Here is a 108,031-nt window from a genome sequence, read left to right as displayed (position 1 = left end):
CTCCTAACAGCCTTAAAACATTGGCAACGGCTCCGCTCATCGCTACGAGTTCATTCAAAAAGGAAGATCGCCTTTTTTTTGAATGGCTTTACTGTTCTTCAGCTCTATAAGGATATTCGCCATTGTACGTAACTGTGCGAACATGCTGCGATGGCTCCTCTCGTTGCACGCCTGTTAGGAGAAACCCACTCCTAACAGCCTTAAAACATTGGCAACGGCTCCGCTCATCGCTACGAGTTCATTCAAAAAGGAAGATCGCCTTTTTGAATGAACTCTATATAACCCTAGCTCTTATTCGACCGCCGATGAAATCCACTATGATAACCATAATCATAATGAGTACGATATCTAGAGCTACTGCTGTATAGTAGAAGCTTTGGAAATGATTAAAGAGCTGCTGACCGATTCCTCCCCCTCCGATGAAACCAAGGATGAGAGACGTCCGAATTGCTACTTCAAACCGATAAAAATATTGAGACAATACATTCGGCCATATTTGCGGCAAAATTGAAAATAAATGTCCAACCCACTTTGTAGCACCTACAGAACGCATCGCTTCTTGAGGTCCGGAATCTGCCGCTTCAATCAATTCAGAAATTAATTTCCCTAAAACACCGATATTATGCAAAATAATTGCTAATACAGCCGCAAATGGTCCAAGCCCAAAGGCTGAAACAAAGATTAGACCAAATACAATCTCCGGAATAGATCTTAGTGCACTTAAAGCACCACGGATAGTACTATACATCCCTACAGACCCACTCGTGTTTTTGGCAGCCAAAAAGCTAAGTGGCAAAGCTACAATCAGTGCTAAAAATGTTCCTAAAAAAGCAATAGCTAAAGTGACAAGACTGTGATACGCCATTCTCGGAAAAAGGGACCACTCAATCGGAAAAAAACGAGTGGTCACCATGTGATAAATATTTCCGATTTGCGTAAGCTTTCTCCATTCAAACCCTGTCATATCCATGCTCCACCAAAGAGCAACGATAATCAAGATAAGATATATGAGGTAGCGCCTACGAAACCAAACCATCGTAGTAGGCTCCTAATCTAATGAAAGCATTTCGAATTCACGAGCTGCTTCTAACACATCTGCATACTGACTGTCATCTGCTTCAACAAAGCGTGTCGCACCACCGAAAATTCGTAGGATTTCTTCATCAGCAATTTCATAAAAAGCTTCTTGTACTTTTGCAATTAATTCATCACTCATATCAGCTGGGACAACCCAAGGGTACTGATAAAGTTCTTCCGATTGCCAGATAACCTTAATGTCTTCACGCATTGTACCACCGTTTTGGTCATCCTCTTTCATTAATGCTTCTAAGATCGCACTGTCGACTGCCCCAGCATCAACCGTTTGATCTTGGACAAGAGTTGTTACGATATCATGGGATCCAGCAAATTGAATTTGCTTAAATTCATGATCGTCTTCACTTTCATAAAAACCAAGCTGACGTAGGTGAAGGCCCGGAATTAAGTGACCTGATGTGGAAGAGATACTTGCAAACGCAAAATCAACATCCGCACGTTTCTCCAACATATCATCTAGATCATCCCACTCACGATCGTTATGCGTAATAATGTATGAAAAGTAATAGGGACTTCCATCTACTTCCTGTGTAATGATCGCTTGCGCTCCGCTTTGCTCATGAGCAATTAAATATGTTAACGGACCTAAGAAAGCCAAGTCAATATGGTTATAATTAATCGCTTCAACAACAGCGTTATAATTCGGGTATTGTTCCACAACAACTTCTCTCCCTAGACGCTCTGTTAAATGAGCTTCTAAATTATCAAGTCCTGTTTGCATTTCTCCCATTGACTGTGAAGGGATTACAGCAATTTCAAACACACTATCGTCATTTTCAGTTGCTGGCGCCTCTTCTCCATGTTCATCAACCGTCGGAGATTGTACTACTTCATCAGGATCGTCTGCGGCTCCACATGCAGTTAAGGCAAGTGCCATCCCTAATGTCATCATCCATTTCTTCATCTTTTCTCCACCTTTTTAATTAATCTACTGAAGGAATTTACCATTTTAAAGTCGATCTTGTAAAGAAATAACCCTTACACATAAGCGTTTGCTAAACAATGCTCGTACACTTCTAAAAATCGACCCATCTCTTTTTCCAATGAATGCTGCTCTTTAATATACAAGATTGCATTTTTAATCATTCTTTTTTGCTTTCCTTCAGAAGTAAGCAATTCTTGTACTTTGAGGTTGAATTGTTCAGGCGACTCAAACAACACCCCTGTTTCTCCATCAGAAATGACACTTGCATTTCCTGAATTCAACCTTGCTATAACAGGCTTGCCTAAAGCCATCGCTTCAAGTACTGCAGAGGACTGCCCTTCTGAGATAGATGTATTTAGAACAAAATCACAAGATTGATAAATAGCTTTCATTTGTTCAAGCGGAACTTCTTTTATATAACGAAACCACACATGCCCTTTTTCAAATTCCAGTACTTTTTGATATACATCTTCATCTAGAACAGGACCAATAATTGTAAAGGTCAGTTCTGGCCAAGTATAACGCAACCTCTTTAACTCACCTGCTACATAGAGGACGTCCTTCACTGGCCGTAACCCTGCTGGCAGCAAAAACTTAGGATATCCAGAAAGAATATCAGGGGTTGATTCCTTCGTCCCATCCTTTGGAAAATCTACACTTTGTGGAATAACATAAATGCGATCAGCTAAGTCCGGATACGTCTGAATAATCTTATTCTTTCCATCTTCACTGAAAACAGTAATTCCACAAGACTCATCTGCTACTGATACCATTAATTTAACAGCATCTGGGTCCTTTAAATCCTCATTAATATCCGTTCCACCAGAGGTTAATATATAGGGTTTACTGAAATGCAGATGTGGATACTTTTTTAACCATTGGGAAAACCGTTTCAAATGAATTACATGATATATATCTGCCTCCAAGAAGAAAGAATCCCAATCTGAATTCCACTCCTCTTCTTCATAAGCAAAGACTCGAACACTTACACCCCACAGCTTCAATCCTTTTACGAAACGTCTTGCCGTTGTGGAATTTCCACGATTTTGTTTGAAATACGGAGTAAATAGAATGATTTTAGGATTTGTCACCGAGCCAATTTTCAACTTCAGTCACCCTCCATTTCCGTTCTTGATCATGTCTAATCGTTAAACCGAGCTTATCAAGCTTTTCTAAAAAGGGGACTAAGTACTTACGTGATAACCCAGTTGATTCTTTGGCTTCTTTTAAAGCAAAAACGTCATCTGTCTCTTCTCGTAGTTTAGCAACCGCCTCTCTAAAAGGCACTCTATGAATTGATAATTTCTCATCAAGTTGATAAAGAATTTCTTGTTGGTAAAAATAATGAGTCACTTCTTCATGTAGTTCTTTCGGAATTTGTTGAGCTGTTAAATGATCAGAAGTTGGTGTTACTTGAAGCCCTTCATTTTTAATTGCCGTTAATACATGCTCCACCCGTTTCTCCCACTGTCGCGGCGCGTGAGGAGTATGGGTAAATAGTGCTGCAAATGGCCCTTGAATGACAAACCAACCTTGCTTATGTCCTTCATCAAGCAACCAATCCAATAATCGCTTAGGATACGTATGAGTATAACTTTGAACTATTTCGGCTTTCTTAACCCCAGCACGGAACGGAAATTCATTATGATAACGCTCCAGCTCAATTTGAAAAGCTTCCCGTAATGACTGAATGACTTTCTCACTCGTAATCTCCCCAGTCGGTAGTTGAGATGTCTTTTCCTCTTGCTCAACCAGTTCTTTCATTTCATCTTCTGTCATATTCATTTCTTTACTAGCATCTTTTATCGGTAGCAATTTTTTATCTAACAGAAGTTGTTGCAATCGCTCAATAGGTGTTGCGCCCATTTTTTGTTCAAGCATTTGAACCGTCTCTTCACCGAAGCGATATTTCGCTCCATGAGGGTCAATTACAGTTCCTCCACCAATCGTTTCCATCGGTGTCGGCCGTCGCAAAATAAACCGATCGCCTCTTCTTGTAACAATTGGCTCATCCAAACGAATTTGACACATTATTGTTTCATTACCTTCTGCTAATTCATTCCGATCAAAAAAGACAATCTTACCGTATACTTCAGCCGTACCAATATGTAGTTTGATTGCTCCTCTTTGTTTTAGAGGATACATTAGCTTTGCAACTGTTGTGAATCCAACATCAATCGTATGAGTTGTCTCATAATGTCCACTTGCAACTAGGACATCGCCTCGTTTAATCTCATCCTTTGAAATACCGCCGACATTAACAGCCACACGTTGCCCAGCTCGTCCACTTTTTCGAGCTTGATGATGTACTTGTAATTGTCTAGCTCGAACTGGAATCCGCTTTGGTAATAAATCTAGCACATCCCCTTCGTTCACGATCCCTTCATAGACAGTGCCTCTTACAACGGTTCCTTGTCCATGAATTGTAAAGACTTGATCAATAGGTAAGCGAAACGCGCCACTTGCATCACGACTTGTCCTTCCTTCCAGTTCAATTACTATTCCTTTCTTTAACTCTTCAATCCCAACAGAACGAAGACTATCCACGAAAAAGAACTGACTTTTTTCTAAAAAAGTACCTTCTATCGCTTCCCGTATATCCAGTTCCACGATCTCTCTCATCTCTTCATCAACATTCTCAATTTTTGTTACAACAATAATCCCCTTTTCTATTCCGAGCAAGCGCAAAATATCAATATGTTCACGCGTTTGAGGCATAATCCCTTCATCCGCAGCTACTACTAGCATCACCAAATCTATTCCAGCTACTCCCGCAATCATTTGTCTAATAAAGCGTTCGTGCCCCGGTACATCAATAAGAGACACTTCCATTTCGTCGTTTAATTTTAAAGGAGCATAACCTAACTCAATTGAGATACTTCGCTCTTTTTCTTCCTTTAAACGATCTGTATCTATATTCGTTAAAGCTTTTGTTAACGTTGTCTTCCCATGGTCAATATGACCAGCCATTCCAACCGTATAATGATTCATAACAACCTAATCCCTCTCTACTATGACCAATTTCTATCGTGTTTTATCATACTATATACGTTTACAGGAAACAAAGAAAAGACTGCTTATGAATGCTACTTTTAGAAAAGGTACAAGCTACAACCAATCACACAATAAAGGAGATAATCGATGGACAAAATAGAGATTCTGCAAAAAATTGAAAACTTAACAGCTAATCCAAACGAGTATGAAATCTTTGTACTGACAAGACCTCCCGAGGAATTTGGAGATGGAGTAAAGCTTTACTATAACGAAGAAGAACGGAACTTTACAGCTGAAGTGTTTGATCCAGATACAAAGGAAGTATTCACGGAAAAAACCTTGACTGATATCGATAGTACCTATTCTTTCATCTCAAATGTTCTCGAACCGCGAATTGAGCAACAAAATGATCAAAAAGACTACATTGACCTCGATATCACAGAACCGGGAAACCACGGAAATTTATGAGTATTATTTTTCATTTACATGCTCTTTAGGTTTTACTCACCGGAACTTCAAATTTACTCGCCACAACTGTCACTTTATTATACGTAACTACTACTGTACTCACCGCTCCGTAACTTTACTCGCCAAAACCACTAAAATAAGACCTGAACTCTTTAGTTCAGGCTTACTTATTTACTCCTTTATCCCTTCAAGCCACTCTTTGTAACAATCTTGACAAAGGGTTTTGTCGACATGCTCGTTTTGATGGATAAACAATCCATGGCTAAAACGATCATTTACTTCCTCACCACAATAAAAACAATTTTCTTCCATTTTCTACAATCCTCCTGCAAAAGAGATTGCTTATATGGTACACAATAAGCAAGGAAGTAAAACGCAATATATATGTCATCTCATCCAAGAAAATGCAAATTACAAGGCATAGTCCAGGCAATATTCGACATACGTATCTTTCGTAGTCGCTCGCTACTACAAAGAAAGGAGTGTGTTTGGTGATGAATCATGAAGACTCTCGGAAAAAAGAGCTGAAAATTATGCTCAGAAGGAAGAAAAAGCGTGAACAGCGTGACTGGCGATTAACAATGAAACGCTTGAGAAAATTTCAAAAAGATGTACTTAACGAAAGATCTAGTCGAGATTAAGTTCTCACTTTTAGCACGTATAAAGCCAACAAGAGTACATCCTCTTGTTGGCTTTATATGTAAAAAAAGCAGACCCTAAAAGGCCTGCTGAAAAATTACTCTCCTAAATCTACATTATGATACACTTGCTGAACATCTTCTAAATCCTCTAATGCGTCAATTAATTTTTCAAATTGTTCCTTCGCATCAGTTGGAAGCGATACATCATTTTGGGCAAGCATTGTTAGTTCCGCAACTGTAAAATCCTCTATTCCTGCATTTTTACAAGCTTCTTGAACCTCATGGAATTGATCTGGTTCCGCGTACACAATAATCGAATCGTCCTCTGCAATAATATCACGAACGTCGACATCTGCCTCGAGCAATAATTCAAGTACTTCCTCTTCTGATTTACCTTCAAGACCAATGACGGCCGTCGCATCAAACATAAATGACACAGAACCACTAACTCCCATGTTTCCACCATTCTTTTTAAAAGCAGAACGTACTTCTGCCGCTGTGCGGTTAACATTGTTTGTCAAAGCATCCACAATGACCATTGATCCGTTTGGTCCAAACCCCTCATAACGCAGCTCGTCGTAATTTTCTTCTGAACCGCCTTTAGCTTTTTCAATAGCACGATCAATAATTGCTTTTGGAACACTGTACGTTTTTGCACGCTCAAGTACAACTTTTAACGCTCGGTTTGATTCTGGATCAGGTTCACCTTGCTTAGCAACTACATAAATTTCACGTCCAAACTTTGCATATATACGGCTCGTATTTGCATCCTTTGACGCTTTTTTTTCTTTGATATTGTTCCACTTACGCCCCATTATGAACACTCACTTTCACTATATCTATATTGTTGCATTATTAGTCCAATTGATTTTGAACTAATCCATTATTCACCAACATTCATTATACTATAAATATGTAAATTCTATCGAGCTTTATCTTATAGAGTTTGTTCAAAAAGGGTTTTTTCCCTTTTTGAACAAACTCTAAGCAATAAGCGGAACCGCTACAAGGTTTTGAGCCTCTAGAAGTGGGGTTCTCCTAGAGGCGTGTAGCGTGTGGAGCCATTGCCGTCTTTTTGAACACGCTCTTATAGTCTATAGCAATCTTGATCAGGTATAACACTGCAATTAGACAAATTACACATTTAATTTTATTTATGGTAATGTTTTCATTAAAGACACAATCTTTAGGAGGAAATAGTATGCCAAAGATTCAAGTAGAAGGAAAAGAAGGTTTCCAAGTTGAGGAAGGGACAAAGTTAGTACTTGCTTTAGAAGATAACGATGTTGATATTCTGCATCGTTGTGGTGGAAACGCAAGATGTACAACCTGTCGTGTTGAAATTCTCGAAGGAGATGCTGGTCCAGTTGAGGAGGCAGAAGCAAAAATTCTCGATGCTAAAGGATTTAGAGAAGAGAACATTCGCCTTTCCTGTCAAATTCGAGTTCAATCAGATCTAACCGTTAAACCAATTATGACGGCATCTGATTCGGGTATGGAACCTGGGACTCGTCCTCAAGACTAATAAAAAGGGGGTGCTCAAAAGGTCAGAAACAGACCTTTGAGCACCCCTTATCCTTTTCATGAAAAAAATTCTAACCCAAATACAAAATGGGCAAACAAAAATACGATAAGCATCATAACAATCCCTACAAATAAGCCGCCAATCGGTTCTTTTAAATCAGGATGAATGACCTTTTTCTTCAGCACGTGTTTCACCTCTTTTTTCGTTGATTTAACTTCCAATCAACGAAGAGAAAAACGTGCTTTGAAATTTCACCGTCATTAAATTAAAAATCCGTTTCTCTGAAGGTATTGGCGATTGAAATAATTGCGTAATGTAGTTCGAAAGGTTTATACTACCTTCTATCAAGCGGCTCTTTCCAAGTCTAGTAATTACCGATTGAAAAGAAGGCGGATTAATCCCGCCTTCACTAATTGTAATTTCAATTGTTTCAAAAAATTGGTAATCACCGTCAAACATCAATTGATTGTATGAAAAGTTGTACGAACTTAAGATTATAGAAAGCAATATGCCGAGCAAAACGGTTCTTTTATAAGCCATCGTCATCACCTATCAAGGTTTTTATACCTACTCATCAATTAATCTGCAGTTAATTCAGTACCTATTAAATACTCAAGCCCTTCCTCTAGAGTTAATCTTTGCACATGTGTTATTTGTATATGTTCATTTTTTAAATCATTTTCAAGTTTTCGTAAATCATTTGTAACAATTTGTAATGGGCTAGAGCTAACTTCGATTACATTTGGATGTTCACGAATTTCATCCGTTACCTCCGATACCCATATTCTTCCCCATTTTTCAAAAATCTCATCTTTATCGAAAGCCTGTATGATTTTCCCTTCATGAAAAACGGTTATCCAATCACAAATTGATTTTACCTCATCTATGGAGTGAGTTGCTAGTATTAAACTCCTGTTAACGCCCTCCATAAATTGAATCAGATCCTCTTTCATCTTCTTTTGGGAAATAATATCTACGCCAGCTGATGGTTCATCTAAAATAAGCAAAGTTGGATGATGAGTGAGCGAGAGGATAAACTCTACTTTCTTTTTCATTCCTTTTGAACACTTAGCATACTTATTACTATCATCAATCTGATACCGTTTTATAAGATAACGAAAGTATCTTTGGTCCCAGTTTGGATACCAAAAAGAAACGAAGTTAGCAAGCTCACGGATCGTCAAATGACCGAATGGCTCTAGTAATTCTCCAGCATAACCGATTTTTTTCTTTATTTCCGCCTCATTTTCTCCAAATGTCTGATTAAACACATGCACAGAACCACTATTGGGTTGAATCAAATTCATAAGCAATCGAAAGAATGTACTTTTCCCGGATCCATTTGCCCCTACAATGGCAACTGCTGTTCCTGTCTCGACTTTTAAATCAATTGGCCCTAGTGTGAATTTCTTGTATTTTTTGGTTAATTCGTTTGTCGTTAATAAAGAGCTGGTCATAATCCTCCCCCGTTCCTCTTGTTTTCCATTACTTCCTTAAAAATTCGCCGGATATCCTCACTTGAACACCCAACTTGCTCAGCCTGTTCAACCGCTCTCACAAAAGCATCAATGACGACTTTTTGCTTTGTTTCTTCCATTTTGATTGTTTCAATCTCTTTTACGAAGGTTCCTTTACCCTGGACAGTCTTAATAAATCCATTGCTTTCTAAATTTTGATAAGCCCGTCTCGTTGTAATCACACTACATTGTAAATCATTGGACAGGACCCGAATGGAAGGAAGCGGTGTACCTGGTGGAAGCTGTCCGCCAACAATGAGTGATTTCACTTGTGTTTCAATTTGATGATAAATAGGTTCTCTGCTTTCTTCAGAAACTCGTATCGGTAGCTTCATCGGCCTTCCTCCCTTCCATTACAAATAATCTCTTTTTCCCAAACGATACGTAAGCAATTTATGCCATAAATAACATCCAACGACACCTATAGCAATTGAAATAATAGCAATAATCCAGCCGTAATCCTTCACTAATAGAAGACTAAATTCAACAATGCTATGACCAACGACTAAACGAAAGCCAACGAATAAACCAATCATTATAGCAATCCACAAAAATGGCAAGAGATGCAATATTTTTCCGTTTGTTCCGTATTCGATAAATGGGTTCATTCCACCAAGTGCCAAAGAATATCCAAACCAGACAAGGATAAATATGAATAGTTCATTCAATGTTACATAGGAATAAAAACGATCAGGTAGCTGAGTCACAATCGTTCCATAAAAAGCAAGAGACATCATAAATAAAGTGATAAGCATTAACAAAGTTCGGCTTAAAGCTAATAACTCAACCGGAATCGGCAATGTTCTTAAAAAAGCCATTCTTTTTGTAAATGGATCGTCTTTAATCGTTTGAAATGATAAATACGGACCTGACATGAAAATGGCTGCTAATGAAGGCAGGATCGCAACAAAGAAGATATCAAGGACGACATGGTTATAATACATTACACCATCACCAAACAAAGCTCTAGCTGCTTGTTCTAGAAAAATGGTTGTAAAAAAACCAAAGAAGACAACTGCAATGATTGTAAATACAACCCCTCTCCAATTGTATCTTAAATCTTTTTTCACAAGCCAAAATGCTTGATTTAACATACTCCATTCCTCCCTTAATTAAAGAACCGATTCGATACTCCGCCATCCTGATGACCTAACAAATCAATTCCTAAATGAGCCAAGATGACAAATACAACCGTCCAAATCGTAATACTAGCCGTCATCCAAACAAAGGCTTTCTTTTTTGTCGCTCCTAAAGATACACTCATAAATGCCGTTACATGACTTCCTACAAATAAAGGGCCAATGATTGATAATCCAGGCAAACCATATTTGTTCCAAATTTTTTGTGCCCGAATGGAGCGCTTGCTATCCAGCTGACCTTCCTCTTCACCCTTTTTCTTCTTGCGCCAAGCTTTAATTTTATCGACAAAAACGACGACTAGAAAGACCGTTACAATGTTTCCAATTAACCCTAAAATGACAGCTGGTACTGTCGCTAGGCCAGCAATAATAGCAAGAGGAACCACTGCATACCCTTCAAGAAAAGGAACAGCAGACAAAATAAAGACTAAAATATATGCCCATAATAATTCAATAAAACTCATACCTTTCCAACTCCTCACTGTTATACTGTGTATATCTATATATACACTATAACATCGTAATTTGTGCATGAAAAGGAGGCAATTTAGAAACTAGTGCTTTGTTCAAATAAAAAAAGAGACGCTTGCTCATCAAAATGATATGCTCCCCTAAAGGTAGACAGATTAAAAAATAAAAATCTGACTACTAAAGGGGGAGTATTTTTTATGTCAAAAAGAGCCTATACTCCGAAGTTTAAACTTGAAGTTTTACAAGCATGGGAAGATGGTTCATTTACTTTAGCAGAGATCGTTAAACAGTATAAAGTTAGTAAATCTACAATTAGGAAATGGAAATATAGTTTTGATACATTTGGTTCTGAAGGTCTTAAAGAATCGTCAACTTGGAAGAAGTACACGAAGGATATAAAACTTTTAGCTGTTAGTGATTCTTTGTCTGGTAAATACTCTTTACTTGAGGTTGTCAGAAAGTATGAAATATCAAGTCATTCGGTCCTCCTAAAGTGGATTAAAAAGTATAATAGTCATAGTGAATTAAAAGATACGTCACAAGGAAGGGCGAACTCTATGACTAAGGGAAGAAAAACGACTTGGGAAGAACGAAGACAAATTGTACTTGATTGCTTAAGGAACGGAAACGATTATCAAGAAGCAGCTAATACTTATAATGTTTCTTACCAACAAGTCTATCAATGGGTTAAGAAGTACGAAGATGGCGGAGATGAAGCGCTAAAAGATAAACGTGGTCATAAGAAAGAAGAAGCTAAGCTAACTCCAGAAGAGAAAATCAACCTTCAAATGAAAAGGTTAGAAAGAGAAAATGAACGGTTACGTGCGGAAAATTTGTTCTTAAAAAAGTTAGAGGAGATCGAAAGGAGGCGAAATTAAGCCAAATCCGATTTGAGGATAAATATATCGCTATTCAGGAGCTTCATGTAAAAGAGAATTTAAGCATTAGTTTACTTTGTGAAATTGCCGGTATTGCACGAGCTGCATACTATAAGTGGATAAATCGTACTCCTACATCCAGGGAAATACTGAATAAAGAAATCATCAAAGAGATGAAAATTCTCCATGAGAAAGTTGATGGCATATTGGGTTATCGTCAAATGACCCTTCACATGAATAGAAAGTTCAAGGAGAATCTTAATCATAAAAGAATCTATCGGTTAATGAAAGTGGCTAGATTACGCTCTGTCATTCGTGTTAAGAAGAAGCAATATAAACGCTCGACACCTCAACATGTAGCAGACAATATATTAAATCGTGAATTTACAGCCGAGAAACCAAATGAAAAATGGGTAACCGACGTCACAGAATGTAAGTACTGCCTATCAAAAAAGGCCTATTTAAGTGCGATTCGTGATCTTTATGATGGATCCATTGTAAGTTATGTTCTAGGGCATTCCAATAATAATCAACTTGTATTCAAGACGCTTGACCAAGCGACAGTACTATTGAATGGAGAACACCCTCTTATCCATAGTGATCGTGGATTTCAATACACGTCAAAAGGGTTCAAACGTAAGATAGATACGGCAGAGATGACACAAAGCATGTCACGAGTGGGTCGGTGTATTGATAATGGACCAATGGAGTCTTTTTTTGGGACACTGAAATGTGAGAAGTATTATTTACATAAATATAAGACATTCGAGGAACTTTGTACGGCGATAGATGAGTACATACATTTTTATAATCATGAAAGATACCAAAAAAGATTAAACGGCCTTAGCCCTATGGAATTTAGAGCCAAAGCCGCTTAAATCATTTTTATTATTTCCACTGTCTACTTGACAGGGGGCAGTTCAAAAGCACCCGTCTCTCCTCATTTTTAACTTAATCATTAAAGCGTATCTTTACTCTTTGAAAAGTACGATCGCTCCACAGAAAATAGTTAGCAAGTAACAAAACAGCGATATAAAAATAAACCCCAAAAGAAACCATTGAACTTACATAATGGAGTCCAATGAGAGGTCCAATTAACAGCAGTAAAACAAAAATAGTAAAGCCCTCACCTTGTTGGCCGGCTTTAAAAGATTCAGAAAACGGCAAAGCCTTCTTTAAAGATAAAAAACACAACACCGTATACACAAAAGAGCTTAATAAAACAGCCACTAAATTCGGAATGATCGCTGCTGAAAAAATAAATCCAAATACCAAGCTTTGCAAAATAAATACAGGAAGAAATAATTTAACTAGAAAAGCTTTTAAGGTTCCTTTTAAAATAGGTGCTGGGTGTTGGATTGGTGCAGTTCGAAAGATCCAAGCCCCTTTATACGTTCCCGAATATTTCAGCATCATAATAATAGTAGGAACGATCAACAGACAAATATAGATCGCCAAATAATATTGACTTGATGCAATTTCTTCCAGAGAACGGAAGCGAACCTCATTGTAAAATAACAAAAAAGGCAGGACTAGTGCGAGACCTAACGAAGGATATACCTTCAATTTAAACTCTCTTTCCTGTTTCATCATCTGGTTAGCAAATCGGAAAAACGTTCTTTCTTCATTGTTACGACAAATCCACTTTCCTATGAAACTCTCTTTACGTCCACTTGATTTACCCGTACTTTGCGCCGTTAGCTTTTGAAGATTTCTTTCAAATGCCGGCATTAACTTAATGTAGAGAGCAATGGAAATCATCGGTACTAAAAATGCTAAAACCGTAAAAATCATGATATACACATCTGTCTTTCCATTTAATACCCATTCAAATGGAGCTGCGTACCACAGCGGTGGAAGAAAAAAATGCCACCAATTCAGAGTAATGTGAATATCAACATTTATAAACTCAAAGGAACGAATCACTAATTGATACCCCACGATTGTAGCAAGTGATAACATGATTTGAACGTAATTAATGAGGTCCATTAATTTCTCGCCATCAAAGAAGCGTAAGATAAACAAATAAAGTAAGGCTGTTATCACAATGATCAATAAATTAACAAAGATGATTTCAATTAGAAAAACAAGAAAAAATAGAATTCCTTTTGTAAATAACGAAACGAGCAAAGGAATAGTCATAATTGAGCCAGTTAAAAAGAACAAGTAAATGATAACATGTACTAATTTTGACGCACTAATGGTTTTCTGATCAACAGGCTTTGTTTGCAAAATCGTTTTGTCCCGAACATCAAGCAGGACTGACGAAAAATCTGAAATCATCGAAGTCATAATAATAAACATCGCAATTCCAAAGACAATGCTCATTTGAAACAAATAATTATCACCAAGAAGAATAAAAGGGATGTTGGCAAGACCAAATAAGGCATACAGCCATAATGACTTAAGAAATTGATTTCCTTCTTTCTTTGTATTTGATTGAGTAAAAATGGTCGGAACTCTTCTTTTATCCATCGTTAATTTTACTTGTAAAATTTTCCTCATGCTGGTGTAATCTACGCCCAATTTTTCAATTGGCTTTCTAAAATAATCTAGTAGCTTAAGAGTTTGAAAGTTTTCCATCCTACACCTCTTGAACGACAGAGACAAAGTCTGCTGCAATTTCTTGATGTTGATGGAAACCAGTTAATTGATTAAAGATTTGTTCCAATGACCCTTCTGTATTTTGTTTCTTTAATTCGTCAAAGCTCCCATCTGCAATAATTTGTCCTTCTGATAAGAGAATGATTCGATTACTGATTTTCTCTACCACTTCCATAATATGTGAAGAATAGAATATTGTTTTTCCTTCTGCTGCTAGCTTTGCTAAAATTTCTTTGACAACCATGACACTATTGGCATCTAATCCACTTAACGGCTCATCAAGAAATAATAAATCAGGATTATGTAATAGACTTGAAATGAGCAATACCTTTTGCCTCATTCCTTTTGAAAAAGACGACAGCCTTGAATGATAGACTTCCTCTAAGCCGAACTTCTCCATTAACCGTCTAGCTTTACTCTCTACTTTCTCAGGAGGAACACCGTATAATTCTCCTACGAACGATAAATATTCACTTGCTGTTAAGTTATCATACAATTCGGCCGTTTCCGGAACATAGCCAATTTTTTTCTTATAATCTACTTTTCCATCTGATATATCGTTATCAAATACCGTAATTTTCCCATGATAACCTTCAATGAGGCCAAGCATAATTTTCACCGTCGTACTTTTCCCAGCTCCATTCGGCCCTATGTACCCAATGATTTGTCCTTTATAAACTTTTAAATTTATTGCACGTAATACCATTTTGTTATTAAATGACATCGTTACATCTTCGAGTGATAAAATTGGTTGTTGTTTTTCGTCCACACGACCACCCACTTTTTAAAATTGAATTATTTATCAATTTTAACACAATTACCCATTTTGTAATCCTCTTTCTTTACTCAATGAAATGATAGATTACAAATATATTAAAAAAACTATAATTTCCTCAAATAATTGTGAGAAAACAACGACTGCCTTCCATTTTGTAAAATAATATCGTAAACTATTACATGTATGAACCCGCAAAAAGCCTTTGACCAAAACACATATTCGCAAATTGGATACATATAGGATATTCACACGTTATTTGTTACCATTTACGACAATCTGCTGATATATGTAGAGAAGTTCTTGCAGGAAAATACCTACTTAATCAAAAAATAGTAAGTTAGAAACCAACAAATGAAAAGAAAGGTGGTCGTTGTTCGTGAACAGAGACTTAAGCCTACAACAAATCGCCGAAGGCATGACAAAATCGCTGTTAAATGCTTCAGATAAAGATTTGGAAGGGTTTCAAAAAATTATCGATGCAACGTTAGAACTAAGAGAAGCACACAAAGAATTACAAAAAATGGTTCAAAGTTATTCGAGTTCCGGCATTCAGCGTAGCGTAAATCATACTCACTCTCATAGCTCTAACAGCTAAATTTTATGATCGGGGTGTCTCAAAAATAGACCTTTGAGACACCCCGAGTCAATTCATCCTTATGATCCGTTCTTTAAGTTCCGTAAAACAGTAGGCATTTTTTTCTCTTCTTCCTTAAGCTTCTTTTCACGTTTCTTTCCATCAGGATGATTGGCAGATTGAAACCTAGCCGCATCCATACCATCAATAATATTTGTCATGCCATTCCCTCCTTTCGTATTTAGTTTCCCTATCAGTTCTTTTTTCACTCCGCTTATATAACAAAAAGAGTGCAATCACAAGATCACACCCTTTCTCCATCATATTAAAGAATCATAGCAGCTAACAAACCGAAAATAAGCAATGGAATATTAAAGTGCAAGAAGGTCGGCACACATGTATCCCAAATATGATTGTGCTTCCCATCTGAATTTAATCCAGCTGTCGGTCCAAGAGTACTATCAGAAGCTGGAGAGCCTGCATCTCCAATCGCACCGGCTGTTCCGATTAACGCTGCAGTTGCTAAAGGAGAAAACCCAATTGCCGCACATATGGGGACAAACAATGCTGCTAATATCGGCAGTGTGCCAAATGATGAACCAATTCCCATTGTTATTAGCATTCCAACGAACAACATAATTACTGCAGCCAAGAACATACTCCCACCAAGATAACCGGTCGTTGATTCAACTAAGCTTTCGACTGCTCCGGTATCTTTTAGAACCGTCGCATATCCAGAAGCAATTAACATGACAAAAGCAATCATTCCCATCATTTTTATGCCATCATTAACGACCCAATCTCCTTCTTTAAATGGCACAACTCGTAATGCAAACATAATGACTACACCTGTAAGCGCTCCTAAAACTAAGGAGCTAAAAAGAACTTGAACAGTAAGGGCCACTATGATGGCGACAATTGTAAATAGATGCTTCCTAGAAAACGTTAAGCCTTCATCTACAGTTGCAGCAATTTCCGAATGGTGATCTAAATCAGCATTTACAACTCGATCTTTCCGATACGTAATGAAAATAGCGATTAACAACCCTATGAACATACCAAGTCCCGGTAAGAACATCGCCATCGGGATTTGCATGATATTAATCGGCATCCCATTTGATGTCATTTCATCTGTGATAATGCCGTGAAAGATCAACCCATATCCAGCTGGAATCATAATGTACGGTGCCTTTAAACCAAATGTTAATGAAGTAGCAACAGCCCTGCGATCGAGCTTCATCTTATCAAATAAGTGAAGAAGTGGTGGAATTAATATCGGAATAAAAGCAATATGGACTGGTACGACATTTTGAGATAAACAAGCGACCCCTGCAATTGCCAGTAATAAAAATGCTTTTTTCCCTTTTAACGCATTAATTAAATGCCGTACTAAGAAGCCAGTAATACCGGAATATCCGATCATTACTGCAAATGCTCCTAGTATAATGTAACTGAGAGCCGTATTTGCTTGGCCTCCCATACCTGATACAAGCATATCAACTGTACCTGTTACCGGGAGTCCTGATGCTACCCCAGCTGTTAGTGCAGCAAAAAGAATGGCCAATACGACATTTACTCGAAGAAGACTGAGAACAACCATTACGATAACGGAAATGAGTACAGCATTAATCAAACGTTAATCCTCCTCTTTGTTTTCCCTTTAAAAAGTTTAAGATGACATGAGCCGCTACCCTACTCGTCATATCACGGAAGTCTACTGTCGGATCTACTTCTACAATTTCTAGCCCTTTAACTATTGGATGTTCTCCTAAATACGAGATCGCTTCAAAAAGATCAACTGCATCCATGCCACCAGGTCCAATAGCTGGACAACCTGGCGCTTGTGCTTGGTCAATTACATCCATATCAACAGATACATAAATTGAATCAACTGACTGTTCAAGCTTTTTTAACGATGCTTCCATCAACTTTTTCATACTCGACTGACGTACGTCCTTCATCGTATATACAGTTACACCATGCTTGTTTACATAATCATGATATGGTTTACTATTTGAGAAATCACGAATGCCTACTTGAACCAAGTTGGTTCCCTTAATCGTTTTTGTTTCAAGTAAACTTCGAAAAGGTGTTCCATTACTCGGTCCCCCATCCTCCAAATTTCTGACGTCATGATGGGCATCAAACTGAAGAACACCGACTTCCCCTTTTGCTTCCTTAAATCCTTTTATGCTTGGATAAGTAATAGAATTATCTCCTCCTAACACAACGGGAAGCCATGATGAGTGCTCCTTTAATAATTGTTGAACCGTTTCATAGATGCGGTTTTGAGACTGAAGAACATCAGTCACATGCATCGAAATATCACCTAAGTCTTGAATGATCCACTTTGCTAAATCAATATTTTCCTCTATTGAATAGGTTGAATATCCTGACAATGCTTTTCGGATTGTACCTGGAGCAAAGCAGGCTCCAGAGTGACTAATCGACGATTTAGAGAGGGGGGCTCCAATTAGCCCAACCCCTCTGATCGTTTCACCATCCCACTCTTTCATTAGATCGCCTATCTTTGTTACTTCACGATCCGTAAATGATGTGTTAGCTTTTTGGAGATAAGGAAATGGCTTCACTGATCTCCCTCCTTCTTGAGACGATTTGCCCATTTTTAATCACGGTATTAACATGGTTCACTCCGTAATGATAAGGAAGATATTCATAATTTGGAGCATCCCAGATGACGAGATCTGCCTTGCGTCCTACAACAATTTGGCCAGCTTGCTCACCGCGCCCGATCGCATAAGCAGCATTGACAGTCATTGCATTCCAAATTTCTTCAGGAGACATTTTCAGCTTTAATGCAGCAAAAGTCATAATTAGTTGAATATTTTCTGTTGGGCAGCTACCGGGATTAAAATCTGTTGCTAGAGCTACTCTCACTCCTTCATCTATCATTTTTCTTGCGCGCGCAAATGTTTCTTTTCCTAGATAAAAAGTTGTTCCTGGCAACAGTACTGCTATTGTTTTGGATTCAGCTAATTTTTTAATCCCCTCATCCGATGCACCAACGAGATGATCTGCAGAACTTGCCCCTAAATCAGCCGCTAGTTCAGTTCCACCTAAAGGATCAATTTCGTCAGCGTGAATTTTAAGACCAAACCCTTTTTCCTGCGCCCTCGTCAAATAATCTCGAGACTGTTCTACTGTAAATACACCTGTCTCTGTAAAAATATCAACAAACTCAGCAAGCTCCTCAATTTTAATCAAATCAAGCATGCCGACCATCTCATCTAAAAAGGCTTGAGGTTCGTCCTTGTATTCATGAGGAATTGCATGTGCTCCTAAAAACGTTGAAACAAGGTCGACCGGGTGATTTTGCTGTAAGCGTTTGGCCACCTTCAGCTGCTTTAACTCTGTCTCTACATCTAATCCATATCCGCTTTTCACCTCAGCTGTCGTTACTCCATGTGCCAGCATCCGATCAAGGTGAAAGTATGCCTTTTCGTATAAATGCTCTTCTGACGCTTGGCGAGTATGCTCAACCGTTGAAAGAATGCCTCCTCCTTGTTTTAGGATCTCAAGATAAGGAACTCCTTGCTGTTTTAATGCCATTTCATGTTCACGCGAACCTCCAAACACAACATGAGTATGCGGGTCAACCAAACCAGGTGATACGAGCTTCCCTTGACAATCAATAACTTCAGCAGCTTGAATCGTTTTTGCTGACTCTCTCCCGCCAATAAAAGCCACCTTGCCATTTGTGATCCCGACAACAGCATCTTCAAGCATAACTAGCTCTTTCATGTCCTTCCCCGCTTTTGGACCAATTGATTCCATCGTGAGTAACTGACCAATATTCATAAGTAGTAACTCTACATGTTGTTTCATACGTTCCCCTCCTTTTGATTACTCTTTTTCACTCATTGGAATAACGACATCTTTCTCCTTCGCCACATCTTTTGCAAGTTCATACCCTGCATCTGCATGACGAATGACACCCATACCAGGATCTGTTGTCAAAACACGTTCCAATCGCTCTTTTGCTAGTTCCGTACCATCAGCAACGACAACCATTCCTGCATGAAGCGAATACCCCATTCCAACTCCGCCACCATGATGAACCGATACCCAGCTAGCACCCGCAGATGTATTGATTAATGCATTTAAAATTGCCCAGTCTCCTACTGCGTCACTACCATCTAACATCGCTTCTGTTTCCCGATTTGGTGAGGCAACAGAGCCACAATCTAAGTGATCACGCCCAATAACAATTGGAGCTTTTAACTCTCCTTTTCTCACAAGCTCATTAATCGCGAGTCCCATCTTTTTCCGCTCCCCGTAGCCTAACCAACAAATACGAGATGGTAGACCTTGAAATGCGACTTTTTCTTGAGCCATATCAATCCAGCGGCAAAGAGCTTCATTTTCCGGGAATAGCTCTTTAATCAACGCATCTGTACGATAAATGTCTTCAGGATCACCTGATAAAGCTACCCAACGGAAAGGACCTTTTCCTTCACAGAAAAGAGGACGGATATAGGCTGGAACAAAACCAGGGAAGCTAAATGCGTCTTCAAATCCTTCATCTTTTGCAACTTGGCGTATATTGTTGCCATAATCAAATACAATCGAGCCTCTTCTTTGCAACGCGACCATCGCTTCCACATGCTTTCTCATGCTTTCATTTGCTAGTTTCACATATCTAGTCGGATCTTTTTCACGAAGTTCAGCAGCTTCGGCAAGAGAAAACCCTTCTGGAACATAGCCATTTAAAGGGTCGTGGGCAGATGTTTGGTCTGTGACAATATCAATATGAATATCGCGCTCAATGATTTCATGATGAATCGCTGCTGCATTGCCTACTAAACCGATTGATAGAGGTACCCCTTTTTCCTTTGCCTCTTGTGCCCATTCCAGAGCTTCATCCAACGAATATGTCATTCGGTCACAATATTTCGTATCGATTCGTTTTTGAATACGCTCTGCATCTACATCTACAGCTATGACAACTCCATCATTCATTGTCACCGCTAAAGGTTGTGCTCCGCCCATTCCTCCAAGACCTGCTGTTAATGTTACGGTACCTTTCAAACTATTAGAAAAATGCCTTCTGCCAATCTCAGCAAATGTTTCATACGTTCCTTGTAAAATGCCTTGTGTTCCAATATAAATCCAGCTGCCTGCTGTCATCTGTCCGTACATCATTAATCCATCTTTTTCAAGTTTGTTGAAATGATCCCAATTTGCCCATTTCGGTACTAAAACTGAATTTGACAATAACACTCTCGGTGCTGCCGGATGGGTTTTAAACATTCCAACAGGTTTTCCAGATTGAATTAACAATGTTTCATCTGCTTCCAATTTCTTTAACGAGCGAACGATCGCATCAAATGACTCCCAGTTTCGAGCTGCTTTCCCTATTCCTCCATAAACGATTAAATCTTCTGGTTTTTCTGCGACTTCAGGATCCAAGTTATTGTAAAGCATACGTAATACCGCTTCCTGCTCCCATCCCTTACATTCTCTTTCTACACCTGTTTTTGCTAAAATGATTCGTTTTTTTGTTGTCATAGTAATCTCTCTCCTTTTATGAATGAATTTTCGATCCCGTTTGATCAAAATGGTGCGAACTGGCTTTTAACCAATCAGTTATAGCTTCAATATCTTTTGAGAACACTCGATCTTTCGTAATAGATGGGACTAACTCTCTACCTTTTTGGAAAAATAGATTCGTAGGTTGTGACATTTTGTCTGTTCCTCGATACTCTGTCGCTTGCATCGCACAAATCGTTTCAATAGATAGGACACGCCGAGCATTTTGAATGACTTGATATGCATGTCTTGAACCAATCGTTCCCATGCTGACATGATCTTCTTGATTCGCTGATGATGGAATCGAATCAACACTTGCTGGATGTGCCAACGTTTTGTTTTCAGATACAAGTGATGCGGCTGCATATTGCATAATCATCGCTCCAGACTGCAATCCTGGTTCAGGACTTAAAAATGGAGGTAAATCACTCAACTGCGGGTTGACTAACCGTTCGATTCGGCGTTCTGAGATATTCGCTAGTTCTGCCATCGCAATCGCTAAGAAATCCATCGCAAAGGCGATTGGCTGGCCGTGAAAATTGCCGCCAGATAATACTTTCTTTCCTTCATCAAAAATAAGTGGATTATCTGTTGCTGCATTCATTTCAATTTCTAATTTTTCCTTTACATAATTCAAGGCCTGCCAAGTTGCTCCGTGTACTTGCGGAATGCAACGAATCGAGTACGCATCTTGTACTCTCACTTCCCCTTGCTTCGTTGTTAACTGACTATCCGAAAGATACGTGCGTATTCTCCGTGCAACGTCAATTTGTTCTTTATAGCCCCGAGCTAAGTGAATACCTTCATCAAAGGCATCAATAATGCCACGCAACCCTTCGATCGTCATCGAGGCAATGACCTCGGATTGAAAAGCAAGTCTTTCCGCTTCTAAGTAAGCAACGACGCCCATTGCTGTCATCGCTTGCGTTCCATTAATAAGTGCTAAGCCTTCTTTTGCGGTTAACGTGATTGGGAAAATCCCTTCTCTCGTTAAAGCATCGATTGCTTCTACCCTTTCACCTTTATAAAAAACTTCCCCTTCCCCAATTAACACGAGTGCTAAATGAGATAGAGGAGCCAAATCTCCACTTGCTCCTAGTGACCCTTGCTGCGGGATTACCGGATGAATATTAGCATTTATTAGATCTATTAACCTTTCAATTACAACTGGTCGTACCCCCGAAAAACCTTTAAGCAATGCATTAGCACGAAGTAGAACCATAGCCCTTGAGACTACTTCCGGAAAAGGCTCTCCAACACCACAAGCATGCGAACGAATTAAATTTAATTGCAATGCCTCCACATCATCTTTGCCAATGTATACATCGCTAAATTTTCCGAAGCCAGTAGTTATGCCATATACCACTTTTCCCTCTTTAACGATTCGTTCAACCGCTTTGCGGCTCTCTTTTACTTTCCTCATGCTTTCATCTGAATACGTTACTTCCTCTTTTTCAAACAGCACGTTACGCACATCAGAAAAAGTAAGTGTCTGACCGTTTAAAATAACCATCTTTCTCTCTCCCTTCTTTCCCTTTAGTTAAGTAAAGGAGCAATAGAAAAGGGGACTATATCAATGAAATCAAAATTTTGATTTCAAGATATAGCCCCCTATTAACTAAAATACTATGGGCAATTATATGTGATTAATTCCTAAACCAATCGTTTCATGCTCTGACCCTTTAACAGGTGCACCTATTGTGCCATACAAGGAAACAGCGATCCACTCCCCTTCTAACTCACTGTCATACGGGTTCCCACGCAAAATAGCAAACGACAAGCCCACTGTCCTTAAAACGGACCCTAACTGAACTTGGCCTCTCGTTACACCATGCAAAGCTTCCATAATTGCATGATATAGTGAGTGAGATTCACGATATACATTCGACTGGATAATCCCATTTTTCTTCGCCGCAGTCTCTATTGCTGCCACTACTTTATGCGCTTCCATTGAACCGACTCTTCCGGTACAACCTTTCCAGTTGGACTTTTCCAACTTTTTCAACTGTCCCTCTGAATCCTCGGAAAGCAATAGAAGAATCGCATGTCGTCCAATCCGATTATCATTACTTAACGCCATCAACAACAACTCTTTCACTTTTCTATGAAACTAATATCTAATAACTACATTAAGTGTAAGCGCTTTAATTTTATGTGTCAATAATAAATTCCAAATTCATACGGTAAATGAAATATTTAATCTAATAACCTAAATATATAGGTAGTCCATTAACTGTTACCCACTTCACTTCATCACTCGTATATACATTGCTAAAATAACCCACAATATATATAACGTCATGGGTATATCGGAGGATCTAGATGTTTACTTTTATACAGGAAGCCCTAATCGCTTCCTCAATAATTAACATGAAAGGTGGCTCTCTTTGGAGTCAAATAATTGAATTACGTCGAGAATCAAGAAACCTTCTATGGGAGTATTGGCGAACAGAAACATTATTTACTTTCAATTGGTGGTTCCTTGTTATAACAACCATTGCCTTTGTGTTAGTTTGGCTTAGATTATTAGATAAGAAAAGACTCGTTGAAGTTGTTTCATTTGGTCTTATGATCGGATCTATAGGATACTTTTTGGATATAACAGGAGTTTCATTTGTCATGTGGTCCTATCCTGATAAGATTTTTCCAATTATACCTCCAATCATTGAAATCCATAAATTTCATCTTCCTATTGTGTATATGATTGTTTATCAATATTTTCCTAAGTGGAAACCATTTTTACTCGTTATGACTGTATGTGCTTTGTTTTTTTCATTTGTTTTAGAACCGATTACAGTCTGGCTAGGGATATACGAAATTTATCATTGGGAGTACATTTATTCCTTCCCTATTTACATTATTATTGGTGTATTTTGTAAATGGATCATTGAAAAGTTAAAGCAAATGGACAGACACTATTAAAGAGTGAGTTTACGTTTTAATGATTTATTAAGATTAACCAGCCCTTTCTATAGGTATAACGTTAAAGTGCTGGTTCTCTAAGTATTGACGCCGTTTATTTCACCCTTTAGATTCAATACTTATAACGGTGTCATAACTTAGCATCATAATGAAAATAGGATATGCAAGGGTTTCATCTTTAGGACAAGATTTAGAGGCACAATTACAAGCACTACATAATGAGGGATGCGATAAAATTTATCAGGAGAAGTTTACTGGAACTAAAGCTGATAGACCACAGTTTCAGGAATTACTATCAGTACTTAATGAAGGTGACACACTCGTAGTAACAAAATTAGACCGCTTTGCACGTTCTACAGTAGATGCTATACAGACTATTAAATCGTTATTTGATAAAGGTGTAAAGGTACATATTCTAAATATGGGGTTAGTTGAGGACACACCCACAGGTAGACTTATCTTTAATTTCACGAGTTCTTTTGCTGAGTTTGAACGTGATATGATTGTGGAACGTACTCAGGAAGGTAAAGCGATAGCTAAACAGCGTGAAGACTTTAAGGAAGGTAGACCAAACAAATACACTAAGAAACAAGTTGAACATGCTTTACAGCTATTAGAAACACATTCCTATAAACAAGTTGAGGCTATGACTGGAATATCTAAGAGTACCTTAATTCGTGCTAAAAAGAAGGCATTAAGTTAATAGCTTATTAGCCTTTTTGTTTTGTCTAATTGTAGTTACCTACTTTAACTTTATGTTAAAGCTAACTGTACCAGTACCATTACCCTCACTTGTGATATGGCTATTTTCAGCCTAGACAACAACACCCTATACTAACCCCTCAGAACGTCACAGAAGCCCTATTTAACGCTGTTTCAACCTCCTTAGACCTATCTTATTAGCACTAAAAAAGATTCCTCAGGAGGTCTATAGTAGGGGTGAAAAAGCGTACAGAATCATAATATTTCACAACCGTCTTTACCTGTAACCTTCAAATTTTTACCGTTTTTCTTCAAGTAATAATGCAGGAAAATTCAAGGTGACCATTACATATTTTGTAAATGTAAAGGGTAATATAGAAATTGTATTTAAGAATAGAGGGAGAACTTATGATACAAAAACAAACCATCGTAATACTTTGTATTTTATTATTAAATATTTACCTAAAAACTTGGAAGGACATCCCTAAATACTATAATAATTTAGCTTATACTGCCTTTATTAACGCCCTTTATAATTATATTTTTAAAAGACACTATTTATGGGAATTCTTACCTGATAAATGGAGTTGGAAGAATCTAACACAAATACATACCCTTATTATCTCACCTTTATTGGTTCTATTATATTTACACACTTTACCTAGGGAAATTTTCAATAAAATTATCCATTTAATACTATGGGTTTTTTGTTTAGTAATCGGTGAACACTTCATAGTAAAAAAGCGGTTGCTTGTCTACAAGTATGGATGGAATGTTTTATGGTCTGGACTTATATATATCCAAATGTTTGTATTTAATTACTTATATAATAAAAGACCTTTAATAGTTTGGATTTTTTCAGCATTAGTTACCATTTTTTATATGGTGAAATTTAAATTACCACTCACCAGGAGGTTTTTGAAGGGTCCTTATTTTCTTTTTTTCAGGAAAACAAATCCTTCATTGTTAGAGAGGATTAAAACATCGATTTATCCATACTGTTTTTATCTTATAAATCAAACCAAATTTAAAGTAACGGCTGCGTTAATTGAAGATAGAACAAAGTAGAGAACCCATGAATATAATAGGTTCTCTTTTTGTTAATGGTCATTACGTTATTTCGAACTGTTCTTGTGTCAATGAACGAGACAACCTAATATGACGAATCATTGACTGGTCAAATTTAGGATTACGAATAAGTGAATTTTTATCTTCATAAGATGACAAGCTTACACACCTCCAAGTGTTGATATTATTGAATCTATCTAAGGTCACTTGCACAAATAGTTAAAATAAAGGGTAAATAAAAAGAACCGAACCATTACAGTTCAGCCCTTTACCTAAGGAGAATTACAAAATGAGTACTGATAGACTAAAAAAGTCCTTAACCGATATCAATTCCAACTCTACATAGTGAAATAATGAGTTAGGAATCATGTCATAGTCCTTAGTTAGATTATCTTTACACGCTATCCCACTACTTTTCACCTCAATCATTTATTATCATCCTCCATGTGAATTTAGAGTTCTATTCCTGAACTCTAAAAAATGTAATTACCCTTTTTCACATGAATTAGGACATAAAAAGTAACAAATACAGTTTCCAAATTTAGTCTCTTGATAAATATTCATACATTATGATAATATAGACCGTGCAAGTTAAGAGTAAAATCGTGTACGTATTCCTGAAAAAACCGTGTGAGTACTGACAGAAAAGTTGTTAAACCAATACTTCATGGGGCTGGCTGTGACACTGGTGTTCGCCACGGTCTTCAAAACCGCTTGGGAGGTGCGTGCCATCTCCGGTAGGTTCGATTCCTACACAGTCCCGCCAAAAATGCTTGTCACGTAAGGGTTACGCAAGGTTGGCGCTGAAGAGTTATTTGAATTTAGATGAAAAGTCCAACACGGTTTTCTATACGAAATACATAAGACCGATACAGTCCGTTTGATAAGACCGTATTGATAATTTTTACCTGTAGTCACCTAATATTTTAATAGGGGGCTATTTTTTATGAATAAACCTACTTTAAGAAAATTTAAACGTTCTAAAAAACAAGTAACATCAACAACTAATTCATTAATCGAATTAACTCTAAATGAGATGTTCAACAATTTTATAGCAACAAAAAGAGCTGAAGCTCTTGCTCCAAGGACTATAAGCGATCATCTCAATAACTTTAAATATTTTAAAGAATTTATTGGTAAAGACTTAAACCGTAATGAAATTTCACTTGAAGTCTTCAGAAATTTTATAAGTTATATGCTACACGAGAAAAACCTCTCGCCTGTAACCGTAAATGTAAGAATAAGAACACTAAGAGCATTTATTCGATTTTGTTACCTAGAAAATTACATTGATGATCCTATTCATGAAAACTTCAAACCAGTGAAGACTCCTCAAGATACAATAGAATCTTTGACGATAAACGAGCTTAAACAACTTTTCTCCGTTATAGATGAAGAAATGTACACAGGTTTTCGTGATAAAGTAATAATTTTGGTTCTTTTAGACACAATGGTAAGAATTTCTGAGCTTGTTGCAATGAAAAGAAGTAATGTTGATCTCAGTTCAGGATTTATTAAACTTGAAGCAATGGATACCAAAACTAGACGATCTAGAATTGTGCCACTTTCCTCAAAAACAATAAAACTATTAACTGATTACATTGAAGAAACAAATGATTTTGGCTCAGATGACCTTTTCCTTACCTACGATGGTAGAAATATCTCAGCATCCACCTTTAGAGAAAGGCTTACCTATTATGGTGAATTAGCTGGAATTAAAAACAAACGTGTGTCACCACATACCTTTCGCCATACAGGAGCCTTACTTTATATCATGAATGGCGGAGACCCTTTCAGTCTTCAAAAAATTTTAGGTCATGGTCACATGAATATGGTTCGTAAGTATATTCAAATGACTAACATGGATGTTAGAAGACAGCACAATAACTTTACACCGTTGAATGGATTATTTAAGAAGTGATTTTTCACTTCTTTTTCTTTACCAATTATCAAATTAAGCTGTTAACAATAAATAAGTCGAATAACTTCTCCCATCAAGCTGTTTTAGTTACTCATCACTATACGTACCTGATAACACATCATCCAATATTCTCTTATCGCCAAGTTCTTGAATGCTACAAAATAAAAACACTAGCAGGATTTCAGCATTACCATAATACGCTCTATCACGTTTGAATAGCTTGTGTGATGTGATCTTCTCCATCAATTGATCAACTTGCTCTACACCCAAACCTAAATCCCCTGCAACTCTGCTTACATAACGATATTTCCCCATCCAGCCGCCTCCTAGAATTAACGATATTTACTTTTATAAACATATAGTACACTTTCATAAAACTATAAGTCAATAAAATATTTACATTTATAAAGAATTACTTTATATAATTGTAGAATTTGTTCTTATAATATAAAATTAAAAATAAATGACTAGAGGAGATCATAATGTTTTCTTATGCCCCGTTAATAGCAACACTTCATAAAAAACAGATAAATAAAACACAACTCAGGGAAGCTATTGGTGCTTCTTCTACAACAATTGCAAAGATTAGTCGTGACGAGTATGTATCTTTGAAAATACTTGATGATATTTGTAATTATCTTAATGTAGGATTAGAAGAGGTTATAGTACATGTAAAAGGAGAAGACCACCAAGCATAATCGCTTAAGTGGTCTGTACTTTTATAATTGTTTTAACTTCTTATCTAGTTTCATTTTCATGCTTTTTGAATAAGAATAGTTCTTAAATTCTCTCGTTGTATTTTCCATATCATCACCATATTTCTGTAAAATTGTAATCGAATAAAAGATTGGATAAGGTCTATCCATCAACATTTGCTGGTATTCTTTAACAAAAACATTTGTAAAACCCTCAGATCTCTCTCTAAATTCTGTAAGGTTTACCATTTCTTCTCTATAATCGAGTGCATTTGGCATATGCTCGCAAAGAAATAATGGATTTTCTATTTCTATCAGATATCCAACACCATGACTTCTACATACAATTGGTCTGTATTCATAGATTGTACAAGATTGGGATTGTTCATCTAAAAAAGGACATGGAATTTTTATGGACTCTGCTTTATTATTGAGACTTAGTACCCCAGATATCTTTGTTCTTCCATCTGTCAGAGTTTTAGAACCGAAGTCTTTCTCTAGATCTCTGGTAAAATCAGGGTGTTTTTTTTGTATTTCTTCCCAAATTGTTACTCCCTTTTGAATAATTTCATCAACCTTTTCACTACCGTATTCTTCTTTGATCCTATCAATAATGTAATGGAACTCTACTCTACTGATACTAAATGGTTCATAACAACAGGAGCCACAACCTTTTTGACATAAAATATTTCCTTTTTCAGCTTTAACTTTATTGTCAATCTCTTGCTGTAATTGTATTAACTCTGCGAAAGCACTGAGAGATTGAATATCTTCATGACACTTTTTTTTGCTTTTTACCACTTCCACAAAAACATGGATTATTTCTGCCCATAGATACCCCCTTTGTCCTTATTTATAAACTTATATAAGGGGATCAACGATAAAATACCTATTTTCCTCATTTTTTTCATACGTTATTAGTAATCCACTCGTTATACAATTCATAAATTATACGATTATTTAGCTAATACGTTTAAAATGTCTTTCTCCAAGTCATACTGAATCAATCTCTTATAAGAGGAATTATGTAATTCCGGTAATATTAGAAAGAATACAGCAATCAGAATATGTTCAGATCCTGAGTATTCCCCAAGCACTAATACAATTAAAAAAGTAATGAAGGCTATAAGAGAAATTGAACCAAATGCTAAAACTGAAGACTTCTTTGATCTGTAGGGCTTAACCAGTAAAACGGTTAGGCTTTTTCTTTTTTAAAATATAACTCTATAAATTTATTTTTATTGTAAATCTTTACAGATATAGGTATCATTTACTAAGACTAAAAAATTATAATTCTGGAAGGAGACAATCATGGAAAACATAGAATCAACCAAACAGAAGTTTCATCAAAAAACATGGTTCACTTGGATCGCCCTTATCTTTTTTGCACCAGTGGGGATCTTCCTATTGTGGAGGAACAAACATCACAATAAAGTCGTAAGAGTTATCGTAACTGCTGTCTTTGCCTTAATTTTTATTGCTACAGTTACAACTGATTCAGAAGAAAGCGCATCTTCTCCCTCATCTTCTGAGCCTGCATTAGCAACAGTTGAAGATGAAGATGAGATTGATGAAGAAGTTGAGATTGATGAAGTAACAGCTGCAGTTGAAGAAGAGGAAATTGAGGAAGTGGAGACTCGAGAACAAATTCACTTAACTGTTGATGAACTAAGAAAAAACTGGAACAATATTGCTGAAGGAATAGAAGGTCTTGAATCGCTTGTTATTGTAGATTTTCAAACTCTCGACACAGCTGATGAAAATGAAGGGTTTGGGTTTACAATTGATAACGGCTTATCTTTACAGGGGATAAATTATGAAGATGGCACAATAAAAGAAGTGTATGTTCATAGCGAATGGGATACTTTTAAAGAAGATCGCTTTTTTGACCTGATGGCTTGGGGTTTATTAATTGGAGCTCTCGAACCTAGTTTAACGGACGATGAACGAGGTGTCATTCTAACTAATGAATTAAACCTTGATGAAAAAATGAGCTTTTTACAAGAAGAGCAACTGTACAGAACAGAAAATTACACTTTGAAGCTTGCATTTTATGAGCAAATGGACATTATTAGACTTTCTGTTTTTGACCCTAATAAAGATTAAATCTTATTCAAGCCCTCATCATCCATACAGTGAGGGCTTTTCTTAATTGTCGTGCTAATATATCTACAGGTGATAATATGGATCATATAGAACGTAAGGTTAAGCAGATCATACAGAATGTGTTCACGTTGCAAGGAAGGTATCCAACACTGGAAGAGTTAATACAATGGACTGGGAGAGATAAGAAAAGTCTACTTGCGATTTTGAAGAAAATCGGAGTACTCTGAAGAAGAATGAAAGTCTGATTCGGTATTTACTAAAAACTCAAGCACCTTAAGCTCTATATCCCTTAGCTTTCTGTTTAATTTTGATTCAAATTCATTGATTAATTGGTTTAATGTTGGTTTCATCTATAACGCCTCCTGTTTCTTTAATAATAGACAAAAAGAGACAAGAATCAACATATTGAGTATGATTATCTAACATGAATTTTTTTTACAATTAATGTCAATATTATATTACATGGTTCAATACACTGAACACTCACACCCAACTAATCAGTCAACCATGTAATAAGCCCTCTTATGATGGTAAAGAGGGCTTTTTGTGTTTTACAAATAGATGCTTTCTTGGTACGAGTGTTCAAACATGACAAAAAGGTGTGATTTAATAAATCATTGATAAAAACTTTTGTCAAGCGTTTTGAAGGTTTACTCAAACATAAACAGCGTAAGGCGTTAAAATCAGAGCAATTCTAGCAAGAGACAAATTCGTTCAAAATGTCTAAAGAAAGCAGATAACATTCTCGCAAACTCGTAAATCCTTCTTTTTTCTACCCATTTCAAAGTTGACAAAATTAATTAAAATGGATTTTGATACAATATATGGTGTATTGAAAATAAATTCAAGCACAATATATTGAATCTAGTGGGTTTCATGTGGTAAGCTTACCCATGAAAAGTGAGTATTTCCCATTGTAAGAAAACTATAAAGTGGAAGTTCTCCTTTGTTTCTTATAGTATGGTTTTGGGAGGTGATAGAATGAAGAAGGCAAAAACGAACGTGTTAATGCTTTTATTTACTTTTGGTACTTTTCTTGTCCTTACGTTCCAGTTTGTTCTACAACTAGTTTCAGAACTCAACAAATAGCCCACCCTTTTACCCAATAATCGAAAGGTGAGCTACTTAGTTATTTAATGTTCGGACAGGCTAAAGGTGTCCTACCACCTTTAGCTCCCTATTTCTAATTCACAGTATATTAAAGTTGAGCCAAACTTGCAATAAAAGTTGCACCAAAAACGGCAATAAAAATTTACCATTTTGTGAATGCTGTTTAGTTTCAGTAATTGTAAGTACTTTTTATTTAGTAATAAACACAGAATAACCTTTGCTTTTTAACTCATTTGCTAAGCGATCAGTATTATCTTTATTTACAAAGGCTCCCACTTGTACATGATACAATTTATTTGTGTTTGATTGTGTAGAAGTGTTTTTAGACTGTGCTCTTTTCTTTAAGTTATAATGAGCTGCGATTGATTCAGCAGTTGTTTTAGCCACTAATCGTCTATAAGTATCACTCTTAAGTTTTGGTAAGTCTGTAGTTGAATCCATAAAGCCATATTCAACTAAAATAGCTGTCATTTTAGTTTCTTTTAAGACTTGGAAGTTAGCGGTCTTAACTCCTCTATTTCGTAGACCAGTAGCTTTAACCAAATCAGATTGCACACGTCTAGCAAGCGCATCAGCCTCTTTTGGCTTAGATGTATGTATATAGGTCTCAATACCACCATGACTCCCCATAACGCCTCTCAAAGCGTTAGCATGGATATCAATGTGTAAATCAGCGCCCCAAATATTAGATTTACTTGTACGAGTGCTTAAAGGCACATCTACATTCCCTGTGTTATCATGCACAAACTGAGTTTGCACACCTTCATACTTACTTAATTCCTCAGCCATGTAGTTAGCAACAGGTTTATTAAAGTGAAATTCTCTCATTCCATCAGGTGAGCGTTTCCCTGCTGTATTGTTGCCGTGACCTGCTGATAGTGAAATTTTCATTACTTACCTTCCTCCTTACCTTTACCAACTTTTTCACGATCAAAGTATTTTGTTAGAAATTTAATATCGATTCCAATTCGACTAAAATTCTCAACAATACTCATTCCTTCATAGGCTACGATTAAGCCAACACCTAATTTAACTATGTATCCATCAGCACTAACAAAAGCATCCATAAACACTAAAAAAGCCAGCGCTACAAATAGCCCGACTTTCTTAATCATTCCTACATAATTGATTGAACTATTTAATTTTTTCTCCGTGGCTGCTGCTAATAATCCAGTTATAATATCAAATAAAATAAACCCTAATGCAACATACCACACATTACCAACAACCATCATTATGTCAAAACTCCCTGTAAAGGTTGTCATCTGTTCCATTCTTTCACTCCTATCATAAATAAAAAAAAGCTGACAAAGTAATATGTCAGATCTTTTTTATTACTTTCTAATTGTTAAATTAAATGTAATTTTGTTTACAGATGGATCAGTTTTCGCAACTTCATCATTCAGTTGTTTCTGTATTTTAATTGTTTTTGTTGGGGTATTGTATCCAATTCGATTTCCTATTCTTTGAATAATTTCATCTAAGTTAATGCTTGAATTTCTTGAAGACAAAAAAGTATATTCAAGAATGTGGTTAGTAGGTCGTTTAATTAATAAATCTTGATTATGATTATTGTTAAATGCGTAGAAAACTATGCTACCTTTCTCAACCCCACCTAACACAACTTGACAACTAGCTTTCTCTATAGGTATTTCATTTATTAGATCCCCTCTAATTTTCTTAGCACATTCTAATAAATCCCTTTCCGACTCCTGATAACCCAAAACTTCTACAACTCTTTCTCCAAGTCCCTGATTCCCACCAAAAGCTACAAACTGTTTTTCACTTATTTTTCTAAACTTTTTATAAGACTGATGTATTTCTTCTCCAGTTTCTAAATTAACTACTAAACCATCTGATACTACGGTTATAAAATTTTCTCTAGCTAAGACTGAAACTAAACTCATAGTAATCCCCCCTATCCATTATTCGTTAATTATACAATAAACAGGAAGTATGTACTATTAATTTAGTAATATTTACTAGCATTAGAAATAAATGATTTGGCTCAGAATATAACACAACATCACACAAATAAAAAAGCCCTATTTAAGGACTAGCTGTCTATCTACTACTTTATAATTTTGAATATTGTTAGGAATGTCCCAACTATCAAGTAAAAAGAACTCATCCCATTGCTTCTCAGGGATGACAGGTCTTTTTAACTCACCAGCAATGGATTCTATAATGTTTCCTTCTTCATCCACATCACAATAAAATAAAACCCTCATCTTTTATCCCTCCAACCATACACCATTAAACCTGCAACGTGCTTCTTTTGTAGGGTCAGACGTTTTAATTTGAAAATAAAAATCTCGTCTCTCTAAATCGTCATTCGATGGAACACCTAGATCAATTGTAATTGTACCGCCATACGTCCCTTCTTCTGAATACAACTCATCGTTTGTACTGCTTCTCTCAGCTAAGATTCCACCTGTTTTTGTATCAACGATAGCAACAGAGCATACTCCTCCTGAATTGACATATTGAGAAATATCAATTTTTAAATATCTAGACTTATGAGCAAAACGGTAACGATCACAAGAGACATAATTCGTCGAATGTGTCCTAAACCATGAGTTCCTTGCTTCAACATCTACATGAGTAAAACTTGGGTTTGTTGTCTGAACATTAAAATCAAATTTAGCAATTCCATCTTCTACCCATGCATAACCATCTTCACGCTCAATATAAATCATTCCACCAAAATAAGCTGAACCACCAGAACCATGAAAAGCACGTTTAGATGAATCATCAGGATTAACTAAATGTAATCCTAAGTGATCCATAAATACGTTTGTATTTGCCATTAATCTACGTCTCTGTAAAGTTAAATCACCATCTGGAGTCGTTAGCTCACCTAATGTTTTATTGGTCATTTGAATACGAACCATAGTATCTGTCGCATTTTCACGTAAGTTAGAGAGCGTGACAGCCGTATGGATTAACTTAAGATTATAATCATACGTTTCTTTAAGCTCTACAACCCTAGCTTCTATATCTACATTCATAGGCTCATAGATGACAAAACCGTAATCACCCTCATTTGCTTCTTCACCTATTTCAGCTATATCAATAGTAATACTGAGTTGTGGCTCGTCTATCAATACTTTTTGCAGATGATTTTGCATCCCTTCAACAGTGCTTAGGTTCTCATTTACCACTGGATCAGCGTATATTTCACCAAATTTTTCAACGTTAGGAGAGATGTACTCTTTTTCAATTGGGTAGTTACCTTCATCATCTGGTGTGCCACCGTAACCACGAATTATTGTTGCCAGATTCTTTGTGGATATTTCCTTATTTAAAGTTTTAGTATTATAACCGTAACGATACTGAAAGTCTCTTTTTTGACCTATCTCACGTTGTAGGTATACTTGATACCCTTCAACGTAAAATTCTGCTCCATATCTGCTTAAAATTTTTTGAAAAAGGGACAAACAATTCTCTCTGCCAAAATTTTCAAATCGTTCAGCAAAGAAAGGATCAACAATTGTGTAGGAATAAGGTGTATTTTTAAATACAAACTCTAATACATTGGCAAATGTAATCGATCCATTATGCACTTTAAGTTGAATACAATTAAGCATATCGACAAAGAATCGATGTATAGCTTCAACTTGCTTAATTGACTTATGACCATTGCTCTGTTCATTTACTTGTTTAATGATGTATTCCTCACCTTCAAATGCAATAATACTCTCTGTATCTATCATGCCAAAAGAATGTTCATTGCTCTCATCTGGAACAACTAAAAAAGCTAACGTTTTTTCACCGTTAACCTGTCTTGTTCTTTCGAGTCCTTTTATGTTGGTTACAAGCTCTTCATTGCCGTTTATATCTTTTATAAGTAACAATATATCACCTCTCTTTTTAAACAAAATAAAGAGCCAACACAATGTGTGCTGACTCTTTAAGGATTATTTTTTTATGTATTTATTTGCAAAGTCATTAAAATAGTCTGATCTTTTTTGATTACAAAAGCTAATTAATGTTTGTCCTTCTTTTGGTACCACTTTAAAAAACAATTTAATTTTTTCACTATATTCTTCAGGATTATTATTATATTCTCTTATTTCAGTAGAGTAACTACCTAATTTATCAATGAATTTAACTGTTTCATTATAAGTTTCTTCATCAATATAGATTGCGTAAAACAAAGACTCCCTCTCATACTCGTAAAGCAATTCATTATGAAACAAGCGAACACTTTCTCTATCATCATCATTTTTAATATCAAACCGAAATAAGATTTCACTTGCAGAAAAACAAAGTTTATCAGTTAACCTCAATAAAGAATTAAGATTCTTTAGTCTTTCTTCTGCATTTTTTCGCTCTTCTGATTTTTTGAATAGCCATACAGTCACTCCACTTCCAACTAATACACCTATAGCAGGAGCTATAAAATCAGCTAATAAGGACAATGAGTTCACCACCTTTTAATAAACTCATTGTCGGATATTTGCAATTATTTATCAACTTTTTTTCAATATTGTTATTACCGATAAATACTAGGGGCTTTTCCTCATGCGTTTTAACTATGAAATAATGAAACTATGTTTATATACGCATTGATCTCCGAGTTTACATTATATCTATATCATTTGTATCAATGTTAATCAATTCCTTACTAACGCCCAACACCTCTGCAATTCTTTTACTAAAGTGTCTATCAGGATTTACAAATTTACCTTCTAATCCTAATTCTTTGATTACTTTTTCAATTCGTTCTTTTTCTTCTTTGTTTTTTAAATTTACAGTAATGGTGTCAATCATAAAATAATCTTCTTCGTAAGAATGATCAATTAGAACTTCAATCATGTTAAAACTCCCTTTTTTATTTTAATTATAACAGTTGAAAGTGGAGGTTTGTATATATAAAAAGGGACTAACATAAAATCAGCCCTAATTGATTAATTTATCTAGTGCACAGTTTCCTCCTATTGTTCAGTTATTTTAAATGGTTTTAATACTGCGTTCTTAGCCGCCAATTTTGATAAATAAGCAAGAAATTTATTTCCGCCATTATCAGGAATAAAAGGTGCATCAGCTAAAGTATCTTTTTTATAAGCACCTGCGAATAACACCTCGAACAATGCTAAGGCGGCAACATATCTACCTATACCTAAATCAAGATGATAGCCATCACGTGTCAATTCGTCATTAACTGCGTTTAAATAAGAATTGGTTCTAGCATTTTGGATAGCTGTGCCTGTCGGCAATAATATATCAATATCCGTTTCTTCTAACGCTTGTAAATATGCGCCAGTAATGGCATTATACATAGTTAACTGATCATTGTCGTAGTTAGCAAACCCACTATGTGTTGAATTAGTCGAATAAGCCCATGTCATATGAAGTCCTATTTTCAAATTAGCATTTGTTGCTTCTTGTTTAGCATGATTAATAAGATTATTCAGATATGGTTGAAATGTATCATACATTCCTGATAATGCAGATCCCTGTTGAAAAGTAAGAATATCCCAAGGCTCTTCTTTAAATGCGTCATCAAACGCCACATTATTAGTCGACACTTTTCCCTCTTCTGGAGTCCATTTAACGTAGGTATAGGACGGTTCATTTGTACTAACTTCATTCCACTGTCCTTCCAATGATTGTCCACCGATACTTAGGAAACCTATAACGGCATCAATTCCTGCCGAATGGCATATATCAAAAAGATGTTCTGACGCATCCCTCGCAAAAGAATTTCCTAACATTAAAAATTTTAGCCTTTTACTGATCGAACCACCACTCTCGACTTGTTTTTGTAATTCATGAAATTGTGACAATAATGTTCGTGTCTCAAAGTCCACAATATAACCGTGTAGTTCAAATCCGTCAAGATTAGGAAAAGCTGTTAATGTCGTACTAGATGGCTCAGCATCTTCTAATTGAATGTTGATAGCGAAGTGAGTACATGCGTCCGCTATTGAAATTACTCCATTTGTGTCAACTGTTTGAGCAGACAAAAGATCTTCTCCATTAAATTGAACTAATCGAACTTGTCCTGTTATGGGGTTTTTCAAGCTATATTTACGAACGATACCTGCTTCCACGAAGTAGTTATGCCAGTTAACACCCTCTGAGTAATTTCCAGTGGAACTTGCGTAGTAACCGATATTAATTGTTTCGTTCAGATCTTCCCATCTTTCACTACCTTGAATCGGAAATTGAGCATTAAAAACATCACCCACTAATTCATCGACTTTATAGGAAATACCGTCATTACTAGGGCGAATAATAATTTGGTAAAAATCATTAATTGAATCGAATGCCGTTAGACTTGTTCCTGCTGGGTCTGAACCTTCCAATCTCACATTGACACCAAACATAGTCGTATCTTCTAACACGGTGAAACTGCCGTTACTAATCAATTGTGAGTCTATACGGTTCCCTTCCGAATCGAACTCAACCACCCTTAAAGTAATTTCACTAGGATATTCTAAAACGAAATTTTTTACACTACCATTAAAAACGTCGAAGTGATACCAATTTGTCCCTGTAGCAAAATTACCACTGCTACTATTGTAGTATCCTATTTTAGTTTTACCTTTTCTATCTCCGTACAGAGTTTTGCGAGTTGTTAATATATTATTATCTTGATCGGTAACTCGACCATTTAAAACAGGAAAAAGATCTCTTGCTTGAACAACTTCGGCTGGATCATCGCCACTTGCAATAACTAAATTATTAATCTGTGTTTGTAAATCGGTAGTTGTTGCTTTTGTCGCTCGTTGTGTCAATTGCGTATCACTGTGATCTAACCTGTCGCGCAGAACATCAAAGTCTCCACGTGCATCCATAGCTTCATCAGGATTTGGATTTTCTTTAATCAGCGTATCAACACGCTTCTTTTGCTCTTTTATATCCGCTTCTATGTCCTTTGAATTAGCATTAATATCAATTCTAACTCTATCAAATTGTGTTCCAATTTTTTTATAAGGATATTTTGGCATTTACTCACCTTCCTTTACAAATAATAAAAGCGGAAGTCGAATTTGATTTCGAAGCTTCCGCTTGTGTTCTCTAATTTGAAATTGTTCCAGCCATTTTTTATGGAAATGACCTTTTTATTGCTTTCTCTAACAATTAAGAGGTTGTTACGAGTTGATCTGACACCTTCGAGACGTATAACATCATCACTATTAGTTGTCGCTGTATGTTCCCATATGTCACCTGTAGACTCATTTACAATACGCAACGAATCTGAAGCTCCAACATACTCAATAACTAGCTCCATATTGCTATCACGTGGGTTTACAATTACATCACCAGCATTATAAATACTAAATGAGGTAGTATTGTGCGTATACTTCAAATCCTCAGCAATTAATCCCTGACCAAATTGCAATATAGACGAATCAAAAGATAGTTCGTCCTGTGTTGTTGCAATCGATTCTGCATAATGTGACATTGATTCAAAATCAACGACAAATACACCTGAATTAACTATTCGCTCAGGTGTAAATGAGTTACTTACTTCAACTTTCCAACGCTTGGCTGGTTCATCATCTTTCACAATATAAAACTCTTCATCTTTAAATAGTGTTTGTAATAGTTCATTTCGTGCTAATGGATAATCATAAGAGTCAACTGCAAAAAACTGACATGTAGCTTGCATTTTTCGATTGTCGTAGTCTTTCCCAAGTCTTATTGATCCACTTTTCCCCTGTATTTTTTCCGAATAAATGATTGGAGAGAGTGAGTCAATTTGGAAAGAGCGAACGACTATATTTAAATCATCAGCCATGTCTATTACTGTGCCGTCTTGATAGACAATCTTAAAATTATGTATTGTTTTTGGTGCTTTAAACATTAATTTTCCCTCACTCCTCTCATCATTAATTTTGTATCTGTTTCTCTCTTTTGACGTGTCATTAAATCATGGTAAAAGTCTTTATCAATATTTCCTTCAACGGTTATGTATACGTTTTGCACATGTTCACTGACAGGTTTACTCATCGTATCCGATATCTTTTGTCCAATCATACCAAGAACAGAAGCTGAAAGAGGTAACGCTGCTTCTGGAGTACCAGATTCGCCAAAACCTTGAAGTCCATAAGGTGTGTTTAATACAGTAGGTTTAGTAAATAGACCTCCATGAGCATTCCAATTTATTCCGATTGACGGCATTTTATCTAACCAATCAATTGGATTCCTTGACCAGTTTTTAAGGCTGAAGCTAGGTACTTTAATCTTAGGTAATTCTAATTTCATACCAGTGAAGAAACCTTTAATTTTATCAACGGCTGTTTTTACTTTGTCTCTGGCTGTGTGAATCGGATTCAAGATTGCATCTTTCACTTCATTAAATCTTGTGACTGCAGAAGATTTGATTTCACTAAATTTATTTGAGATGTTTGTTTTCAATTCGTTTACCTTTGAGGTTACATTGCTTTTTATCTCAGTAAATCTACTTGTTAAAGCACTCCACAATTCCTTTACCTTGGCTTTTACAACGTCCCAGTTCTTCCATAACATCACACCAGCCGCAACTAACAAGCCGATAGCAATTACCACTAAGCCTATAGAATTCAATGCTAAAGCTGTATTAAACGCAAGCTGAATCGCTGTAATTGCTTTTGTAATTGCTCCATAAGCTGCTATAGCACCTGTAATGAGGTAGAAGGTTGTAATACCTGTTGCAATTCCAATAAGAATAGGCTCTACAATATTCCAATGGTCTTCTATCCACTTAGTTGTGTCCTTAATGGCTTCTACAACGTCCATAAGGACATCTTTAGCTACACCAAAGGAATCTGTAAACAATTGCTTTATTTCAGGTAGTTTTGGAGACAACCAATCCCATAACTCACTTAGGCGTGGCATTACTTCAGCACTGATAAAATCACTAACTTTTCCAATTGCTTCTCCTGCTACATCAAATGCACTTTCGAAAAACGATTGTACTAATGGTAATTTATCTTGCGCCCAATCCATCACTTTGTGAAGAGTAGGCATTACAGCAATTGCTATTTTTGTAGCAAAGAAGCCTAATTGATCTTTCATCTCTTCAACTTTTATTCTAAATTCGTTAGCTTTGTTTAAGTCTTCTTCACTAATAATATTCGCTGAATCTTTAGCTTTGTTCATTGCATCTGCACCCATATCAACTATAGGAGCAATATCTTTCCAAGAACCACCTAACAAATCTGTTCCAATCTTAGCTCGTTCGGTCTTATCTTCAACACCTGCTAATGCCTCTGTAATAGCGTTCATGCGTTCATCAGCGTTCATGTTAGCGACTTCTTCAACAGATAAACCAAGTGCCTCTAATGACTCAGCACCTTTACCACCACTATTAACCATTGTATCGAGTGATTTCGTAAGCTTTTGAGAGGCATTAGTCATTGCATCAGAGCTAACACCAGCTACTTTAGTTACCTTCTCCCAACGCTGAATCTCGTCTGTTGACATGCCTGTAATGGAATTTAAATCTAAGAGTCTATCTGCGGTGTTTCCCAACTTAACTCCAAGACCAAACATTGCTCCACCAGCTACTAAAGCACCTGCTCCAAGTGCTGCACCAAATTTAGCTGCAGTCTTTATACCCTTACCAAGCTTAGTACCTAGCCCCTCAGCTTCTTTTCCAGTTTTGCTAATTGATTTCTCAGCCGCATCTGAGTCTACTAGAATCGAACCTACCAACTTAAATATATTCATTTTTTATATCACCTCCAACTGTGGGAGTTCATTAACTCTTTTACATCTGCTAATATTTCCTCTGACGTTTTAGTTTCCACAACTTCATTTGCTTTCTGTGGCTTGTAAAACTCTTCAAAAGTTATGTAATTTTCCTCACTCATGTGTGGATATTGAGAAGCGTATAGCGTAAAATGTCTATCTTCTCGTTGTTTTTCGTATATCTGACTTATCATCTGTATACCATCGTCAATATCCATATCTAAAACAAAGGTTGGATCAGCATAACGAGAGTAAAGTAAATCATAAAATTCAAAGGGATCTATTTCCCTGCTGCTGACAAAAAACTTGCTAGTCCTTTTTGCTCCTTGAATAATGCGATAATCTGTAATGTATCCTCAATAGGCAACTCAGCAAATTCTTTAGCATCTATTCCCACTAATTCCGCAAGAAAAGCATTTACTTCCCCTTCAGCTAGATGTAGATTTTCCACAACTCTTTGAATCATTTGTGCTCCCATTTGCTTTTGTGTAATCTTTTCATTTACATCTAATTTCACGTTTAATTTCTTAAGAATCTTACTCATTTTAAAAATATCCATCGTTTTCAACGGTCTCATTTTGTATTCCATTATTAATAACTCCCCCTAATTTTTAATTGAAATAAATAAAGAAGCACCCTATAAAAGGATGCTTAATGGTTATACTGCTTTAGGATAAAAGATTGCGAATGGTGGGTTGTCTAAGTCCTCAGCTCCGTAATGACCTTCAAACTCCACAGAAATAACAGCTTCTCCTTTATCCTGTGTTTGAAGAGTTAAACCGTTTGTATTTAGAGCGTTGTAAATTTGAATGATTACTGGCTCTGCTGTACCTGACTTTTTCCCGACAAACGTAATATTATCAATATAATCAGTAATATCAATGTTACTTTTGGCTTTAATGATGTCGTATTCAAGATTAGTTGTGGTATCAGTTTCACTAGATGTTAACGCTTGTGCAAGTCCTTCTTTCGTTACTTCAATGACGTTAGCCGTCATTTTCACTTCCCAAGCATCAATTGTCTGCAATCCTTTAGCTTTACCTTTGAGTCCATCAACTTCAATGTTTCGTAGCTCTGGAATCGCTGAAAACTGTCCACCTCCTCTTGTAGCTCCTACGAGCTTCCCTGCTGTAACTGCTGAATCAAATGTATCTGCATCGATATCAAAGTTAATAAAAAAAGCTCCTGCATCAAGCAAGAGATTGTCGGCAGTTTTTGTTGTATAACCGCTATAATTTTTACCCATTTAATTTCCTCCTCTAATTAATCTAATAATTTCTTGTCAAAATACCTAAGTTGAAATATTAATTTCCTTCGTCTTAAGCCTATTTCTTTTTCATCTAATTCTGGCAAGCGATTCTCCCTATATATACTAAACTGGATATCTTCATCCGAATATCTATAATAGTTCAAACCCCTCCATAGATTAGATGCTAGTGTTTCTATTTCCGTTGTATCGACATTGTTGTCCCAAACGTCTACATCAAAATTAAATATCTCTTGTTCTCCAGCTGTAAATGAATTTGGAAAGTCGTAAATGATATATGGGAAGATTGCTGTACTAGGAGCTGTTTGATAATAAACCTGTGAATGGTATGATTTCAGTAGTGTGTTAATCTGTTTGCGTAGTTGTATCATGACTCAGCCCCATCTGGACTTTCATAGTCGCCTTCGCTTGTTCCTGCTAACGATGGATTCTCAGCGTTTAATCCGCTAAGATATTGAGCCTGTATGGCTTGTATTTGGTCTATGTTGTTGTATACTGTAGTACGTAAGATACCACGAGCAGGTGAACCATGAGTACCTAATTCACTCCTTGAACCATACCAGCTTCCATGCTTAAATCCGATCAGTAAATCTTTCGATTTAGAACGATTCCAGTACTGGGTCGATGTGTAAATCCGCTTTGATCTCTTCATGCCACGTAGTTTTTTCAACTCAATAATCAGAAGTTTCCTGATAAATTTGGCTGTATCTCGCAAAGCTGCCCTCGAAAGTTCTGTGATTGTGTAATTTATTTGGTCTACATTAGACGTGAAAGTTACTCCACCTTGTCTATCAATTTTAGTTACTGATTTAGGAAGTGCCATTGTTAACACCGCCTTCACAAATCAATTCGATTGTTTCAAAGTCACCTATACCTTTTGACTTCTTAGGCTCAAAAACTCTGATAACACTATATCTAGAACCTTCAAATTCTACATCTATCTCCTTTGCATAGTCGTACTTATTAACCACAAATACCACTTCGGGCTTAACTTGGTTAGACATGGCTGCATAATGCTCTGATCTCGTCACGGAAAGTACATCACACAATACATCTGTTTTAACTTCTTCAAAAATAGAATCACCTAAATCATTGGTATCATTGATAGTTTTAATAAGAGTCAATTCAAAATCAAATGCCATCTTATACACCACCATTAATCATAAGGTTGTGTAATCTAAACTGTAGATGCCTAGGCATACCATCAACACTATCCCTGTTTGAATATCTCCAAGCTGAATAATCTACAATAAACATAAAATGTCTAGGGTTAGTATCATCAATAACTATACCCTTTTCTTCTGTTAATTCATTAACAACACTCTCTAAGATGAACATAATATAGTTATCACGAACGTTAGAACGAATACCAATTCTTTCTTTAACTAGCGGTAATATAACCTCTTGTAACCTATCCATTATTCTTCACCGACTTCTTGAATCAAGACTTCACCAATCTTGTTTGATGTACTTGATAACTCCTCAATTCGGTCATTCTTTACACGTCCCTTGCGGGGGAATTTATCCCCTGCATGATAGACGTGACCATTATCTTGTAAGTCGGCAAAGTCTTTAATCACTATGTATTTAGCCATTTAATCCTTCACCTCTTTTATTAATTATGTATTAGATTAAGCTCCAGCAACTTCTTCAGTGAATGTGACATAGAAGCCTGCCTCAGTGTCAGTTTTCTCTACATCAAAACGAACAAACCCTGCTAGAAGTTGACCATATACATCATTATCTACCCATTTAACAGATGCACGTTTACGGTCAAATAGTGTAACAGATGCTTTAGGATCACCAACGAATCCAACTAGGTCACCATCTGCATCACCAATCATGTCATCATCTAATACAACGACTTCTTTTCCGAACAATTTCTTACCAGAGGCAACAGTAATGTCTGTTTGTAATAAATAACGTCCATCTGCATCTTTCATTGTGTCTAATACATTATACAAAGATGATGAAATGATAGCTTTCGCATTGTATACTTTCTTAATATCTTTATTGAACACCGCTTTTAAACCGTCTAGTCCAACAACAGCTTTAGGAGTAGCAGTTTTTAGAACTGTAGCGATTGCACCATTTTTAGTATTTAATTCTTGGTCTGCAATCTCATCAGCAATTAAACCAGTAACATCATAATCCGCATCATCAATTGCTTCTTGAGATACTGGGATGTAACCACGGTAAGTTTCAATGTCGTATGGAACCTCTGTAATACTAGGTTTAGCTAGTTCTGGGTTAGCTGCTAGTTCTGCAACAGAAGTCATTTTACTACCTGATTTCTTAATTACTGGATATTTACCAGAGCCACTATTTACTTTAGCAACATTAACTAATTTACTTAAGTCAATTACATCTTCTGGTGCTTCTTGTGGACTTAATAATTCCTCTGGAATCAACGCTCCACCCTCTACAGAAGTAAAACCATCACGAGTCTGCCCCTTTGAACGTACATAACCATTAATTGCTTCACGAATTTCTACATTTTTGTTTTTCATTTTTCTCTCTTCCCCTTTGTTGTTTTCTGGATTTTTATTATTTAATTCCTCAATTTGTGCTTCAAGACTAGCAATCTCTTCTTGAAGTTTACCTTTCTCTGTTTCTTGTTCTTCAATTTCCTTTTCATTAACATCTACATCAACTTCAATAGCAGTTAAATCTTCCTCACTTTCAACCGCTTCAACTGCTTCAGTTAATTCGCTACGTTTTACTAATAATGCTTGCATCTGTTCCTCAATTGTTGATAATGCGCTACGCTTCATGTTTAACTTAGCACCTAAAATAACTGGATTACCCATTTATTAATCTCTCCTTTAGCTTTTGTTTTCTTAATTCAAATTGTCTTTGTTTGTGCTGTTCAATATCCTTCTTTCTAGCTTGAACACCTGTATCTGCATAAGCAGGAAATGTACAAACACTAACTTCATGCAAGTCAATCTCACGCAATGTCCACTTCACTGAACCGTCATCACGAAAATCTGTAGATTCACTCAAAATATTGAATCCAAAACTACACTGGTCAACATCTCCACGCTTTACACGCTCATAAAGATTGACTGCATCTGTATCATTAGGATTTATTTTGATACTCCCCCAAAGTCCATGACTATCAACTTTCAATTCAAGTGTGTTTGATTTATTTCTACCAAGAACTAATCCTGTATCATGGTTGATAAGTGCACGAACATCATTACCTAATGTCTTATTAAATGCTTCTGGTGCAATTTCTTCATAAGCACCTTGCCATAACTCAGTTTCAGAATTAAAAACAGCGAAATAACCTTCAATTACTTTCTCATCATTATCTTCAGCTCTAGTTCTCAAATCAGATACAAGGCTTCTTGTTTGTGATTCTTCTCTAATTGTCATTTTTATTCATCACCTCCTTTAAGCTTGTTTTGATCTCCTAGCTGATTAGCTGGAATATAATTCTCTAACACTATCAACTCTTCCATCTCATCATCAGGATCTAATCCTACCCAGTTTCTTAGCTCATTCCTACGCATAGAGTTACGGTCAACCATCTGTGTCCCTGCTGTAACCATTTCAGTTAAGTCGTAAGAATATAAGCTACGTGGATTTAATTTGAAATACATGTTCGGGCTGTACAATAAATCCCTAGTTAATGTTTGCGAAATGATTTGACCTATTGAGAAAATCCTAGTATTAACGAAATTGTTATACTCAGCCTTATCAAATTTACCAACACCAAGAAAAAAAGCAGGGATTCCAAGTATCCCTGCTACCGTCTTCTTATCCAGTTCGACTGATTCGTTTATGGCGATATCTGTTAATGACAGTGGTTTTACTTGTTGTACATCAATCATTTCTGCAGGAATAATCCACGGTTGTCCAGCATTTGAAGATTCTAAATACTTCTTATAAACAGCATTACGACCTTCTTCACTTGATAACTCCGCAGTGTTTGAATCAACTTTTACAATTAGACTTGGCATATATTTCCCACTCATAAAACTATTCTTTGTCTTACTAGCTTGATTCAAATTTTTCACAATGTCTCGTAGCACAACCTTATAACCTGTGCCCTTGTACGGATAGTTAGGGTTTGGATTAAGTACAAAGTGTATTACCTCATCAGGACTATAAATCTTATCATTATAGTCAATAACGTACCCACCACTTATATCCTCAAAATTCACTGATGGCATTTGAAAAGGTGTTAAATCACTTATTAATCCATTAGAAGGATTTACACCAATATGCACAACTGAGTTACCATTACCATGTAGAAGCAGATCACTCACAATTTTATAGAGCCAGTTTTTACGTGTCATATATTTATAAGGTTCAACATCAATCTTTCTCGACAACTCATTTCTAACACGTTTATCACCTTTGTCTGTGTTTTCCATAAGGTGAATTGTCATATTAGATACCAAATCAGCAATCTTATCAACTGCTATTCTCACTTCAGGATTATCAGATAGCTTTGTATATCCGTTAATGTCTAATGTGTTATCAGTTTGATCAAGAAACCACCTAACTAAATTTGATTCTGCTCTTGTTTGTCTGTTTTTATTAATCATAAAACCCAATCTTAATCACCTCCTTTGTTGGTAAAGGTGATAAATGCTAGTCCCATAAACAATAAGCCTGTAACAATAAACCCTGCCATTGATGACCAAATAAAAAAGCCTATTGAAATTAATGACAACCCAATAAGCAAAAATATTTCTATTAAATTGTCTTTAAATACTTTCATAAAGTTCATTTATTCACCTCCACCTAACCATTTACTAGCAGTCCCGCTTTTTTGTAGATTCTTTAACATTTGCATAGAAGCAAATACACTTGCATCAAAAATGTCAATACGTTGAGTAGGCATTACTTTTTCATACTGTACTGCATCATCAGTTTTTTCTATTGCTTTAACATTCTGTACGCAATATTCAAAAGCATCGGAATGTAAATAATAAAACTTCTTATCTTTGACTTTACTTTCAATCCTTCTGAATCCTTCTGATTTCAAATGATACAACTGCGGTGTATCTTCAATTCTAAACCGATCCCTCTTCATTCCTAAAAAGAATTCCCTACCAAACTTGCGGTCAAATCCAACTTGTTTAATATTGAATCCTTTTGACCTCATTTTTTTAAACCACTTAATTACTTCTTGATGATCTGTTACTGCTGAGTTTGTCATTGTAAGCCATTTATCATCTTCCCATCCAAACAGAGGTATATTATCCTCGTCTGCCTTCTGGTGCGCTACCACTCTTGGGAAAAAAGCATGCGTAATAGCAATATCAATTTCCTTACCTTGGTGATTGTATGTACCATATAAAGCTGTTCCGACTAAATCATGTAGCTTCGCTAAATCTGCGCCTCCATACCAATCAATTGGTAATTTAGCTAACTCTTCAAGCGTCCAGTTATACTCTCTATCTGATTCTTGGAACTCATCAATATTAAAGTAAGCCCTCATAGCAGAAGTATAAATATTAAGTGACTTTGCTAAGAATGATTTACGTTGCTGAGGATCATTTTGTGCTTGCAAAGCATCATTTAATAGCTCTTTTCCTGAAACAGAAACATTGTAGTTTGGATTCGCTTTCTCATGTTCAATTGGATTCGTGTAATCAACTTCTCCATTTTCATCTTCATCAGCTTTAGCAATAAATACAAACAGTTGCTCGTCTTTAACTGTTCCCTCTAATATTTTTTGGCAATACTTCATTCTGTTGTAACAAAAACTATTAGGATTATCACCTGCCGTTGTGATCCCGATGCAAAGTGAGTTCCTGTAGGCTTTTCCAGATTCTTTGATGGTGTTATAATGACTAGCTGACTTATAAAGGTGCAACTCATCGAGTATTTGAATCAATGTATTCAATGAATCCATCCGATCACTGTTACCAGCAATTGTTTCAATTCGTAAATACCCATCCCCTAAATCTCCACTTATACTATGTTCTTGGTTATTGTCGAGAATGCGAAAGTTTTTATCCTCACCCATGTTACGCAAATTAAATAGTAGAAAGTTAAAGCTTTGCATGGCTTGTTTTAGTTTCTCACCTACGATTACAATTTCTGCTCCTGAACGTCTCTCTAATAAAGCTAAGCCCCATGATAATGCAGACATAAACGGACTCTTTCCTTGTTTACGTGCAAGCATTATGAACGATTCTTTGTATTTTCTAAGCTTTGTAGCCTTTTGAAAGAATCCTAGAAGATTATAAACAACAAACTTTTGCCACGGTTGCAATAAAAAAGGAGTGCCCCTTAACGGATACCCTTCCATATTTTCACCTTTTTGATGAACAAATGTCTCTTCAATTATTTGTATAACAAACTCTGCATCTTTAGGGTTGAAGTCATAATCAGGATTATCCATATCCCTAAGAAACCTTTGACACATTTGGATCTGTTCTTTGTTAGCAACCTTCCCACCTTCAATGATACTGTTAGCATATTCCATTACAACGTCATAATTTTTGTGTTTACTCAAGTTTACTCAACACACTTGCTAATGTAGATTTATTATTTGACTCTGCTGAAATACTTTCTGAGCTTTTAGGAGACAATCCTAATCTATCCGAATATGCTAATAAATCTTTCCTAAGTTTTTCAATTGAATCCACAATGGCAGATTTCTTAGGATTCCCTGCTGCTGTTTCAGTTTCGTATTTTCTACCACTTTCTTCAAAATCTCTTCTTGCTACTAAATAATCGTGATAAATATCAACGTAAATTTCAATTAAATCTCGATACTCTTTTTTATAAATTCCTAATGACTGCATGTCATCAACTGTTCGCTTTTTGATTGTATTTTTGGCTAAAATCCTTGCCATATCACCACCGTCCTTTTTGCTAAAAATGTTCCTAAAAAAGATTTTGGACAACTCGATCTATTGGAAAAAGTTCCCCTCCAACGGTTCCCTGTGACTATTCTGAATCATTTATAGGTGGGGGGTTACTCTTTCCTTCCATTGTTCACCAGTTAATGTTAACTCTCCTGTATTCCTGTCATGCATTCTCTCATGGCATTTGTTACAAAGTGAAATCAAGTTCCAATCACGTAATCCCCATTCAGGATTACTCTCCATTGTAAAACAATGATGAACTACAGTAGCCTCAGTTACCTTGCCGTATCTCTTACACTCTCTGCATTGATATTCATCTCTTCTTAATATTGTTGAGCGCTTACGCTTCCACTTCTTAGATAGATAGAATGGATTAGTCTGTTTCATTCACATTACTCCAATCAATAGGCTCAGCATGAATAACTGCTTGATGTTTAAACAACTCTCTATTCTGACACATCAACTGTTTCATTAATAATTAATAGCTTATCAATATAGCTCATTAACGCATCATCTAAGATAAGACTATTCACACTCGCTATTTCCATTTTACTGTCAATACTCCCAATCGTTTTAAAAAACTTCATCTACTCCACTCCCTCAGCTTCACGCTTCATTGCCTCATCATACAGCTTATCTATTACTTGCTTTCTGTACTTATCATCTCTCATAGCTTCAATACGAGCGTCCACATCATAACCCTGTTCCCTATAGCTATCTAACATTTTATCTAGTCTTGCTGATACACTTTCCATCATTCAACCTCCTAAATTAATAAGATAGTCGCTCTCACTTCTACAAATATTGTCTTTTTATGACAAGTAATGTAGAAAGCGTTACCATGTTATAACTTTTCATTTAATATAATACTTATATCCTACGTCCCTACGTCCAAGTTGTGTAAATACACAAACAGGAGGTAAGTAGTATGCAAATACATCTAAATAACAATAATGAAAAACTAAAAATTAAAATTGAGTTATTACGAATTTGCATGATATCGACTGGAATGCAGTTGGGACTAGATCACCCAAAAACCCTAAAATATAGTCAAGAACTTGATGTAGTCTTAAATGACTATCATCGGATTAAACCCAAACAATACTTCATTGTTTTTTCACTTTACAATAAAAGCTATACTGAACAGTTTCGCTCGCATTAATCACTCTTCAATGCAACTACTATCTAGATTTTTTAATATGTTGATGAAATTTATCTTCAATTCTAATCTTTTAGCTATAATTCTTTTGATTTTGATTCGAACATGCATTCACCACTCCTATAAATTAAATTTACGCATAAGAAAAAGACACTATTTAAAGTGTCTCCAATCCTTCTGATGATCTTATAATATCGTCATCTATGAATCCTCTTGCCCTATACCAACCTTCTGTGGTCTCAATTCTTAAATTTAAACTAGTTCCAAACAATTCAAGATAATTTTCAATTCCATCAAGCTCAACATACCATTCACCTGTTTCTTTAATATTTAATTGAGCCTCTTTAAAATTAATAAAGCCTTTTTCTTCTGAAATTATAGTTTTGACTGATTCTACTTTCATTCAATTATCACCTTTAAAATATACGTTTAAAATATACTGTGATAACTCTAAACTTTCTTTTACTGGATTATCCATTAGCCAATCTATTAAAGCTTTAACCTCATCTTTATCAAATCTGTGCTTAGGATCGGTAGCAGGAATATCCAACTTTGTTCTAATTAAATAACTGTGTTCTGCCAATTCTTCAGGAAGTTCTAATTTCAATAAATAACCTGTTAATAAGGTTGCGAAATCATTATTTCTTACTTCTTGTCCTTGTCTTGCTTTCTTCTCACTTTCTTGTTTCCTCAATTCATCTGCTTTATCACGTTGACTAATGATAGCCCTTTGCTGACCTGACAAATGTCTTGTATCATGTCTGAAACTCATTCTTATCATCTCCTTTTACCTAGCAGTTCGATAAAAAGAGAAAATTTCCTTCTTTATCCAAAATAATAAGCATCCATTAATTTGGATGCTTTTACCTAAAAACCTGTAATTGCTCTTGCCCTCGGACGGTCAGAACCAATAACTAACCTTGTTACTACCTTCATGTTAATTACATTCTCACCATCATCTGAGATGTACCAGTCGTCACGAGTTAATTTATCAATCAACTGTTCTTTTGTCTCAACTTCAATTTCAAGCGTTTTAGAATTATCTTTATCAAAGATGAATCTTACTCTAAACTTTTCCATTATGTATCACCTCCCATAACACCAATTCGACATCATAAGGAGAATGACCTCTATTTATGTAAATATTTGTCTTTCCCTTCCATCTAATTAACTTCTTTTACGCTCTTATTCGGATACGTATCCAATATCAGAGTAGCTAATTTCTCTCGATTAACTAAACGTACACCTGTCTTTTCAGCCAGTTCCTTAGCAGACTTAGTATAATTACTATTTGTAATAACCCAAGCCTCATCAGATTTGTAATATAACATTGCAGATTGAATTTCTTGAACGGCTTTAATTCCTACATTACCTTGGTATCGTTTAGCTTGAATTGCTATCTTAAAACCATCTTTTTCGATTAGTACATCTGCCCCAAAATCCCCACTATTAGGGGTTTTTATAACGCTATATCCACGAGATTTAAATAATTCTTTTAGATACCTCTCAAATTCATAACCATCCATTTGATCAATTTCATGTATCCCTGATTCCCTTAGACGTTTCAGCTTTAATAGTCTCAATTCCTCTAAACGTTTATTATCCTTTATAATTCCGTAAAAAGTTGATATCAACATCACAACAAGAATAAGTGTTAAAATCATCACTGAATAGCCTTTATTTTCGCTACTAAAATACGAAATAAAAAGGGCTATCCACATTATTGAATAAACAAATATTTTGGGTTTATTTCTTCTTTTTCCTCTTAGATTTTTCAACTCTTGAAATCCGTAAATTGATAAAACGCAAATTAAATATATTATGGCAGCGATTATAAGAATTTCTAATCCCATTTATATACAAACCTCCTTCCTGTTTTCCATCATTCTACCATTATACGACAGAATAGGAGGATTGTACTGATAATTTTATGTATTAAGCATTTGCTCCACTATGCAAATGCGTCCAACTTTTCCCATAGACAATGTTATGTGCGTTTCTATATGTCTGATCATAAGAATCTGCAACCATGTGAATGAATGTAGAAAGCTTATTGTTCTCATCCTCTTTCCACTCTGCAAGTTGCTCAAGGATTTCACATACTTCAGACTCTTTCAGCCTCTTGCCCTTACCCATTTTGGCTTTAGTACTATCTCGATACTGCGAGTGTCTTGTTGCCATTTTCAAATTATGTCTACTGTTGTTCCATCTTTCCTCTTCATTTGGATAATGGTCTACTTCAATCTTTCCACGCTTAAAAAACTCAAGAGGAATACCACTCACACTAGCCATAATTAATCTATGTACACCAACTCTTACAGTCACACCATTGTCATCAATTAAACTAGCATACACATAGCCATTATCATTAGGATTCACTTGCAGAAATCTACCTAGCTTCTTATTCCAAATTCGTCCATTTTCCGTATCAGATAAATAATTGCTCAAACCTCTATTAGCTGGAATTGGTGTTAATACTACTTCCTCATTATTAATCATTTCATTATTTACTTTTGTCATTTTACATTTCCCCTTTGTTTGATTATTTTGTTTTCGCTTATTTGCGACTGAATAAATAAAAGACACCAGCTAATGCCAGTGCCTTAAGGGGATAGATAACGCTATCCAAGCGTGGTTCGGTTCGAACCGAACCAAGTTCAATATTTAGTTGTTAAAAGAGTAATAAGTACTCTGTAAAATCCTCAAATAAATTACTCAAGGACTTTACACAGTCTAAAACTTATGATAAATTATAATTACGGTATCGTATGAACATTTTCAAATAAAAAAAGAAAAGGAAGAGAACTCTTTATGATCCTCTTAGTTCCCTTCCCTATATAGGCTATTATCTCATGCTTAAAAAATCGGCTTTTTTACTATGTTTATTAAACCTCAACTTGCTGTCACTTTCCCTTTTTGTCTCATCTTACTTTCTCTCTTAGCTTGCTTCTTAGCCTCATCCTTACATTCATCAGAACAATACTTTTCCTTATGTGTCATAGCTTCAAATTCAGTGCTACACTGACCACAATCCTTAGTCCCACTAACCCGGAACTTAATATTGTTCAACATAACATCCCCAAATACTTCCCATAGAGTCTTCTTATTATCTGCCTTCTTTTCTCTATATAGGAAATCAATAAGAATATCTGCAACCTCTTCCTCTTTCGCTCTTGGTTTAATTCCTTTTGCAACTGTCATGAAATCTTTCTTAATAATTTGAGCTACGTAAAGATACTTATTCTCTTTGTATCCATCACTCTCTTTATCAATCATCCACTTCTTACTCTTATTGACTAAGCGATACTTATCTGTAATTTCCTTGTATAGCTGCTGATTCTTAGTTGTTTTCTTGAAATTTTTATCCGTTAGAAGTATTCTGTAATCCAGTTTATCAGCTACTTTTCTAAAGTGGATTTTCTTTGTAGAAATAATGTCCTCAAGTCTATTAACAACAGGTGTATATTGATGGACTAACTCTCTCTCGACTGCCCCATCTGACTTTAGTACTTCCTCAAACTGTTTAACTACCTTTTCATCAACATCATTATCATCATAATCCTTTGCATATCGGAAGAAGTAAGGCACTTTCCCACTTGTATACTCCTTAATTTCTTTCATTGCTTGCTCTGGTGTTTTCTCAGGAAGAAACTTGGTCTTACTGTAGTCAATCATGAAGTTATTGTACATGCAAAGTAACTTAATAGCTGTGAGCTTATCTTCTGTAAATTCGCCCGAGCTTGAATAAATCTTAGTAATTTTATTTGAAATTTTCCCGATATTGCCTGCAAATGCAAGTTTCAAACTGTTGTAGATATTCTTTTCATCAATTTTTTCAAGTGGTGCTAATTCCATGTGATAAAAGAGTGGATTAATACCCTCCATATGCCCTTTAGCCACGGTGACGAAATGTTTGTTTGTGCAAACGTTAACTTCATCACCATCCCAATCGAATTGGAGAAGCCGACTGAGTAAATCCCAATTGCTCACATACAAGCCACCAGCAACGAACCATTCACTTAAATCTTTGTTCTTAACACTAGTGCGAATCCCATGCTCTCTGAATAGTTGAGGTGATCTTAAAATATCACATTCACCATAACTCAAATGCTTAGAGAATACCTTACCATCCCTTAATAGTCCTTTTGGCTTCTCAATTCTCAGAAATAAAAATTCACAATATCCATATAGATCAGGAAACACAAACATACGCTTACCTTCAATACGTAATGAACCTGCTCTAGCATCGTTAATCATCTTCTCTTTCTTATTCTTTACCATACTTTTCACGTGTGGATCATTAAGTAAATTATTATGTAGAAGCAATGCTTGCTGCAAGTGATTCTTATTATGATTCTCTTCTGTTGCTCCTAGAGTACGCAATAACCCTTCTTTACTACTGCCTAAGTTGTCTATATCATCATTCGTTAACTTAGCAATCTCTTTAAGGTCTTCACGCTCTAAGCTAGTCAAACTTTGGATGAATTGGTAATTTAGTGACATGTCCTTCGTGACATTCTCAACATTACAGATACCAGCTTCACACTCATAGGCTTTAAATAGCTCTTTGAACTCATCCCAATCCTTATAATACTTCCACATTTTAAGTTGACTGGAAGTAATTAGGATTTCAATACCCTCTGCTTCAATATCGTGTGTTTCTCCCCATACATCGGTAACTTTTGCGTTCTTTGCTACGTTCTTTGCATACCTCAAGAAATCGAACGGACAGAGCAAGCCTTTCGCCCAATTAAAGCGGAACTGGAAGCTTTTTTCAGATACAGAAGGTAATATCATCCCACACCCATCTGTTACATTCATCTCTAAGTCATCCTTCTTAACATCAGGTGTAATCTTGTATGTGTCACGATCAATAAAGTCCACTGTACCACCGACTGTCATTTCTAAGTCTGGAACAACTAAAACTTTATCAATATCGAATCCTTCCCACTTAGTCGTGGCTGAGTTCTGTAGCATTAGGTAGGCTAGATATTTGTTAATATTAACTCCCTGAGTCTCCTTATCACCTTTCTTAAATACAGTGTTATTGATTCTTTTTTTAGATAATCCACACATTAATTTTTGCTCAGTGGTATAGGTTTGACCCGTTTCTTTGTTCGTATGTACTTTATCAAGTGCTGACTTCTTAGCGAATACACATTTCTTTGTCTTTAATTGACCACTGGAAGAGGATAGATAAACGTAATCTTCACCGTTGTAAGTAAATCCCTTCATGATCAAATCCTCTAGAACTTTCTCATACAACACTTTCACAATGATTAACGCATCATTTACTTGCTCTACTTTTAGCTCCAGTGTTCTTGACAATGAAGATTCAAACAGAGCAACAACATTATAAGACTTGGGGATTTGCCTATCATCCTTCTCTATGAGTAATTCAGATGGATTTAATTCACGCTTCGATTCATTTTTATCAATTAGCGCTTTCAATTTTTTACTCTGTATAGAGACCTTTTTCTCAATGTCCTTAATCATACTGTCTATCGCATCAACCTTCGATAGCTTATGTTTTGCTGCTAATGCTTCAACTTCATCTTTAAGTGAATTATGTAGGTCTTTATTGTGATACTTTTTGAATTGCCCTTCTTCAATTGACTTGATAACTTCTAACTCAGACTTCTTAACTCTTAACTCCATTAATTGATTACCAATGTTTCCTTCTTTTTCATTAAAGAATGCACCCGTATTTACTGAATAGACTAATACACGATTTTCTAAGTTTGACAATAACATCGACCCCTTCAAAATTTGATTGATTAATATGTTATGTAAGAATAATCCTCAAAATTGACGTGAGCACGACTGTGCGCGCGGACAATTTAATATGTATCTATACTCTGTATCTCTTTATGTATCTATAACTGTATTTTTATATCTATACTCTTCTTTAAGCCTACCTACTTCCGTAGTAAATAGGACAGAGTCTAGTAGTTAATCTTCATTATGTAGTAATTGACCTTCTTTTATCTGGTAGCAAAATCATTTATCTAGTAGAAAATAGGATATGGCTCAATCCATTGATACATAAGGGTTTTAAAATCCTGCTTTTTGGTACATTTGAACCAACAATTTTGGTATATTTTCCACCTTCACATACGTATGATTTGCATATCTTGCAAAATCGATATAATTTCCATCCACTTCCCAGCCTACGTGCTCTAATTTAAATTTCTTAATCCAAATCAACTTATGCTTGAGCAATATCTTGTTATATTTATCAATCGTTTCTTTAGCAAACCCTGTCTCATTAGATATTGTTTCAATGGAAGCATACGCATGATCTTTATATAGCTCCAATCGGTTAATACGTGACTCGTAGTAATACATTAAACGAATACCAATAGTACCAATCTCATCAAGAATTTTCTTGTCTATGAGCCGTATATCAAGCTGTGTGAACATGTTTTTATTATGTAATGGTGTCATTTCCTTATTAATCTGAATCTCTAGAGCAGACCTTCTAGGCAATGTCTCAATCTTATTAAGTATTAAATTGTTTTCGTACAAGTTATGTAATACTGCTTTGAAGCTTCTATTATCTGATATGGATAAATAGCCTTTGAATGCCTTGTGATCAACTTCTAACGTCTCAGTCTTTCTCTTACCGTACATCTCACACAATTTAGCAAAAGCAACAAATGCCTTTGAGGTTATGTTTGGATTTCTTACCACTTCATCTGATAATAGTTGCAACTTAAAAATTTTAGTTTCATCTGCCATTCAACCACTCCTTTAATTGTTTTGTTATGTAATATTGCAGTATGTAATGTTACCTTATGTAATGTTAGATGCTGTTTCTAAACTCATCGTATTCTTCCTTTATGCTCTGGAACATCTTTGCGTTCCCACCCTTATCAGGATGAAGTATCTTAATCAACTTTTTATATTCCCTTTTAATTTCTTCATTGGTAGCTGTAGAGGATAAGCCCAGTTTCTCACGATAATTAATTTCAGGTAAAAAGTTGCTAACACCACTTGAAGCGTTTTTATACCACTCATCATATTGTTTCTCTGACTTCTCTTTATCCTCTTTAAACTGTTTTTCGATTATATCTAAGGCTTCATGAACGTCACGATCTTCAGTAGCCCAATTAATTAATATGGTATGAAATTTATCCCAATCAACCGTATCAACTTTTAGGAAATGGGTTAAATCGTATTTTCTGATCATCCCCATATAACGCTCAACATGAGTCAACTTAGCTCCTGCCTTAACAAAATTACTAAAGAATGCTATATGTTTCTTAAAGTGTTTCTGTTCATTAAGCCACCATATTGAAAGGTCAACTTCCTGTTGCTCGTCTTTTTCAAAATGATTAGCAATTAAGAAAGCAAGATCAATTGATATCCTATCGTCCATAATCTTTTTCTTAATTGAGTCAATCAGATTGTAGAAAACATTTATAAACTCGTTAGTGTATCTATCTTCACTGACTAGCTTCTTCTTTTCATTAAGTTGTTTTTTCAATAGTTCAGTATGCTCATTATCTAATCGCTCATAAGCATTTTCCAATCGACTATATTGCCTTTTGTAATTATTGAGCTTTGTTTTCAGATTATTAATCTCAGCAACCTTATCTCTTCCAGTCCTCTCATTAATAAACCTATTCAAATCTCCTGCATCAACAAGAAACCCTGCTTTCCTGTTCTCTGTTCTATTCGCCTTAATCTTCCCTTCTCTCAGCCACCTTCTCACAGTTTGAATGCTATCTGTTACACCAGCATCCTTTAACCTCTCCAACGCTTGCTCTACTGTCATCAATACCTCCTAATATTATGTCGTGTAATTTTAGACAAGGTAACGTTATAGACACGAACCTTGTCTGTGAATTAACTATAACATGACTGAATTTGGAAATCAACCCTATTCCCGAACTTTATAAATAAATTTTTTATTATAGTTCGGTTTTATTTAAAAAATTAAATACAACAAAACAACAACGTTCGTATTTTGGTAGTTTCGCAGTGATTTCCCACTATAAAAATACAACGTAACAACAATAGGTTTATGAAAACCGAATTAAAAGGTGAGAAATGATATTTTTTGTTCATTTTCTGTTACCTACATTCCTACAGAGTGTCGGTGGGTAGCGTTTTGACACAATGTAAAAATGCTCATACCTACCTCTCTCATACTCATTCTTGCTTCCATATGCTCTTGTTTCCAACTTGGATCATTGAATAAAATTGGTATTTTATTTGTTGTGACATACCGGATAGGCATGTTGTAGGAAAAGAATTAAGGAGGCTCCCTTAATCAGCTAAGAACTCCTCATACTTCTCCTCAATTGATTCATCAATAACTTCTGGTAATTCATCAGTAATAGCTTGCTTATCGTTCTCTGAGAGCGCAAGAAAAGCCTGTTTATAAAATCTAGCTAGTGATTCCATGATTACACGCCCAATGACCAAACAAAGCTAATAAATCCAACACACAATATAGCAGTTACAACAACTATTGCCTTCTCAGTTTCCATGCGTTTTAAACGTCCTATGAGCTTCATACAGACACCTTCTCACTAGCTAGTAGCTCTCTCAGCTCAGCATAATAAACCTCATCAAAAGTACGTTCACAAGCTCTAAACCAATATCCCTTAAAGTCTTTACGAACCTTATTTTGCTTGAGCTCATAGATACACGCTTTAAACGTTTTGACAACATCAATTGTTAACTCATCAAGTGTTACATCAAGGTTAGCTCTACGATATGCTAAACGCACCTTGTTGTAGAGAGCTTTAATTTCCACTGCTGTGCTATAAAAAGGCTTCACAGCGTTGATAAATGGCTGCGGTATATCTTTTGAAACAAAAGTATGATCAAGGTCATTGAGAGTTGGTACGTGCGTATCGTTGTTTTGATTATTTTGGTTTTGTTTTAAGAAGGTTTGGTCTTGTTGGTGTATCACTTTTTCAATAGCTTGTGTTTCAACCTTTCGTTTGTCACCATTGGTTACAATTGATTCTGTGTTTTGCTCTTCGGAAATTCCGACAAGTTCTAAAGGTTGAATTTGAATAGCATTTGAAGTCTGTTGCATATCTGAAGAACGTTTCATTTCGTATTGTTTGATTATTCCAAAATATTCTAGCGCCTTACAAGCACGAATAATAGTAACTCTCGACTTACCGATTAGCTCACCAATTTTATTCTTAGTAAGAAATGATACACCCTTGTATTTGGCACTGTAGCGATGTAAGAGGTCTAAAACAGCAACTTGAGTCTTATTTAACTGATCAGCAAACTGTTCCTTATAGGAACGCACAGCATTGTTTAAATCAGTGATATGGGTAAATGTAGATAGGTTTTGATACGTGGATTCTGAAGCTATGATTGTAATTGGTTTCTTGGACATTTCTTTCTCCTCAATGCCCCACTCTATCAATTTTATTCTTGTAAAATTACAAAGACTCTCGTATAGTAAAAATACGAGAGTGCTACAGGTAAAACCGTTGCTATTCCTTATAGAAAACCGATTGGGTATACATTAAAACCCTTGGTACATAAGGACTTTTCAAAATAACAATTTCAAATAATCCAAAGTCGGTCTTCAAAACCGCTTGGGAGGCGCGTGCCGTCTCCGGTAGGTTCGATTCCTACACAGTCCCGCCAAATTAAGGTTTTTATGGTTTCAAGGGTTTTAGATATCAAACGGTCTCGGTTGGATTTTAGGCGAAACCGTGGCAGACCGTTAAGGTGAGACCGCTTGAGTTCGTCTACATATTTATCCAATCTGTATCCTTCTACATCCAAAATGTGGGGGTTTTTTTCATGCCAATGGCTTTTCACAAAAAATGTGCTTACCTACCTCACACGCTTTATTGTTTGCTCTTTATGGTCTGCCGCTCCTGTTGCTATTACAACGGCGTCGATTTCAGGATTCTTCAACATTTCATCATAATCTGGATAGCCATACTCAATACCAAATTCTCCCTGAATTTTCTTAACTTGCTTTCAGTTCTGGCACACACCGCTATAACCTCTGCACCTGCAGCCCTTGACCAAATACAACCTACCCATACTTCCGATACCCACAATACCATATCTTATCTTTTCATCTCGTAACCTCCTGTTTTCATTCTATTTTTCTATAAGTTCTTACAGCCCGGTCATTTTCTTGATGTATTGTCTTGCTTTTAATGCGTATTCAAATGGATTTGCAAGAGCCGGATCTTGCTCTGCCTCTACAAGAAACCAGCCTTCATATCCCGATTCTTCCAGTGCCTTAAAAACACCCATAAAGTCGACAAATCCATCTCCCGGTACGGTAAAACAGCCTTCAAGCACAGCTTTGCGGAATTTGTATCCTTCTGCTATGGCAGCTTCCATTCTTTCTCTACGAATATCCTTTAGATGTACGTGTCCTATTCTAGGACCAAATAATCTGGCTGCCTCGACAGCATCTTCACTCGAAAAAGTAAAATGTCCCGTATCGTAGCATAGATAAACATCTTCAGGATTTGTGTGGTCTAGGAGTCTTTGGGTCTCTTCTATGGTCTGTACCACTGTTGCCATATGGTGATGAAAGCATAGCTTGAACCCACGTTCAGTAGCTATTTTCCCCAGCTTATTCAGGCCCTCCGTCAAACTTTGCCATTCTTCGTCTGTGGCAACAGGTTTTTTGTCTCCAAACATGGAGCATTCCTTAGCAAATAGATTGTAACTGAGTTCACATACATTAATACGGTTTGCACCCAGCAATTCCAAAAAGTACAACTGTTTAATGAATGCTTCTTCATTCTCTTCATAGGGTGTTGTACAAAGAAAAGAACTGAACCACTTACTGGCAATCTTTATTCTGCGAAGTTCAAGACTTTTTTTTAGAATAACCGGATCTGTGGGAAACCTGCCTCCGACTTCCGTTCCTGTAAAACCAGCTAAAGCCACCTCACTGATACACTGCTCAAAACTGTTTTCTTTCCCAAGTTCGGGCATATCATCATTGGTCCAACCAATAGGTGCGATACCGAGCCTTATTTTCTTGTTTTCAAACATAGTGTATCCTCCTTTCTATTAAACTCTACTAAACTTCTTCCCACTCACCTGTTTCGATGGATTTTAGTACTGCATCGACAATGCTGTCCACTTTAGCACCCATTTCGAAGGTACATGCATAGTCTGTACCCGTTGTAACCGCAGACAGGATTTCCTTGGCCTGAAGGATTTTCATGTCGTCAAACCCGATAGCGATGCCTCCCGCAGGTTGGAAAGCGGAGAATCCCTTATGATAGGGGTTTAGATGAACGGTCCTATAACCGCAATCACGTCCTTCATCCTTTTTAAAGTAAACTTGAACCTCACCCATACGTTGTAGGTCATAAATGACACTTCCCTGTGTTCCTTGAATCTCGTAATAAAAATAATTCTTACGGCCAGTGGCTACCCTGCTTGATCCAATACTGCCGATTGCTCCGTTTTTATACTTACAGAGGAATTGAATAATATCATCGTTTTCTACCACAGCTTTTTCCTTGGAACCTTTAGACACTGCTCTTTCCGGAATTACAATGCTTTGCATACCACTGACCTTCTCAATATCTCCGAGAAGTACATGAAATACACTCAATAAGTGGCAGCCCAAGTCTCCTAAGGCACCCGAACCAGCTAATCTATTAATGTGCCGCCATGTAATAGGAAGATCAGGATCCAGAAGCATGTCTTGGTCATAAGTGGCTGTTACACGCATAACCTGCCCTAAAGCACCGGTCTTGATAAGCTCTTCTACATAGGCATTGGCAGGATTCATTACATTAGAGTAACCCGCATAGTTTACTACGCCTTTTTCTTTTGCCAAGTCCGCCAGTTCTCTGGATTGCTTCCCAGAAATACTAAGCGGTTTTTCACAGAAAACATTTTTCCCATGCTCTAGCGCCGCTTTGGCCATTTCATAATGCATGGAATTTGGTGTTGAAATATCAATCAAATCGATGGTCGGATCCGTAATCACTTCCTTCCAATCTGTCGTATATCGATTATAGTTCAAGCTTTCTTTGGCTTGTTTCGCTAATGCTTCATTAATATCTGCAATGACCTCAAAAACAGGCACTCCAAATTCTGTTCCAAAAACAGATACTGCGTTACGAAAAGCCATGGTATGAGCCTTAGCCATCCAGCCAGCTCCAATAACACCGATTTTTACCTCTTTCATCTGTTCTACCTCCTAAAATACGCTTATGTTATAACAAAACATTCATTTTATGCTATGAATCACTGCTTGTTAATCCTCTGTATTCATTGTATTGTAGACACATACACAAGTCAGTATATAAATATGCTATAAAGTATACATTTCTTGCTTATTGAACTTTTAATGTTAGGAGATTAAAACATGGAATTAGGAATTTTGGAAAAAGACGGTATCTATTTTCCCACGATAAGTGATTTTGCGAAAGCAAATCTGTATTACCCCCATTGGGGCGCAACATATGTATGTGACAAACCTTATGAAGTCATCAGAGCCCACCATGACTCCTGCATTCTATTCTATATCCTAGAAGGCAGATTACACTTCAGATATAGAGACCAGTATTTTTGTGCAAAGAAAGACCAGATTGTTATTTTAAGTGGTAAGTTTCCGAACCACTACTATGCGACGGAACAAGTTCACTTCAACTGGTTTCATTTTTCAGGTGGAGCCACCGAAGAGTATGTCGAATTATTGTACAACATGAAGGGGGCTATTTTTACTGAGGAGACATCCCTTCAAGCAAAAGCTTATGTCAAAGAAATGATGACCTTTTTAAAGAGCAATATAGGAGATGAGCACATAGCCACTCTTTATATTCAAGGGATTTTTAGTCTTTTTGAAGCAGAGCAATAAAGATGTCCAAAAAAATGAGGACATTCAAAAAGCTTGCGACTATTTGGATGTCCACTTTAAAGATAGTATATCTGTTAAAAATCTGGCTACCCGTTTCAATCTAAGTCCCTTTCATTTTAGTAGGCTATTTAAAAAAGAAGTTGGTAGTTCTCCTCATCAGTACCTAGTCAACCGACGCCTTTTAGAAGCCAAACAGCTGTTAGCCAATACCAATATGACCGTTGAAACCGTAGCCATGGAATGTGGCTTCAGCTCCACTTCCCACTTTATCAGAGCTTTCAAGGGCGCCATGGACATTACACCTAAGCAGTTTAGAAAAATGCCTTTTTGAGAAAGGGGCCAGTTGATTCTCTTCCTATGACAATTGCGCGCTTATAATTGTTAACCGCAGAGGGAGGCAGGCTTGAATCAATGGAAATGTGCGTGCATGCGTAACACACAAAAAGAAGGAGGAATATGATTACCTCCTTCTTTAATCTTTGTCTATGCTATAACACATACACCTAAAAATTAATTAAAATTCAATCGAGATATATTTAACCTCTAAGAATTCTTCAATGCCGTGATGTCCTCCTTCTCTTCCAAGACCGCTTTCTTTAAACCCTCCAAAGGGAGCCTGAGGTACAGAGGGAAGACCATCGTTGAGACCAATAATTCCATATTCTAGGCTTTCATATTCGTATTGCTCTGCCTAGATTTTCTGGTTACAACACCACTTCACTTTAGTCAATAAGTTTTCTGAAATTTCAAAATTGAATAATTTTGTTTATTTTCCTTTTTATGACAAAAGGAACTCATGTGAAACTTCTATTTTTCAATCAATCTTCAAAATAGGTAGGTTCTATAAACTCTTCTCACAATCTTCAAATCCTGAATCGTTCAATACTTGTAATATTGTTTCTCTATCATTCCGTGATTTAAAGCGATACTCTTCTCGATAATTTTCTGACCCTTTTCCCGTTATGATCATTCCATCGCCTTTTTTTAATAGAGATAGTACATATACGATCGCTTCCGTGCGATCGTCCATAACAACGATATTTTGGTATGGCTTGCTTAGTTCTCTTAACTCAGCCAACATCTGTTCTTTTTTCATCCCATTCAAATCATCCAATGTTAGGAATACATAGTCACTAAGGTTTTGACTGATTTCAACCATTGTTTCTCTTTTGGAACAATCTCTTTTCGCCCTAAAACCAAAAATATGATACAGATATTGTTCTGTGCATTCTTTTGCTGTTTTTAACGCGTACTGAAGCCCATCAGGTGTATGTGCATAATCAATAAACGCCTTTGTGCCATTTGGTATCACCACTGTTTCAAACCTTCCTGGGATACCTTCAAACGTTTCCAATGCCTCTATTACTTCTTTAGGAGAAAGACCTATCTCTCTTGCACATATGTAACTACCTATCGCATTAAAAACGTTGTGTTCACCTTGGATGTTCATATTGATGACATACTCTTTTCCATTGTCATCAATCACTAAATTCACTTCAGGAACAGTCTGATAAGATTTTATATAAATCGATTCAACACCTTTCGAATGTCCAAACGAAATGGAAGGGATCAATTCTTCTGCTAACTCTTCGTGTAATCTCTCTCCCCATGAACTATATGTCCCAACTATTCCTCTGCCTTCATTCTTTAGACACCGAAAGATTTTCTTCTTAGTTTGATAATAATTCTCAAGGTTTTTGTGATAATCTAGATGTTCGTGACTTAAATTCGTAAAAAGGGCATAATCAAACATTGGACCGTGTACCCGATATTGGTCTATACCATGAGATGAAACTTCCATAACGACATATTCATCTTCGCTTTCGTGAAGCATTTGTTGTAATAAAATGGCATCTGGCGTAGTTAAGCTGGATTCTCTCATGTTCCCATTTATCACATATTCAACCGTTCCTAACCTAGCAGCTGTTTTTCCATTATGTTTCAATATATGGTGTAACAAATATGAGGTTGTCGTTTTTCCATTTGTCCCTGTAATACCGATCATTTTATGCTTGTTGTGAGGCTTGTCGTAGAAATAATTTGCCAATATCGATAATGCCTTCCTTGAATCACGCACTTGGATATATGGAACCGTCAGCGTTTCCTTGAGTGTCTTTTGTCCAATAATAGCAGCAGCTCCATTTTCAATGGCAGAATGAATGAATCTGTGACCATCCGATTCATACCCAGAAACGGCAACAAATAGATTTCCGTCTTCTATTTTTCTTGAATCGAGTTGAATCCCCGTAATGTTAATATCTTCGTTACCTTGTATTCCTAAGGGTTGTAGCAAATAATTTAATGTTTTATTCATAAATTTTTACCCTCGGTTAATTTTTGTATTTAAATAGCAAGCTTTATTAATGTGTACAAATATCCATCAATTTACACGAAAATAGGAAATTTATCGTGACATATAATATATTTCGGTATATGAAATTAAACTCTTCGATAACCGTTTATACATCAAAAAAGAGGACCCCTCTGAGTCCTCTTCCTTCAACAAAATGGTTTTTTAAAGCTTCGAAATCTTAATCTTTAAATAATTGGACAAACATTTTCCCGTACGGACCACCTTCAATAATACCGATTCCTACTTCACCATAGTTTGTATTAAGAATATTAGCTCTATGTCCGTCAGAATTCATTAATGCTTGATGTGCAGCTTCGACCGTTTGGTTCCCTGCTAAGTTTTCCCCAGCTGTACGATAGCTTACATCAAATTGAGCTAACATATCAAAAGGAGAACCGTATGTTGGAGAATGATGTGAGAAATATTGATGATCAATCATATCTTGTGCTTTCACTCTAGCAACTTCTGTTAGTTGTTTGTTAACTTGTAAAGGAGTTAATCCGCGTTGAATTCTTTCTTGGTTAACTAAATCGACCATTTGCTGTTCTTCCTGTGTTAATTCTTTCTGCTCATCTTCCTTTGAAGGATTAGCTACTTGATTTTCAGTACTGGCTTCAGGTTGTACTTCTACAACAGACTGATCGTGTTCGACCTTATTTTGATCCTGTTCTAGTTTCTTAAATTGGCTTTCGTATGATTGATAGATTTCTTTATACCACTTTTCTAACGTTTCTTGATTAAATTCATTTACGTGAAACGTTTTAATTTGAACTTTCTCACTTGCATCAACCTGTCCACTAAAAGTTGTAGCAACTAAAGTTGTAGCAAGAAAAGCAGTAACCATTAATTTTTTCATCTATTTCCCTCCTAAGGAATGTTTTGTTGGATGACCCTTCTCTTAAAATGTATCATGTACCAGTCTGCAATCTCATTGGTAAAAACTAGATTAAAAGGAAATCTAGCAACCGTGATTTATTCTGACTTACCTGCAATAAAACTCTTGATATAACTGCAATTATTTCCTCAAAAACGATCCAATTCTTCAAAATGACAATTTCCAAATTTCATTAATCGTCGCTAATCTTATAGATTCCTACACAGTTGGTTACAGAACTGTAAAAAAGGACAACCTTTCTTACTCTGCCATGATCTCTGTACTTAACAAAATAATAAGAGTGCCCATTTTCATAAGGTAACTTTGAAGCAAGGTACATTCCCTTCACATAGGCATATGATAAATTTGATAACCCTTTGAAAGGAATGAATATAATGTATAATGTGCCTAAAACCACCCCATATCCTTATTATCCGAATAACAGTAGGGCTGATAATCATTCAGGTTATATGATCAGAAATCAATATGAAAACAAACAACAAGTGGAAAATATTCTATCTGCAATAAATCGAGAGGCTACAGCTATTGAATTCTATAGAAGATTAGCTAACGTAGCACCTGATCAAAGACATAAAAAAGATATTTTGCACACGTTAGAATCAAGAAAAGCCCATTTGAACCACTTTTCTCAAATTTTTATGACTCTTACCGGTAGACAGCCTGAGTATCAGATTACCAAAGTTCCTTTTCAAAGTTTTAGAGAAGGTTTGCAAAAGGCTAACGAAATAGAAGTAGAAAGCTATCATGAATATCAAAGAAGTTGTTCACTGACCCATGACCCAAATGTACAAAATGTTTTTTGGTGGGTATTACAAGGAGAACAAGAGAATGCTTCTAGAATACACTCTTTGATTGAAGAAGATTTGTATCGTTTAACCGATTATGGAACCGAGCCATTCGTCGTTGATATTGAAGAAGTTACAAAGCAAAACGACACGTTCCGAACCGCCTTATGGACAGGTGAACATTTGCAAGTAACGTTAATGAGTATCGGTGTAGGAGAAGATATCGGCTTAGAGATTCATCCACATCTAGATCAATTTCTCCGTATTGAAGATGGTCAAGGGCTAGTGCAAATGGGTGAAAGCAAAGATCAACTTAATTTCCAAGCAGAAGTCCGTGATGACTTTGCAATCATCATCCCTGCTGGAACATGGCACAATTTAACCAATACAGGTAATAAGCCTATTAAACTCTATTCCATCTATGCCCCACCACAGCATCCATATGGAACGGTTCATGAAACGAAAGCCATTGCAATGGCTGCTGAAGAGGATCATCACAACTAGCCATGTAAATCTATAAGCAAAAGTAAGTATAGGTATATTTCTAATCTTTTGTAGGAACAATTAGAAAATAGAATTAAACATAATGATAAAAAACGTTAAATTTATTTTAGGGATTTTAAAAAAAACGACTGAATTTTAATTAAGCTTGTTCACTTGTGAGGGGCAAAATAGCACTCTCACAAGTGAAAACATACAAATTCTACAACCTAAACACAATACAAATCTGTTATAAAAAGGCACAGAGAAATCAGCTGTTCTCCGTACCTTTACTTAGATACACGATGTCGCTTTTTTTTTATAAAATGTCAGTCCAGATTTTCACAGCCGTTGCAGTTATCAAAACAGCTAATATGCCTTGTAAAATTTTCGTCTTCATCTTCTTTCCTGCCATTGCACCTAGTGGAGAAGCTATTAAACTCGCAACAAGCATGATTGGAACTAACAAGAATGCCCCAGCTGCACCAACAATTCCAGACCCAACTCCCACGATTAAGGCAAGACTGACTGCTAACCATTTATTAAATGTTACTTGATCCATGGGAACATCATCAATTCCCTTTTTAGGGATAAACATCATCACAGCTGCAATTAACGCTAAAATCCCGTAAATAAGATTAATTCCAACCTCTGACATGAGTTTTGACCCATAACCACCAACGAAGCTACCAATTAGGATAGCTAATCCCATATAAATAATTATCGTCTTATTTAAGTATCCACCTTTGCGATAGGCCCAAACCCCTCCTATTGTTGCAAAAAACACCTGAACTGCACTAATACCTGAAACCTCATGAGCACTAAATACAGCTAAACCAAACAATGGCGGAATATAAAGCAGCATGGGATATTTAATAATGGATCCGCCTATTCCTAACATTCCTGAAATATAAGACCCTATGAAACCAATTAAAAAGATTGTAATAATAAAAGCAAAATCCATATAAACTACCTCCTCTTAAAGGAAAAGAGAGGACAATGAAAAGGTAAAACCAGCCTTCTCATTGTCCTCTACGAAATCGGTTCCCATTTCTATTAGCCTTTTTTTATCCAAAATTTCAACACACCATCTTCTTCAGTATCTGATAGTAACTCATGACCACCAGACTTTGCCCATGCTGCTAGATCATTTTTTGCCCCTTTATCGGTTGAGTGAATTTCTAAGATTTGACCTGACTCAAGTTCTGTCATAGCTTTCTTTGTGCTTACTATTGGCATTGGACATGCTAATCCTTTTGCGTCTAATACTTTATCTGAATTCATAATGAAACCTCCATTAATTTTGTTTTATTTTTACTCGTTATCTAACCGCACAACGGTTTGGCCCAATTTCCATTTCACGTTGTTTTTCTTCGTCTGGGCTGATTTTCCCCATATTTGTTTCACGAATTTCTTGGTAAGAGTTTGGTTGTGGTGGTAAGTTCTCTGTCACTAGTTCTCTAAATTCATTTTCATCTTCAATGTTTAACCCATGATTTTGTGCAAATAGTGTGCCTAATTTTTCTGCAACACTCCCATCTTCATTCAATTCTTCAATGATCATAAAGTGTGCTGGTAATACAATTAATTCTTCTGATAGTTCTCTATAACGTTTATAAAGTGACTCGCGTAAATCTCCGACCCAATCTTCTGCAAGGCCTGCTAGATCAGGTCTTCCGATTGAGTCTATGAATAAAATATCTCCGGATAATAGATATTTTTCATCAATAACAAATGAAGTCGAACCAATTGTGTGACCTGGTGAGTATAGTGCATGAATGTTGATCGTTGAATTTCCGATTTGTATGTCATTTCCGCCTTCAAGCGCTGCATATTCAAACACGACTTCACCTGCATCCTTTGGAGGTAACCAGTACGTTGCCCCAGTAGCTTCTGCAATGTTTCTTCCACCTGAGATGTGGTCAGCATGCAAGTGTGTATCAAATACGTGTGTAATGTTCGCTCCGATTTCTTTTGCAAAATTCACAAACACATCAGCCATACGTGTTGCATCGATAATCGCTGCTACCCCATTTGAAACAACCATATAGGATAGACACCCTTTACCTAGACGGACAAATTGATACAACTCACCACCGTCTTTCAAATCTCCTACTTTTACTGGTTCAAGATATTCACTCCAAGCTTTCATACCTCTCTCTAGATAAGCTACGTCTAACCCTTCATCAGAAAGCATCTCAGCTACCATCACGGAAGAACCTTCTTTCGCACAAACAACTATCACTTCTTTATCTGCTGGAATTTTATTCATAATTCCTTCTACGCCATCCAATAGTTCAAAGTAAGGGATATTGAAGTAATCAAAGTTTTCTCCTTCAATTTTCCAATCAGCGAAATCCCCTTCATTACGAACATCTAGAATAAACAGCTCTTTCTTTTCAATTACTTTTCTTGCTACTTCTTTTGAATTCATTGCTTTTACTGACATCTTGCATACCCCCTATAGTATATTGATGTTTAAAAAAATTTAATTAACAGTTTAACGTTACATCCGCACCCTTAGCGAATTCTAATTTAGACTATCTGTTGGATGATCCCATTCACTCATGCCAGGTACGACATTAATAACTGTTTTAAATCCTGCTTCCGTTAATTGTTGTGCAGCTAAATCACTACGGCTTCCAGTACGACAAACGACATAAACTTCTGCTTCCTTACTTAGTTCATTTAAACGATTCTCAAGCTCACCAAGTGGAATCGATTTTGCACCAGGAATATGGTTAAAAGCAAATTCAGACGATTCACGAACATCAAGGACTACAATGTCTTCATTATTAGTCAACTTCGCTTGAAGTTCTTCATTATTCATTACATGCGGATGCTTTTTCTCTTCTTTCTCTTCCACAGTCGCCTTACGAAGGTAATGTTTTAACACATCACCCTCTTCAACGGTTCCTAGATATTGATGTCCAGTGCTCTGTGCCCACGCTTTAATATCAGCAGTTGACCCTTTATCTGTTGCTTGAACTTCTAATACTTTCCCTGGCTCGAGGTCATTCATCGCTTTTCTTGTACGAACGATTGGCATTGGACAAGCTAATCCTTTTGCATCTACTAGTTGATCAAATTTGATAGTTTCCATATAATAGTCCTCCTCAGAACACATACCCATATAGGTATATTTGCAATCAAAAAAATTTACAGAACGTTACCTTCCCAGTTCATCATGCCTCCAACCATATTGGTAGCATGAAATCCGTGACTTGACAGAAACTCAGTGGCTCTTCCACTTCGAGCACCAGAGCGACAAACGATAATGTATTCTTTCGTTTTATCTAATTCATTAAGACGAAACTCTAGTAATCCAAGCGGGATGTTTACACTCCCAGGTATATGCCCTGTTGCTACCTCATCCGTTTCGGGTTAAATAAATAAGTTCACATTACCTTCTTCAGCATCAGCTAGATAAGCTGCAACACCAGCGTATTCTATATTCTCAATCAGTTCTTCTTTTTGTAGTCCTAATAAATCCATTGTCATTGTACAAGCAACTAGCTTCACGCCTTGTTCTTGAGCCATTTCTACTAAATCAGGTAGTGGCATCGCATTGTGTTTTTTCATTACGTGCTTAATCATTTTTGGTCCCATTCCAGCGAAGTTCATATTGGAAAGTCCCATGTTGTCAGCGCCTCGTGGCATAATTTTTGCAAACATTTTTTCTAAGAATCCCTTTTTAACTGGTACGTGTTGATCTTTTCTAAAAGCGTTTAGTCCCCAAAATGTTGAAAATATCGTTACTTCATGATCATAGGCTGCAGCACCGTTTGCGATAATAAAAGCTGCCATTGCTTTATCATAGTCACCACTAAATAAAATGATCGTTGTTTTCTTTTTGTCTTTCATGTTGTTCACTCCTCTAATGATATTAAACTTACATTACATATACCTGTATAGGTATATGACAAATCAAAAAAAAATCGAAATCTTACCCTAATTAATCCAGAACTTTAGCTCCTTCATCTTCTTGATCTAATAATAATTCATGCCCAACAGATTTCCTGTCAGTGAAATCATTCTCGGGCTTAACTTAACACTGTGGAGATCTTATCTACTTTTCACTAATAAATTAACGGCATCTTGGATAAGTGATTCGGTATCTTCACCTTTCTCAATCTGTTCTCTAACACAATGCTCGAGGTTTGTACTCACAATTAACCCAATCGTACGATCTAACGCATTTCTAGCTGCAGACAATTGAACGACTAATTCCTTGCAGTCCTTCTCCTCTTCCATCATTCGTAAAATCGCTTTTACTTGACCTTCTACACGTTTAACACTATGTTTTATTTTGTCATTATACTCCATAGGTTTCCCTCCTTTTTACATTAATAGAATGATAGTAATCAATCATTATACACCCTAGAAGTTATTTTAAGATTCACCAACTATGCAAGCATGCCCCCTTTTACATTAATCAAGTCTTGATAGTCAAGATACTTTGACGTATTGGTGGCTCACTTTAAGCCCCCCTTGCTGTTGATAGTTACACTATATACCCATAAGGGTATATAGTCAAGTGCTATTTTACGATATTTAAATAGTAAAAAGCAAACAGAACTAAAATAGAAACCACCACAGAAGACATGTAAAAAATAAACTTGAATGACGAATGAAATGTCTGAGTATTAATAGATTTACGATTACGAAAATAAATATATGTTGCAAGAGCAATCGTCAAAAACCCTAGCAGTAATGAAAACAAACTAAGAAACATAGCTAGAGTATGATTTAAAAAATTGTTCATAGGAGTATTAAAATGTAAAGTTGCTGCTAAAAATCCCACACCAATAATAGCAATAGCAGTTCGGATCCATGCCAAATATGTTCTTTCATTTGCTAAGTGCTGCTGAATATACTTCGATTCATCGTTCTGTTTCATCAATTAGATCCTCCATTAAGGAGAGGCTCTTAATACCGTATTCTTACAAGAGACTCTTTTTATATCTAAATACTTTTATCGATTCAACTGTATAATTCAGTCTTTCCTATAATAAAAATAGAGATACCAAATTACTTACAGGTATCTAACAAAATAAAGTTCCTTTCCTCTTGGAAACTTTAGAGGGGCTGAAAGGCCCCACTTAAAATTAGACTTCTTATAATTTGGAATCCATTCCAGAAGAATTCGATTTTCTTATTTCTAGTAAACCCCTTTAACGAAATACAAATACCCCTATACCTATACTATGATTATGATCATTGTTTGTCAATTATACTAACTATAATGTAAACAAGAAAAATAACTACGTTGGTATTGAACCTTTTCTCATCGTATTTATTGAACACATGACATTATTACCCAAACTGATTAGAAATAGATAGAGGGCCTTTAAATAGGTTTTTTAGTTATATAAAAAAGCGAGAGATAAACGCTCTTAATTTTTCATCGTATGTAATATCCCCTTATGCGTAAACTACCTTTGGGTAAAACCCAATAACCTTTTTGGAGGAATCATAATGAATTTAGCCGCTCATGAACTTTTAGAAACATCGGAAGCCCTGAGAACAAAAGCAGCAGAAATCGAAGAACATGGATTGTTCGCTAACCACTGTAGTGATCAACGTCTTAAAGGAATTTTATCAAAGCACCAACAACAAATGATCACATCCTATCAGCAAGGTATAAACCTAATACAAGGAAAAGGAGCTCAACTTACACACTCCACACCTAACTTCCACACACAAAACACAAACCCGAATGCGCATCACCAAGTAACCATGTCTGCACCAATGGCGAATACACAAACACTTTCTGATCAAACGATCGCTACACTAGCTCTTAATACTCATAAATCAGGTTCAGTAATGGGTATGCAATGGGCTAACGAGTGCGTTGATCCACAATTACGTATGTATCATGTAAATGGTGCAAATTTGTGTCAAGAAATGGCCTATGAGATTTGGTCATGGATGAATCAAAATGGCTATTACCAACCACCAACTTTTAACACGACACAAACGACTCAAATGATGGGTATGTTTCAGCCAATGGAAACAATGAACAATATGGGAATGATCAATATGCCAGGGCAACAGACAGGAATACAGGGGCAAATGCAATAATAACGATTTAAAATAAAGTTAGTATAGTGGGACGGGCGGTTCAGCCCGTTCCCTATTGTACTAATAAGAATATGATTGGGACATGTACATCTTTGAATGAATTTGATATATGAGGTAGCTTTAGACATTTTGAGTTATGCTACGGTCTTACACCTAAGCCCAACCGTACATTCATTTTATTGCCGGCATACATCACCATGTTTTGTATGGTGGTGATCCTGGTGGTGCATTGCCGATAATTTCTATCAATGGAATCACGTAGCCTATAGCGATAACTATTAGCATAATGACGATTACACGGCCCCAACGCTCTGTCCAATATGGTGTCTTCGCCGCATGCTCTTCTACGTCAGCAATTGGAAACTCTGATTCTCCTTTAGGCGCAAAAAACATAAGATGCACGACTGCATAGACTTGGAGAATGACACCGATCATTAGTAGTGTTCCCCCTACAGCTAAGAACATCAAATATGGATCCCATCCCAATGCCGTTGCATTGTCAAAGTAGGTTGTATAGGAAGTTCTACGAGGAGATCCGAGTAAACCGACCCAATGCATCGCAACGGCCATTAATGCCATACCTACTGTCCAAATCAATGTTTGGATCACTCCTAATTTATTCATTCTAGGTGTTAACACTCGTTTTGATAAATAAGGAACTAGCCAATAACTAATACCATAGAACGTGAGAACAACAGAAGTTCCTACAGTTAAATGGAAATGCCCGACAACCCACATCGTATTGTGAACAACTTGATTTAACTGGTTTGTACTTTGAACAATTCCTCCTGCACCACCTGGAATAAAGGCGATCATGGCAATCATCGGAGCTAGGAAACGAACATCACCCCATGGCAATTTTCTGAACCAACTAACAATACCTTTTCCACCTTTCTTCTTTGCCGTTTTCTCAAAAACAGAAAACATAGCATATGCAGTCATTAACGAAGGAAAACCAATCGCTAGACTCATAAACACGTGCAAAAACTTAACATGTTCTGTTATTCCAGGATCAATAATTTGATGATGGAAACCTCCCGGAATATTCATAATGACGAGTAGCATTATAACAACACGAGTTAGTGTATCACTAAAACGCCTTCCGCCGATGACCTTAGGTACAACCACATACCATGCAGACACAGCTGTTAAATACCAAATATTCACCAATGTATGTCCAAAAGCCCAAAATAGTGTACGAGCGAGCATCACATTGATCGTTTCAACCCAACCAATTGCCCAAGGGATAATCATTAACACTTCTATCGTAACGGGTATGCTTCCGAAGAATAAAAGGACAAATACCCCAGTGGCAAAATAAGCAAGGATTGGAACGTGCTGCCCTTTATTCAACTTCCTCCAATTTGCCACTTGGACAAATGCTCCAAACGCACACATCCATACACCTAATACAATAAATACTAAACCTATATAAAAAACAGGATGTGCTGCCATAGGTGGATAAAATGTATATAAAACAGAAGCCTTATTCATTAGAATCGGTACAACCGCAAGTACGAAGCCAATTATTTTTAATGCAAACCCGATCCATGCCAGCTTTCTCACTTTAGGAAGAAGACCGCCTAATGTATGAGAAAGTGCTGCATAGAAATAACCAATTGCAAAAAACGCCGTTAATACAACAACTAATAAAAAACCATGTGCTGTTAATACTTGATAATAAGTAAACCATGATGGCAATACTAGAAGACCTGCTCGGTTTAATCCTTGCAACAACCCTAACAACCCACCAAGAAGTAGTGCTGCAAAAGCTACAAGCAAATAGGATTTTGATATGATGGCATCTTCTGGACTTATTCCGAGCACTTTATTCGCTTTTTCGTTAAATGACTTTTTTATAATTGCTTCCATTTTGTCTTCCCCCCTTTATTTCACCGTAATTGTTGTAGCCATATGTTGATGACCAATACCACAGTACTCATTGCATATAACTAAATACTCACCGGGTTCATGAAATGTCTGTGATATTTTTTGTATATGTCCTGGCGTTACCATTGCATTTAAATTCGTACCAGCAACCTGGAATCCGTGCACTACATCTTTGGATGTCATCGTGAAATGAACTGTTGAACCAGCAGGGATTTCAATATTATTAGGGTTGAACCTAAAAATTCCCAATGTCATCACAACTTCATATTCATTCTCATCGATCTGTTTCACACCCGGATTATCAAACGGTGCTGTTTCATCCACCTTTTGTGGATCAATCGTTTCCATATGGCTCGGTGGCCCCATACCTAAAACAAATGTTTGATAACCCGTAAATAACATAAATCCTATGATCATTCCAAAACTTACAATAAGCCATATTTTTTCATCGAGATGAAATTTCATCACTACTCCCCCCTATATTCTGGCTAAATAAACCGAAAACATTAATAGATACGTTGCGAGAATACTTGCCGCTACCACTCCTAAAGAAAACCAAGTACCTATTCTTGGTTCATGCTCTTCCATAACTTCCTGCTTATTCTGTCTTTCTTCCATAGATCATCAACCTCCTTATCTTCTTACTCCTATCTTATTGAACAACGTTTCATGAGGTGGTGAGCTGAATCACTGATAAAGTGACTAAATCGTGAACACCTAATAAGATGACTTGAGCAAAATAAAAAAACAGCTCCGAAAGTCACATTAAAATTAGAAACTTCCGGAGCTATCAATTAGTTTACTATTTAGGTAATGTAACGATGATCATCAAAAGAAGTACAATCAAGATATAGTTGACGGAAAACAAAAACATGATTCGAGCCCAGCTAGAATCGTTTTTTGCAAAAAGTCCGTATAACGATAAAGCAAACCAAGAAACATTTAGGAAAGAGGTCAGAACAACGAAAAAAGTTCCTAGTGACATCAAATAAAAAGGCAATGGCAATAAGCAGCTAACATAGACTAGCATTTGCCGCTTTGTCACTTTAAGTCCGTGTACAACGGGAAGCATCGCAACTTGAGCAGCTTTGTAATCTTCATATTTCCGAATCGCTATCGCAAAAGTATGTGGCATTTGCCAAATAAATAGAATAAGACATATGACAATTGGAACGATCGTTATAGCTGGTTGTACAGCAGTCCAACCAATTAAAGGGGTTACAGCTCCAGAAACACTTCCAATAAGCGTATTTAGAGTATATCTACGTTTAGACCACATAGTGTACAAAACTACATAGGTGAACCATCCAACAAATGCAAAAATGGTTGCTTCCATGGTAGTAAAAAGTAAAAGAATTAATCCAAGGATTGTCAAGATGATCCCCATCATTAATGCGACATGAAGTGGAATCGTACCGGTTACCGTTGGACGACTTTTGGTTCTCTCCATTAACCGATCTAGATCAACTTCATACCAATTATTAAGAATAAGAGCACCTGCAATTACAAATGTACTTCCTATCATCGTTAGGAAAAAGGTGCCCCAATGATTGAAAAAAGTAGAATTAGAGAAATGTAGCGCCAACCAAAATCCAATAAATACTGGTAACACATTAGAAACTATTACCCCACGTTTCACAAGCAATGTTAATTCAGAAATCCAATATAGGAGCTCTCCCCATCGCATATAGGAAAACTTATTAATTCTCATCCAAATCACTCCAGTTAATTAGAAATAAAAAACGAATAAGCTAGAAAGACATAGCTTCTAACATTAACAGTATCAATTATAGGGAGGAAGCATAGTGATCCAAGTCACGTATTACTAACCATAAAATTTTCTATCACAATAAAAAGACTTCTACGAAAGATAGCTCTTACGTAGAAGTCTAAAAATCAAATTTCACATATATTTACTGCACAATGAGTTTAGCTGTCATTTTATCGTGATCAGCCCCACAAGGGATAGAGCAATATATTAAATATTCTCCTGGTGCTAGAGTTACTGTTTGTTCTCCATCTCCATCAATCTTTAGGTCTGTTCCTTCTATTTCCACACCATGATATCCTTCTATATTCTTTAATTGGATTGTTACTTCCCCAGCAGAAACAGTATATTCTTCTTGATCAAAATCCCAATTGGATGCCTCCAATATGACCGTGCTACCATTTTCACTTTCTATTGCCGAACCCTCTTCGCTTTCAGCTGTTGCTGCTTCATCACCACTGCCACCACAAGCCGCTAGAAAACCAATTAAAAAGATAGAAACTCCAGTAATTATTATTTTTTTCATATTGCATTCTCCTCACATTCATTCCAAATGCAGATTTAAGGATTGGCCTTGTAAAAGTACATTACATGCTAACGATTAGCCTAATTCGGAACACCAAGTGCAATTCTTGCGTAGCGGGACATCCGGTCTTTTGACCAAGGAGGACTCCAAACGACATCGACATGGATTTCATTGATTTCTTTAACTTGAGAAACTTTTGTTTTCAAATCAGCGATAATTTCTCCTGCCATCGGGCATCCCATTGAAGTCATGGTCATTTTAATTAAAACATCTTTGCCCTCATCCACAATTACTTCATAAATAAGTCCTAAATTCACAATGTCAATTCCAAGTTCAGGATCATTTACTTCTTCCAGTTTTTCATAAATTTGTTCCAATAATTGTTCCTTCATTTCATTCACCCCTTTTTTATTTACTGTTTAAGAACTCTGTTTCACTATAACCAATAAATTTTTGGGGGTTTGTGAGTTGAATCACATGTCTAATAGTAAAAGTTTTGATATTAGATAATTTCATCTTCCAAATTTTCTAATTTGATAAGGAAATATCCCTCTTCATCCGTCTCAATCATATCTTTCTTCCGTAAACGATTAATGGTACGATTTATCGTCTCTCTCGAAGTTCCAATCATATTGGCTAACTCTCTATTAGTAAAATGAGTTGTTAGTTTATACCGGTCACCGACCTTTTCGCCATTTGATTTACATAATCGTAGAAGTAACATCACAATTTGTTCATATGTGTCACGAAGGATTTTTTCCTCTAATCGATTCTGGAGATCTACAATTTTCTCTCCTAACACTTTGAACATCTTCATACATAGTTCAGGATATGTAAGAAGGATCTGTTCAAACTGCCCCACCGGGATAACAATTAACTCTGAGGTCTCAAGGATCTCAGCATGTGCAGGGAAGTTTCCTTTTCGGAAAAAACCAGCGTGTGGAAACATATCTCCAGCCTCTAGAATGGACACAATTTGTTCTTTGCCTGCCAGATCAGTTTTATTTATTTTCACCTTACCCGAATGAATAAAAAACACTCGATCAAGTGGTTCGCCTTGCATAAAAACAAATGACCTTGCCGGATAAATCCGTATTTGTGAAATGTCGACGATCGGCTGAATCTCTTCTTCTGAAAGCTCCTTAAAAAGAGATACTTCCTGTAGATGGTTTTTAATCACCGCTGTTTTCATATCAAAACCCCTTACTTATATATTCTTATATTTAATTGTAGTAAATCATCAAAAAGTGAACTGTGCGCTAGATCACAAGTATGTCTAATAGTGGGTTTAATTCTTGGACTGAACTTTTGTAAGACACTTTTCTTTTACTAGTGATCTAAATCACTACAAAGGGGATATTTCGTTGTTATCATTTACTTAGAGTTTCAAATTAACCAAATGGAGGAATTAAAATGGACCGAACATTTACTGAAACATCAGTTGTAGGTGAAATCGTAACGAAATTTCCTAAGGCAAGTGACCTTTTCAAATCTTATCGCATTGACTTTTGTTGTGGCGGAAACCGTCCAATTATAGAGGCTATAAATGAAAGAAATCTTTCAGCAGAGGAAGTTTTAACAAACTTAAATACACTCTATCAAGAAACAATTGCATCAAATGAATCGAGAATCGAGTGGGAACGCGCATCATATAGTGAACTTATCGATTATATTATTAATAAGCATCACCGCTTTGTTAATGAAGAGTTTAGTCAATTAAGTCCTTACGTTACAAAAGTATTACGTGTACATGGGGCTGGACAACCTCATTTAGCTCAAATCCATCGTTTATTCCACGAATTACGTGTTGAATTAGAGCAACATTTACTAAAAGAAGAAACGGAAGATTTTCCTCTTATTTTAGAAGTTGAACAAAACAGAACGAAAGAAAACGTTGAGAAATTACAAAAGGTCGTTGAAGAACTAGAAAATGAACATAGCCACGCTGGGAATATTTTAAAAGAACTCCGTGAGGTTACAAACGACTTTACTCCTCCAGAAGGAGCTTGCGGTACGTATCGTTTAGTCTATCAACGTCTTGAGGACATTGAAGCTGATATGTTCCAACACATTCATTTAGAAAATAATGTGTTGTTCCCTCGAGCAGTAGCACAGGTCTAGTTCTCATACAGAATTCATGTAATCAGATAAAGGGGTTTATTAAAAAATCTGTTTTTACAAACTCCCTAAGCATTGCCCTCTTTGTTTCTGCTTATGAGAGAACCATTTTTTTCAACATAGAAACAAAGACATGAACGTTATTGCTCATGTCTTTGTTTTTTCTTGTTTTTGTTTTATCAGTGTTTTTTTGGAATATATATGCAATTCGGTTAACTTTCCATAATCTCCAGTTATCGCATACGCTCTAGAGCACGATATATTCGAATAAATGTTAATTAAGTCACAGTTGTTTGGAGAGTCTATTGTTACTATTAATAGATATTAAGGTCAAACTTAATAAATAGTTGAAATGGGGTGTATCTTTGAACTTTCCACAATTAAAAATAGGCCATATGGTGCCAGAGGTTCCAATCATTCAAGGTGGTATGGGTGTAGGGATTTCTTTAAGTCGGCTCGCATCTGCAGTTGCGAACGCCGGTGGAATCGGGATCATATCAGGGACGGGTATTACTGTCGATGAGATGAGATCACATATTAGGAAGACTAAGGAAAACATAAACAATTCAGGATATATTGGGGTAAACGTTCTCTTCTCCATGAATGACTTCGCTGAAAAGATGAAAGCAGCCATTGAAGAAAGAGTGGATTTCATTATATCAGGTGCTGGAATTTCAAGAGATATGTATACATGGGGCAAAGAAGCTGGCATCCCCGTCATCTCAATTGTATCTTCAGCGAAACTTGCTAAGCTATCAGAACGACTTGGTGCTTCCGCAGTTGTTGTAGAGGGGCATGAAGCTGGTGGGCACCTTGGTACTGATAGACCGTTGTTTGATATATTGCCGGAAGTGATAAAAGCGGTTAAAATTCCAGTCATTGCGGCTGGAGGAATTCTGAATGGAGAAGATCTCGCACGCGCTTTAAGTCTGGGAGCTTCTGGAGTACAAATGGGAACGAGGTTTGTGGCTAGTGAAGAGTGCGACGCACCGTTATCATTTAAAGAAAAATATGTACAAGCCAATCATGAAGACACTCTTTTGGTAAAAACAACTGTTGGTCTCCAGGGGCGTGCAATAAAAAACCATTTCACTGAACTTATTTCAGATGATAAAAAGTTAAAAATTAAAAAGTGCATTGATTGCTTGAAGAATTGTTCTTATCGTTTTTGTACGCTAGATTCTTTGATCACTTCTAAGAATGGAGATTGCGAAAATGGCTTAGTTTTCGCAGGTTCAAGAGTACATGAAATTAAAGATATTCTACCCGTTAAAACAATCATCGATAATATCATAAGAGAATATAAAGCTTGTATATGACAACTATGGATAATAATTGAAAGAATACGGTGGTGTCTCAAAAGTCAAAAACAGACCTTTTTTGAGACACCACCAACAAACTTCAAAATTTCAGTGTGAAGAATACGACTAATACTGCAATTAAGATTACTAAATTAATCATTTTTAATTGAAGTCATACATATGAATATTAAGATTGTAGTTACTTATTAGAAATACAAAGGATGTGTCCGCATGAGAATTTATGTGGCTAAAAATGGTGATACCCTTATAAAAATATCTGAAACATATAAAATTGAGCTTAATAAATTACTAATGTATAATCCACACATTTCAAATCCACTGATGAACATTGCTGGCTATAAAGTATATATCCCTTCTCCACCAAGTTTAGCAAAAGTTACATCACCTATTGATGAGTGTACATTGTCTCCTCCTTCAGACCCCCTCTCCTCTTGGATTCCACTTACATCTTTAGAACAAATGACTGATACTGATTATGACGTGCTTATCGTAGGGTCTGGTGCAGGAGGTGGAGCTGTACTAAGGAGATTAGCTGAACATTGGAGAAATAGTGGAAAAAAGGTTGGGATGATTGAAGCGGGAAACCTCTTACTCCCGACTCATGCAAGGAATATCCCAACGATGAATGATCCACGCTTCACTCAATATTTTCATACTGCTTCCAAATGGACCGGTAAATACCTACCTGATTTCCCCGGTGCCAGACAGCTTTTTGCTTTAGGGGGGAGAACGTTATTTTGGGGAATGTCTGCTCCTAGAATGGACCGTTCTGAGATTTTAAAATGGCCGATCCCCCTGAAAGAAATGAATTATTACTATGACATTGCTGAAAAAGTTATGAGGGTAACGACTGCGTATATGGAGGGATCTTCGCTTCAAGAAACCTTGTTAAAACGCCTACATGAAAACGGATTCCCGGAAGCAGCAGATGTTCCTACACCGGTTGATCTTCAGGTCACGAAATATGGAGAAATACATTCTGATGTATTTTGGAGTTCTATCTCAACTCTTGCTTATGCTTTAAATCGCATGCCTTTTGATTTAGCTATTAATGCCCGTGCGGTAGAATTGCTCGTCGAACAAAACAGGGCGGTCGGTGTAAAGGTAATGTCCCCTAATAAAAAGTCATATGTTCTAAAAGCAAAAACAATTGTCTTATCTGGGAGTACATTTGAAACCCCCCGACTATTGCTTCACTCAGGAATAAAGGGAAGAGCAATTGGTCATTATTTAACGAATCACTCCTTTCTCTTGGCAACGGCCAAAGTGAACCGACAAGAATTTCCAGAAGTACTCGGTACACTTAGTATATTTATTCCACAAACAACTAATCGTCTCTATCAAATTCAAATGGGTGGACCTGGCGGAGCCGATCAATGGTACCTTTGGTATCCACAGTATGAAGAAAAACCCTTGCTCGATGAATTATTAATCGGTATCAGTGCGTTCGGCAGAGTTGAATCACGCTTTGAAAATTATGTCACACTAGACCCACATGAACGAGATCAATATGGAGTACCTAAACTAAACGTTAATTTTTCTTATAGCCAAAAAGATAGAGAAATCATTGAACAAATGGCGGAGACTTTACATGAAGCTTCTTCTGCGATGAAGGCTGCCTTAGTTGCGAGAAACGGGCAACAACCCATTTGTCTTATGCCTCCGGGAAGTGACTATCACGAGGTAGGAACCTGTCGAATGGGGAATGATCCATACACTTCAGTTACGAATCCGTATGGTCAAGTTCATAGCATAGAGGGACTATATGTAGCTGATAATAGTATCTTTCCTTCAATGGGGGCAGCCAATCCTACATTAACAACTGTTGCTTTATCTATAAGAACAGCTGATTATATTGCAAGCAAACATATTTAAATACTTAATCAGATTTGGATCTTTAAACCGATTTTGAAGTTATACGCGGAGTCGATTCATTGCTTTAATTCTACTCGAATCTAATTTCCGGCCCTCTTTTCTATAACTTATTCAATAAGATAGAGAGAACAATGCCATCTGTCGAATGTTCTCTCTCCAATTTATCACATTAGTAAGAATTTGCCATTTCATATCCCTATTACATGATTTAATTCAATGCTATTATATTTGTTTACTTAACCAAAACAACATGCTTACTTATTGGGCTAATCTAGCAACTTTTTCTGAAAATCTAACCTTTGCTGCGCGTTACCCTTAATAATAATATCTACACCACTATCAATATTGCTTTCAACTTTTTCTCCCGTGATGACTTTCATTGCCGCTTCAACGCTTAAATATCCCATATCATAAGGATTTTGTGCTACTGTTCCAGGTAATTCCTCTTCTTCTACCAATTCAATCATATCATTTATACCATCTGCGCCAATGACCGGCATATGAAGACCATGTTCTTTCAAACTCTCAAAAGCACCTAATGCCATGATATCAGTTACAGCAAATACACCTTTAACATCAGGATGATTATATAAAATTGTTTCCATCACTTCTTTTATCACGTTTGTTTCGTTTGGTAAATCTATTTTTTCTACAGCTATACCGATTCCTATATCCTCAAGGCTTTTTTTAGCTCCATTTACCCTATCATTTGAAATAGAGTGGTTCATATCTCCTGCAATTATAGCCACTCTATCTCCAGGCTGAAGTTGAGAAGCTAATAACATTCCGCCTACTCTTCCTAATTCGAAATTATTCGTACCTATGTACGAGATTTTATTTTCCCAAGATTCATCTGAATCAACGAGCAATACAGGGATACTTTCTTTATGAAATTCCTTCAAAATAGGGATAACGTTGGAGTTCATAGGTGCAACAATTAATGCATCTGGATTTTGTTCAAGAGTGTCAAGTAACATATACTCCTGTAAAACTTCTTCAGAATCAACACTCGGTGCAATCACTTTGCCGTTTACACCAAAATCTTGAAATCCTTTCTCGGCTCCAGCTTTTAAAAGTTGCCAATATTGTGTATCTAAATCTTTTATTACAACTACGATTGTAGGTTTTTCATTACCTAATGCCTTTGACAGAAAAAAAACTAAGGTGACAGCTACGACTAGAAGATATAATAGAAGAGATCTATTCTTTAACATTAAAGCCTCCCTTTTGCATATATGTACAATGTTATGCTTCATTAGTTTTGGAGCTTACATTTATTTATTTTAAATGGTATCGGTTCCACACAAGACCCAAAAAATAATTTCCTTTCGCGTATGTATAGAGCAAAAATTCTGTGTTTTTATTCTACTTTCCTTACTAATAAATTGTCAATACAATCCCGCATTATACTCAAGAAATCTACGACGAATTTTCTCATTGAACGAAAATGCTGTAGCCACAAAGACATATGTAAGTATTTCTTATATGTGGGGTTGTCGCAAAAAATTTGTTTAGACCTTTTGCGACAACCCCGAAGCAATGAGCGGGAGGGCTATAACGTTAAAAAAGCTTAGAGTCAACTATTATTAAACATTATTTATCATCAACAATTAAATAATAAGCTTTAACCGGCCCATGTACCCCTACAACTAGGTTCATTTCAATATCTGCACTGTTACTAGGCCCAGAAATAAAGTTTATACAAGATGGAACCGTTCCTTGCTCTTGTTGCATTTGGTGAATATAACTAGTCGCTTGTGTCATCCGTGGCACAATTGTACTCTTTGGAATAATTGCAATATAAAAGGTTGGCAGTAAACTAACAGATCTGCCTTTCCCTTTATCACTTAATAAGACAACAGTGCCAGATTCAGCTAATGTTATATCTGCAAATGTAATTCCGATATCTGCTCTTTCAGCAATCTTCACATTCTCATCTACGATACTAGGATCCCATTTATGCACATCGATATTTTTAGAGGAAGCTTGTTCAAAGTAATGATCCACTCCGTACTCCTTAAATCTTGGATCATCCCAGCTTACAATCGACTTAGCGTTCCAGTCATCTACCACTCTTTCTAAAACCTTTTGAAGGGATTCGGTCGTCACTATTTCTACTTGTGTATGAATGTTCTTGCATTGTTCTTTTAATCTTTCAACTAATTGATCCTGACTTAATCCTTTAAATACATCATGCTGTGGCTGATGCTTCCAATTTGGCCTGGCGACAGGTGCGCTTTTTCGTTCCCGCCCCAGACTTTTTGCTATTTGGTCTAGAAAACGATCTTTATTTTGAATGCTCCCTGTTGTCATGACTTGTCGCCGCCTTTCTCACGTTTTTTGTACCATTCTCTGAAGCTCTGTTTACTTGGCTCTGGGAAATCCCGAATATCGGTCCACGGCTTAATTGGCCCTGGGCCTTTCTTGATTTTCCCTTTACTTACAAGGGGACCCATCAGCGTTGGGGCAGCTTTCGAACCAAGGTTGAAAAGTTTTGGAGAACTTGCAGCTAAAGAAAAACCTTTCATGGCAAGTTTTCCGCCAAAGCCTGCTCTTCCTTGCTCTTCCACAATGTTTCTGCGATGTTTAATGAGTAAATCATGTAAAGGGATCTTGACAGGACATGCTTCCGTACACGCACCGCATAAACTAGATGCATATGGCAATTCCTTGTAATCATCATAGCCGCCAAGTAATGGAGAAAGCACAGCACCAATTGGCCCTGGATAAATGGAACCATAAGAGTGTCCACCAACATGACGATAAATCGGACAAACATTAATACAGGCTGCACAACGAATGCATTGCAAGACTGATTGGAATTCTGTTCCTAAAATATCTGAACGTCCGTTATCAACAATCACAAGATGAAACTCCTCTGGGCCATCAACATCTCCTTCTTCTTTTGGTCCAGTTAACCCAGTAATATAACTTGTTAGTTTTTGTCCAACGGCACTTCGGCAAAGCATGCTGACCAAAATATCTAATTCTTCCCAAGTAGGTACGATTCTCTCCATACCCATAACCGTAATTTGCGTTTTCGGTAAGGTCGTTGCAAGTCTAGCATTCCCTTCATTTGTCACAAACGAGATGGCACCTGATTCTGCAACGGCAAAGTTACAACCAGTAATTCCAATATCTGCAGATAAAAATTCGCCACGTAATTGTTCTCTAGCAAACCAAGCGAGTTCCTCTGGCTTAGAAGATTTTGAGTAGCCTTTTTTATCTTCAAAAGTCTCCCTTATTTGATCCTTATTTTTGTGTAAGGCAGGAGCAACAATATGAGACGGTGGATCATGGTCATCAATTTGAAGGATGTATTCCCCTAAATCAGATTCTATCACTTCACAACCAGCTGCTTCTAACGCTTCATTCATACTGATCTCTTCGGTTACCATTGATTTAGATTTGATGACCTTTTTGGCTTCCTTTTGCTTGGCAATCTTTGTAATATATTCATTTGCTTCTTCCGCCGTTTGCGCAAAAAAGACATGTCCTCCTCTTTTCATCACATTTTCGGAAAGTTGATCTAAATAATAGTCTAAGTTCTCTAAAGTATGTTGACGTATCTCTTCAGATAATGAGCGCCATTCTTCCCAATTTCCTAACTCTTCCTGCGCATCTAGTTTTCTACCTTTTAGTCTTTCCTGTGCAGAAACCATCGCAGTTCGCATAAAATCATTGTTAATTCCCTTGTCGACTCGATCAAAAAACTTATCCTCACTGATTTTCATAGACACTAGCAATCACCACCTTTTATTGTTTGCTGTTTAACACTTGAGCGATATGCATGACCTTAATAGGCTTTCCCTGACGTTCAATTCTTCCACCAATATTCATCAAACAGCCACAATCGGCTCCAATTAAAACTTCTGCTTCCGTCTCTTCGATATGCTCAATTTTCTCATTGACCATCTGCTCTGAAATCGGCATCATCTTTACTGAAAACGTTCCTCCGAAGCCACAGCATGTCTCTTTATTTGGAAGACTGGCAAACTCTAATCCTTCTACATTTTCTAATAATTTCATAGGAGCATCCTTTACCCCTAAAAGGCGTGTCATATGGCAGGATGTATGGTACGTTGCTTTCTTATTGAAAATAGCTCCAATATCATCTTTCTTTAACACATCTACAAGAAATTGAGTAAATTCAAACGTCTTTTTTGCTAATGTATTCGCTTTTTCTTTCCATACTGGATCATCTTCAAACAAATGGCTGTATTCATGAATCATAGCCCCGCAAGAGCCTGAAGGAGTCACAACATAGTCAGCATGGTCAAATGTTCGAATCATATGCTTGGCAACGTCCTTTGTTTTTTTGTGATAGCCGCTGTTATATGCTGGTTGACCACAGCATGTTTGTGCTTGTGGAAAATCGACTTCACAGCCGTTTTTCTCAAGAATTTCAATAACATCTTTGCCGACACCTGGGTAAAACACATCAGCTAAGCACGTTACAAATAAAGATACTTTCATTGTTCTCCCCTCATTTCAGAGATTTAGTAAGGTTATTTACAAAGGTAACAATACCATTTGTCATAAGTCGCATATTTGACCGCTTTCTCAGCTACCGCCAACTTTTCTTTCACATTTCGTACTTCTCTTTCAAAATAGGAGCTTCATTTTCATTTTCTTTTTGCTGACGACACCACCTTGACTACGCTGAAGTTTCCCTTCACTTTCTAACTTCTCAAGGTCACGACGAATCGTCTCTTCTGTTACTTTAAATACTTGACTTAATTCAGAGACATGGATACTGCTCTTTTTTTCATTGACTAAATCTATAATCTATTCACGCATCTAAGCTACGAGCATTCTATCATCTCCTGAAAAAAGATGTTTTCATCTTTGATGTTACAATTCTTCGATTCAATTTTATCATTATTTATAGAAATAAGTAAAAAATGCAGTATAAAAATAGAATGCTAGAAATGGTACCCATGTTCTAGCATTCTAATAATTTTTGATTTAGGTATTAGTTCGATAAGGCCTTACTTGATAAAACAACAAGTAAAGGCCACTAATAAGTCAACTAAATTGGCTACGCGTTAATTTAGGTACATACAACGATAAAAAGAAAGATCGTGCCAAGCTAAACAAAACAAAAGCCAACCAAATACCATGCTGTTGATAAATAGGTACGAATAACCAAATTGCTAATAAAAATAAGATTAATGCGAGAGTAATGGAGTTTCTAACCGACTTTGCCTCAGTAGCTCCTGAAAAAATCCCCTCTAATTGCAATCCCCAAAATCCAACAAACGGGAATATGAGCAACCAAATTAAAAGATCGTTAGCAACGAGCCTTACATCAAGTAACGTTGTAAATAATGCAATGATCGGTTCACCAAATAATAAGATAACAAAAAACAATACAAACGCCGAGCCAAATCCCCATTGTCCAGATAAAGAAAATGCTCGTTTATAAAGCAAGAAGTTCTTTCCTCCTATAGCTCTTCCAACAAGAATACTTGATGCATTAGCAAAGCCGCCAAATAAATAAGCCATAATATAATGAACTTGTAATAAAATTGCATTGGCTGCTAGTGTAATTTCTCCCATACTTGCACCTTTTGCTGTAAAGACTCCAGTCATAATTAATAAACAAACAGTCCGTAAGAAAAAATCTCTATTTACTTTTAGCATCTTTATGAGAGGTTTAGACTCTAGTATCATTTGTAGATTTATGTGTGAAAACTTTCCCTTATTTGCTTGCACAATCAGCCAGGCTCCAAACAGAACAGCACTGATTTCAGAGATGACTGTCGCATAAGCTACTCCTGTAACGCCCATCCCTAATCCTAAAACAAAAACAATATCTAAAATGATATTTAAAAGATTCATCGTAATCTGAGTTGCTAAAGCTAAGCGAACTTTCCCCGTTCCAATCAGCCAACCAATCATCACATAGCTTAGTAGAATAAAGGGAGCTCCCCATATTCGGATCGAAAAATAAGTAGCAGCAAAACTTGATACCGCTTCGCTACTCCCAAATAAATGTAAAGCTATTTGTAAAATAGGCTGTTGTAAACTGATAAAAAGCAATCCAAAGATCATAGCTATCATCATTGGTCGTAGGAAAGATAAAAGTACCTCGTTTTGATTGTTTGCCCCTTCTGCTTGTGCTGTAAATCCACTCGTACTCACTCGGAGAAAACCAAGCAACCAATACATCGTATTAAAAATGACAGCTCCAATTGCTACTCCACCTAGAGCAGCCGGGTCAGGTATTTGACCAATTACAGCTGTATCAACTGCACCTAATATCGGAGTCGAAATCCCAGAAATAATGAGTGGGACTGCGAGCACTAAGTACTCCCTATGAGTAAAAGTCTTCGTTTTCTTTAATTCTAGTGATGACGATGTCGCTAACTTCATATGTTTCTCCTTCAATCATGTCTATCGTTCCTTCTCTTATTCAATCGACGCTGCTTGAATCAAAGCCTTCGTATAAGGATGACGTCCCTCATCATATATTTCTGACAACTCGAATTGATCGACAATAGAACCATCTTTAAGAACCATCACCTTATCACATAAAAACGAAACCGCTCTAATATCATGAGAAATAAAAAGAATCGTCATGTTCGTTTTTTTCTGCAGCTCTTTCAACAAACGTAAAATTTGCACTTGTACTGTAACATCTAAGCTTGCAGTGGGTTCATCGCAAACAAGAAGAGATGGTTCAATACTTATGGCTCTTGCGATACTAACTCGTTGTTTTTGTCCTCCACTTAATTCTCCCGGATAACGATCCACCATTTCTTTATCTAATCCAACTATCTCTAAAAGCTCTTGGGCTATTTCTTTCCTTGTAAGACCTTCTACTTTTAAAAAAGAGGGAGTGATTTCCTTAAAATTATCTAATGGCTCAAGTAAACTTTTCCAAATGGGCAATTTAGGATTCAACGTACTTGTCGAATCTTGAAAGACCATTTGGACACTTTTCCGAAACTGCCGTAAATCGGAACGTTTCCTCGGGGCTATCGTTTTACCATGGTAGGTGATGCTGCCTTCTTTATAAGTTTCCAATCCTAATAAAATTCTTCCTAACGTACTTTTCCCACTACCACTTTCCCCTACAATTCCTATGCATTCCCCTTCATTAACACGAAAGGAAATATGATTCAATGCTTGAACCTGTTTGGAATATTGTTTGAAAAGACCTTCTACAACTAAACTCATACAGATATCACTCTTTCTGTTACTAACGTTTCTCCAGGAAGAGCGAGTAAACAAGAACACAGCTTTTTGGTATAAGGATGTTGGTGATGACAACGAATTTGTTCCGGCAGTCCTTCTTCAACGATTTCGCCTTGATTCATGACATACATTCGATCCGTTCGCTTATATGCTTGGGCTAGATCGTGAGTAATCATTAAAACTGCACAGCCGGTTTCTTTGCGAACTTTATCAATATAATGTAATACCTTTTCACCATTCATCACATCTAGTGCCGTTGTCATTTCGTCACATATTAATAATGAAGGCTTTAGCGAAATGGCGGTTGCAATCGAAGCACGTTGCAATTGTCCGCCACTTAATTGAAATGGATAACTCAGGTAGACTCGTTTTGAGTCTAAACCCATTTCATCAAGAACTTGCAGAGCTATATTTTGTGCCTCTTTTTTTCGAACCTTTTGATGTGTACAGATTGTTTCAACCATTTGCTTTCCTATTTTAATGAATGGAGTAAAGCTCCCACGATAATCTTGAAAGATCATACCAATTTCATTTCCTAAAAGTTGACGGTGCTCTTCTGTAGAAATCTTTACTAAGTCGCTATTTTTAAAAAGAATCCGACCATTTATATTCATTCCATGTGGAAGAAGACCCATAATGGCTCTAGCTGTTAAACTTTTCCCACTGCCACTTTCACCGATGAGACCGACAATCTCCCCTTTATTCACCTCAATATGGACGTTTCTTAAAAGAGTTTTTTCACCGGCTTTTATTTTAATATACAAATCTTGAATTGATAGTAGAGATTCATTCACAAACCATCCCTCCCTTTTCGGATATCAAAGTAACTTTTCAGCCCATCTCCTAGTAAATTACAACATAAAACAGTTAACATAATGGCAAGCCCTGGATAAATCATTAAAGAAGGGACTACTTGAAAATATCCTCTTCCATCATTAAGCATTGCTCCCCATTCTGGGATTGGTGGTTGTGCTCCAAGACCGATATAGGATAATGCCGAAATTAGTAAAATCACTTTTCCTACATCGATCGCAGCCATGACAATAATGTCTGGCATGACTTGTGGAAGCAAATGCATACGAATTGTTTTGAAAGAGCTAGAATTAGAAACTTTTGAAACTAAAACATACTCTTTTTCTTTTTCAGCCAAGACTAATCCACGAACTACACGTGCATAAACAATCCACCGTACTAAAACAATAGCAATAATAATATTCGTCAAGCTAGGCCCTAACATTCCAGCAATAGCAATTGCTAGTATAAAGTCAGGAAAAGCTAAAATACCATCTATGATTCTCATAAAAAAGGCATCAATTTTTCCACCGATGTAACCAGAAAGAAGTCCAATGGGAACACCAATACAAATGGCCATGACAATGGCAAACATCCCTAACCCGATTGTCAACTTAGCACCATAAATAATTCTTGAAAATACGTCCCGACCTAGTTGGTCCGTCCCAAGCAAGTGTTCAGAAGACATTCCTTGTAACCTATTATTCATATCAATTTGAAATGGATCATGAGGAACAAACGCACCCCCAAAAAACGTTACACCTGCAAGAAAGAGCGCTAGGACGATCCCTATACTCATATTAGGATTACGGATCAGTCGAGAGGTTTTCATCATTGCTGTTTCCATTACCCTACTTCCTTTCCTTGCTTTATTTGTGGGTTAATCATTAAGTACATGACATCAACAATAAGATTTGATATCACAACTAAAAATCCCACTATAATAATATAACCTTGAATCACAGGATAATCACGCTGCATGACGGCATTTACAATCAATTCCCCCATCCCCGGCCAGGAAAAGAGGATCTCAATAACAGTAATTCCTCCAAGAAGACTACCAATGCTTAATCCAAACATTGTAACTAGAGGAATGAGACTCCCTCTAAGGGCATGAAAAAGAAGAATTCGCTCTTTCCGTAACCCTCTTGCTTTTGCTGCTTCAATATACGAGCTCTGTAATGTAGCAATAAGTCTTTCTCGTAATAACCTAATATACATTGGGGACATAGCAATGCCTAGTGTAATAGATGGCAAAACAAAATGAGCCAATGTACCTGTTCCCATGACAGGTAAAAGGTTAAATTTTAAAGAGAAAACATAAATTAATAGCAATCCTAACCAAAAACTTGGAATAGAAGCTCCCATCATTGCGATCCATCTGCTTACATAATCCGGCCAGCGACCTTCATAAACAGCTCCTAACACTCCTAATGGAACGGAAATGATAAAAAGTACCACCATGCCTCCTATCGTTAAAGCAACTGTTGCTGGCAATCTACTCATAATCATATCCAGTACCGGTCTTTTCGCAATGACCGATTCTCCTAAATCAAATTGAGCAACATTCCAAAGCCACTGACCGTATTGCACTAAGATTGGTTGATCATAACCAAATTCTTTCATCAATTTCTCTTCTTCTATTGTTGTCGATATCATATCGTCTACTTTTAGAATCGCTCTAATTGGATCACCCGGTGTGATTTTCATCAATAAAAAAGTCACAAATGATAGCACTAAGATCATAATAATTAATTGGACGAATCTTGAACCAATAATCGACAAAACCCTCATTTTCTTCACCTACCAAATTCTTATAAACTAACAAGAAAAGTGAAAGTGTCTTAAAAGGCACTTTCACTTTTCCACTATTCTACATCCATAGTATTTGTAATTAGGTAGTACTCTTCAGAGCCAGGGCTCCAGTTTTTAATTCGTTCACTAACTCCTACAATGATATGAGGATATAAAATAAATGATTGTGGAACTTCTTCCTGAATGATCTCAACCGCTTGCTTTTGCAAGGCAACTCGTTCATCAACGTTAGCTATTACATTTAATCGTTGTGTTAATTCATTTAGTTCTGGAATATTGATTTGCCCTGGATTCAAAGACCCCTCTGGTAAGTAGGCAACATTTAAGAAATATCCACCGTCTCCCCTAGGAGCTGTTAGCATCGAGTACGTCGCAAGATCCCATTCATCTTGTTGATCCCATAAATAACTATCAATATTTTCAACTGTTACAATGTTAATCTCTATTCCAATATTTGCCGCTTCCGCTTGCAAGTATTGCGCCATTAAAGGTAGTTCAGGTCTTCCTTGAAATGTTGCCAATGTTAATGTAAGAGACTCTCCATCTTTTTCTAATTTCCCATTTTCATTTTTCTCATATCCAGCCTGTTTCAATAAGGCTTCTGCTTGAGATGGATCGTAACTTTCTGGCTCTTCATTATTTGCGAATGCAAAGTCAGGGTTGAACGGTCCATTTGCAGCTGTTGCATGTCCATTCATGATTTCACTTACTGCGACGTCACGGTTTATTAGTAGATCGATCGCTTTTCGAACGTGTAAGTCTTGTAAGGCAGGTTTTGCTGCATTATACAGAACGAAATGAGCTCGCAAACTCGACACCGATTCAACACGAAGGTTATCATTAGCTTCAACTGGATCTAACGTCTCAGGAGGCAAATGATAGGCTATGTCAGCTTCACCTGATTGAAGGGCAAGTGCACGGACATTTCCATCAGAGTTAAACTTGACCGTCACTTCATCTAAATTTGCTGCTCCATCCCAATAACCGTCATATCTTTCTAGTTTCACTTCTGCTTCCGATGTAAAATCAACTACTTGGAATGGACCTGTTGCTATTGGTTGTTCACTAATATTTTCTGCATCAACCTTGATGATGGAAGCATTTGTATGTACCAATTCTGAGACAAAAGCCGGGTACTCTTCGGTAGTAGTAAACGTAATATCCTGGCCACTTGCTTCCATTGTGTCAATTTTTAGATTGGATGCAAGTGCGTCGTTGACTTCCATTATACGCTCAAACGAAGCTTTTACCGCTTCCCCATTAACTGCGGTTCCATCATGGAATGTGACTCCCTCTCTAATTGTAAACGTCCATGTTCTATCATCGTTTTGTTCCCAAGATTCAGCTAACCATGGTTTGATGTCTAAATCTTCATCTACCTTCACTAACGTCTCTGCAATTCCTGCACGTACACCCATCCAATCTTGATGTGGGTCTATTGTTGTAGATGCAAAGCTAAACAATAGCGTTATTGACTTATCACCGGTTTCAGAAGATATTTCACTTTCCCCTTGCGAACTAGGATCCTCGCCTGAGTTACACCCCGTAACAAAAGCAAGAATCATAGCAAAAACGAGATACATCATTAATTGTTTTTGAAACATTACTCCACTCCTTTTTTTAACCACATGTACATATAATAGAACAAATCGTAACGATTATTATTTCCACTTATCTAATTTACTTTAAGAAATTACTGAATGTCAATCATAAATCGTAACCATTATGAAATATTTTCTAGTTTAATTAAGATTCTATTATTTTTTTTTCATAGAGCAGCAAAAAAAAGTTGTCCCAAATGTTTATTACCTTTTAGGACAACTTCAAAGAATAATAGCCGTACGGACTTTTCTTCTTTTCCTCTTTAAGCCACTTTGGAATAATTTTAGCTATAAAAATTGTCTGAGGTTTTTCATAATATTATTCTTCCGGACTATTATTTGTGATGTTACAATAGAACCTTATTATGAATTTAGAAAGAGTGACAGCTTATGGTAGAATCAAACAAGCATCAATTTTTTATTGCGACAGGTTGCCTTATTTTGTTTATTTTTATAGCTATTCTTTCCTACCGTAACCAATTGGTTTTTTTTGATCAAACGATTATTTCGTGGGTAACAGAGAATGCATCCCCATTATTAATCTTATTCATGGAATGGATTACGAAAATCGGTTCAGGCGAGGTCATTTTAGTTACAACTTTCGCTATTGGTTTTTATTTATTAGTTAGAAAGATGTGGGGATATGCTCTATTTTTATTTACAGTTACATTTGGTGGTATCGCATTAAACTTCCTTCTTAAAATCCTGTTTCAACGGGAAAGACCCGGCGAGATGAGTGTAATTGAGGTATTCGGTTACTCATTAGAAGTTGCCTCCTATAGCTTTCCTAGCGGTCATACTATGAGAAGTTTTATTTTCTTTTCATTCTTAATTTATATTTGTATTCATATTATCAGAGATTCGTTCACAAAGGTTTCGTTTACCCTTCTTTTCATTTTAATGATTGTTTTGGTTAGTTTAAGCCGAGTGATTGTAGGAGCACACTTTCCATCAGATATTCTTGCAGCGGGAACGGTATCCATTGCGTGGTTCTATTTTTGTTTGCTATTCCTTCGCTTTTTGTTAAAAGGCAGAATATCCTATACGTAAAGTATTCATTACCTAGGATAAGTAAATGGATGTGAAAATTCCAAACACGTTAAAGGCGCCAAAAATGGCGCCTTTACTTATGAACTAATGATCGATAGTCAATACAGCATTTCGTACAGCCATTCCAAGAAAAAACTTTTCTTTGCTTATGTATACAAGATATACAAAGCAACCGTTCACAATAAGGACATTCCTTCCCATTTGACTCTACTTGATCAATAGATCCGCAATCTGCGCAACGTGATATCGCCATATTAACCTCCTCCTCCATACAAGAGTATGGAGGGACATACAGACTTAGACCTGAAATATTTTAAATAAAAATTCTCTTAGCTGAACAAGAAAATATACACAGAAAAGCATTACCTTTCCTGTGTATATCAACAAATTGACTATAATAAAGCTAGCTATAAATGAGGCTACTGAAAAAGTCATTTTTAGTCAATTCGAGGAAGCAGCAATGGCTCCACACGTTGCGCGCCTGCTATGAGAAACCCACTCATAACAGGCTTTAAGACAAAGCAACGGTTCCGCTCATTGCTTAAAGGCCATTGAAAAAGGTCAAAACCGTACCTTTTTCAGTGGCCTCTCTATAAATCAGCCTATCTATCCATACTTGCCCAAAACCTATTTGCCATATCAACGACATCGCTGCTCCCGCGGCCTTCAACCATTAAGGTGACAAGAAAATCGCGATTGTTAACATCTACACTTGTATACCAACCAATTTCGTCACCCTCCGTACCTTGAGTGTCTTTAATCTCTGCAGTTCCTGTTTTTCCAGCAAGTGTACGAGTATGTCCCGTGCTTCCTCTGTATGCTGTCCCATTTGGCTCATTAACTACCGCAAAGAGTGTTTCTAATACCGTTTCTGCTGTACTTGGTTCTATAACGTGTTCTTTCCATGGTTTCGACTCACTTTCCATAAAAAGTATCGGTTGAATAATGGTACCCTCATTTACGAACATTGTATATAAACTACTTAAATGAACAGGGTTCATTTGTACTTCTCCTTGTCCATAACCCGTATCAGCTAAAAGAATTTCATCATCAAGTCCTTCGTTTACAATCTGTGAATCATTCAGTGGATATTCAAATGTAAACTCCTCTGAAAAACCAAGCTTTTCAGCCCAAGCTATCATTCGTTCTGTCCCAATTTCTAAGGATTTTTGCGCAAAATATATGTTATCGGAGTACTTCATTGCCTCTTTCAAATCAACGTCAGTAACATTTGGGTTAACTCGAGTTACTTGATAGTTCCCCCAGCCACTATTAGCTCTCCATCTTTCGCCTTCTATGTGTACAACTTCATTTGGATCAAGTTCGTCTTCCTCCATTCCTATAGCAGTTGTAATCGGTTTAAACACAGACCCAGGAGAGAATGTACGATTAAAGCGGATCAGATTTACATTCCGTTCATCTTCAATCCAAGCTGTACGTTCAGGTGATCTCGTTTTTAAATAAACTTGATTCGGATCAAATACAGGTCGACTAACAAGTGCAGTTACTTCGCCTGAAACTGGATCCATGACAACACCGGCCCCTGCTTCATCACCTAATGCATCAAATAATTTTTTTTGTACATTCACATCAATCGTTAAAATTAAATCTTTACCGTCTTTCGGCTCTTGATTCATAAGAATATCCCGTATCTCGCCATTCGCATCAACGACTCGTACTTCAAAACCAACCTCACCACGGAGTTGTTCCTCATATGCGGTTTCCAATCCAAATCGACCAATATGTTTTCCAGCTCCGTAACCAGGCCAATCCTCACGCTCCAAGTCTTCTGCATTTACCTCTCTAAGGTCTCCTGTCAAGTGAGCAGTCAAATGAGCATAAGGGTATTCGCGTCCTGGTCTAGTATCCACAACAACACCTGGAATGTCGGCTTCATCAATTTCATGAATACGTTCATCATTTAATGGGACGTACATGATCGGTGCAAGCCAATCTGGATTCGTATCCTTATAAACAACAGCGAGTTCTTCCACTTCTTCCGCTTTTAGACCAAGAATATTAGCAAGTTGTTTTGCTTCCGCTTCTAAATCTTCAATTTTTTCGTACTGAAAACCAATCCGTCGATATTGGCCGTTGATGGCAAGAGGCTCACCATTTCGATCAAAAATTTGCCCACGATTTTCTGGAGTTATTGTTTGGTAGACGATTTCATCATCAATCGATTGAAAACTTTCAAAGAGATGGTTCGGTTGCCAGCTTACAAACCAATCATCAACCTCTTCTCCCTCTTCATTTGTTTGCAACTCTCTAACTACTTGTACTTCTGAATCATATGTAATTGGGCCAACTAATGTCTCTAACTGTGCAGTAACTGGATATGTAAGGTCACTAACTTCTTCCCAATCAATCTTTTCTTCCTCAAAGTTTCTTGGTTCGTAATTGATTTCAATATTTGAAACTTCCATCTGTTCATGAACTTCAGTATATTTTTCAGCTAACGTTACACTCCCGTTTGATACTTCCTCTTGAGAAGCTAATGTGAGGAAACCGACTATTTCATCATATTGCTGATTTTCCCAAGCATGAATATACCCCTCAACTACATCTTCAGGATTTGGGTCATCTGTAGAACACCCAATTAATAAGAGTGCACTAACTACAACAACATACTTCTGAAACTTTCTTTTCATTTGTACCCCCCACATATATGTTAATCTATTCTTATTTTAATAGTTTTATTATCCATTTGCTACCATTTAAAACTATTTCAATCGGAGTATCTTTTTAAACAAAGAAAAAGAGACACAAGCAACCGCCATGTATCTCTTAAAAATCATTATTTAAATATGGTTGAGATGACCTCATCTAACGACATGTCACTGGTAATTTCAAATGTACCTGGACGCAATGAATTCGCAAGCCCGCGACTTTCTACTTCATTAAAGAAAGCCATTGAATTATCAATAATATCTGCTCGAACAAGAGCATTTCCTACATCAATACTCGTCATTCCTGATGAAACAGTTAGAATCAACTTCGTACGGTATTCAACCGTTTCGTTCGTTTCCTCTGTTTCCTCTGTTTCTTCATCTCCTTGACTCGCAATGCTTGCTTCTGCTTCTTCATAAGCTTCAGCCGCAACATATTCTAGTTGCTCTTGCCATTCTTCTTCTGTATAAATGAAATATCCTTCGGCTGCTAATGTGGTTTTCATTTCATCTATTGACATCTTCTCTTCTGCTTGTGTTTGAACTACATCACTTGATCCGAAAAAGTAAACTGCTCCGCAAACGCTTGCTGCAATAAGCATCCCTCCAGCAAAGCTCCGCAATGAGTTAGCTGTCATTGGCTACTTTTCTCCTTTCGTCTTTCTCTTCTAGGTAAGGAGTAAGCAAGAGTCTTACTTCATTTTCAGTTAACTCTGTTTCTGTAGCAATCCCTTCCAATGAATATCCGCGCTTATGTAAGTCTAGTACTTCACGCATTAAGATTCTTTGTTTAGGAGAAACAGATTGTTTTCCTTTCTCATTTGCAGAAATTTCAGCATCAAGCTCAAAATCACGCATTTTCTTCTGTAACTGATACACTTCTTCCATTATCGAAATAGAGAATTGTTCCAATTCTTGTTGTGCTGCTTTTTGAGATTGCCTAGTTTTAGAAAACGACAAAATGAGCAACAAAATGGCTGAACCAAACAGTATGGCTAACGTCCATTCCATCATAATAGAATCCTCCCTTATATGAATCTATTTTCACTCAAGATTTTATTATACAATGTTTATGTCAAAAATTCGATCGAAAACAAGAAAATACGACAAAGGTCAGATGTTTGTAACAAAAATGACAAAATCCTAGGATATTATCATAACTTAATGCCTAGTAATAAAACGGTTAATCAATCATTTGTTTACAAAAAACCATGCCTCAAATTGTGAGACATGGTGTCTGTACTAAGATCCTAAAATATTCTGTATAAACATACGAACTACGTCGGCTCCTCCAATGATAGACCCTAACGTGCTACCTAAGTTTGCCAACACAACAACAAGTAAAATTCTAGTTACAGAGTTGCTCCAAAAACCTTTTACCGTAAACACATCGTCTGATAAATTTTCAAAATCCCCAACTTTCGGTTTTCGAATATACGCTTCGACAAAACCAGCAAACCATCCGGCTGCAAGAAGTGGATACAACGAAGTAAGTGGCGCTACGATAAAGGCTGTAGTGACCGTTAACGGGTGGCCAAAAGCAATAGCTGCCCCCATTGCAGCAAAAAAGCCATTCCAAAGTACCCAACTCATCGTTAAATTTACACCAACAGCAGGGTTAGCATAGAAGGTATAGCCAATAATTCCTAAAATAAGAAGTGGGATGAACCATGCAATTAATTTAGGTGCGACAGACTTAGGCGGTCGCTTGGATAAAGAGTCTAAATCATGATCTCTTTTAATTTCTTCTTTAATACCAGGAACATGGGCAGCACCTAAAACAGCAACAATTTTGTTGCCAGGTGCTTCTTTAATCTTTTGTGCTAAATACTGGTCCCGTTCATCAATTAATGGTTTCTTTAATTTAGGAAAGGCAATTGTAAATTCATGAAGCATCGAATTGAGCATATCTTTTGATTTCATCTTTTCCATTTCTTCTTCGGAAATTTCATCTTTGCTAAAAACACTATAAATAATTTCCATCATTAGTTTTGCTCTTCCCCATAATCCCACACCATGCCAAATTCTTGCAAAAGTAATTTGGATATTGCGATCAGCAAGGACAAGGTTAGCACCTATTTCTTCTGCAGAATCAATCCCTTGTATCATTTCTTGACCAGGCTTAATTCCAAATTGTTTAGCCATTCTCTTTTGAAATGAACCTATAATTAAGTTCATAAGTAGAAGAGTTGCTTTCTTTTCTTTGATAACCTTAAAGATATCCATGTCTTTCCATTTATTAGCATCCTTTATGGACTGATATCTTTGATCATCTAACTCCACACAAACCGTGTCAGGTTTCTCTAATTCAATCACTTCTTTTACTTGTTCTGCACTTTGCTTTGATACATGTGCCGTTCCAATAAGAATTAACTCTTTCCCTGATATATGTAATCTTGTTATGTTTTGTTCCGACATAAATTACCTTCCTTTATGTATTCTCTCTAAGTATATATGTCTTTTGCATATTTTCCATTTTAACACTTTTTATTGTACTGTAGGAAAAAATAAAACTTTTTTATTCCGTTAAGGCTGTAATGAGACTACTCAAAAACAATTTGGTCTTAAATAATAGTGTTTTATTGTAAAAAATCATTAAATCTGCAAAAATAATATGGTTGATAAACTTTATTTATAAGGCTATTTTCGTAAAGATTGTTGCTATGATATAGTTTTTCCGGAGTAAAATGGAGCGGAAATCACTCGACTCCTGCGGGATGCATAGGGGCGAGACCCCACAGGCGCAGCCGAGGAGGCTCGGCACCTCCCCGCGGAAAGCGAGTGGATGGAGCTCAGGTGGAACGAACATGTGAAGGGCACGTAACCCATAAAAACAACAAAGTATGCGAAAACAGCCATTTATAAAAATAAAAGCTTGTAGGTGACAATATGATAGAAGTTAAAAAATCAAAACTTAGCGATGGGGAATTTAATCGAGGTGTCTTTGCAACTAAAGATATAAAGAAAGGGCAGCTCATTCACACAGCCCCTGTCCTCCCTTATCCTAATGAACAGCACATTTTAATTGAACATACAGTTCTTTCCGATTACGTCTATGAGTATGGAATTAATCACGGGGCCATTGTTTTAGGATATGGAATGCTCTTTAATCATTCATATACTCCAAATGCCACTTATGATATTAATTTCGAGGCCCATACATTTGATTACTATGCATACACGGATATAAAAGCAGGAGATGAGATCTTGATTAACTATAATGGCGATGTCAATGATACGGAACCTCTTTGGTTTAACAAAGAACAGGGTACAGAAAAAGAGGAATAAACGGAAATAACCTTTATAAAACCCATATAACAAAGTAAGCCTGCCTTTAGGAAACTCTCCCTCAAGCAGGCTTACTTTTTCTTTAATCTGTTTCTATTTCATGGTCTTTCTTTCGTCTAAATAACCTTTTCCACCAATTTGTAAAGTTGTCCGTGTAAATGTACATAACTGGTACAAGGAGCAATGTAATAAATGTCGAGAAGGATAAACCAAATACGATAACAGTTGCCATCGGCGCTTGAAGTTCTGCACCTTCACCAATTCCAATTGCAAGTGGCACCATGGCAAGAACCGTTGTGAGCATCGTCATTAGAATGGGACGTAACCTTGTAGGCCCTGCCTGTAAAATGGCTTCTTCTCTCTCGAGTCCACGCTCTCTTAGCTTATTAATGTAATCGACTAGTACAATGGCATTATTTACAACAATACCTGCTAGCATAATGACCCCAATAAAGGCAGGTGCACTTAGAGGTCTGCCTGTTAAGACGAAACCAAGTATAATTCCAATAAATGTAGCAGGAAGACTAAACATTACAATAAATGGATACAACACTTTTTCAAACTGGAATGCCATAACCGCATAGACTAAAAAGATAGCAAGAGCTAATGCTAGAGTAAGATCAAAAAAAGCATCGAGCATCATTTCATAATCTCCACCTGTTTGATAATCATACCCTTCAGGGAAAATGTATTGATCAAGCTCCGCTTCTATCTCTGACATAACACTTCCTAAATCCCGATCCATAATATCGCCTGTTATTGAAACACCGCGCGTTTGATCTTGTCGATTTATCACATTTGGCCCCTCAGCCTGCACAAATTCTGCAACATCTGATAGAGAAATCATATCTCCTGTTGGAGTTAAGATAGGAAGGTTTTGAATTTGGTTATAATTTTCTCTGTATTCAATCGGCAAAATAACTGAAATATCGATCTCCTGACCTTCTGTTCGCATTTGTGTTGCAACAACCCCAGTCACACTGTTTCTAACTGTTTGCATCACATCTCCATATGATAAACCGTATTGTGCAGCTACATCACGATCAACATGAATTTGCACTTCAGGTCTTGCATCCCCCATAGAATGCGTAACATTGTTCGTACCAGGGACGTTATTAATGATTTCTTGAATATCGTCAGCAACAAGTCTTAACGTATCAAAATCTTCGCCACGAACTTCAATTTCAATCGGGTTTCCACCCATACCATCACTTTCAAAGGCCATCACACTAAGATCGATATCAGGAAGAGTCTCAGAAAAATCACTGAAACCTTTTATCACATCATTTGTCGTGACATTTCGTTCACTTGCTGGTACAAGACGGATGTAGAGGTCTCCACTATTTCCTCCTCCACCTCCCATTCCCATCATTCCCCCTCCACCAACAGAGGAATAAATGACTTCTGTAACACCTGTATTTAATAAATACTCTTCAAGTTCGATTAACGATTCTCTTGTTTCTTCTAAAGATGTACCAGTAGGCATTTCAAAACTAGCTGTTATTTCACCCTGATCAAACGCTGGGATTAATTCTACTCCTACGAATCTTACTCCACCCAAACTAGCAATAAGTAAGATTAATGTACCAAAAACAATTGTTTTTTTGCGTCTGATTGCCCACTTTAACATCTTTCGATAGAAGTTATCGACACCATCAAAGAATTGTCCAATACGGTCGCTTACCTTCCCAAACCCTTTAGGCTCTTCTACCACAGCTATCTTCGGCAACAAAAGACCGGATAACATAGGTACAATCGTTAAAGCAACAACCAAAGAAGCAAGCAGAGTAAAACCGACCGTAAGAGCTAACGGCATAAACAACTCTGCAGCAATACCACCAGTAAAAACAATCGGGACAAAGACAACTAAACTTGTTAATGTTGAGGCAATTACAGCAGAAGATACTTCTGATGCCCCTTTTTTGGCAGCTTCAACACGGCTGTAGCCTCTTTCACGGTATTTATAGATGTTTTCCAAAATGACAATCGAGCTATCTACCAATAATCCTATACCTAGTGCTAATCCACCAAGAGTAATAATATTAATCGTTTGACCAGCAAAATATAGTAATGTAAATGCTGAGATTAACGCTATTGGAATCGATAAACCAATAATTAATGTACTTCTAAAACTTCTTAAAAAGACTAGTAGAACGATAATTGCCATTGATCCACCTAGAATCATATTCATAACAACACTTTGAATAGAGTCTTTGATGAACTCGGCCGAATCCATAATTTTTGTTAATGACGCACCTTGTGTTAACTCTGATTCGATCGTCTCTAATTGATTTGACACAGCATCTGAAACATCTACTGTATTCGCATCCCCTTGCTTTACAATATCAATGCTTAAAGTAGGTTCCCCGTTGACATAAGCTAAAGAAGACACCTCACGGAACGTATCATTCACGTCTGCAACTTCAGATAACTTTATCGTCCCCCCTGTTTGAAGAGGAATGTTAATGTTTTCAATATCTGTTGTTGAGCGGAAATCACCAACGATTCGAAGGGGCACTTCTTGTCCTCCGCGTTCCACCTCACCTGCAGGAGAACTCATGCTTTCTCCACCAATAATTTGTGATAGCTGAGTTAATGTCACACCATAATTTTGTAACATTCTCACGTCAGGCTCCACAACAATCTCTCTTACTTGTGCACCCGTTAATTCAACTTGACCAACTCCAGGTATTCGTTCAAGCCGAGGGATAATACTATCTTCTGCAATATGCGTGAGTCTCGTTAAATCCATTTCTCCCGAGACCCCAATCTGCATAATTGGCATTTGATTTGGATCAAAGCGCATAACACTTGGGTCACCAGCCCCTTCTGGCAGCCCTTGTCGAACCATATCAATCCTATCTCGCAAATCTAACATGACCGTATCCAAATCCGTATTAAAATCATACATTAATAGAATAAGAGATTGATTTTGAGCAGAAATTGACTGCATCGTGTCTAAACCTTCAGTAGCACTCAACGCACCTTCGAGAGGTCTAGTAACTAAATTCTCAACTTCTTGAGGCGCAGCACCGTTATACGGTGTCATGACAACAGCAATTGGCAAGTCCATATCTGGCATTAAATCTACCTTTAACCCAGATAATGAAACTCCTCCTAAAATCATCATCACAAGAGCAATGATGATGACGCCAACTGGTCGCTTGACAGATTCATTAATCAGTTTCAACTACAGTACCTCCGTTTTAATTACCTTTAGTAGAAGATCTTTCAACATTCTCGATAGATTGTTCTTCACTTAACTCTTTTTCATCATCTAGACCTTCTTGTTCGACTTCTTTATCGTCTTGTTCTTCAAACGACGGATTAATATCGTTACGAATATTGATCAGTGCACCATCATATAACTGGTGACTCCCTCTTACAACAACGTATTCTCCTTCTTGTAAACCACTTTCAATCCCAAACCATTCTGCCGTTTCACCATTAATTGAAAGGTCGCGCCTTTCTACAGTTGTACCATCTATAGTTACATACACAAATGTTTCATTATTCTGTTCAATGACTGCATTTACAGGTGCAACAACTTGTTCATTATCCCCACCAGTTTCAATCAACACTTCTGCAAGCATACCTACACGAAGATTGTCATCTGGATTCGCAAGTTCAATCTCAACAGGATATGAACGAGATTGTTCAGAAGGTAGCAAACTTATATAGTTGATCTTGCCTTCATACGTTTGATTGAATGACCTAATATGAACTACAACTTCTTGTCCTTCCTTTAAATTAGGAAGCTGAGATTCGTTAACATTTACTTCAACTACTGGTGAATCCATTTGTACTAGTTGTAAAAGCGGTGCTTGAGGTGATGCCATTTCCCCTACGCTGACATCAAGGCCTGTAACTTGACCAGACATCGGCGCCTTTACAACAGCATGTGTTTTTTGTTGTTCTGCCATATCAACAGAAATTTCAGCTTGTTTTACAGAGGCTTCAGCTGCTTTGATTTGATCGGTTGATTTTGCTTGTTCTAATCCCATCTCAGCTTGTCTTACAGCAGCTTTTGCTTGTTGTTTATCTTGTTCAGTCGGCATACTTCCACCTAGTAAACTAGCAAAAACGGCCTGAAGCTCTTCAGGCACTTCAGAAAGATCAACATCCGACGAATCTTCAGCATTTGAAATCATATTGTACGTATTCTTTGCTTGTTCTACCTGCATTTCTGCTTGCTTTACACTCTGATCTCTCATGGTTTTGGCACTAGTTAGACTCGCTTGGGCAGCTTCTAATCCTGCACGCGCTTGAGCAATGTTTAAATCTGCATCTGTTGTATCTAACTCAAAAAGGGTGTCCCCACGTTGTACCGTATCACCATTTTTGACGTGTACCGCTTTTATTTCACCTGCCAACATCGGTAAAACAGCCATATGTGAGCCGGCCATTACATGTCCTGATAAATTCACGTCATTAGTTAGCGTTCCTTTTTTTATTTCTTCTATTTCAACTGGATGAATAGGGGCTTGCTCTTCATCTGCTGATACACTATTTTCATTCATCTGCGAGCTACACCCAGCTAACATAACTATAGTCATTAACATTAATGCTACCCAAAAGTTTCTCTTACTTACCATGCATTTGCCCTCCAATTAATTAAAATCGTTATACCTTTAGAATAAGCCTTTTCACCTATTTAACTTGTTAATAAATGATCCAAGTAACATTCTATCATTAATAAATGAACTGAATATGAACTAATTTATGAACTTACATTTTATATAAGACTCTCTAATGATTGATCGTACCAATCTAATATGAACTGAACATGAACTATAAATAATTTCGTTTATCTGACTGATAAGCTGTCAAGGCTAAGGATGATATCACTTTTGATAATAGCATAGAGAAGTTGGAGGGATTTATGGTTTCTTTTCGCGGGGACGCACATAAATTTTATTTAAAAATAAAAAAGAAGTATCAAAAAGGCTTTAAACTTGAGGAATCGAAAGAGCTTCAAGAATTAAAGGAAATAAGACATTTTTACCAAGTAATTGAAACACGGACACTTGGAAATATTCATTATTGGATTTTAAAAGAAAAAAGTGGTTCTGGGTTAATTCCGATTTTAGTAACCGCTATACCTTGGGTGCTCTTTATATTTGGGAATCAAGTACAAGAGTTCTTTAAGAACGATGATGGATACCTCTGGTTACTGTTTGTCTTTATTTATTTAACAGCCGTTACAATTAGTGTTAGTATTCACTTCCGAGAACGATCGTGGGCAACCGTACACTCAAAGATTATTGAGGATATTATTGAAGAACGAGAACAGGAACAAAATCGTTCCAATTCCAATTATTGAAAATTTTTAATATGTATAAAGATTCCTGTAAGGTCAAATGACCCTATAGGAATCTGATTAAACTAAGTCTAATGCCTGATTTAAATCTTCCCATATATCTTCCCACGCTTCTAGCCCTATCGATAAACGAAGAAGCTCATTGGAGATACCCATCCGTAATCTTTCTTCAACTGGGATGAGCATGAGTCATTGAGACCGGATGTTGGATAATTGTTTCAGCATCTCCAAGACTAACCGCAATAGGAATAAGCTGGAGATGATTAACTACGTTGACTGCATCTTCATATGTCCTTTTATCTCAAAAGAAAGAAGACCTCCTCCTTTTTTCATTTGCTTTTATGATTCCAATTAATGGTGATGAGACTGCTGCCATACCAGAGCCAAATGCTAGTGCTGCCTCCCCTACTTCTAGTTGCGCTATACGTTCTTCCTTCAAGGACTGAAACGGTTGGATTAGAAATCCGTGAATAAATATACCCAGGTTCTTGTCCTGAAAATCGTTTGGCCCCTTTTTCCATAGAAGGAAACATAAATGTTGATGTCTGATAAATTGGTGTTGTTAAACTATCTAAATGTTGTTTTGCATCATACCCAGAATGAACAACTTTCGTTTCAAAATGATAATTCTTATTCCTATTCATCATTATCCTCCTCGTATTATATCTTTAAGAGCTCTCATTTAGAGATTTCCAGTTGATCCGGATTAACAAGAACCCTTTAAATGAAT

General features: G+C 36.6%; 119 protein-coding genes, 1 tRNA gene and 4 pseudogenes. 23 read left to right on the top strand and 101 right to left on the bottom strand.

From position 1 onward, the window contains the following. Nucleotides 1-274: 274 nt before the first annotated feature. From phnE to selB, 4 genes are all read right to left on the bottom strand, one after another. Nucleotides 275-1,036 (bottom strand): phosphonate ABC transporter, permease protein PhnE, encoded by a 762-nt coding sequence (phnE, locus tag SAY88_RS11945; protein WP_250096275.1) that lies wholly within the window; start codon nucleotides 1,034-1,036, stop codon nucleotides 275-277. A gap of 12 nt (nucleotides 1,037-1,048) precedes the next feature. Continuing rightward, nucleotides 1,049-1,999, bottom strand: coding sequence for a phosphate/phosphite/phosphonate ABC transporter substrate-binding protein (gene phnD / locus SAY88_RS11940; RefSeq protein ID WP_332632071.1), 951 nt, complete (start codon nucleotides 1,997-1,999; stop codon nucleotides 1,049-1,051). Between the two features lie 74 nt (nucleotides 2,000-2,073). Then, on the bottom strand, nucleotides 2,074-3,126 hold the full coding sequence (locus tag SAY88_RS11935) for a glycosyltransferase (protein WP_332632070.1): 1,053 nt from the start codon (nucleotides 3,124-3,126) through the stop codon (nucleotides 2,074-2,076). Beyond that, nucleotides 3,098-5,011, bottom strand: coding sequence for a selenocysteine-specific translation elongation factor (selB, locus tag SAY88_RS11930; protein WP_332632069.1), 1,914 nt, complete (start codon nucleotides 5,009-5,011; stop codon nucleotides 3,098-3,100). Before selB ends, SAY88_RS11935 begins: the two co-directional genes overlap by 29 nt. Before the next feature lie 150 nt (nucleotides 5,012-5,161). Between selB and SAY88_RS11925 the strand changes: the two genes are divergently transcribed. Continuing rightward, a complete protein-coding gene (locus SAY88_RS11925) occupies nucleotides 5,162-5,482 on the top strand; it encodes a hypothetical protein (protein ID WP_332632068.1) in 321 nt (106 codons plus the stop codon). A gap of 171 nt (nucleotides 5,483-5,653) precedes the next feature. On the opposite strand, the gene SAY88_RS11920 is transcribed toward SAY88_RS11925, so the two are convergent. Then, nucleotides 5,654-5,794: a hypothetical protein gene (locus tag SAY88_RS11920; RefSeq protein WP_332632067.1), complete on the bottom strand. Its 141-nt coding sequence runs from the start codon at nucleotides 5,792-5,794 to the stop codon at nucleotides 5,654-5,656. 179 nt (nucleotides 5,795-5,973) lie between these two features. Here SAY88_RS11920 and SAY88_RS11915 point away from each other — a divergent pair, with 179 nt between their 5' ends. Further along, entirely contained in the window at nucleotides 5,974-6,123 is a 150-nt protein-coding gene (locus SAY88_RS11915; protein ID WP_332632066.1) for a hypothetical protein, read from the top strand. Between the two features lie 95 nt (nucleotides 6,124-6,218). Here SAY88_RS11915 and SAY88_RS11910 read toward each other — a convergent pair whose 3' ends face one another. Further along, nucleotides 6,219-6,938: a YebC/PmpR family DNA-binding transcriptional regulator gene (locus tag SAY88_RS11910; RefSeq protein WP_332632065.1), complete on the bottom strand. Its 720-nt coding sequence runs from the start codon at nucleotides 6,936-6,938 to the stop codon at nucleotides 6,219-6,221. Nucleotides 6,939-7,324: 386 nt separating this feature from the next. Between SAY88_RS11910 and SAY88_RS11905 the strand changes: the two genes are divergently transcribed. Then, nucleotides 7,325-7,648 carry a 2Fe-2S iron-sulfur cluster-binding protein gene (locus SAY88_RS11905; RefSeq protein WP_250096267.1) on the top strand — a complete coding sequence of 108 codons (324 nt, stop codon included), beginning with the start codon at nucleotides 7,325-7,327 and terminating at the stop codon, nucleotides 7,646-7,648. A gap of 56 nt (nucleotides 7,649-7,704) precedes the next feature. Here the strand turns inward: SAY88_RS11905 and SAY88_RS11900 are convergent, their stop codons facing one another. The 6 genes from SAY88_RS11900 to SAY88_RS11875 are packed head-to-tail and all read right to left on the bottom strand — an operon-like array spanning nucleotide 7,705 to nucleotide 10,768. Continuing rightward, the gene (locus SAY88_RS11900; RefSeq protein ID WP_332632064.1) at nucleotides 7,705-7,833 is read right to left on the bottom strand and encodes a hypothetical protein; all 129 of its coding nucleotides are present in this window, start codon (nucleotides 7,831-7,833) and stop codon (nucleotides 7,705-7,707) included. 25 nt (nucleotides 7,834-7,858) lie between these two features. Continuing rightward, nucleotides 7,859-8,188 (bottom strand): hypothetical protein, encoded by a 330-nt coding sequence (locus SAY88_RS11895; RefSeq protein WP_332632063.1) that lies wholly within the window; start codon nucleotides 8,186-8,188, stop codon nucleotides 7,859-7,861. Between the two features lie 38 nt (nucleotides 8,189-8,226). Beyond that, nucleotides 8,227-9,105, bottom strand: coding sequence for an ABC transporter ATP-binding protein (locus SAY88_RS11890; protein ID WP_332632062.1), 879 nt, complete (start codon nucleotides 9,103-9,105; stop codon nucleotides 8,227-8,229). Beyond that, nucleotides 9,102-9,500, bottom strand: coding sequence for a GntR family transcriptional regulator (locus tag SAY88_RS11885; RefSeq protein ID WP_332632061.1), 399 nt, complete (start codon nucleotides 9,498-9,500; stop codon nucleotides 9,102-9,104). Before SAY88_RS11885 ends, SAY88_RS11890 begins: the two co-directional genes overlap by 4 nt. An 18-nt stretch (nucleotides 9,501-9,518) precedes the next feature. Then, nucleotides 9,519-10,259 carry a hypothetical protein gene (locus SAY88_RS11880; protein ID WP_332632060.1) on the bottom strand — a complete coding sequence of 247 codons (741 nt, stop codon included), beginning with the start codon at nucleotides 10,257-10,259 and terminating at the stop codon, nucleotides 9,519-9,521. Nucleotides 10,260-10,273: 14 nt separating this feature from the next. Beyond that, a complete protein-coding gene (locus SAY88_RS11875) occupies nucleotides 10,274-10,768 on the bottom strand; it encodes a small multi-drug export protein (RefSeq protein ID WP_332632059.1) in 495 nt (164 codons plus the stop codon). Nucleotides 10,769-10,972: 204 nt separating this feature from the next. Here SAY88_RS11875 and SAY88_RS11870 point away from each other — a divergent pair. Beyond that, a protein-coding gene (locus SAY88_RS11870) for an IS3 family transposase (protein WP_332632058.1) occupies nucleotides 10,973-12,531 on the top strand; the annotation gives its coding sequence in 2 pieces (ribosomal slippage) (nucleotides 10,973-11,615 and nucleotides 11,615-12,531; 1,560 coding nt in all). A gap of 73 nt (nucleotides 12,532-12,604) precedes the next feature. Here SAY88_RS11870 and SAY88_RS11865 read toward each other — a convergent pair. Both SAY88_RS11865 and SAY88_RS11860 read right to left on the bottom strand, forming a co-directional pair. Continuing rightward, nucleotides 12,605-14,236, bottom strand: a complete 1,632-nt coding sequence (locus SAY88_RS11865) for a hypothetical protein (protein ID WP_332632057.1) — start codon at nucleotides 14,234-14,236, stop codon at nucleotides 12,605-12,607. A 1-nt stretch (nucleotide 14,237) separates the two neighbouring features. Next, nucleotides 14,238-14,981: an ABC transporter ATP-binding protein gene (locus SAY88_RS11860; RefSeq protein ID WP_431308865.1), complete on the bottom strand. Its 744-nt coding sequence runs from the start codon at nucleotides 14,979-14,981 to the stop codon at nucleotides 14,238-14,240. Between the two features lie 430 nt (nucleotides 14,982-15,411). Between SAY88_RS11860 and SAY88_RS11855 the strand changes: the two genes are divergently transcribed. Further along, nucleotides 15,412-15,630 (top strand): hypothetical protein, encoded by a 219-nt coding sequence (locus SAY88_RS11855; RefSeq protein ID WP_250096259.1) that lies wholly within the window; start codon nucleotides 15,412-15,414, stop codon nucleotides 15,628-15,630. A gap of 59 nt (nucleotides 15,631-15,689) precedes the next feature. On the opposite strand, the gene SAY88_RS11850 is transcribed toward SAY88_RS11855, so the two are convergent. The 7 genes from SAY88_RS11850 to hutP form a co-directional block, all read right to left on the bottom strand. Continuing rightward, nucleotides 15,690-15,830 carry a hypothetical protein gene (locus tag SAY88_RS11850; RefSeq protein ID WP_332632055.1) on the bottom strand — a complete coding sequence of 47 codons (141 nt, stop codon included), beginning with the start codon at nucleotides 15,828-15,830 and terminating at the stop codon, nucleotides 15,690-15,692. 104 nt (nucleotides 15,831-15,934) lie between these two features. Next, a complete protein-coding gene (locus SAY88_RS11845; protein ID WP_332632054.1) occupies nucleotides 15,935-17,242 on the bottom strand; it encodes a Na+/H+ antiporter family protein in 1,308 nt (435 codons plus the stop codon). After that, nucleotides 17,235-18,200, bottom strand: coding sequence for a formimidoylglutamase (gene hutG / locus SAY88_RS11840; protein ID WP_332632053.1), 966 nt, complete (start codon nucleotides 18,198-18,200; stop codon nucleotides 17,235-17,237). Before hutG ends, SAY88_RS11845 begins: the two co-directional genes overlap by 8 nt. Next, entirely contained in the window at nucleotides 18,169-19,455 is a 1,287-nt protein-coding gene (hutI, locus tag SAY88_RS11835) for an imidazolonepropionase (RefSeq protein WP_332632052.1), read from the bottom strand. Before hutI ends, hutG begins: the two co-directional genes overlap by 32 nt. An 18-nt stretch (nucleotides 19,456-19,473) precedes the next feature. Continuing rightward, complete coding sequence (gene hutU, locus SAY88_RS11830; RefSeq protein WP_332632051.1) at nucleotides 19,474-21,138, bottom strand: urocanate hydratase; 1,665 nt, start codon at nucleotides 21,136-21,138, stop codon at nucleotides 19,474-19,476. Between the two features lie 16 nt (nucleotides 21,139-21,154). Next, nucleotides 21,155-22,672, bottom strand: coding sequence for a histidine ammonia-lyase (gene hutH, locus SAY88_RS11825; RefSeq protein ID WP_332632050.1), 1,518 nt, complete (start codon nucleotides 22,670-22,672; stop codon nucleotides 21,155-21,157). Nucleotides 22,673-22,795: 123 nt separating this feature from the next. After that, a complete protein-coding gene (hutP, locus tag SAY88_RS11820) occupies nucleotides 22,796-23,239 on the bottom strand; it encodes a histidine utilization transcription antiterminator HutP (protein ID WP_332632049.1) in 444 nt (147 codons plus the stop codon). 242 nt (nucleotides 23,240-23,481) lie between these two features. On the opposite strand from hutP, the gene SAY88_RS11815 reads away from it, so the two are divergent. The 5 genes from SAY88_RS11815 (at nucleotide 23,482) to SAY88_RS11800 (ending at nucleotide 27,772) form a co-directional block, all read left to right on the top strand. Next, entirely contained in the window at nucleotides 23,482-24,081 is a 600-nt protein-coding gene (locus tag SAY88_RS11815) for a CBO0543 family protein (RefSeq protein ID WP_332632048.1), read from the top strand. Nucleotides 24,082-24,229: 148 nt separating this feature from the next. Continuing rightward, nucleotides 24,230-24,784 (top strand): recombinase family protein, encoded by a 555-nt coding sequence (locus SAY88_RS11810; protein ID WP_332632047.1) that lies wholly within the window; start codon nucleotides 24,230-24,232, stop codon nucleotides 24,782-24,784. Between the two features lie 407 nt (nucleotides 24,785-25,191). Next, nucleotides 25,192-25,851 carry a CBO0543 family protein gene (locus tag SAY88_RS25990; protein WP_431308862.1) on the top strand — a complete coding sequence of 220 codons (660 nt, stop codon included), beginning with the start codon at nucleotides 25,192-25,194 and terminating at the stop codon, nucleotides 25,849-25,851. A gap of 669 nt (nucleotides 25,852-26,520) precedes the next feature. Further along, nucleotides 26,521-26,617 (top strand) — tRNA-Sec (locus tag SAY88_RS11805). A 180-nt stretch (nucleotides 26,618-26,797) separates the two neighbouring features. Continuing rightward, nucleotides 26,798-27,772: a tyrosine-type recombinase/integrase gene (locus SAY88_RS11800; RefSeq protein WP_332632046.1), complete on the top strand. Its 975-nt coding sequence runs from the start codon at nucleotides 26,798-26,800 to the stop codon at nucleotides 27,770-27,772. Between the two features lie 87 nt (nucleotides 27,773-27,859). Here SAY88_RS11800 and SAY88_RS11795 read toward each other — a convergent pair whose 3' ends face one another. Further along, complete coding sequence (locus tag SAY88_RS11795) at nucleotides 27,860-28,087, bottom strand: hypothetical protein (protein ID WP_332632045.1); 228 nt, start codon at nucleotides 28,085-28,087, stop codon at nucleotides 27,860-27,862. A gap of 167 nt (nucleotides 28,088-28,254) precedes the next feature. Here SAY88_RS11795 and SAY88_RS11790 point away from each other — a divergent pair, with 167 nt between their 5' ends. Next, a complete protein-coding gene (locus SAY88_RS11790) occupies nucleotides 28,255-28,470 on the top strand; it encodes a helix-turn-helix domain-containing protein (protein WP_332632044.1) in 216 nt (71 codons plus the stop codon). A 21-nt stretch (nucleotides 28,471-28,491) separates the two neighbouring features. Here SAY88_RS11790 and SAY88_RS11785 read toward each other — a convergent pair whose 3' ends face one another. Next, a complete protein-coding gene (locus SAY88_RS11785) occupies nucleotides 28,492-29,268 on the bottom strand; it encodes a YkgJ family cysteine cluster protein (protein ID WP_332632043.1) in 777 nt (258 codons plus the stop codon). A gap of 510 nt (nucleotides 29,269-29,778) precedes the next feature. Between SAY88_RS11785 and SAY88_RS11780 the strand changes: the two genes are divergently transcribed. Beyond that, complete coding sequence (locus SAY88_RS11780) at nucleotides 29,779-30,573, top strand: hypothetical protein (protein ID WP_332632042.1); 795 nt, start codon at nucleotides 29,779-29,781, stop codon at nucleotides 30,571-30,573. A gap of 191 nt (nucleotides 30,574-30,764) precedes the next feature. Here SAY88_RS11780 and SAY88_RS11775 read toward each other — a convergent pair whose 3' ends face one another. The 27 genes from SAY88_RS11775 to SAY88_RS11645 all read right to left on the bottom strand — a co-directional run bounded on the left by SAY88_RS11775 (nucleotide 30,765) and on the right by SAY88_RS11645 (nucleotide 50,231). Further along, nucleotides 30,765-30,923, bottom strand: a complete 159-nt coding sequence (locus SAY88_RS11775) for a hypothetical protein (RefSeq protein WP_332632041.1) — start codon at nucleotides 30,921-30,923, stop codon at nucleotides 30,765-30,767. A 949-nt stretch (nucleotides 30,924-31,872) separates the two neighbouring features. Further along, complete coding sequence (locus SAY88_RS11770) at nucleotides 31,873-32,574, bottom strand: N-acetylmuramoyl-L-alanine amidase (protein ID WP_332632040.1); 702 nt, start codon at nucleotides 32,572-32,574, stop codon at nucleotides 31,873-31,875. Next, nucleotides 32,574-32,957 (bottom strand): phage holin family protein, encoded by a 384-nt coding sequence (locus SAY88_RS11765; protein ID WP_332632039.1) that lies wholly within the window; start codon nucleotides 32,955-32,957, stop codon nucleotides 32,574-32,576. The genes SAY88_RS11770 and SAY88_RS11765 overlap by 1 nt, the downstream gene beginning before the upstream one ends. A 60-nt stretch (nucleotides 32,958-33,017) precedes the next feature. After that, nucleotides 33,018-33,590 carry a hypothetical protein gene (locus tag SAY88_RS11760; protein ID WP_332632038.1) on the bottom strand — a complete coding sequence of 191 codons (573 nt, stop codon included), beginning with the start codon at nucleotides 33,588-33,590 and terminating at the stop codon, nucleotides 33,018-33,020. 138 nt (nucleotides 33,591-33,728) lie between these two features. Then, nucleotides 33,729-33,914 (bottom strand): hypothetical protein, encoded by a 186-nt coding sequence (locus SAY88_RS11755; protein ID WP_332632037.1) that lies wholly within the window; start codon nucleotides 33,912-33,914, stop codon nucleotides 33,729-33,731. 3 nt (nucleotides 33,915-33,917) lie between these two features. Then, on the bottom strand, nucleotides 33,918-35,540 hold the full coding sequence (locus SAY88_RS11750) for a phage tail protein (protein WP_332632036.1): 1,623 nt from the start codon (nucleotides 35,538-35,540) through the stop codon (nucleotides 33,918-33,920). Between the two features lie 63 nt (nucleotides 35,541-35,603). Next, nucleotides 35,604-36,107, bottom strand: a complete 504-nt coding sequence (locus SAY88_RS11745; protein WP_332632035.1) for a hypothetical protein — start codon at nucleotides 36,105-36,107, stop codon at nucleotides 35,604-35,606. Nucleotides 36,108-36,267: 160 nt separating this feature from the next. Continuing rightward, entirely contained in the window at nucleotides 36,268-36,504 is a 237-nt protein-coding gene (locus SAY88_RS11740; RefSeq protein WP_332632034.1) for a hypothetical protein, read from the bottom strand. Between the two features lie 119 nt (nucleotides 36,505-36,623). After that, on the bottom strand, nucleotides 36,624-38,642 hold the full coding sequence (locus SAY88_RS11735; RefSeq protein WP_332632033.1) for a DUF4886 domain-containing protein: 2,019 nt from the start codon (nucleotides 38,640-38,642) through the stop codon (nucleotides 36,624-36,626). A gap of 14 nt (nucleotides 38,643-38,656) precedes the next feature. Further along, nucleotides 38,657-39,502 (bottom strand): phage tail family protein, encoded by an 846-nt coding sequence (locus tag SAY88_RS11730; protein ID WP_332632032.1) that lies wholly within the window; start codon nucleotides 39,500-39,502, stop codon nucleotides 38,657-38,659. After that, a complete protein-coding gene (locus SAY88_RS11725; RefSeq protein WP_332632030.1) occupies nucleotides 39,502-41,349 on the bottom strand; it encodes a phage tail tape measure protein in 1,848 nt (615 codons plus the stop codon). Before SAY88_RS11725 ends, SAY88_RS11730 begins: the two co-directional genes overlap by 1 nt. 301 nt (nucleotides 41,350-41,650) lie before the next feature. After that, on the bottom strand, nucleotides 41,651-41,959 hold the full coding sequence (locus SAY88_RS11720; protein ID WP_332632028.1) for a hypothetical protein: 309 nt from the start codon (nucleotides 41,957-41,959) through the stop codon (nucleotides 41,651-41,653). 69 nt (nucleotides 41,960-42,028) lie between these two features. Then, the gene (locus SAY88_RS11715; RefSeq protein WP_332632026.1) at nucleotides 42,029-42,616 is read right to left on the bottom strand and encodes a hypothetical protein; all 588 of its coding nucleotides are present in this window, start codon (nucleotides 42,614-42,616) and stop codon (nucleotides 42,029-42,031) included. Nucleotides 42,617-42,633: 17 nt separating this feature from the next. Then, nucleotides 42,634-43,008, bottom strand: a complete 375-nt coding sequence (locus tag SAY88_RS11710; RefSeq protein WP_332632024.1) for a hypothetical protein — start codon at nucleotides 43,006-43,008, stop codon at nucleotides 42,634-42,636. After that, nucleotides 43,005-43,460, bottom strand: a complete 456-nt coding sequence (locus SAY88_RS11705) for a hypothetical protein (protein WP_332632023.1) — start codon at nucleotides 43,458-43,460, stop codon at nucleotides 43,005-43,007. Before SAY88_RS11705 ends, SAY88_RS11710 begins: the two co-directional genes overlap by 4 nt. Further along, on the bottom strand, nucleotides 43,447-43,779 hold the full coding sequence (locus SAY88_RS11700; protein WP_332632022.1) for a phage head closure protein: 333 nt from the start codon (nucleotides 43,777-43,779) through the stop codon (nucleotides 43,447-43,449). The genes SAY88_RS11705 and SAY88_RS11700 overlap by 14 nt, the downstream gene beginning before the upstream one ends. 1 nt (nucleotide 43,780) lies before the next feature. Next, nucleotides 43,781-44,056 carry a hypothetical protein gene (locus tag SAY88_RS11695; RefSeq protein WP_332632021.1) on the bottom strand — a complete coding sequence of 92 codons (276 nt, stop codon included), beginning with the start codon at nucleotides 44,054-44,056 and terminating at the stop codon, nucleotides 43,781-43,783. Beyond that, nucleotides 44,056-44,232 (bottom strand): hypothetical protein, encoded by a 177-nt coding sequence (locus SAY88_RS11690; protein WP_332632020.1) that lies wholly within the window; start codon nucleotides 44,230-44,232, stop codon nucleotides 44,056-44,058. The genes SAY88_RS11695 and SAY88_RS11690 overlap by 1 nt, the downstream gene beginning before the upstream one ends. Nucleotides 44,233-44,268: 36 nt before the next feature. After that, nucleotides 44,269-45,447, bottom strand: a complete 1,179-nt coding sequence (locus SAY88_RS11685; RefSeq protein WP_332632019.1) for a phage major capsid protein — start codon at nucleotides 45,445-45,447, stop codon at nucleotides 44,269-44,271. Next, entirely contained in the window at nucleotides 45,440-46,018 is a 579-nt protein-coding gene (locus SAY88_RS11680) for an HK97 family phage prohead protease (RefSeq protein WP_332632017.1), read from the bottom strand. Before SAY88_RS11680 ends, SAY88_RS11685 begins: the two co-directional genes overlap by 8 nt. Nucleotides 46,019-46,020: 2 nt before the next feature. Beyond that, on the bottom strand, nucleotides 46,021-47,196 hold the full coding sequence (locus tag SAY88_RS11675; RefSeq protein ID WP_332632074.1) for a phage portal protein: 1,176 nt from the start codon (nucleotides 47,194-47,196) through the stop codon (nucleotides 46,021-46,023). 11 nt (nucleotides 47,197-47,207) lie between these two features. Further along, the gene (locus tag SAY88_RS11670) at nucleotides 47,208-47,381 is read right to left on the bottom strand and encodes a hypothetical protein (protein ID WP_332632015.1); all 174 of its coding nucleotides are present in this window, start codon (nucleotides 47,379-47,381) and stop codon (nucleotides 47,208-47,210) included. Beyond that, nucleotides 47,382-49,088, bottom strand: coding sequence for a terminase large subunit (locus SAY88_RS11665; protein WP_332632073.1), 1,707 nt, complete (start codon nucleotides 49,086-49,088; stop codon nucleotides 47,382-47,384). A gap of 22 nt (nucleotides 49,089-49,110) precedes the next feature. Then, complete coding sequence (locus tag SAY88_RS11660; protein WP_332632013.1) at nucleotides 49,111-49,461, bottom strand: P27 family phage terminase small subunit; 351 nt, start codon at nucleotides 49,459-49,461, stop codon at nucleotides 49,111-49,113. 108 nt (nucleotides 49,462-49,569) lie between these two features. Continuing rightward, nucleotides 49,570-49,860, bottom strand: coding sequence for an HNH endonuclease (locus SAY88_RS11655; RefSeq protein WP_332632011.1), 291 nt, complete (start codon nucleotides 49,858-49,860; stop codon nucleotides 49,570-49,572). A 59-nt stretch (nucleotides 49,861-49,919) separates the two neighbouring features. Next, nucleotides 49,920-50,060 carry a hypothetical protein gene (locus SAY88_RS11650; protein ID WP_332632009.1) on the bottom strand — a complete coding sequence of 47 codons (141 nt, stop codon included), beginning with the start codon at nucleotides 50,058-50,060 and terminating at the stop codon, nucleotides 49,920-49,922. Then, on the bottom strand, nucleotides 50,061-50,231 hold the full coding sequence (locus SAY88_RS11645; RefSeq protein ID WP_332632007.1) for a hypothetical protein: 171 nt from the start codon (nucleotides 50,229-50,231) through the stop codon (nucleotides 50,061-50,063). It abuts the gene before it with no gap. Between the two features lie 170 nt (nucleotides 50,232-50,401). On the opposite strand from SAY88_RS11645, the gene SAY88_RS11640 reads away from it, so the two are divergent. Then, nucleotides 50,402-50,635, top strand: coding sequence for an aspartyl-phosphate phosphatase Spo0E family protein (locus tag SAY88_RS11640; RefSeq protein ID WP_332632005.1), 234 nt, complete (start codon nucleotides 50,402-50,404; stop codon nucleotides 50,633-50,635). Nucleotides 50,636-50,789: 154 nt separating this feature from the next. Here SAY88_RS11640 and SAY88_RS11635 read toward each other — a convergent pair whose 3' ends face one another. The 13 genes from SAY88_RS11635 to SAY88_RS11580 all read right to left on the bottom strand — a co-directional run bounded on the left by SAY88_RS11635 (nucleotide 50,790) and on the right by SAY88_RS11580 (nucleotide 62,795). After that, nucleotides 50,790-51,035 carry a hypothetical protein gene (locus tag SAY88_RS11635; protein ID WP_332632004.1) on the bottom strand — a complete coding sequence of 82 codons (246 nt, stop codon included), beginning with the start codon at nucleotides 51,033-51,035 and terminating at the stop codon, nucleotides 50,790-50,792. Further along, nucleotides 51,036-51,404 (bottom strand): hypothetical protein, encoded by a 369-nt coding sequence (locus SAY88_RS11630; RefSeq protein WP_332632002.1) that lies wholly within the window; start codon nucleotides 51,402-51,404, stop codon nucleotides 51,036-51,038. A gap of 95 nt (nucleotides 51,405-51,499) precedes the next feature. After that, a complete protein-coding gene (locus SAY88_RS11625; protein ID WP_332632000.1) occupies nucleotides 51,500-51,712 on the bottom strand; it encodes a hypothetical protein in 213 nt (70 codons plus the stop codon). A gap of 83 nt (nucleotides 51,713-51,795) precedes the next feature. Further along, the gene (locus SAY88_RS11620) at nucleotides 51,796-52,485 is read right to left on the bottom strand and encodes a restriction endonuclease (protein WP_332631998.1); all 690 of its coding nucleotides are present in this window, start codon (nucleotides 52,483-52,485) and stop codon (nucleotides 51,796-51,798) included. Between the two features lie 82 nt (nucleotides 52,486-52,567). After that, the gene (locus tag SAY88_RS11615) at nucleotides 52,568-53,152 is read right to left on the bottom strand and encodes a hypothetical protein (RefSeq protein ID WP_332631996.1); all 585 of its coding nucleotides are present in this window, start codon (nucleotides 53,150-53,152) and stop codon (nucleotides 52,568-52,570) included. A gap of 372 nt (nucleotides 53,153-53,524) precedes the next feature. Continuing rightward, nucleotides 53,525-56,380 carry a hypothetical protein gene (locus SAY88_RS11610; protein WP_332631994.1) on the bottom strand — a complete coding sequence of 952 codons (2,856 nt, stop codon included), beginning with the start codon at nucleotides 56,378-56,380 and terminating at the stop codon, nucleotides 53,525-53,527. A 306-nt stretch (nucleotides 56,381-56,686) separates the two neighbouring features. Next, on the bottom strand, nucleotides 56,687-57,373 hold the full coding sequence (locus SAY88_RS11605) for a hypothetical protein (RefSeq protein WP_332631992.1): 687 nt from the start codon (nucleotides 57,371-57,373) through the stop codon (nucleotides 56,687-56,689). 64 nt (nucleotides 57,374-57,437) lie between these two features. Then, entirely contained in the window at nucleotides 57,438-58,412 is a 975-nt protein-coding gene (locus tag SAY88_RS11600; RefSeq protein WP_332631990.1) for a DnaJ domain-containing protein, read from the bottom strand. 494 nt (nucleotides 58,413-58,906) lie between these two features. Further along, nucleotides 58,907-59,044, bottom strand: coding sequence for a hypothetical protein (locus tag SAY88_RS11595; RefSeq protein WP_332631988.1), 138 nt, complete (start codon nucleotides 59,042-59,044; stop codon nucleotides 58,907-58,909). A gap of 109 nt (nucleotides 59,045-59,153) precedes the next feature. Then, nucleotides 59,154-60,002 (bottom strand): helix-turn-helix domain-containing protein, encoded by an 849-nt coding sequence (locus SAY88_RS11590; RefSeq protein ID WP_332631986.1) that lies wholly within the window; start codon nucleotides 60,000-60,002, stop codon nucleotides 59,154-59,156. 449 nt (nucleotides 60,003-60,451) lie between these two features. Beyond that, nucleotides 60,452-60,586, bottom strand: coding sequence for a Gfo/Idh/MocA family oxidoreductase (locus tag SAY88_RS25985; RefSeq protein ID WP_431308864.1), 135 nt, complete (start codon nucleotides 60,584-60,586; stop codon nucleotides 60,452-60,454). A 159-nt stretch (nucleotides 60,587-60,745) separates the two neighbouring features. Beyond that, nucleotides 60,746-61,642, bottom strand: a complete 897-nt coding sequence (iolE, locus tag SAY88_RS11585; RefSeq protein WP_332631984.1) for a myo-inosose-2 dehydratase — start codon at nucleotides 61,640-61,642, stop codon at nucleotides 60,746-60,748. Nucleotides 61,643-61,670: 28 nt separating this feature from the next. Beyond that, nucleotides 61,671-62,795 (bottom strand): Gfo/Idh/MocA family protein, encoded by a 1,125-nt coding sequence (locus SAY88_RS11580; protein ID WP_332631982.1) that lies wholly within the window; start codon nucleotides 62,793-62,795, stop codon nucleotides 61,671-61,673. 180 nt (nucleotides 62,796-62,975) lie between these two features. Between SAY88_RS11580 and SAY88_RS11575 the strand changes: the two genes are divergently transcribed. Then, entirely contained in the window at nucleotides 62,976-63,467 is a 492-nt protein-coding gene (locus SAY88_RS11575) for an AraC family ligand binding domain-containing protein (RefSeq protein ID WP_332631980.1), read from the top strand. Further along, nucleotides 63,451-63,798, top strand: coding sequence for a helix-turn-helix domain-containing protein (locus SAY88_RS11570; protein ID WP_332631979.1), 348 nt, complete (start codon nucleotides 63,451-63,453; stop codon nucleotides 63,796-63,798). The genes SAY88_RS11575 and SAY88_RS11570 overlap by 17 nt, the downstream gene beginning before the upstream one ends. Nucleotides 63,799-63,981: 183 nt before the next feature. On the opposite strand, the pseudogene SAY88_RS11565 reads toward SAY88_RS11570, so the two are convergent. From SAY88_RS11565 to SAY88_RS11555, 3 genes and pseudogenes are all read right to left on the bottom strand, one after another. Then, a pseudogene (locus SAY88_RS11565) lies at nucleotides 63,982-64,140 on the bottom strand (aldehyde dehydrogenase family protein); the annotation flags it as partial. A 168-nt stretch (nucleotides 64,141-64,308) separates the two neighbouring features. Continuing rightward, nucleotides 64,309-65,781, bottom strand: coding sequence for a UDP-N-acetylmuramoyl-L-alanyl-D-glutamate--2,6-diaminopimelate ligase (locus SAY88_RS11560; RefSeq protein ID WP_332631977.1), 1,473 nt, complete (start codon nucleotides 65,779-65,781; stop codon nucleotides 64,309-64,311). A 217-nt stretch (nucleotides 65,782-65,998) separates the two neighbouring features. Then, on the bottom strand, nucleotides 65,999-66,676 hold the full coding sequence (locus SAY88_RS11555) for a CAP domain-containing protein (protein ID WP_332631976.1): 678 nt from the start codon (nucleotides 66,674-66,676) through the stop codon (nucleotides 65,999-66,001). 413 nt (nucleotides 66,677-67,089) lie between these two features. Between SAY88_RS11555 and SAY88_RS11550 the strand changes: the two genes are divergently transcribed. Next, nucleotides 67,090-68,004 (top strand): cupin domain-containing protein, encoded by a 915-nt coding sequence (locus SAY88_RS11550; RefSeq protein ID WP_332631975.1) that lies wholly within the window; start codon nucleotides 67,090-67,092, stop codon nucleotides 68,002-68,004. A 295-nt stretch (nucleotides 68,005-68,299) separates the two neighbouring features. On the opposite strand, the gene SAY88_RS11545 is transcribed toward SAY88_RS11550, so the two are convergent. The 8 genes and pseudogenes from SAY88_RS11545 to SAY88_RS11510 all read right to left on the bottom strand — a co-directional run bounded on the left by SAY88_RS11545 (nucleotide 68,300) and on the right by SAY88_RS11510 (nucleotide 72,880). Next, nucleotides 68,300-68,944: a sulfite exporter TauE/SafE family protein gene (locus SAY88_RS11545; protein ID WP_332631974.1), complete on the bottom strand. Its 645-nt coding sequence runs from the start codon at nucleotides 68,942-68,944 to the stop codon at nucleotides 68,300-68,302. Between the two features lie 92 nt (nucleotides 68,945-69,036). Then, entirely contained in the window at nucleotides 69,037-69,264 is a 228-nt protein-coding gene (locus SAY88_RS11540; protein WP_332631972.1) for a sulfurtransferase TusA family protein, read from the bottom strand. 37 nt (nucleotides 69,265-69,301) lie between these two features. Beyond that, nucleotides 69,302-70,429, bottom strand: coding sequence for an MBL fold metallo-hydrolase (locus SAY88_RS11535; protein ID WP_332631970.1), 1,128 nt, complete (start codon nucleotides 70,427-70,429; stop codon nucleotides 69,302-69,304). Between the two features lie 81 nt (nucleotides 70,430-70,510). Beyond that, a complete protein-coding gene (locus SAY88_RS11530) occupies nucleotides 70,511-71,083 on the bottom strand; it encodes a sulfurtransferase TusA family protein (RefSeq protein ID WP_332631968.1) in 573 nt (190 codons plus the stop codon). A gap of 56 nt (nucleotides 71,084-71,139) precedes the next feature. Further along, nucleotides 71,140-71,361 (bottom strand): annotated as a pseudogene (locus tag SAY88_RS11525) (rhodanese-like domain-containing protein); the annotation flags it as partial. 3 nt (nucleotides 71,362-71,364) lie between these two features. Further along, entirely contained in the window at nucleotides 71,365-71,844 is a 480-nt protein-coding gene (locus SAY88_RS11520; protein WP_332631966.1) for a DsrE/DsrF/DrsH-like family protein, read from the bottom strand. A 201-nt stretch (nucleotides 71,845-72,045) separates the two neighbouring features. Beyond that, on the bottom strand, nucleotides 72,046-72,306 hold the full coding sequence (locus SAY88_RS11515; protein WP_332631964.1) for a metal-sensitive transcriptional regulator: 261 nt from the start codon (nucleotides 72,304-72,306) through the stop codon (nucleotides 72,046-72,048). 214 nt (nucleotides 72,307-72,520) lie between these two features. Beyond that, the gene (locus SAY88_RS11510) at nucleotides 72,521-72,880 is read right to left on the bottom strand and encodes a YidH family protein (protein ID WP_332631962.1); all 360 of its coding nucleotides are present in this window, start codon (nucleotides 72,878-72,880) and stop codon (nucleotides 72,521-72,523) included. A 578-nt stretch (nucleotides 72,881-73,458) separates the two neighbouring features. Between SAY88_RS11510 and SAY88_RS11505 the strand changes: the two genes are divergently transcribed. Next, complete coding sequence (locus SAY88_RS11505; RefSeq protein ID WP_332631960.1) at nucleotides 73,459-74,064, top strand: spore coat protein; 606 nt, start codon at nucleotides 73,459-73,461, stop codon at nucleotides 74,062-74,064. A gap of 192 nt (nucleotides 74,065-74,256) precedes the next feature. On the opposite strand, the gene SAY88_RS11500 is transcribed toward SAY88_RS11505, so the two are convergent. The 7 genes from SAY88_RS11500 to SAY88_RS11470 all read right to left on the bottom strand — a co-directional run bounded on the left by SAY88_RS11500 (nucleotide 74,257) and on the right by SAY88_RS11470 (nucleotide 79,440). Beyond that, complete coding sequence (locus SAY88_RS11500; RefSeq protein ID WP_332631959.1) at nucleotides 74,257-75,936, bottom strand: cbb3-type cytochrome c oxidase subunit I; 1,680 nt, start codon at nucleotides 75,934-75,936, stop codon at nucleotides 74,257-74,259. Nucleotides 75,937-75,951: 15 nt separating this feature from the next. Then, nucleotides 75,952-76,419 (bottom strand): cytochrome c oxidase subunit II, encoded by a 468-nt coding sequence (locus tag SAY88_RS11495; RefSeq protein ID WP_332631958.1) that lies wholly within the window; start codon nucleotides 76,417-76,419, stop codon nucleotides 75,952-75,954. A gap of 12 nt (nucleotides 76,420-76,431) precedes the next feature. Then, nucleotides 76,432-76,572, bottom strand: coding sequence for a hypothetical protein (locus SAY88_RS11490; protein WP_332631956.1), 141 nt, complete (start codon nucleotides 76,570-76,572; stop codon nucleotides 76,432-76,434). Nucleotides 76,573-76,756: 184 nt separating this feature from the next. Then, nucleotides 76,757-77,665: a heme o synthase gene (gene cyoE, locus SAY88_RS11485; protein WP_332631954.1), complete on the bottom strand. Its 909-nt coding sequence runs from the start codon at nucleotides 77,663-77,665 to the stop codon at nucleotides 76,757-76,759. A gap of 202 nt (nucleotides 77,666-77,867) precedes the next feature. Continuing rightward, the gene (locus tag SAY88_RS11480) at nucleotides 77,868-78,248 is read right to left on the bottom strand and encodes a cupredoxin domain-containing protein (RefSeq protein WP_332631953.1); all 381 of its coding nucleotides are present in this window, start codon (nucleotides 78,246-78,248) and stop codon (nucleotides 77,868-77,870) included. 80 nt (nucleotides 78,249-78,328) lie between these two features. Continuing rightward, nucleotides 78,329-78,640, bottom strand: coding sequence for a metal-sulfur cluster assembly factor (locus SAY88_RS11475; protein WP_332631951.1), 312 nt, complete (start codon nucleotides 78,638-78,640; stop codon nucleotides 78,329-78,331). Nucleotides 78,641-78,750: 110 nt separating this feature from the next. Further along, entirely contained in the window at nucleotides 78,751-79,440 is a 690-nt protein-coding gene (locus SAY88_RS11470) for a Crp/Fnr family transcriptional regulator (protein ID WP_332631950.1), read from the bottom strand. Nucleotides 79,441-79,661: 221 nt separating this feature from the next. Here SAY88_RS11470 and ric point away from each other — a divergent pair, with 221 nt between their 5' ends. The 3 genes from ric (at nucleotide 79,662) to SAY88_RS11455 (ending at nucleotide 83,563) form a co-directional block, all read left to right on the top strand. Further along, on the top strand, nucleotides 79,662-80,369 hold the full coding sequence (ric, locus tag SAY88_RS11465) for an iron-sulfur cluster repair di-iron protein (protein ID WP_332631949.1): 708 nt from the start codon (nucleotides 79,662-79,664) through the stop codon (nucleotides 80,367-80,369). Between the two features lie 344 nt (nucleotides 80,370-80,713). Continuing rightward, on the top strand, nucleotides 80,714-81,685 hold the full coding sequence (locus tag SAY88_RS11460; protein ID WP_332631947.1) for an NAD(P)H-dependent flavin oxidoreductase: 972 nt from the start codon (nucleotides 80,714-80,716) through the stop codon (nucleotides 81,683-81,685). Between the two features lie 213 nt (nucleotides 81,686-81,898). Further along, entirely contained in the window at nucleotides 81,899-83,563 is a 1,665-nt protein-coding gene (locus SAY88_RS11455; protein WP_332631945.1) for a GMC oxidoreductase, read from the top strand. Nucleotides 83,564-83,829: 266 nt separating this feature from the next. On the opposite strand, the gene SAY88_RS11450 is transcribed toward SAY88_RS11455, so the two are convergent. The 11 genes and pseudogenes from SAY88_RS11450 to nikA all read right to left on the bottom strand — a co-directional run bounded on the left by SAY88_RS11450 (nucleotide 83,830) and on the right by nikA (nucleotide 94,977). Continuing rightward, the gene (locus tag SAY88_RS11450) at nucleotides 83,830-84,777 is read right to left on the bottom strand and encodes a sugar ABC transporter substrate-binding protein (protein WP_332631944.1); all 948 of its coding nucleotides are present in this window, start codon (nucleotides 84,775-84,777) and stop codon (nucleotides 83,830-83,832) included. 379 nt (nucleotides 84,778-85,156) lie between these two features. Then, a complete protein-coding gene (locus tag SAY88_RS11445; protein WP_332631942.1) occupies nucleotides 85,157-85,876 on the bottom strand; it encodes a LutC/YkgG family protein in 720 nt (239 codons plus the stop codon). Then, nucleotides 85,873-87,303: a LutB/LldF family L-lactate oxidation iron-sulfur protein gene (locus SAY88_RS11440; RefSeq protein WP_332631940.1), complete on the bottom strand. Its 1,431-nt coding sequence runs from the start codon at nucleotides 87,301-87,303 to the stop codon at nucleotides 85,873-85,875. Before SAY88_RS11440 ends, SAY88_RS11445 begins: the two co-directional genes overlap by 4 nt. A 16-nt stretch (nucleotides 87,304-87,319) precedes the next feature. Continuing rightward, nucleotides 87,320-88,039, bottom strand: coding sequence for a (Fe-S)-binding protein (locus SAY88_RS11435; protein ID WP_332631938.1), 720 nt, complete (start codon nucleotides 88,037-88,039; stop codon nucleotides 87,320-87,322). A 71-nt stretch (nucleotides 88,040-88,110) separates the two neighbouring features. Further along, nucleotides 88,111-88,351: pseudogene (locus SAY88_RS25980) on the bottom strand (DeoR family transcriptional regulator); the annotation flags it as partial. A 240-nt stretch (nucleotides 88,352-88,591) separates the two neighbouring features. Continuing rightward, nucleotides 88,592-89,941 (bottom strand): MATE family efflux transporter, encoded by a 1,350-nt coding sequence (locus tag SAY88_RS11425; protein ID WP_332631936.1) that lies wholly within the window; start codon nucleotides 89,939-89,941, stop codon nucleotides 88,592-88,594. A gap of 36 nt (nucleotides 89,942-89,977) precedes the next feature. Beyond that, nucleotides 89,978-90,748, bottom strand: coding sequence for an ABC transporter ATP-binding protein (locus SAY88_RS11420; RefSeq protein ID WP_332631934.1), 771 nt, complete (start codon nucleotides 90,746-90,748; stop codon nucleotides 89,978-89,980). Then, the gene (locus SAY88_RS11415) at nucleotides 90,745-91,560 is read right to left on the bottom strand and encodes an ABC transporter ATP-binding protein (RefSeq protein WP_332631932.1); all 816 of its coding nucleotides are present in this window, start codon (nucleotides 91,558-91,560) and stop codon (nucleotides 90,745-90,747) included. Before SAY88_RS11415 ends, SAY88_RS11420 begins: the two co-directional genes overlap by 4 nt. Continuing rightward, nucleotides 91,557-92,405 carry a nickel transporter permease gene (nikC, locus tag SAY88_RS11410; protein WP_332631930.1) on the bottom strand — a complete coding sequence of 283 codons (849 nt, stop codon included), beginning with the start codon at nucleotides 92,403-92,405 and terminating at the stop codon, nucleotides 91,557-91,559. The genes SAY88_RS11415 and nikC overlap by 4 nt, the downstream gene beginning before the upstream one ends. Next, complete coding sequence (gene nikB, locus SAY88_RS11405; RefSeq protein WP_332631928.1) at nucleotides 92,405-93,352, bottom strand: nickel ABC transporter permease; 948 nt, start codon at nucleotides 93,350-93,352, stop codon at nucleotides 92,405-92,407. Before nikB ends, nikC begins: the two co-directional genes overlap by 1 nt. Nucleotides 93,353-93,426: 74 nt before the next feature. Further along, nucleotides 93,427-94,977 (bottom strand): nickel ABC transporter substrate-binding protein, encoded by a 1,551-nt coding sequence (gene nikA, locus SAY88_RS11400; RefSeq protein WP_332631927.1) that lies wholly within the window; start codon nucleotides 94,975-94,977, stop codon nucleotides 93,427-93,429. A gap of 387 nt (nucleotides 94,978-95,364) precedes the next feature. Here nikA and SAY88_RS11395 point away from each other — a divergent pair, with 387 nt between their 5' ends. Next, entirely contained in the window at nucleotides 95,365-96,024 is a 660-nt protein-coding gene (locus SAY88_RS11395; protein WP_332631925.1) for a phosphatase PAP2 family protein, read from the top strand. 73 nt (nucleotides 96,025-96,097) lie between these two features. Here SAY88_RS11395 and SAY88_RS11390 read toward each other — a convergent pair whose 3' ends face one another. The 5 genes from SAY88_RS11390 to SAY88_RS11370 form a co-directional block, all read right to left on the bottom strand. Beyond that, a complete protein-coding gene (locus SAY88_RS11390; RefSeq protein WP_250095539.1) occupies nucleotides 96,098-96,277 on the bottom strand; it encodes a hypothetical protein in 180 nt (59 codons plus the stop codon). Nucleotides 96,278-96,626: 349 nt separating this feature from the next. Then, nucleotides 96,627-98,675 (bottom strand): peptidoglycan D,D-transpeptidase FtsI family protein, encoded by a 2,049-nt coding sequence (locus SAY88_RS11385; protein WP_332631923.1) that lies wholly within the window; start codon nucleotides 98,673-98,675, stop codon nucleotides 96,627-96,629. Nucleotides 98,676-98,821: 146 nt separating this feature from the next. Continuing rightward, nucleotides 98,822-99,331 (bottom strand): hypothetical protein, encoded by a 510-nt coding sequence (locus tag SAY88_RS11380; RefSeq protein ID WP_332631922.1) that lies wholly within the window; start codon nucleotides 99,329-99,331, stop codon nucleotides 98,822-98,824. Further along, nucleotides 99,321-99,707 (bottom strand): hypothetical protein, encoded by a 387-nt coding sequence (locus SAY88_RS11375; protein WP_332631920.1) that lies wholly within the window; start codon nucleotides 99,705-99,707, stop codon nucleotides 99,321-99,323. The genes SAY88_RS11380 and SAY88_RS11375 overlap by 11 nt, the downstream gene beginning before the upstream one ends. A gap of 228 nt (nucleotides 99,708-99,935) precedes the next feature. Then, nucleotides 99,936-101,111, bottom strand: coding sequence for a TraB/GumN family protein (locus SAY88_RS11370; RefSeq protein WP_332631918.1), 1,176 nt, complete (start codon nucleotides 101,109-101,111; stop codon nucleotides 99,936-99,938). Between the two features lie 471 nt (nucleotides 101,112-101,582). On the opposite strand from SAY88_RS11370, the gene SAY88_RS11365 reads away from it, so the two are divergent. Beyond that, nucleotides 101,583-101,981, top strand: coding sequence for an SET domain-containing protein (locus tag SAY88_RS11365; protein WP_332631916.1), 399 nt, complete (start codon nucleotides 101,583-101,585; stop codon nucleotides 101,979-101,981). An 82-nt stretch (nucleotides 101,982-102,063) separates the two neighbouring features. Here SAY88_RS11365 and SAY88_RS11360 read toward each other — a convergent pair whose 3' ends face one another. Continuing rightward, on the bottom strand, nucleotides 102,064-105,171 hold the full coding sequence (locus SAY88_RS11360) for an efflux RND transporter permease subunit (RefSeq protein ID WP_332631914.1): 3,108 nt from the start codon (nucleotides 105,169-105,171) through the stop codon (nucleotides 102,064-102,066). A gap of 16 nt (nucleotides 105,172-105,187) precedes the next feature. Continuing rightward, nucleotides 105,188-106,576: an efflux RND transporter periplasmic adaptor subunit gene (locus SAY88_RS11355; RefSeq protein ID WP_332631912.1), complete on the bottom strand. Its 1,389-nt coding sequence runs from the start codon at nucleotides 106,574-106,576 to the stop codon at nucleotides 105,188-105,190. Between the two features lie 287 nt (nucleotides 106,577-106,863). On the opposite strand from SAY88_RS11355, the gene SAY88_RS11350 reads away from it, so the two are divergent. After that, nucleotides 106,864-107,304 carry a hypothetical protein gene (locus SAY88_RS11350; protein WP_332631910.1) on the top strand — a complete coding sequence of 147 codons (441 nt, stop codon included), beginning with the start codon at nucleotides 106,864-106,866 and terminating at the stop codon, nucleotides 107,302-107,304. Nucleotides 107,305-107,361: 57 nt separating this feature from the next. On the opposite strand, the pseudogene SAY88_RS25975 reads toward SAY88_RS11350, so the two are convergent. Beyond that, nucleotides 107,362-107,640 (bottom strand): annotated as a pseudogene (locus SAY88_RS25975) (PLP-dependent transferase); the annotation flags it as partial. After that, nucleotides 107,631-107,945 (bottom strand): PLP-dependent transferase, encoded by a 315-nt coding sequence (locus SAY88_RS25970; protein WP_431308863.1) that lies wholly within the window; start codon nucleotides 107,943-107,945, stop codon nucleotides 107,631-107,633. The gene SAY88_RS25970 and the pseudogene SAY88_RS25975, both read right to left, overlap by 10 nt. Nucleotides 107,946-108,031: the final 86 nt, after the last annotated feature.

The sequence above is a fragment of the Halalkalibacter flavus genome, from assembly GCF_036663575.1.
In the GTDB taxonomy this organism is placed as follows: Bacteria; Bacillota; Bacilli; order Bacillales; family Bacillaceae_D; genus Halalkalibacter; species Halalkalibacter flavus.
This window is presented reverse-complemented; position numbering and strand designations above follow the sequence as displayed.

Bases quoted from the DNA above. Each gene is read 5' to 3' on its own strand.
- phnE (WP_250096275.1), bottom strand. From the start codon at position 1,036: ATGGTTTGGTTTCGTAGGCGCTACCTCATATATCTTATCTTGATTATC.
- phnD (WP_332632071.1), bottom strand. From the start codon at position 1,999: ATGAAGAAATGGATGATGACATTAGGGATGGCACTTGCCTTAACTGCA.
- selB (WP_332632069.1), bottom strand. From the start codon at position 5,011: ATGAATCATTATACGGTTGGAATGGCTGGTCATATTGACCATGGGAAG.
- SAY88_RS11925 (WP_332632068.1), top strand. From the start codon at position 5,162: ATGGACAAAATAGAGATTCTGCAAAAAATTGAAAACTTAACAGCTAAT.
- SAY88_RS11920 (WP_332632067.1), bottom strand. From the start codon at position 5,794: ATGGAAGAAAATTGTTTTTATTGTGGTGAGGAAGTAAATGATCGTTTT.
- SAY88_RS11910 (WP_332632065.1), bottom strand. From the start codon at position 6,938: ATGGGGCGTAAGTGGAACAATATCAAAGAAAAAAAAGCGTCAAAGGAT.
- SAY88_RS11905 (WP_250096267.1), top strand. From the start codon at position 7,325: ATGCCAAAGATTCAAGTAGAAGGAAAAGAAGGTTTCCAAGTTGAGGAA.
- SAY88_RS11895 (WP_332632063.1), bottom strand. From the start codon at position 8,188: ATGGCTTATAAAAGAACCGTTTTGCTCGGCATATTGCTTTCTATAATC.
- SAY88_RS11890 (WP_332632062.1), bottom strand. From the start codon at position 9,105: ATGACCAGCTCTTTATTAACGACAAACGAATTAACCAAAAAATACAAG.
- SAY88_RS11885 (WP_332632061.1), bottom strand. From the start codon at position 9,500: ATGAAGCTACCGATACGAGTTTCTGAAGAAAGCAGAGAACCTATTTAT.
- SAY88_RS11880 (WP_332632060.1), bottom strand. From the start codon at position 10,259: ATGTTAAATCAAGCATTTTGGCTTGTGAAAAAAGATTTAAGATACAAT.
- SAY88_RS11875 (WP_332632059.1), bottom strand. From the start codon at position 10,768: ATGAGTTTTATTGAATTATTATGGGCATATATTTTAGTCTTTATTTTG.
- SAY88_RS11865 (WP_332632057.1), bottom strand. From the start codon at position 14,236: ATGGAAAACTTTCAAACTCTTAAGCTACTAGATTATTTTAGAAAGCCA.
- SAY88_RS11860 (WP_431308865.1), bottom strand. From the start codon at position 14,981: ATGTCATTTAATAACAAAATGGTATTACGTGCAATAAATTTAAAAGTT.
- SAY88_RS11850 (WP_332632055.1), bottom strand. From the start codon at position 15,830: ATGACAAATATTATTGATGGTATGGATGCGGCTAGGTTTCAATCTGCC.
- hutI (WP_332632052.1), bottom strand. From the start codon at position 19,455: ATGAAACAACATGTAGAGTTACTACTTATGAATATTGGTCAGTTACTC.
- hutU (WP_332632051.1), bottom strand. From the start codon at position 21,138: ATGACAACAAAAAAACGAATCATTTTAGCAAAAACAGGTGTAGAAAGA.
- hutH (WP_332632050.1), bottom strand. From the start codon at position 22,672: ATGGTTATTTTAAACGGTCAGACACTTACTTTTTCTGATGTGCGTAAC.
- hutP (WP_332632049.1), bottom strand. From the start codon at position 23,239: ATGGCGTTAAGTAATGATAATCGGATTGGACGACATGCGATTCTTCTA.
- SAY88_RS11815 (WP_332632048.1), top strand. From the start codon at position 23,482: ATGTTTACTTTTATACAGGAAGCCCTAATCGCTTCCTCAATAATTAAC.
- SAY88_RS11810 (WP_332632047.1), top strand. From the start codon at position 24,230: ATGAAAATAGGATATGCAAGGGTTTCATCTTTAGGACAAGATTTAGAG.
- SAY88_RS25990 (WP_431308862.1), top strand. From the start codon at position 25,192: ATGATACAAAAACAAACCATCGTAATACTTTGTATTTTATTATTAAAT.
- SAY88_RS11800 (WP_332632046.1), top strand. From the start codon at position 26,798: ATGAATAAACCTACTTTAAGAAAATTTAAACGTTCTAAAAAACAAGTA.
- SAY88_RS11795 (WP_332632045.1), bottom strand. From the start codon at position 28,087: ATGGGGAAATATCGTTATGTAAGCAGAGTTGCAGGGGATTTAGGTTTG.
- SAY88_RS11790 (WP_332632044.1), top strand. From the start codon at position 28,255: ATGTTTTCTTATGCCCCGTTAATAGCAACACTTCATAAAAAACAGATA.
- SAY88_RS11780 (WP_332632042.1), top strand. From the start codon at position 29,779: ATGGAAAACATAGAATCAACCAAACAGAAGTTTCATCAAAAAACATGG.
- SAY88_RS11775 (WP_332632041.1), bottom strand. From the start codon at position 30,923: ATGAAACCAACATTAAACCAATTAATCAATGAATTTGAATCAAAATTA.
- SAY88_RS11770 (WP_332632040.1), bottom strand. From the start codon at position 32,574: ATGAAAATTTCACTATCAGCAGGTCACGGCAACAATACAGCAGGGAAA.
- SAY88_RS11765 (WP_332632039.1), bottom strand. From the start codon at position 32,957: ATGGAACAGATGACAACCTTTACAGGGAGTTTTGACATAATGATGGTT.
- SAY88_RS11760 (WP_332632038.1), bottom strand. From the start codon at position 33,590: ATGAGTTTAGTTTCAGTCTTAGCTAGAGAAAATTTTATAACCGTAGTA.
- SAY88_RS11755 (WP_332632037.1), bottom strand. From the start codon at position 33,914: ATGAGGGTTTTATTTTATTGTGATGTGGATGAAGAAGGAAACATTATA.
- SAY88_RS11740 (WP_332632034.1), bottom strand. From the start codon at position 36,504: ATGATTGAAGTTCTAATTGATCATTCTTACGAAGAAGATTATTTTATG.
- SAY88_RS11735 (WP_332632033.1), bottom strand. From the start codon at position 38,642: ATGCCAAAATATCCTTATAAAAAAATTGGAACACAATTTGATAGAGTT.
- SAY88_RS11730 (WP_332632032.1), bottom strand. From the start codon at position 39,502: ATGTTTAAAGCACCAAAAACAATACATAATTTTAAGATTGTCTATCAA.
- SAY88_RS11725 (WP_332632030.1), bottom strand. From the start codon at position 41,349: ATGAATATATTTAAGTTGGTAGGTTCGATTCTAGTAGACTCAGATGCG.
- SAY88_RS11720 (WP_332632028.1), bottom strand. From the start codon at position 41,959: ATGGAATACAAAATGAGACCGTTGAAAACGATGGATATTTTTAAAATG.
- SAY88_RS11715 (WP_332632026.1), bottom strand. From the start codon at position 42,616: ATGGGTAAAAATTATAGCGGTTATACAACAAAAACTGCCGACAATCTC.
- SAY88_RS11710 (WP_332632024.1), bottom strand. From the start codon at position 43,008: ATGATACAACTACGCAAACAGATTAACACACTACTGAAATCATACCAT.
- SAY88_RS11705 (WP_332632023.1), bottom strand. From the start codon at position 43,460: ATGGCACTTCCTAAATCAGTAACTAAAATTGATAGACAAGGTGGAGTA.
- SAY88_RS11700 (WP_332632022.1), bottom strand. From the start codon at position 43,779: ATGGCATTTGATTTTGAATTGACTCTTATTAAAACTATCAATGATACC.
- SAY88_RS11695 (WP_332632021.1), bottom strand. From the start codon at position 44,056: ATGGATAGGTTACAAGAGGTTATATTACCGCTAGTTAAAGAAAGAATT.
- SAY88_RS11690 (WP_332632020.1), bottom strand. From the start codon at position 44,232: ATGGCTAAATACATAGTGATTAAAGACTTTGCCGACTTACAAGATAAT.
- SAY88_RS11685 (WP_332632019.1), bottom strand. From the start codon at position 45,447: ATGGGTAATCCAGTTATTTTAGGTGCTAAGTTAAACATGAAGCGTAGC.
- SAY88_RS11680 (WP_332632017.1), bottom strand. From the start codon at position 46,018: ATGACAATTAGAGAAGAATCACAAACAAGAAGCCTTGTATCTGATTTG.
- SAY88_RS11675 (WP_332632074.1), bottom strand. From the start codon at position 47,196: ATGATTAATAAAAACAGACAAACAAGAGCAGAATCAAATTTAGTTAGG.
- SAY88_RS11670 (WP_332632015.1), bottom strand. From the start codon at position 47,381: ATGAACTTTATGAAAGTATTTAAAGACAATTTAATAGAAATATTTTTG.
- SAY88_RS11665 (WP_332632073.1), bottom strand. From the start codon at position 49,088: ATGGAATATGCTAACAGTATCATTGAAGGTGGGAAGGTTGCTAACAAA.
- SAY88_RS11660 (WP_332632013.1), bottom strand. From the start codon at position 49,461: ATGGCAAGGATTTTAGCCAAAAATACAATCAAAAAGCGAACAGTTGAT.
- SAY88_RS11655 (WP_332632011.1), bottom strand. From the start codon at position 49,860: ATGAAACAGACTAATCCATTCTATCTATCTAAGAAGTGGAAGCGTAAG.
- SAY88_RS11650 (WP_332632009.1), bottom strand. From the start codon at position 50,060: ATGAAGTTTTTTAAAACGATTGGGAGTATTGACAGTAAAATGGAAATA.
- SAY88_RS11645 (WP_332632007.1), bottom strand. From the start codon at position 50,231: ATGATGGAAAGTGTATCAGCAAGACTAGATAAAATGTTAGATAGCTAT.
- SAY88_RS11640 (WP_332632005.1), top strand. From the start codon at position 50,402: ATGCAAATACATCTAAATAACAATAATGAAAAACTAAAAATTAAAATT.
- SAY88_RS11635 (WP_332632004.1), bottom strand. From the start codon at position 51,035: ATGAAAGTAGAATCAGTCAAAACTATAATTTCAGAAGAAAAAGGCTTT.
- SAY88_RS11630 (WP_332632002.1), bottom strand. From the start codon at position 51,404: ATGAGTTTCAGACATGATACAAGACATTTGTCAGGTCAGCAAAGGGCT.
- SAY88_RS11625 (WP_332632000.1), bottom strand. From the start codon at position 51,712: ATGGAAAAGTTTAGAGTAAGATTCATCTTTGATAAAGATAATTCTAAA.
- SAY88_RS11620 (WP_332631998.1), bottom strand. From the start codon at position 52,485: ATGGGATTAGAAATTCTTATAATCGCTGCCATAATATATTTAATTTGC.
- SAY88_RS11615 (WP_332631996.1), bottom strand. From the start codon at position 53,152: ATGACAAAAGTAAATAATGAAATGATTAATAATGAGGAAGTAGTATTA.
- SAY88_RS11605 (WP_332631992.1), bottom strand. From the start codon at position 57,373: ATGGCAGATGAAACTAAAATTTTTAAGTTGCAACTATTATCAGATGAA.
- SAY88_RS11600 (WP_332631990.1), bottom strand. From the start codon at position 58,412: ATGACAGTAGAGCAAGCGTTGGAGAGGTTAAAGGATGCTGGTGTAACA.
- SAY88_RS11595 (WP_332631988.1), bottom strand. From the start codon at position 59,044: ATGGAATCACTAGCTAGATTTTATAAACAGGCTTTTCTTGCGCTCTCA.
- SAY88_RS11590 (WP_332631986.1), bottom strand. From the start codon at position 60,002: ATGTCCAAGAAACCAATTACAATCATAGCTTCAGAATCCACGTATCAA.
- iolE (WP_332631984.1), bottom strand. From the start codon at position 61,642: ATGTTTGAAAACAAGAAAATAAGGCTCGGTATCGCACCTATTGGTTGG.
- SAY88_RS11580 (WP_332631982.1), bottom strand. From the start codon at position 62,795: ATGAAAGAGGTAAAAATCGGTGTTATTGGAGCTGGCTGGATGGCTAAG.
- SAY88_RS11575 (WP_332631980.1), top strand. From the start codon at position 62,976: ATGGAATTAGGAATTTTGGAAAAAGACGGTATCTATTTTCCCACGATA.
- SAY88_RS11560 (WP_332631977.1), bottom strand. From the start codon at position 65,781: ATGAATAAAACATTAAATTATTTGCTACAACCCTTAGGAATACAAGGT.
- SAY88_RS11555 (WP_332631976.1), bottom strand. From the start codon at position 66,676: ATGAAAAAATTAATGGTTACTGCTTTTCTTGCTACAACTTTAGTTGCT.
- SAY88_RS11550 (WP_332631975.1), top strand. From the start codon at position 67,090: ATGTATAATGTGCCTAAAACCACCCCATATCCTTATTATCCGAATAAC.
- SAY88_RS11545 (WP_332631974.1), bottom strand. From the start codon at position 68,944: ATGGATTTTGCTTTTATTATTACAATCTTTTTAATTGGTTTCATAGGG.
- SAY88_RS11540 (WP_332631972.1), bottom strand. From the start codon at position 69,264: ATGAATTCAGATAAAGTATTAGACGCAAAAGGATTAGCATGTCCAATG.
- SAY88_RS11535 (WP_332631970.1), bottom strand. From the start codon at position 70,429: ATGTCAGTAAAAGCAATGAATTCAAAAGAAGTAGCAAGAAAAGTAATT.
- SAY88_RS11530 (WP_332631968.1), bottom strand. From the start codon at position 71,083: ATGGAAACTATCAAATTTGATCAACTAGTAGATGCAAAAGGATTAGCT.
- SAY88_RS11520 (WP_332631966.1), bottom strand. From the start codon at position 71,844: ATGAAAGACAAAAAGAAAACAACGATCATTTTATTTAGTGGTGACTAT.
- SAY88_RS11515 (WP_332631964.1), bottom strand. From the start codon at position 72,306: ATGGAGTATAATGACAAAATAAAACATAGTGTTAAACGTGTAGAAGGT.
- SAY88_RS11510 (WP_332631962.1), bottom strand. From the start codon at position 72,880: ATGAAACAGAACGATGAATCGAAGTATATTCAGCAGCACTTAGCAAAT.
- SAY88_RS11505 (WP_332631960.1), top strand. From the start codon at position 73,459: ATGAATTTAGCCGCTCATGAACTTTTAGAAACATCGGAAGCCCTGAGA.
- SAY88_RS11500 (WP_332631959.1), bottom strand. From the start codon at position 75,936: ATGGAAGCAATTATAAAAAAGTCATTTAACGAAAAAGCGAATAAAGTG.
- SAY88_RS11495 (WP_332631958.1), bottom strand. From the start codon at position 76,419: ATGAAATTTCATCTCGATGAAAAAATATGGCTTATTGTAAGTTTTGGA.
- SAY88_RS11490 (WP_332631956.1), bottom strand. From the start codon at position 76,572: ATGGAAGAAAGACAGAATAAGCAGGAAGTTATGGAAGAGCATGAACCA.
- cyoE (WP_332631954.1), bottom strand. From the start codon at position 77,665: ATGAGAATTAATAAGTTTTCCTATATGCGATGGGGAGAGCTCCTATAT.
- SAY88_RS11480 (WP_332631953.1), bottom strand. From the start codon at position 78,248: ATGAAAAAAATAATAATTACTGGAGTTTCTATCTTTTTAATTGGTTTT.
- SAY88_RS11475 (WP_332631951.1), bottom strand. From the start codon at position 78,640: ATGAAGGAACAATTATTGGAACAAATTTATGAAAAACTGGAAGAAGTA.
- SAY88_RS11470 (WP_332631950.1), bottom strand. From the start codon at position 79,440: ATGAAAACAGCGGTGATTAAAAACCATCTACAGGAAGTATCTCTTTTT.
- ric (WP_332631949.1), top strand. From the start codon at position 79,662: ATGGACCGAACATTTACTGAAACATCAGTTGTAGGTGAAATCGTAACG.
- SAY88_RS11455 (WP_332631945.1), top strand. From the start codon at position 81,899: ATGAGAATTTATGTGGCTAAAAATGGTGATACCCTTATAAAAATATCT.
- SAY88_RS11450 (WP_332631944.1), bottom strand. From the start codon at position 84,777: ATGTTAAAGAATAGATCTCTTCTATTATATCTTCTAGTCGTAGCTGTC.
- SAY88_RS11445 (WP_332631942.1), bottom strand. From the start codon at position 85,876: ATGACAACAGGGAGCATTCAAAATAAAGATCGTTTTCTAGACCAAATA.
- SAY88_RS11435 (WP_332631938.1), bottom strand. From the start codon at position 88,039: ATGAAAGTATCTTTATTTGTAACGTGCTTAGCTGATGTGTTTTACCCA.
- SAY88_RS11425 (WP_332631936.1), bottom strand. From the start codon at position 89,941: ATGAAGTTAGCGACATCGTCATCACTAGAATTAAAGAAAACGAAGACT.
- SAY88_RS11420 (WP_332631934.1), bottom strand. From the start codon at position 90,748: ATGAGTTTAGTTGTAGAAGGTCTTTTCAAACAATATTCCAAACAGGTT.
- nikC (WP_332631930.1), bottom strand. From the start codon at position 92,405: ATGGAAACAGCAATGATGAAAACCTCTCGACTGATCCGTAATCCTAAT.
- nikB (WP_332631928.1), bottom strand. From the start codon at position 93,352: ATGAGGGTTTTGTCGATTATTGGTTCAAGATTCGTCCAATTAATTATT.
- nikA (WP_332631927.1), bottom strand. From the start codon at position 94,977: ATGTTTCAAAAACAATTAATGATGTATCTCGTTTTTGCTATGATTCTT.
- SAY88_RS11395 (WP_332631925.1), top strand. From the start codon at position 95,365: ATGGTAGAATCAAACAAGCATCAATTTTTTATTGCGACAGGTTGCCTT.
- SAY88_RS11390 (WP_250095539.1), bottom strand. From the start codon at position 96,277: ATGGCGATATCACGTTGCGCAGATTGCGGATCTATTGATCAAGTAGAG.
- SAY88_RS11385 (WP_332631923.1), bottom strand. From the start codon at position 98,675: ATGAAAAGAAAGTTTCAGAAGTATGTTGTTGTAGTTAGTGCACTCTTA.
- SAY88_RS11380 (WP_332631922.1), bottom strand. From the start codon at position 99,331: ATGACAGCTAACTCATTGCGGAGCTTTGCTGGAGGGATGCTTATTGCA.
- SAY88_RS11375 (WP_332631920.1), bottom strand. From the start codon at position 99,707: ATGATGGAATGGACGTTAGCCATACTGTTTGGTTCAGCCATTTTGTTG.
- SAY88_RS11370 (WP_332631918.1), bottom strand. From the start codon at position 101,111: ATGTCGGAACAAAACATAACAAGATTACATATATCAGGGAAAGAGTTA.
- SAY88_RS11365 (WP_332631916.1), top strand. From the start codon at position 101,583: ATGATAGAAGTTAAAAAATCAAAACTTAGCGATGGGGAATTTAATCGA.
- SAY88_RS11355 (WP_332631912.1), bottom strand. From the start codon at position 106,576: ATGGTAAGTAAGAGAAACTTTTGGGTAGCATTAATGTTAATGACTATA.
- SAY88_RS11350 (WP_332631910.1), top strand. From the start codon at position 106,864: ATGGTTTCTTTTCGCGGGGACGCACATAAATTTTATTTAAAAATAAAA.
- SAY88_RS25970 (WP_431308863.1), bottom strand. From the start codon at position 107,945: ATGAATAGGAATAAGAATTATCATTTTGAAACGAAAGTTGTTCATTCT.